The organism is Citrobacter sp. Cm046 (assembly GCF_030333065.1).
Classification (GTDB): Bacteria; Pseudomonadota; Gammaproteobacteria; order Enterobacterales; family Enterobacteriaceae; genus Citrobacter; species Citrobacter murliniae.
In genome coordinates this window covers 288,357-403,699 of record NZ_JAOWGP010000036.1, presented here as the reverse complement: position 1 = coordinate 403,699, position 115,343 = coordinate 288,357, and the positions used below count along the sequence as shown (strand labels likewise).

Annotated in this window: 99 protein-coding genes and 1 tRNA gene (2 of these 100 cut by a window edge); 54 read left to right on the top strand and 46 right to left on the bottom strand. The window is 50.8% G+C overall.

Annotation, left to right across the window (positions count from 1 at the left end):
* The 3 genes in view from entF to fes are tightly spaced (at most 30 nt apart) and all read right to left on the bottom strand, a layout consistent with a single transcriptional unit that may run on beyond the window.
* A protein-coding gene (entF, locus tag OGX98_RS08520) for an enterobactin non-ribosomal peptide synthetase EntF (RefSeq protein ID WP_286595112.1) crosses the window boundary here: on the bottom strand, nt 1-3,308 show its 5' portion. It extends 574 nt beyond the left edge of the window; 3,308 of the gene's 3,882 nt are visible here — the first part of the coding sequence; the start codon lies at nt 3,306-3,308; its stop codon lies off the left edge, out of view.
* Complete coding sequence (locus OGX98_RS08515) at nt 3,305-3,523, bottom strand: MbtH family protein (protein ID WP_045440946.1); 219 nt, start codon at nt 3,521-3,523, stop codon at nt 3,305-3,307. The genes entF and OGX98_RS08515 overlap by 4 nt, the downstream gene beginning before the upstream one ends.
* Nucleotides 3,524-3,553: 30 nt before the next feature.
* Nucleotides 3,554-4,771, bottom strand: a complete 1,218-nt coding sequence (fes, locus tag OGX98_RS08510) for an enterochelin esterase (RefSeq protein WP_225760628.1) — start codon at nt 4,769-4,771, stop codon at nt 3,554-3,556.
* A 252-nt stretch (nt 4,772-5,023) separates the two neighbouring features.
* On the opposite strand from fes, the gene OGX98_RS08505 reads away from it, so the two are divergent.
* Both OGX98_RS08505 and entD read left to right on the top strand, forming a co-directional pair.
* Nucleotides 5,024-7,297 carry a TonB-dependent siderophore receptor gene (locus OGX98_RS08505; RefSeq protein WP_045440945.1) on the top strand — a complete coding sequence of 758 codons (2,274 nt, stop codon included), beginning with the start codon at nt 5,024-5,026 and terminating at the stop codon, nt 7,295-7,297.
* A gap of 50 nt (nt 7,298-7,347) precedes the next feature.
* On the top strand, nt 7,348-7,971 hold the full coding sequence (entD, locus tag OGX98_RS08500) for an enterobactin synthase subunit EntD (RefSeq protein ID WP_200041984.1): 624 nt from the start codon (nt 7,348-7,350) through the stop codon (nt 7,969-7,971).
* A gap of 3 nt (nt 7,972-7,974) precedes the next feature.
* Here entD and OGX98_RS08495 read toward each other — a convergent pair whose 3' ends face one another.
* Nucleotides 7,975-8,910, bottom strand: coding sequence for a transketolase family protein (locus OGX98_RS08495; protein WP_045440940.1), 936 nt, complete (start codon nt 8,908-8,910; stop codon nt 7,975-7,977).
* Nucleotides 8,903-9,733: a transketolase gene (locus OGX98_RS08490; protein ID WP_045440938.1), complete on the bottom strand. Its 831-nt coding sequence runs from the start codon at nt 9,731-9,733 to the stop codon at nt 8,903-8,905. Before OGX98_RS08490 ends, OGX98_RS08495 begins: the two co-directional genes overlap by 8 nt.
* 361 nt (nt 9,734-10,094) lie before the next feature.
* Between OGX98_RS08490 and OGX98_RS08485 the strand changes: the two genes are divergently transcribed.
* The 8 genes from OGX98_RS08485 to OGX98_RS08450 all read left to right on the top strand — a co-directional run bounded on the left by OGX98_RS08485 (nt 10,095) and on the right by OGX98_RS08450 (nt 18,940).
* Nucleotides 10,095-11,045 (top strand): sugar-binding transcriptional regulator, encoded by a 951-nt coding sequence (locus tag OGX98_RS08485; protein ID WP_286595111.1) that lies wholly within the window; start codon nt 10,095-10,097, stop codon nt 11,043-11,045.
* Nucleotides 11,046-11,388: 343 nt separating this feature from the next.
* Nucleotides 11,389-12,909 (top strand): FGGY family carbohydrate kinase, encoded by a 1,521-nt coding sequence (locus tag OGX98_RS08480; protein ID WP_045440934.1) that lies wholly within the window; start codon nt 11,389-11,391, stop codon nt 12,907-12,909.
* A 128-nt stretch (nt 12,910-13,037) separates the two neighbouring features.
* Complete coding sequence (locus OGX98_RS08475) at nt 13,038-13,973, top strand: D-ribose ABC transporter substrate-binding protein (RefSeq protein WP_045440932.1); 936 nt, start codon at nt 13,038-13,040, stop codon at nt 13,971-13,973.
* 43 nt (nt 13,974-14,016) lie between these two features.
* Nucleotides 14,017-14,637, top strand: a complete 621-nt coding sequence (locus tag OGX98_RS08470; RefSeq protein ID WP_045440931.1) for a DUF2291 family protein — start codon at nt 14,017-14,019, stop codon at nt 14,635-14,637.
* Nucleotide 14,638: 1 nt separating this feature from the next.
* On the top strand, nt 14,639-16,183 hold the full coding sequence (locus OGX98_RS08465) for a sugar ABC transporter ATP-binding protein (RefSeq protein WP_286595110.1): 1,545 nt from the start codon (nt 14,639-14,641) through the stop codon (nt 16,181-16,183).
* Between the two features lie 17 nt (nt 16,184-16,200).
* Nucleotides 16,201-17,268, top strand: a complete 1,068-nt coding sequence (locus OGX98_RS08460) for an ABC transporter permease (RefSeq protein WP_045440927.1) — start codon at nt 16,201-16,203, stop codon at nt 17,266-17,268.
* 53 nt (nt 17,269-17,321) lie between these two features.
* A complete protein-coding gene (locus tag OGX98_RS08455) occupies nt 17,322-18,119 on the top strand; it encodes an SDR family oxidoreductase (RefSeq protein ID WP_200010485.1) in 798 nt (265 codons plus the stop codon).
* Nucleotides 18,120-18,154: 35 nt separating this feature from the next.
* Complete coding sequence (locus tag OGX98_RS08450; protein WP_286595109.1) at nt 18,155-18,940, top strand: SDR family oxidoreductase; 786 nt, start codon at nt 18,155-18,157, stop codon at nt 18,938-18,940.
* Nucleotides 18,941-18,982: 42 nt separating this feature from the next.
* On the opposite strand, the gene OGX98_RS08445 is transcribed toward OGX98_RS08450, so the two are convergent.
* Nucleotides 18,983-19,687 (bottom strand): GNAT family N-acetyltransferase, encoded by a 705-nt coding sequence (locus OGX98_RS08445; RefSeq protein ID WP_286595108.1) that lies wholly within the window; start codon nt 19,685-19,687, stop codon nt 18,983-18,985.
* Nucleotides 19,688-19,831: 144 nt separating this feature from the next.
* Between OGX98_RS08445 and OGX98_RS08440 the strand changes: the two genes are divergently transcribed.
* Together OGX98_RS08440 and OGX98_RS08435 are read left to right on the top strand one after the other, a co-directional pair.
* Entirely contained in the window at nt 19,832-20,950 is a 1,119-nt protein-coding gene (locus OGX98_RS08440; RefSeq protein WP_045440919.1) for a YbdK family carboxylate-amine ligase, read from the top strand.
* Between the two features lie 64 nt (nt 20,951-21,014).
* On the top strand, nt 21,015-21,263 hold the full coding sequence (locus OGX98_RS08435; protein WP_045440916.1) for a DUF1158 domain-containing protein: 249 nt from the start codon (nt 21,015-21,017) through the stop codon (nt 21,261-21,263).
* A 22-nt stretch (nt 21,264-21,285) separates the two neighbouring features.
* Here the strand turns inward: OGX98_RS08435 and OGX98_RS08430 are convergent, their stop codons facing one another.
* A complete protein-coding gene (locus OGX98_RS08430; RefSeq protein WP_045440915.1) occupies nt 21,286-21,627 on the bottom strand; it encodes a RamA family antibiotic efflux transcriptional regulator in 342 nt (113 codons plus the stop codon).
* A gap of 16 nt (nt 21,628-21,643) precedes the next feature.
* Nucleotides 21,644-22,756: an MBL fold metallo-hydrolase gene (locus OGX98_RS08425; protein WP_048221891.1), complete on the bottom strand. Its 1,113-nt coding sequence runs from the start codon at nt 22,754-22,756 to the stop codon at nt 21,644-21,646.
* Between the two features lie 190 nt (nt 22,757-22,946).
* Here OGX98_RS08425 and OGX98_RS08420 point away from each other — a divergent pair, with 190 nt between their 5' ends.
* The 3 genes from OGX98_RS08420 (at nt 22,947) to nfsB (ending at nt 24,670) form a co-directional block, all read left to right on the top strand.
* Nucleotides 22,947-23,528: a TetR/AcrR family transcriptional regulator gene (locus tag OGX98_RS08420; RefSeq protein ID WP_048221892.1), complete on the top strand. Its 582-nt coding sequence runs from the start codon at nt 22,947-22,949 to the stop codon at nt 23,526-23,528.
* Nucleotides 23,528-23,896 (top strand): MmcQ/YjbR family DNA-binding protein, encoded by a 369-nt coding sequence (locus tag OGX98_RS08415; RefSeq protein ID WP_045440911.1) that lies wholly within the window; start codon nt 23,528-23,530, stop codon nt 23,894-23,896. The genes OGX98_RS08420 and OGX98_RS08415 overlap by 1 nt, the downstream gene beginning before the upstream one ends.
* A gap of 120 nt (nt 23,897-24,016) precedes the next feature.
* Nucleotides 24,017-24,670, top strand: a complete 654-nt coding sequence (gene nfsB, locus OGX98_RS08410; RefSeq protein ID WP_045440910.1) for an oxygen-insensitive NAD(P)H nitroreductase — start codon at nt 24,017-24,019, stop codon at nt 24,668-24,670.
* Between the two features lie 40 nt (nt 24,671-24,710).
* On the opposite strand, the gene OGX98_RS08405 is transcribed toward nfsB, so the two are convergent.
* Nucleotides 24,711-25,577, bottom strand: a complete 867-nt coding sequence (locus OGX98_RS08405) for a helix-turn-helix transcriptional regulator (protein ID WP_284097093.1) — start codon at nt 25,575-25,577, stop codon at nt 24,711-24,713.
* A gap of 107 nt (nt 25,578-25,684) precedes the next feature.
* Between OGX98_RS08405 and OGX98_RS08400 the strand changes: the two genes are divergently transcribed.
* The gene (locus tag OGX98_RS08400; protein WP_286595107.1) at nt 25,685-27,121 is read left to right on the top strand and encodes an MFS transporter; all 1,437 of its coding nucleotides are present in this window, start codon (nt 25,685-25,687) and stop codon (nt 27,119-27,121) included.
* A gap of 73 nt (nt 27,122-27,194) precedes the next feature.
* Nucleotides 27,195-28,439 (top strand): mechanosensitive ion channel family protein, encoded by a 1,245-nt coding sequence (locus OGX98_RS08395; protein WP_045440904.1) that lies wholly within the window; start codon nt 27,195-27,197, stop codon nt 28,437-28,439.
* A 3-nt stretch (nt 28,440-28,442) separates the two neighbouring features.
* Here the strand turns inward: OGX98_RS08395 and OGX98_RS08390 are convergent, their stop codons facing one another.
* The 5 genes from OGX98_RS08390 to pheP all read right to left on the bottom strand — a co-directional run bounded on the left by OGX98_RS08390 (nt 28,443) and on the right by pheP (nt 34,492).
* The gene (locus OGX98_RS08390; RefSeq protein WP_045440902.1) at nt 28,443-29,423 is read right to left on the bottom strand and encodes a LacI family DNA-binding transcriptional regulator; all 981 of its coding nucleotides are present in this window, start codon (nt 29,421-29,423) and stop codon (nt 28,443-28,445) included.
* A 77-nt stretch (nt 29,424-29,500) separates the two neighbouring features.
* On the bottom strand, nt 29,501-30,652 hold the full coding sequence (locus tag OGX98_RS08385; RefSeq protein WP_136345290.1) for a Gfo/Idh/MocA family protein: 1,152 nt from the start codon (nt 30,650-30,652) through the stop codon (nt 29,501-29,503).
* Complete coding sequence (locus tag OGX98_RS08380; protein ID WP_200041957.1) at nt 30,649-31,677, bottom strand: sugar phosphate isomerase/epimerase family protein; 1,029 nt, start codon at nt 31,675-31,677, stop codon at nt 30,649-30,651. Before OGX98_RS08380 ends, OGX98_RS08385 begins: the two co-directional genes overlap by 4 nt.
* 15 nt (nt 31,678-31,692) lie before the next feature.
* The gene (locus OGX98_RS08375) at nt 31,693-32,934 is read right to left on the bottom strand and encodes an MFS transporter (protein ID WP_045440896.1); all 1,242 of its coding nucleotides are present in this window, start codon (nt 32,932-32,934) and stop codon (nt 31,693-31,695) included.
* Nucleotides 32,935-33,097: 163 nt separating this feature from the next.
* Nucleotides 33,098-34,492, bottom strand: coding sequence for a phenylalanine transporter (gene pheP / locus OGX98_RS08370; RefSeq protein WP_045440895.1), 1,395 nt, complete (start codon nt 34,490-34,492; stop codon nt 33,098-33,100).
* A gap of 385 nt (nt 34,493-34,877) precedes the next feature.
* On the opposite strand from pheP, the gene OGX98_RS08365 reads away from it, so the two are divergent.
* From OGX98_RS08365 to OGX98_RS08355, 3 genes are all read left to right on the top strand, one after another.
* The gene (locus OGX98_RS08365) at nt 34,878-36,053 is read left to right on the top strand and encodes a coiled-coil domain-containing protein (RefSeq protein ID WP_200010476.1); all 1,176 of its coding nucleotides are present in this window, start codon (nt 34,878-34,880) and stop codon (nt 36,051-36,053) included.
* A 614-nt stretch (nt 36,054-36,667) separates the two neighbouring features.
* The gene (locus OGX98_RS08360) at nt 36,668-37,246 is read left to right on the top strand and encodes a helix-turn-helix transcriptional regulator (RefSeq protein WP_048221898.1); all 579 of its coding nucleotides are present in this window, start codon (nt 36,668-36,670) and stop codon (nt 37,244-37,246) included.
* 195 nt (nt 37,247-37,441) lie between these two features.
* Nucleotides 37,442-46,780, top strand: a complete 9,339-nt coding sequence (locus tag OGX98_RS08355; protein WP_286595106.1) for an autotransporter-associated beta strand repeat-containing protein — start codon at nt 37,442-37,444, stop codon at nt 46,778-46,780.
* A 172-nt stretch (nt 46,781-46,952) separates the two neighbouring features.
* On the opposite strand, the gene OGX98_RS08350 is transcribed toward OGX98_RS08355, so the two are convergent.
* From OGX98_RS08350 to rclA, 4 genes are all read right to left on the bottom strand, one after another.
* On the bottom strand, nt 46,953-47,720 hold the full coding sequence (locus OGX98_RS08350) for a putative bifunctional diguanylate cyclase/phosphodiesterase (RefSeq protein WP_048221900.1): 768 nt from the start codon (nt 47,718-47,720) through the stop codon (nt 46,953-46,955).
* Between the two features lie 102 nt (nt 47,721-47,822).
* Nucleotides 47,823-48,404: a helix-turn-helix transcriptional regulator gene (locus tag OGX98_RS08345; protein WP_190284553.1), complete on the bottom strand. Its 582-nt coding sequence runs from the start codon at nt 48,402-48,404 to the stop codon at nt 47,823-47,825.
* A gap of 21 nt (nt 48,405-48,425) precedes the next feature.
* On the bottom strand, nt 48,426-49,121 hold the full coding sequence (locus tag OGX98_RS08340; protein WP_048221901.1) for a flagellar brake protein: 696 nt from the start codon (nt 49,119-49,121) through the stop codon (nt 48,426-48,428).
* A gap of 648 nt (nt 49,122-49,769) precedes the next feature.
* On the bottom strand, nt 49,770-51,098 hold the full coding sequence (rclA, locus tag OGX98_RS08335; RefSeq protein WP_286595105.1) for a reactive chlorine resistance oxidoreductase RclA: 1,329 nt from the start codon (nt 51,096-51,098) through the stop codon (nt 49,770-49,772).
* A gap of 233 nt (nt 51,099-51,331) precedes the next feature.
* Here rclA and rclR point away from each other — a divergent pair, with 233 nt between their 5' ends.
* Nucleotides 51,332-52,186, top strand: a complete 855-nt coding sequence (gene rclR / locus OGX98_RS08330; RefSeq protein ID WP_286595104.1) for a reactive chlorine-specific transcriptional regulator RclR — start codon at nt 51,332-51,334, stop codon at nt 52,184-52,186.
* A gap of 36 nt (nt 52,187-52,222) precedes the next feature.
* On the opposite strand, the gene OGX98_RS08325 is transcribed toward rclR, so the two are convergent.
* The 4 genes from OGX98_RS08325 to OGX98_RS08310 form a co-directional block, all read right to left on the bottom strand.
* On the bottom strand, nt 52,223-55,366 hold the full coding sequence (locus tag OGX98_RS08325) for a CusA/CzcA family heavy metal efflux RND transporter (RefSeq protein WP_286595103.1): 3,144 nt from the start codon (nt 55,364-55,366) through the stop codon (nt 52,223-52,225).
* Nucleotides 55,367-55,377: 11 nt separating this feature from the next.
* Nucleotides 55,378-56,670 (bottom strand): efflux RND transporter periplasmic adaptor subunit, encoded by a 1,293-nt coding sequence (locus OGX98_RS08320; RefSeq protein WP_048221905.1) that lies wholly within the window; start codon nt 56,668-56,670, stop codon nt 55,378-55,380.
* 77 nt (nt 56,671-56,747) lie between these two features.
* Nucleotides 56,748-57,095: a cation efflux system protein CusF gene (cusF, locus tag OGX98_RS08315; RefSeq protein WP_045440871.1), complete on the bottom strand. Its 348-nt coding sequence runs from the start codon at nt 57,093-57,095 to the stop codon at nt 56,748-56,750.
* A gap of 50 nt (nt 57,096-57,145) precedes the next feature.
* Nucleotides 57,146-58,528 (bottom strand): efflux transporter outer membrane subunit, encoded by a 1,383-nt coding sequence (locus OGX98_RS08310; RefSeq protein WP_286595102.1) that lies wholly within the window; start codon nt 58,526-58,528, stop codon nt 57,146-57,148.
* Nucleotides 58,529-58,723: 195 nt separating this feature from the next.
* Between OGX98_RS08310 and cusR the strand changes: the two genes are divergently transcribed.
* From cusR to OGX98_RS08280, 6 genes are all read left to right on the top strand, one after another.
* Nucleotides 58,724-59,407, top strand: a complete 684-nt coding sequence (gene cusR, locus OGX98_RS08305; protein ID WP_045440867.1) for a copper response regulator transcription factor CusR — start codon at nt 58,724-58,726, stop codon at nt 59,405-59,407.
* Complete coding sequence (locus OGX98_RS08300; protein WP_200010467.1) at nt 59,397-60,848, top strand: Cu(+)/Ag(+) sensor histidine kinase; 1,452 nt, start codon at nt 59,397-59,399, stop codon at nt 60,846-60,848. The genes cusR and OGX98_RS08300 overlap by 11 nt, the downstream gene beginning before the upstream one ends.
* Nucleotides 60,849-60,974: 126 nt before the next feature.
* Nucleotides 60,975-61,301, top strand: coding sequence for a PcoE/SilE family metal-binding protein (locus OGX98_RS08295; protein WP_353622276.1), 327 nt, complete (start codon nt 60,975-60,977; stop codon nt 61,299-61,301).
* A gap of 379 nt (nt 61,302-61,680) precedes the next feature.
* Nucleotides 61,681-62,172 carry a hypothetical protein gene (locus OGX98_RS08290; protein WP_045440861.1) on the top strand — a complete coding sequence of 164 codons (492 nt, stop codon included), beginning with the start codon at nt 61,681-61,683 and terminating at the stop codon, nt 62,170-62,172.
* Nucleotides 62,173-62,186: 14 nt separating this feature from the next.
* Nucleotides 62,187-62,420, top strand: a complete 234-nt coding sequence (locus OGX98_RS08285) for a membrane lipoprotein lipid attachment site-containing protein (protein ID WP_286595101.1) — start codon at nt 62,187-62,189, stop codon at nt 62,418-62,420.
* Nucleotides 62,421-62,506: 86 nt separating this feature from the next.
* Nucleotides 62,507-63,307, top strand: a complete 801-nt coding sequence (locus OGX98_RS08280; protein WP_286595100.1) for an MBL fold metallo-hydrolase — start codon at nt 62,507-62,509, stop codon at nt 63,305-63,307.
* 109 nt (nt 63,308-63,416) lie between these two features.
* Here OGX98_RS08280 and OGX98_RS08275 read toward each other — a convergent pair whose 3' ends face one another.
* Nucleotides 63,417-65,861, bottom strand: a complete 2,445-nt coding sequence (locus OGX98_RS08275; RefSeq protein WP_045440847.1) for a trimethylamine-N-oxide reductase 2 — start codon at nt 65,859-65,861, stop codon at nt 63,417-63,419.
* Nucleotides 65,862-65,882: 21 nt separating this feature from the next.
* Nucleotides 65,883-66,977, bottom strand: coding sequence for a NapC/NirT family cytochrome c (locus OGX98_RS08270; RefSeq protein ID WP_048221907.1), 1,095 nt, complete (start codon nt 66,975-66,977; stop codon nt 65,883-65,885).
* Between the two features lie 447 nt (nt 66,978-67,424).
* On the opposite strand from OGX98_RS08270, the gene uspF reads away from it, so the two are divergent.
* Entirely contained in the window at nt 67,425-67,853 is a 429-nt protein-coding gene (gene uspF, locus OGX98_RS08265; protein WP_045440843.1) for a universal stress protein UspF, read from the top strand.
* Nucleotides 67,854-68,001: 148 nt separating this feature from the next.
* Here uspF and OGX98_RS08260 read toward each other — a convergent pair.
* Together OGX98_RS08260 and OGX98_RS08255 are read right to left on the bottom strand one after the other, a co-directional pair.
* Nucleotides 68,002-68,078, bottom strand: a tRNA-Arg gene (locus OGX98_RS08260).
* Between the two features lie 39 nt (nt 68,079-68,117).
* Nucleotides 68,118-68,297, bottom strand: a complete 180-nt coding sequence (locus tag OGX98_RS08255; RefSeq protein ID WP_225760609.1) for a hypothetical protein — start codon at nt 68,295-68,297, stop codon at nt 68,118-68,120.
* Between the two features lie 37 nt (nt 68,298-68,334).
* Between OGX98_RS08255 and fimW the strand changes: the two genes are divergently transcribed.
* The 4 genes from fimW (at nt 68,335) to fimZ (ending at nt 71,776) form a co-directional block, all read left to right on the top strand.
* Nucleotides 68,335-68,928, top strand: a complete 594-nt coding sequence (fimW, locus tag OGX98_RS08250) for a fimbria biosynthesis transcriptional regulator FimW (protein WP_045440839.1) — start codon at nt 68,335-68,337, stop codon at nt 68,926-68,928.
* 166 nt (nt 68,929-69,094) lie between these two features.
* Nucleotides 69,095-69,820, top strand: coding sequence for an EAL domain-containing protein (locus OGX98_RS08245; RefSeq protein WP_286595099.1), 726 nt, complete (start codon nt 69,095-69,097; stop codon nt 69,818-69,820).
* Nucleotides 69,821-69,846: 26 nt separating this feature from the next.
* Nucleotides 69,847-70,551: a fimbria biosynthesis regulator FimY gene (fimY, locus tag OGX98_RS08240; RefSeq protein ID WP_045440837.1), complete on the top strand. Its 705-nt coding sequence runs from the start codon at nt 69,847-69,849 to the stop codon at nt 70,549-70,551.
* Between the two features lie 592 nt (nt 70,552-71,143).
* Nucleotides 71,144-71,776 (top strand): fimbria biosynthesis transcriptional regulator FimZ, encoded by a 633-nt coding sequence (gene fimZ / locus OGX98_RS08235; protein WP_286595097.1) that lies wholly within the window; start codon nt 71,144-71,146, stop codon nt 71,774-71,776.
* 93 nt (nt 71,777-71,869) lie between these two features.
* Here fimZ and sfmF read toward each other — a convergent pair whose 3' ends face one another.
* The 6 genes from sfmF to fimA all read right to left on the bottom strand — a co-directional run bounded on the left by sfmF (nt 71,870) and on the right by fimA (nt 77,939).
* Nucleotides 71,870-72,406: a fimbria assembly protein gene (gene sfmF, locus OGX98_RS08230; protein ID WP_413814477.1), complete on the bottom strand. Its 537-nt coding sequence runs from the start codon at nt 72,404-72,406 to the stop codon at nt 71,870-71,872.
* Nucleotides 72,399-73,406 carry a type 1 fimbria D-mannose specific adhesin FimH gene (fimH, locus tag OGX98_RS08225; protein ID WP_048221911.1) on the bottom strand — a complete coding sequence of 336 codons (1,008 nt, stop codon included), beginning with the start codon at nt 73,404-73,406 and terminating at the stop codon, nt 72,399-72,401. Before fimH ends, sfmF begins: the two co-directional genes overlap by 8 nt.
* A 4-nt stretch (nt 73,407-73,410) precedes the next feature.
* Complete coding sequence (locus OGX98_RS08220; RefSeq protein WP_048221912.1) at nt 73,411-76,032, bottom strand: fimbrial biogenesis usher protein; 2,622 nt, start codon at nt 76,030-76,032, stop codon at nt 73,411-73,413.
* Between the two features lie 7 nt (nt 76,033-76,039).
* The gene (gene fimC / locus OGX98_RS08215) at nt 76,040-76,732 is read right to left on the bottom strand and encodes a type 1 fimbria chaperone FimC (RefSeq protein WP_286595096.1); all 693 of its coding nucleotides are present in this window, start codon (nt 76,730-76,732) and stop codon (nt 76,040-76,042) included.
* A 41-nt stretch (nt 76,733-76,773) separates the two neighbouring features.
* A complete protein-coding gene (gene fimI / locus OGX98_RS08210) occupies nt 76,774-77,307 on the bottom strand; it encodes a type 1 fimbrial protein subunit FimI (protein WP_286595095.1) in 534 nt (177 codons plus the stop codon).
* A gap of 77 nt (nt 77,308-77,384) precedes the next feature.
* Complete coding sequence (fimA, locus tag OGX98_RS08205; protein ID WP_045440823.1) at nt 77,385-77,939, bottom strand: type 1 fimbrial major subunit FimA; 555 nt, start codon at nt 77,937-77,939, stop codon at nt 77,385-77,387.
* Between the two features lie 574 nt (nt 77,940-78,513).
* On the opposite strand from fimA, the gene folD reads away from it, so the two are divergent.
* The 3 genes from folD to OGX98_RS08190 all read left to right on the top strand — a co-directional run bounded on the left by folD (nt 78,514) and on the right by OGX98_RS08190 (nt 80,239).
* Nucleotides 78,514-79,380: a bifunctional methylenetetrahydrofolate dehydrogenase/methenyltetrahydrofolate cyclohydrolase FolD gene (gene folD, locus OGX98_RS08200; RefSeq protein ID WP_045440822.1), complete on the top strand. Its 867-nt coding sequence runs from the start codon at nt 78,514-78,516 to the stop codon at nt 79,378-79,380.
* 1 nt (nt 79,381) lies between these two features.
* Nucleotides 79,382-79,594, top strand: coding sequence for a ribosome-associated protein YbcJ (gene ybcJ / locus OGX98_RS08195; RefSeq protein ID WP_045440819.1), 213 nt, complete (start codon nt 79,382-79,384; stop codon nt 79,592-79,594).
* 123 nt (nt 79,595-79,717) lie between these two features.
* Nucleotides 79,718-80,239 (top strand): metal-dependent hydrolase, encoded by a 522-nt coding sequence (locus OGX98_RS08190; protein WP_284097048.1) that lies wholly within the window; start codon nt 79,718-79,720, stop codon nt 80,237-80,239.
* A 90-nt stretch (nt 80,240-80,329) separates the two neighbouring features.
* On the opposite strand, the gene cysS is transcribed toward OGX98_RS08190, so the two are convergent.
* Nucleotides 80,330-81,715: a cysteine--tRNA ligase gene (cysS, locus tag OGX98_RS08185; protein WP_048221915.1), complete on the bottom strand. Its 1,386-nt coding sequence runs from the start codon at nt 81,713-81,715 to the stop codon at nt 80,330-80,332.
* 172 nt (nt 81,716-81,887) lie between these two features.
* Between cysS and ppiB the strand changes: the two genes are divergently transcribed.
* Together ppiB and lpxH are read left to right on the top strand one after the other, a co-directional pair.
* A complete protein-coding gene (gene ppiB / locus OGX98_RS08180; protein WP_003021875.1) occupies nt 81,888-82,382 on the top strand; it encodes a peptidylprolyl isomerase B in 495 nt (164 codons plus the stop codon).
* Nucleotides 82,383-82,384: 2 nt separating this feature from the next.
* Nucleotides 82,385-83,107, top strand: coding sequence for a UDP-2,3-diacylglucosamine diphosphatase (gene lpxH / locus OGX98_RS08175; RefSeq protein ID WP_284097046.1), 723 nt, complete (start codon nt 82,385-82,387; stop codon nt 83,105-83,107).
* 294 nt (nt 83,108-83,401) lie between these two features.
* On the opposite strand, the gene OGX98_RS08170 is transcribed toward lpxH, so the two are convergent.
* From OGX98_RS08170 to OGX98_RS08155, 4 genes are all read right to left on the bottom strand, one after another.
* Entirely contained in the window at nt 83,402-84,751 is a 1,350-nt protein-coding gene (locus OGX98_RS08170) for a GntP family permease (RefSeq protein WP_045440810.1), read from the bottom strand.
* Between the two features lie 107 nt (nt 84,752-84,858).
* Nucleotides 84,859-86,826: a xylonate dehydratase YjhG gene (gene yjhG / locus OGX98_RS08165; protein ID WP_286595094.1), complete on the bottom strand. Its 1,968-nt coding sequence runs from the start codon at nt 86,824-86,826 to the stop codon at nt 84,859-84,861.
* A 10-nt stretch (nt 86,827-86,836) separates the two neighbouring features.
* Nucleotides 86,837-87,742, bottom strand: a complete 906-nt coding sequence (locus OGX98_RS08160; RefSeq protein WP_144243052.1) for a dihydrodipicolinate synthase family protein — start codon at nt 87,740-87,742, stop codon at nt 86,837-86,839.
* Between the two features lie 4 nt (nt 87,743-87,746).
* On the bottom strand, nt 87,747-88,535 hold the full coding sequence (locus OGX98_RS08155) for an IclR family transcriptional regulator (RefSeq protein ID WP_045440798.1): 789 nt from the start codon (nt 88,533-88,535) through the stop codon (nt 87,747-87,749).
* 660 nt (nt 88,536-89,195) lie between these two features.
* Here OGX98_RS08155 and purE point away from each other — a divergent pair.
* From purE to mnmH, 3 genes are all read left to right on the top strand, one after another.
* Nucleotides 89,196-89,705: a 5-(carboxyamino)imidazole ribonucleotide mutase gene (gene purE, locus OGX98_RS08150; protein WP_045440795.1), complete on the top strand. Its 510-nt coding sequence runs from the start codon at nt 89,196-89,198 to the stop codon at nt 89,703-89,705.
* Nucleotides 89,702-90,769, top strand: coding sequence for a 5-(carboxyamino)imidazole ribonucleotide synthase (gene purK / locus OGX98_RS08145; protein WP_045440793.1), 1,068 nt, complete (start codon nt 89,702-89,704; stop codon nt 90,767-90,769). The genes purE and purK overlap by 4 nt, the downstream gene beginning before the upstream one ends.
* 97 nt (nt 90,770-90,866) lie before the next feature.
* The gene (gene mnmH, locus OGX98_RS08140; protein ID WP_286595093.1) at nt 90,867-91,952 is read left to right on the top strand and encodes a tRNA 2-selenouridine(34) synthase MnmH; all 1,086 of its coding nucleotides are present in this window, start codon (nt 90,867-90,869) and stop codon (nt 91,950-91,952) included.
* Nucleotides 91,953-92,006: 54 nt separating this feature from the next.
* On the opposite strand, the gene OGX98_RS08135 is transcribed toward mnmH, so the two are convergent.
* The 6 genes from OGX98_RS08135 to ybbA all read right to left on the bottom strand — a co-directional run bounded on the left by OGX98_RS08135 (nt 92,007) and on the right by ybbA (nt 99,286).
* A complete protein-coding gene (locus OGX98_RS08135) occupies nt 92,007-92,666 on the bottom strand; it encodes a methionine ABC transporter permease (protein WP_045440727.1) in 660 nt (219 codons plus the stop codon).
* Entirely contained in the window at nt 92,659-93,675 is a 1,017-nt protein-coding gene (sfbB, locus tag OGX98_RS08130) for a virulence-associated ABC transporter ATP-binding protein SfbB (protein ID WP_045440724.1), read from the bottom strand. The genes OGX98_RS08135 and sfbB overlap by 8 nt, the downstream gene beginning before the upstream one ends.
* A 62-nt stretch (nt 93,676-93,737) precedes the next feature.
* Nucleotides 93,738-94,568, bottom strand: coding sequence for a MetQ/NlpA family ABC transporter substrate-binding protein (locus tag OGX98_RS08125; RefSeq protein WP_200012250.1), 831 nt, complete (start codon nt 94,566-94,568; stop codon nt 93,738-93,740).
* Nucleotides 94,569-94,869: 301 nt separating this feature from the next.
* Entirely contained in the window at nt 94,870-96,003 is a 1,134-nt protein-coding gene (locus tag OGX98_RS08120) for a porin (RefSeq protein ID WP_045449479.1), read from the bottom strand.
* 185 nt (nt 96,004-96,188) lie between these two features.
* Nucleotides 96,189-98,603 (bottom strand): putative ABC transporter permease subunit YbbP, encoded by a 2,415-nt coding sequence (gene ybbP, locus OGX98_RS08115; protein ID WP_286595092.1) that lies wholly within the window; start codon nt 98,601-98,603, stop codon nt 96,189-96,191.
* The gene (ybbA, locus tag OGX98_RS08110) at nt 98,600-99,286 is read right to left on the bottom strand and encodes a putative ABC transporter ATP-binding protein YbbA (RefSeq protein WP_045449477.1); all 687 of its coding nucleotides are present in this window, start codon (nt 99,284-99,286) and stop codon (nt 98,600-98,602) included. The genes ybbP and ybbA overlap by 4 nt, the downstream gene beginning before the upstream one ends.
* Here ybbA and tesA point away from each other — a divergent pair.
* From tesA to OGX98_RS08095, 3 genes are read left to right on the top strand one after another with little or no spacing between them, the layout of a single operon-like run.
* Entirely contained in the window at nt 99,257-99,880 is a 624-nt protein-coding gene (tesA, locus tag OGX98_RS08105) for a multifunctional acyl-CoA thioesterase I/protease I/lysophospholipase L1 (protein WP_048222765.1), read from the top strand. The two genes, ybbA and tesA, sit on opposite strands and share 30 nt — an antisense overlap.
* A 28-nt stretch (nt 99,881-99,908) precedes the next feature.
* Nucleotides 99,909-100,679, top strand: coding sequence for an SDR family oxidoreductase (locus OGX98_RS08100; RefSeq protein ID WP_045440718.1), 771 nt, complete (start codon nt 99,909-99,911; stop codon nt 100,677-100,679).
* A 59-nt stretch (nt 100,680-100,738) separates the two neighbouring features.
* A complete protein-coding gene (locus OGX98_RS08095) occupies nt 100,739-101,593 on the top strand; it encodes a co-chaperone YbbN (RefSeq protein ID WP_286595091.1) in 855 nt (284 codons plus the stop codon).
* Between the two features lie 66 nt (nt 101,594-101,659).
* On the opposite strand, the gene fetB is transcribed toward OGX98_RS08095, so the two are convergent.
* Nucleotides 101,660-102,439: an iron efflux ABC transporter permease subunit FetB gene (fetB, locus tag OGX98_RS08090; protein WP_286595090.1), complete on the bottom strand. Its 780-nt coding sequence runs from the start codon at nt 102,437-102,439 to the stop codon at nt 101,660-101,662.
* The gene (fetA, locus tag OGX98_RS08085) at nt 102,426-103,103 is read right to left on the bottom strand and encodes an iron efflux ABC transporter ATP-binding subunit FetA (RefSeq protein ID WP_286595089.1); all 678 of its coding nucleotides are present in this window, start codon (nt 103,101-103,103) and stop codon (nt 102,426-102,428) included. Before fetA ends, fetB begins: the two co-directional genes overlap by 14 nt.
* A gap of 227 nt (nt 103,104-103,330) precedes the next feature.
* Between fetA and OGX98_RS08080 the strand changes: the two genes are divergently transcribed.
* From OGX98_RS08080 to OGX98_RS08065, 4 genes are read left to right on the top strand one after another with little or no spacing between them, the layout of a single operon-like run.
* Nucleotides 103,331-104,248 carry an SPFH domain-containing protein gene (locus OGX98_RS08080; RefSeq protein WP_200012240.1) on the top strand — a complete coding sequence of 306 codons (918 nt, stop codon included), beginning with the start codon at nt 103,331-103,333 and terminating at the stop codon, nt 104,246-104,248.
* Nucleotides 104,245-104,703, top strand: a complete 459-nt coding sequence (locus OGX98_RS08075; protein ID WP_045440699.1) for an NfeD family protein — start codon at nt 104,245-104,247, stop codon at nt 104,701-104,703. The genes OGX98_RS08080 and OGX98_RS08075 overlap by 4 nt, the downstream gene beginning before the upstream one ends.
* A 20-nt stretch (nt 104,704-104,723) precedes the next feature.
* Nucleotides 104,724-106,868: a PA5441 family protein gene (locus OGX98_RS08070; RefSeq protein ID WP_286595088.1), complete on the top strand. Its 2,145-nt coding sequence runs from the start codon at nt 104,724-104,726 to the stop codon at nt 106,866-106,868.
* Nucleotides 106,838-107,554: a DUF3142 domain-containing protein gene (locus OGX98_RS08065; protein WP_284097040.1), complete on the top strand. Its 717-nt coding sequence runs from the start codon at nt 106,838-106,840 to the stop codon at nt 107,552-107,554. The genes OGX98_RS08070 and OGX98_RS08065 overlap by 31 nt, the downstream gene beginning before the upstream one ends.
* Here the strand turns inward: OGX98_RS08065 and cueR are convergent.
* The gene (cueR, locus tag OGX98_RS08060) at nt 107,551-107,961 is read right to left on the bottom strand and encodes a Cu(I)-responsive transcriptional regulator (RefSeq protein WP_045449474.1); all 411 of its coding nucleotides are present in this window, start codon (nt 107,959-107,961) and stop codon (nt 107,551-107,553) included. The two genes, OGX98_RS08065 and cueR, sit on opposite strands and share 4 nt — an antisense overlap.
* Nucleotides 107,962-108,253: 292 nt before the next feature.
* Here cueR and OGX98_RS08055 point away from each other — a divergent pair, with 292 nt between their 5' ends.
* The 7 genes in view from OGX98_RS08055 to OGX98_RS08025 are tightly spaced (at most 51 nt apart) and all read left to right on the top strand, a layout consistent with a single transcriptional unit that may run on beyond the window.
* Nucleotides 108,254-110,401, top strand: a complete 2,148-nt coding sequence (locus OGX98_RS08055) for a TonB-dependent receptor plug domain-containing protein (RefSeq protein WP_286595087.1) — start codon at nt 108,254-108,256, stop codon at nt 110,399-110,401.
* A gap of 2 nt (nt 110,402-110,403) precedes the next feature.
* Entirely contained in the window at nt 110,404-111,240 is an 837-nt protein-coding gene (locus OGX98_RS08050) for a heme/hemin ABC transporter substrate-binding protein (protein ID WP_286595086.1), read from the top strand.
* A gap of 6 nt (nt 111,241-111,246) precedes the next feature.
* Nucleotides 111,247-112,584, top strand: coding sequence for a heme anaerobic degradation radical SAM methyltransferase ChuW/HutW (gene hutW / locus OGX98_RS08045; RefSeq protein WP_045440687.1), 1,338 nt, complete (start codon nt 111,247-111,249; stop codon nt 112,582-112,584).
* A gap of 12 nt (nt 112,585-112,596) precedes the next feature.
* Complete coding sequence (gene hutX / locus OGX98_RS08040) at nt 112,597-113,091, top strand: heme utilization cystosolic carrier protein HutX (protein WP_045440686.1); 495 nt, start codon at nt 112,597-112,599, stop codon at nt 113,089-113,091.
* Entirely contained in the window at nt 113,091-113,714 is a 624-nt protein-coding gene (gene chuY / locus OGX98_RS08035) for an anaerobilin reductase (protein ID WP_225760595.1), read from the top strand. Before hutX ends, chuY begins: the two co-directional genes overlap by 1 nt.
* Before the next feature lie 51 nt (nt 113,715-113,765).
* Nucleotides 113,766-114,758 (top strand): FecCD family ABC transporter permease, encoded by a 993-nt coding sequence (locus tag OGX98_RS08030; RefSeq protein ID WP_045440681.1) that lies wholly within the window; start codon nt 113,766-113,768, stop codon nt 114,756-114,758.
* Nucleotides 114,755-115,343, top strand: partial view of a heme ABC transporter ATP-binding protein gene (locus tag OGX98_RS08025; RefSeq protein ID WP_045440679.1) — the 5' portion only. Its footprint extends 182 nt past the window's final position; only the first 589 of its 771 coding nucleotides appear in the window; it begins with the start codon at nt 114,755-114,757; its stop codon lies beyond the right edge, outside the window. Before OGX98_RS08030 ends, OGX98_RS08025 begins: the two co-directional genes overlap by 4 nt.

Genomic DNA, 115,343 nt, shown 5'->3' with positions numbered 1-115,343 from the left:
GGTCGCGGCGACTGGATACCAATAATTGACCACTGCGACGTGAGATAACGTGACAGCACGCTAAATTGCCAAGCAAAGCCCGATGCCGGATGGAAGCAGAACAGCGTCGGACCATGACTCTCGCGCAACGGTAGCAACGCTTCAAACCCCAGACGCTGCGACTGTTCGTCATCAGCGCCGTCCAGCAATGCGCTCAGTTGTCCGACTGTGGAGGCAACCATAATCTGCCCCGGCGTAACCTGACGCGCAAAGAGCTGGCTCAGCTGCGCTGCCAGCTTCATTGCCAGCAACGAATGGCCACCAAGCGCAAAGAAGTCAGCGTCAACATCATTGACCTCACAGGCCAGCAACGCTGAGAAGGCCTGGGCAATCATTGATTCCGTGCCAGGCTGCGGCGCGCGTCCTGGCGTTCGAGCCGCTAACTGCGGCATTGGCAGCGCTTTACGATCCAGCTTACCGTTAGCGCTAAGCGGCAATTCAGCCAGTTGTAACAGGACCGTCGGCACCATATGCGCAGGCAGTTTCTCGCGCAGACGCTCCTGCAAGGCAGGAATATCTAATGGTAAACCCGATTGAGACACCAGATATCCCACCAATTGTCGCGCATCGCCACCTGTCGCCGCTGCCTGGTTGAACACGCAGGCATGGGCAACAGCATGTTCAACATCGGGTAGCATCTGCATCACCCGGTCAATCTCGCCCAGCTCAATGCGCTGCCCGCGAATTTTTAGCTGGTCATCACTACGCCCAAGATACTCAACCGCTCCAGACTCAAGCCAGCGCGCCACGTCACCGGTACGATACATACGTTCACCCGGCGCAAACGGATCGGCGATAAAACGGCTCGCCGTCAGATCCGGTCGACCCAGATACCCTTGCGCCAGTTGGATCCCCGTCAGATACAGATCCCCCGCTACGCCGACAGGCACCGGGCGCATCATGGCGTCGAGGATCCGCAAGCCGGTGTTCCAGACCGGATAGCCAATCGGCACGCTGTTGCCGGTCACTGCGGCGAGTTCTTCACCCCAGGCCGGATACCAGCTCACATCGACTGCTGCTTCAGTTGGACCGTACAAATTGTGCAGCGGAGCATGCGTCAGTTGTTCCCACTCGCGGCATAACTCTGCCGGCAGGGCTTCACCGCTGCAGAATACCTGTTTCAGCGTGGCGCAGCTCTCCCGCGCCGTTTCCGGCGTCAGCGAAGCGACAAAAGCCGCCAGCATTGACGGCACAAAGTGCGTTGTCGTTATGCCATATTGCGCAAAGAAATGTTGCATCGCGATCGGGTCACGGTGAGCCTCAGGCTCAGCCATCACCAGTTTTGCACCGGCAATAAATGGCCAGAAAAACTCCCATACCGAAACATCAAAACTGCATGGCGTTTTTTGCGCCACCACATCGTCTGCCGTCAGCGGATAGTGATTTTGCATCCATAGCAGGCGGTTAACGATAGCGGTCTGCCCTACCATCACCCCCTTTGGTCTACCCGTCGATCCGGAGGTGAAAATGATATAGGCCGTATGGCCTGGTTGTGATAACGCCAATGGCGTGCAATCGCGCGCTGGCAGAGGCGCGTTGTAGCACAGGCTTTCCAGCCCAGGAATATCGCTAAAGCGCGCCAGCTGTTCATCGGTAGTGATTAACAGCGTGGGTTTAGCGTCTTCCAGCATCATCCGCAGACGATCGTCCGGGTATCCGGTATCAAGCGGTAGCCAGGCGGCTCCGGCTTCGACAATACCGTGCAGCGCCAGCGTAAGGAAAACGGAACGTGGTAAGGCCACCGCCACGCTGTCTCCCGGCCGCACGCCGTGTTCGCGCAGAAGTTTTGCCAGCGCAACCACCTGATGGCGCATTTCGCGATAGCTGAACTGATAGCGGGCATCGGCCAGCGCCGGGGCATCCGGTGTTTTATCGCTTTGTGTCGCAATCAGCGCACTTAGCGTAGTGGACGGGATCTCAACTTCAGTATCGTTAATCTTCGCCAGCTGTGCGTGTTCTGTCGGCAGCAGCATCTCTGCCTCGCCGCAGCACAGCGCCGGATTTTCAGCAAACTGGTCGATAAGACCTGCTAAACGCGAGGCATGCTGTGTCAGCGTGGCTTCATCGTAACGCTGTTTATTTGCCAGGATTTCAATGCTCAGGCCACCATTTTCATCCGGAAATAGCGCCAGTTCGAGATCGTTAACCGGCCCCGTCGCCAGCGTATGGGTTTGCGCCTGTACACCGGGAATGTCTAACTGATAGTCGAAAATTTTCACGTTCAGTACAGGACCAAACAACGGCTCCTCACCGGCGGCTCGCCCGCTGTCACGCACAATTTGCTCCGCATCGTAGCGCTGATGTCGGCGCATTTTCTTTAGCTGCCCGGCAAGGCGTTTCGCCAGTTCAGGCAGGCTTTCCGCCGCATCAAGACTGACGCCGAATGGCAGAACATTCAGTACCGGACCGGTTGCCGTTAACGCTGCTGACCCCATGCGTCGCATGAAGATAAACCCGGCGGCATAATCCATCCGGCTGCATAAACGTCCCAGCCATAATGCAACCAGAGCCAGTGCTAAATCCGCGCGCTGAACGTCGGGCATACGAGCGGCAAGCTGACGGAATGAGCCGTCAGGTGCTGACAATTTCATGCGAATAATATCCGCAGTGGTCGCCCGTCCCGGCAGCGGTTTACTGGACAGCGATGCCGGTGGCGGTAATTGCCGCCGCTGCTCGTTCCAGAAAGCGCCATCGCGTAGATACGCGTCACTGTCGCGATATTGTTGATACTCTTCCACCACTTCGACAAATGGCGTAAAAGGCGAGTCAGGCGTCTTTTCGCCACGCTGCCATGCACTGTAGATTGCGACTATATGGCGGGTAATTGCCGGGAAACTGAAGCCATCGACCAGCAAGTGATGGTAACGTTGATACCAATACCAGCGGTTATCTTCCACCTGAAAGAGCTGATGAAAGACCAGCGATTTCCCACTGTCGACGCGTAAGTCCTGCTGCAGATCGGCCTGCATTAACGCGCATGCAGCCTCATGCGGAGCGGATTTTCCGCGCAGATCGATAATCTCAGGTTCGGCAAAAGTCAGAGCAGGATCAACCCATTGCCAAACATCACCGTTATCTTCAGTAAAGCGCATGCGTAGAGTATCGGCATGCTGCTGTCCCGCAACTACGGCCTTCGCCAGCAACGACGCATTCAGTTCCCCGGTTAATTCTACGTAGTGCGCTACGCTCCATGCCGAGGGTAATGTGGAGAGTTTTTCTGCCATCCAGATACCCGGCTGAGCCGCAACTAACGGTAAACGCTGAGTCATTCTGCCTCCTGTCGATCGGCATAATTTGCAGGCGTCAGCGTGGTCCAGTGCGCCTCCAGCCATTGTTGACATACTTCCTGAGATTGCGGCTCGCATATAACCTGCCAGCCAACAGGAAGTGAGCACTGCTGCGGCCAAAGGCTAAACTGACGTTGTGGGTTTTGCAGAATGTAAAACTGCCCCTGCGGGTTATCGAAGGGATTACTGAATTCCATACTCAACTCCTGTCGTGGAACATCGTCCGGTTAAATCGTGTCGATAAGCGGTTGCCAGAGCGTCATCAGCCCCTGCATCAATCCGCCGCGCCAGCAAAGCGCATCGTGTCCACCATCAACCTGACGCCAGAAAAAAGACCGTGAATCGGGAGGGAACTGGGCGTAAAGCCTCTGATTCGCGCGAAAAATAATCGGTTCGCGAGTACCGGCTTCCAGAACAATACGCAGGCCCCGAGCGCTTAACGCTCCCGCCTTTAGTTGTTCAATAATCACCCCATCCTGATGACTATCACGATGAGGCCACCAGTAGGAGCCGGACTGGCTGAGCACGCAGCCAAAACGTTCAGGCCAGGTCAATCCAGCGTACATCGATGACAATCCGCCAAAACTTTGCCCGGCCACCACGGTGCGCTGCGGGTCATCGCTGAACGCGGTAGTCGCCTTCACCAGTGGCAGCAACTCCTGCTGTACTGCCAACCAAAAATCAGCATTACACGGCAACTCATGGCTGCGATGAGACGTGTCGATGGCATCGATCAGGAGATAAACGGCAGCTGGAAGCTGATTGCGGTGAGTAAGTGAAGTCAGTGCTGGCCAGACGGGCATACTTTGCGCCCAAAACTGGCCATCCAGCAGAATAGCGAGCGGGCGATCCTCAGGGCTGGCCTCGCCAGTGGTAAATACCCACACGCGTCGCGTATTACCCAGCCGTGCGCTACGCCATTGCAGGCATATCGCGGGTGTGTCAGGGGGTTCAGGATAATCCCAGCCTGGCTGGACGGGCGCATCAGGCATTTCCAGCGCCGAAACCGCATGACCACGCCCGCCTTGCCAGCTTTGGGGATTGAGGGGATCGGCAATCGCCTGCGGCAACAGTTGGCGCCAACCTTCCCGAAGAGTCGCTCTGTCTGGCGTATCACCAGCAGATAACGCGGCAAAAATATCGTTTCGTTCAGAGGGGATAAAGCAGTAGCTACCGCGCCAGTGAGCGCTCATAGTGGTGCTCCAGCACCAAACATTTGTACCATCAATGCGTTGCATCGACTGGGGAATGGCATTTTGATGGTGATCGGTCACACCGGTAATGTAGACCCACACATGACGAATTGCCGACGTTTTCTCCGTTCCCTGCGGATCACGCCACCAAAAGGTCACACGGTAATCACCGCTATCCTCGCGCACCCACTCAGGGCCTTGTTTTGACTGCCACCACGCTTCGCTTCCCATCATTAACGTCGTCACCGTCATAACCCCATGTTTATTGTGCAATTTTTTATTTAGGCGTGAAATATATTGATAATATTATTGATAACTATTTGCATTTGCAATAGCGTATTACCGCGCTGTGGGAAGCGCGCGCATTATTTCACCACTTATAAACCGACCTGGCGCTGCGAACTTTTTCTGGAATGGATAGTTTTCGCAGATGCGGGCGACATCAGGCCTGGTGCTTCAAAACGGCACATTGGTACTCGTGGCTAAAAGAAAGCAGGACATACAATGAACAACAAGATTCATTCACTGGCCTTATTGGTCAATTTAGGTATTTACGGGGTAGCACTGCCAGCAATGGCAGAAGATAACACCGACAGCGCCGCCGTCTCTCATGAAGACACCATCGTCGTCACTGCCGCCCAACAGAACCTGCAGGCGCCAGGCGTTTCAACCATCACTGCTGATGAAATCCGTAAGAATCCTCCCGCTCGCGATGTCTCGGAAATCATCCGTACCATGCCTGGTGTTAACCTGACCGGTAACTCAACCAGCGGTCAGCGTGGTAACAACCGTCAGATCGATATTCGCGGTATGGGACCAGAAAACACCCTGATCCTGATCGACGGTAAGCCAGTCACCAGCCGCAACTCCGTACGTCAGGGCTGGCGCGGCGAGCGCGATACCCGTGGTGATACCTCCTGGGTACCCCCGGAAATGATTGAGCGCATTGAAGTACTGCGTGGCCCTGCTGCTGCACGCTACGGCAACGGTGCGGCGGGCGGCGTGGTGAATATCATCACCAAAAAAGGCAGCAACGAATGGCACGGTTCCTGGGATACCTATTTCAACGCCCCGGAACACAAAGACGAAGGCTCGACCAAACGTACCACCTTTAGCCTTAATGGCCCGATGGGTGGGGATTTCAGCTTCCGCCTGTACGGTAATCTCGATAAAACCCAGGCCGACGCATGGGATATCAACCAGGGACATCAGTCAGAGCGTACCGGCACCTATGCCAACACGTTACCTGCCGGTCGCGAAGGTGTGATCAACAAAGACATCAACGGCGTTGTACGCTGGGATTTCGCTCCACTCCAGTCACTGGAACTTGAAGCCGGGTATAGCCGCCAGGGCAACCTGTACGCTGGCGACACCCAAAACACCAACACCAACCAACTGGTGAAAGATAACTACGGTAAAGAGACCAATCGTCTGTACCGTCAAAACTACTCCCTGACCTGGAACGGCGGCTGGGATAACGGCGTTACCACCAGCAACTGGGTGCAGTATGAACATACGCGTAACTCCCGTACGCCGGAAGGTTTAGCCGGGGGTACAGAAGGGATCTTTGACCCGAACGCATCGCAAAAATATGTTGATGCCGATCTGAACGATGTCATGCTGCACAGTGAAATCAGTATTCCGCTGGATCTGCTGGTTAACCAAAATCTGACGCTCGGTACCGAATGGAACCAACAGCGTATGAAAGACATGCTGTCCAACTCGCAAACCTTTATGGGCGGCAACATCCCTGGCTTCAACAGCACCGATCGTAGCCCGTATTCCAAAGCGGAAATTTTCTCCCTGTTTGCTGAAAACAATATGGAGCTGACCGACAGCACCATGCTGACACCGGGCCTGCGTTTCGACCATCACAGCATTGTGGGCGATAACTGGAGTCCTTCTCTGAACCTGTCACAAGGTCTGGGTGATGACTTTACCCTGAAAATGGGGATCGCTCGCGCCTACAAAGCACCAAGCCTGTACCAGCTCAACCCGAACTATATTCTGTACAGTAAAGGTCAGGGTTGCTATGCCACCGGAGCCGCCAGCGGCATTGGTTGCTATATGATGGGCAACGATGATCTAAAAGCAGAAACCAGTATCAACAAAGAGATTGGCCTGGAGTTCAAGCGCGATGGCTGGCTGGCCGGCGTAACCTGGTTCCGCAACGATTACCGTAACAAGATCGAAGCCGGTACCACGCCATTTGACAGAACGTCCATCACCAATAAAGGCAAGACAACTTACACCGATATCTATCAGTGGGAGAACGTGCCTAAAGCTGTGGTCGAAGGTCTGGAAGGGACGTTGAACGTACCAGTGAGCGAAACCGTTAACTGGACGAACAACATCACTTACATGCTGCAAAGCAAGAATAAAGAGACCGGCGAGCGCCTGTCGATTATTCCAGAATATACGCTGAACTCTACCTTAAGCTGGCAGGCTCGCGAAGATTTGTCATTGCAGTCTACCTTCACCTGGTATGGCAAACAGCAGCCGAAAAAATACGATTACCAGGGTAAACCGGTTACCGGCAGCTCCGCAAATGAGGTGAGTCCGTACAGCATTGTCGGCCTGAGCGCGACCTGGGATGTGATGAAAAATGTCAGCCTGACCGGCGGCGTGGATAACGTCTTCGACAAACGTTTGTGGCGTGCAGGTAATGCCCAAACCACTGGCAGCACGACCGACGTTTCTTATATGGCAGGCGCAGGTGCGTACACCTATAACGAACCGGGTCGTACGTGGTACATGAGCGTTAACACGCGCTTCTGATAATATTTTTCCCTCTCCTCCTGGTGAGGAGAGGGAATTTGTCAAAGACAATGCGCACAACACACACACCACTTCCCTTTGCAGACCACACGCTGCATCTTGTCGAATTTGAGCCCGACAGCTTTCACGAGCACGATTTACTCTGGCTCCCCCATCACGCACAGCTAATCTCTGCCGGACGGAAGCGAAAATCAGAACACCTGGCGGGGCGTATTGCCGCAGTCCATGCCCTGCGTGAATATGGCATCAAAAACATCCCCGGCATCGGCGACCGTCGCCAGCCCCTGTGGCCAGAAAGTTTGTTTGGCAGTATCAGTCATTGCGAACACACGGCGCTTGCCGTCGTATCTTCATATCCGGTTGGCGTGGATATGGAACGCATTTTTACGCCACAAACCGCAGCGGAGCTGGCAAGCAGCATAGTGACTGATGAAGAAAAAGCATGGATGGTAGAGAGTGGACTGCCCTTTGAACAGGCGCTCACACTGGCTTTTTCCGCCAAAGAGAGCGCCTTCAAAGCGACCCCAGCTTTACAACAGGTAAACGCCGGTTTTTTGCAATATCAAATTGTCAGCGTTCAGAAACAGCAGTTGCTCCTGCTGACACCCGCCCGGACATACCGTGTGCAGTGGCTGTTTTCAGACAGCCACGTTATCTCCCTGGCGACAGATTAGTATTCAAAGTATTTCACGTGCCAGAGTGGCAATCGCCTGCGCGTCAAATCCGTGGTACTGACGCAGCCAGCCACGATCGGCTGCTGCTGCATACTCACCATCAGGGATCCCTAACCGCCTCAGAACCGCTCCCTCCCCTGCTTCTGCCAACACTTCTGCCACCAGACTTCCCAGACCACCATTAACGTTATGCTCTTCCACGGTAATCACCGCTTTACAGCCCTGTAATGCAGATAAAAGCGCTTTCGTATCACACGGTCGAATTGAAGGTACACTGACCACCGTCGCCTGAATACCGGAATCAGCCAACAGCGCGGCAGCATCAACGATTTCATGCACTGTCGAACCTGTCGCCACCAGCGCTACATTGCCTCCTTCACGCAGCGTCACCACCGCCCCTGGAACAAAACGATAACTCTCGTCATGGAGCTCCGGAAGTGCTTTCCCGTCAAGACGGATATAAACCGGCCCCTGATAACCGATGGCGTAGTCGATAACCTGACGACATTCACGCGGCGAAGATGGGGCAAAAATCTGAATGTTGCCGAAGCCGCGCATAATGGCAATATCATCAATCGAGTGGTGAGTACTCGCCAGCGGACCATAGCTGGCACCCGCGTTAAGACCAAATAACTTCACATTAGTATTGTTGTAACAAACGTCGACCTTAATTTGCTCATTGGCACGTGAGATCAGGAATGGCGCGGCATTACAAGTGACAGCCACCTTGCCGCCGAGGGCCAAACCAGCCGCCGTTCCAACCATGCTTTGCTCGGCAATCCCCACATTCACCAAACGCCCTGGAAACTGCTTAATGAAGGGGGCGATTTTTGCGGTTGATGTAGAGTCGGCGACTACCGGCACCAGATCGACACCACGTTCTACTGCGTCAATAAATGCCTGGACCATAACGTTTGCGAGGTGCTCTGCATTACTCATCTTTCAGTTCCTCCAGTGCCAGTTCAATCTCTTCACCTTTCGGTACGCGGTGGTGCCATTCGGGACGCCCCTGAATAAAGGAGATACCTGCGCCTTTCGTGGTATTGGCAATAATGACATTAGGTTTCCCCTCCTGCTTCAGGCCATCCAGCGCAGCGACAACAGACGTCATGTCATTCCCCTGACATTCCATAACATTCATGCCAAAAGCCAACCATTTATCTGCCAGAGGATCGGTATTCATAATTTCTCGGGTCGGCCCAGCCAACTGGAGATTATTTTTGTCGTTGATAATGATTAGATTATCCAGACCATAATGAGCCGCAGCCAGTGCCGCCTCCCAGTTACTTCCCTCAGCTAGTTCACCGTCACCGGTAATTAAAAAGATACGGCGGGTGCTGTTGCTCTTCTTCGCTGCTAACGCCAATCCGACCGCAACAGGTAAACCATGGCCCAACGCGCCTGTATTCAGTTCAATGCCCGGTGTTTTCTGGCGAACGGGGTGTCCGGGGAGATGGGAATTGGCATGTTGATACGTTTCCAGCCAATCGATGGGGAAATAACCCGCCTCCGCCAGGACACAGTAGTAACACCCTACCGCATGCCCTTTAGACTGGATATAAACGTCGCGCTCTTCATCATTGATACGATCCGGGGCAACATTAAGAATTCGGAAATAGAGCGCTGTCAGCAGTTCGACCTGAGAGAGGTCTGCGCCAGTATGTCCCCCCGCAGGGCTGTTAGCATTCAGTCTAACGATGTGGCGGCGTACAGCTCGCGCTTTGCGCTCAAGTGTCTGGACATCATAGTTGTAGGGATTCATTTAATACCTCTGAATTTATTTTCAATATGGAATATTTATTCCATCAGGGACTAAAAAAACCAGAAATCCCCAGGCGTTGCATCACAAGGCTTGCGCGCTGCGTCATACTCAGGAACATTCTGCCTCCTTACCGCATGCAAACTGATGCCGGGTAATATTCAGTTGACCTGAAATCATCATGAATATATATTCACAGATGACTCTTTATTCAATTATGCGACCCATTTTCCATTTTTGTCCATAGCTGTTTTTGAGTATTGGTTAAAGTTAGAGCTTTATCACACTTAACTGTCTTCATTTTTCGCGTATGATAAAACACTCTAAGATAATGGCGGTACGTAAATGATTTTCGGGGAAATATATGGCTAAGCAGGATGAACAACGGCTATTGGTTAAAATCGCAACCCTTTACTATCTTGAGGGACGCAAACAATCCGATATTGCTCAGCTTCTCTCGCTTTCTCAGTCGTTTATATCCCGAGCCATCACTCGCTGCCAAAAAGAAGGTGTGGTAAAAATCAGCGTCGTCCAGCCCTCAAATATCTTCCTGAATCTTGAGAAAGGCATCGAAGAACGCTACGGGCTGAAGCAGGCAATTGTGGTGGATACGGAAGAGGATGCCAGTGATTACACCATCAAGCGGGCCATCGGCTCTGCCGCCGCACACTACCTGGAAACACGCTTGCGGCCCAAAGATCTGGTAGGGGTATCTTCATGGAGTTCAACAATTCGCGCCATGGTTGATGAAGTCCACACCCAAAATCTTAAAGCAGGCGGCGTTATTCAACTACTGGGTGGTGTAGGACCTAACGGTAACGTACAGGCTACCATTCTGACACAGACACTTGCTCAACATTTGAACTGTGAAGCCTGGTTACTTCCATCACAAAGCATCGAAGGCTCGGTCGAAGAGAAAAATCGCCTCATCGCCAGTAAAGACGTCGCTGACGTCATTTCTCGCTTCGATAATGTCGATATCGCTATTGTTGGTGTCGGTATTCTGGAACCTTCTCAGTTACTGAAAACCTCAGGTAACTACTATCACGAAGATATGCTGCAAGTCCTGGCCGATCGCGGTGCCGTTGGCGATATTTGTCTGCACTACTATGACAAAAATGGTCAACCGGTATTAACGGATGATGAAGATCCGGTTATCGGTATGGCCCTCGACAAAGTGAAAAAATGTCCGAATGTGGTGGCACTGGCAGGAGGAACGGATAAGGTTGCCGCGATTAAGGGTGCGCTGTATGGCGGCTATATCGACGTTCTGATCACCGACTATCCTACCGCCCGCATGTTGATAACAGGCTAATCTTAACTTCCAACCAGGCCTGTGTGTTGTGAGCACCTGACACAAAGGCCATCATAAAACTCTTTAATTTCAATAAACTGAAAGGATTCACCTTCTCATAATTTTTGCTGCGAGTGGGTATTCCCTGGTCAGGCTAAGTGTGATTACCAGCACAATTGATGATTTTTTCTGTAGCTCAACAGCCAGATTGTGGCTAAGGTATTAAATAAATAATCAATACCGAATATATATTCACAAATTAAAGATTCGATATGTCACAACTGAACCTGATGAAGTAATGACGCGACAATGAGGGAGAATTTCCCTACAACGCCGGGACGCAATGTGACTCAGGAGATAATCTATGTGTGCAGCGAAGAAAGAGTTCATTATTGCGCTGGATGAAGGCACGACCAATGCGAAAGCAATAGCGCTTGATGATCAGGGCAATGTCGTCGCAAAGTTTTCCCAACCACTGGCCATTCATACTCCGCGAGAAGGTTGGGTTGAACAATCCGGCGAAATGTTGATTGACGCTTCTATTGACGTCATTGCCAAAGCGGTGAATCACGTTGGGGCAGAAAACGTGGCAGCACTGGCGATCAGTAATCAGCGAGAAACCGCGATTGGCTGGTATCGTCATACAGGTAAACCACTGAATTCAGCCATCACCTGGCAATGTACCCGCAGTGCAGCTTACTGCGAGGCACTGCGCCAGGATAATAAAGAGCAGTTGATTAAAACAACGACAGGCCTGCCAATAGCCCCATTGTTCTCAGCATCTAAAATGCGCTGGCTGCTGGAATCGGTGACCGATGGCCCACTGCTCGCGGAACAGGGACTAATTTGTCTTGGAACAATCGATAGCTGGCTGCTGTGGAACTTAACCGGTGGTGAAGCTTTCTCCTGCGACTATTCCAATGCTGCACGCACACAGTTACTCAATCTGCACACCGGAGAGTGGGATGACACCATGCTGTCATTGTTCCATATTCCTCGCGCCGCATTGCCGGAAATCAAACCATCGAGCGGGTTATTTGGTCACACCCGTGGACTGAATGGGATCCCGGACGGGATTCCGGTGATGTCGATGGTCGGTGACTCACACGCCGCTTTGTTCGGCCATGCTCTCGGTGAGATGGGATGCGTTAAGGCCACGTACGGCACAGGTTCTTCTGTAATGGCTCCGGTGAAATCCGCGCAGAGTGATATTGGTGCGCTGGCTACCACTATCGCCTGGCACGATGGCGACAGCATCATTTACGGCCTTGAAGGAAATATTCCACACACCGGCGATGCAGTTGCGTGGATGGCGGAAAGCACCGGACTCAGCGAACTGCCTGACGCCGAACTAACTCACGAGCTGAATACCCTTCCAGAGTCTGTTGAATCAACGCTCGGCGTGTACTTTGTCCCAGCCCTCACCGGGCTAGGCGCGCCCTGGTGGAATGACAGCGCCCGCGGCGTTATCTGCGGACTCAGTCGGGGTGTAAAGCGGGCGCATTTAATTCGCGCCGCGCTCGAGTCGATTACTTACCAAATCGCCGACGTCGTGGTCACTATGCAACAGCATAATGATTTTAGCCTGTCAGCATTGATGGTTGATGGCGGACCAACCAGGAATGACTGGTTAATGCAATATCAGGCAGATCTATTGGGTTGCCCCGTGATGCGCAGCGATGTACCGGAACTTTCGGCCATTGGCGCAGCATTACTGGCGCGTAAAGCACTTCACCCTGGATCGCTCACTGATTTAAAAGCCTTTTTAACCGTACACAGCAAATTTCAGCCCGACATGGCCCGTCATCACCGTCTGCAAAAAAGGTGGCAAGAATGGCGTCATGCGGTAGACAGAACATTATGGAAACCGGCCTCGTCCGTCTGACGCCTTACCAGGGAAAATACGTGACGATTTTTTACCAACGATAAAAGGAGAACTCCGGCCCATAAAAGAATTAAGGCTTTACGTTGTTTCACCGTACCCGACAATAACAACACAGAGAGAACATTGTCATGAAATTACGTTTAACGCTGCTAACCGCTGCAACCCTGACTGCTTTGTCTTTTACTGCCCATGCTGCAGATAAAGGGACAATCATGATTATGGTTAACTCACTGGATAACCCTTATTACGCCTCTGAAGCAAAAGGTGCCAGTGAAAAAGCGCAAGAGTTAGGTTACAAAACCACGATTCTTTCGCACAGTGAAGATGTTAAAAAACAGAATGAATTAATCGATACCGCCATCGGCAAAAAAGTCCAGGGTATTGTGCTGGATAATGCAGACTCAACCGCCAGTGTTGCGGCAATTGAAAAAGCAAAAAAAGCAGGTATTCCTGTCATATTAATCAACAGGGAAATTCCGGTTGATGATGTTGCGCTTGTACAAATCACCCATAATAACTTCCAGGCTGGTTCTGAAGTGGCCAACGTATTTGTTGAGAAGATGGGCGAAAAAGGCAAATATGCCGAATTGACCTGTAACCTTGCTGATAATAACTGCGTTACTCGCTCTAAGTCCTTCCACCAGGTTATTGATCAGTTCCCGGACATGACCAGCGTCGCCAAACAGGATGCAAAAGGTACGCTTATCGACGGTAAACGTATTATGGACAGCATTCTGCAGGCACATCCGGACGTTAAAGGTGTCATCTGCGGTAACGGTCCTGTAGCGCTTGGCGCCATCGCCGCGCTCAAAGCAGCCAACCGTAGCGACGTTATTGTCGTTGGCATTGATGGCAGCAACGACGAACGCGATGCGGTAAAAGCAGGAACACTACAAGCCACGGTGATGCTTCAGGCTCAGGCGATCGCTGCACAGGGCGTCACGGACCTGGATAACTACCTGCAAAATGGCGTAAAACCAGCTAAACAACGCGTCATGTTCCGCGGCATTCTCATCACTAAAGATAACGCAGATAAAGTACAGGATTTCAATATCAAATCCTGATCTCGGGTTATTGCGCCTCTCGCGAGGCGCAAAGGAGAATATTATGACTAAAAAAGCCTGGCTGGCGCTGGCCGTATTGACCGTCGGAGGATGTCGCATCGTCTCTCAGCAAGAGCTGGCGGATCTCAAATCTCCACCAAACCCAAATATGGCGAATATAGACCAAACGTGGCAAAGCAAAATTGTCCCACAAATTGTTGGACAGGCTCGTCCGGTAGCTGAATTAATGGCCGCGTTGCAAACCGAGCCAGACATTGATAGCGCCTGTAAAAATCTTGGCTACCGTTCCCAGGAAGAAAACCCCTGTATCTTTTACGTGAAAGTAGAGGGGCCAATTAGTCATCTTGATACCACTTCCCGCAGTGGAAAAATGACTATCACGGATAAAAGCGGCAGCAATATTATCGTACAGATAGGCCCAACCCTGCGTGGTACGCAATTACGCGATGCCTATAAAGGTGCCAGCTATGGCGACTTCAACGACCAGGTATTATTTGGCGAATACGGTCGGGCCATTAACGAACAAGCGATAAAGATGATTCAAGCGTCGCAACTTAAAACTGGTGAATTAACACAAGTCTATGGTGTTTTTTCTTCATGGGATATTCCGCAAACGCTCCCGGATATTACACCGGCAAAAATAGAAAAGATGAGGGGACAGTAAAATGCAACAGCAAGATATCGTCGCTCCCCATCCAGTCGAATCAGAAGTTATTATCGAAACCCGCGATCTGTCACGCGTCTACCCTGGGGTAGTCGCATTAGATAGCGTTAATTACCGGGTATATCGTAATAAAGTAAACGTGCGGATCGGAGAAAATGGTGCCGGTAAATCCACCATGATGAAAATGCTTGCTGGTGTTGAAAGCCCATCGTCCGGTCAAATCTATCTGGACGGCAAGCCAGTTTCCCTGAACTCAACTCATCAGGCTGAAAAACAGGGTATTAGCATTATTTTCCAGGAATTGAATCTATTCCCAAATATGAACGTCATGGACAACATCTTCATGGCTAATGAGTTCTTTCAGAAAGGGAGAATTAACGAAAAGTACCAGTATGCATTGGCTAAATCTTTACTGGAAAGACTTGAGCTGGAAGTTGATCCGTATACGCCCCTGGATGAACTCGGGATTGGCCACCAGCAACTGGTTGAGATTGCCCGTGCCCTTTCAAAAGATACGCGCGTTCTCATTATGGACGAACCAACGTCAGCCCTCAGCCAGTCTGAGGTAAAGGTGTTGTTCAATGTGATTGAGCAGCTCAAGCGGCGTGGCGTTACCATCATCTATATATCTCATCGTCTTGAAGAACTGATGGAAATTGGTGACTACATCACTATCTTCCGTGATGGTCGATTTATCAGTGAAAGAACGGTCAGCGATGCCAGCATTCCATGGATCATTGAGCAAATGGTTGGCGATAAGAAAAAACATTTCGATTATCAGCCTGCACCAAAAGGTGACACGATCCTTTCTGTTCAGGGACTCACAGCGCTCCATCCCAGCGGCGGCTATAAGCTCAATGACGTAACATTTAGCTTAAGTAAAAGTGAAGTGATTGGAATCTACGGTCTGCTGGGCGCAGGACGTACAGAACTGTTCAAAGGCCTGGTTGGACTGATGCCTTGCCAGAGTGGGAATGTTCAGCTCAACGGTGAATGCATTAATAAAGCCCACTTTCAGTCCCGACTGAAAAAAGGGCTGGCGCTGGTACCAGAAGACAGACAGGGCGAAGGAGTCATTCAGATGATGTCAATTCAGTCCAACATGACGCTGTCTGACTTCAGCCTGAAAGGATTTCGCCGTGCCTGGAAATGGCTCAACCCGCATAAAGAACAGGCCAGCGTGAAGAATATGATCCAGCAGTTGGCCATCAAAGTCAGCGATCCCGAGCTGCCTATCACCTCATTGAGTGGAGGCAACCAGCAAAAGGTTGTGCTCGGCAAAGCATTAATGACGCAACCACAAGTGGTCTTCCTCGATGAACCTACTCGCGGCATCGATGTAGGCGCCAAAACTGACGTATATCACCTTATCGGCAAAATGGCTCAGCAAGGGCTGGCGGTGATGTTCTCCTCATCAGAGCTGGACGAAGTGATGGCGCTGGCGGACCGCATTCTGGTGATGGCCGATGGCCGCATTACCGCAGATGTCCCTCGCCATTCGGTCACTCGCGAGAAATTGATCGCGGCTTCTACACCTCAAGATTAATCAGGCTGGAATCCATCATGAACCAGAAATATATGATTTATATGTACCTGCTGAAGGCCAGAACGTTTATCGCTCTGCTGCTGGTGATCGCATTCTTCAGCGTGATGGTACCGAATTTCCTGACCACATCTAACCTGCTGATTATGACCCAGCATGTTGCGATCACCGGGTTACTGGCGATTGGTATGACGCTGGTGATCCTGACAGGAGGCATTGATCTGTCAGTCGGAGCCGTCGCCGGGATCTGCGGCATGGTCGCCGGAGCCTTGCTTACCAATGGACTGCCCATCTGGGGCGGTAATATCCTCTTTTTCAACGTGCCAGAAGTTATTCTCTTTGTCGCTATCTTCGGCATCATTGTTGGATTTGTTAACGGCGCGGTAATCACTCGCTTCGGAGTTGCACCCTTTATCTGTACCCTCGGCATGATGTACGTCGCCAGGGGTTCCGCCTTGCTGTTTAATGACGGTAGCACCTACCCCAACCTTAACGGTATAGAAGCACTGGGTAACACGGGCTTTGCCACGCTGGGTTCAGGCACGCTACTGGGGATTTATCTGCCCATCTGGTTGATGATTGCTTTCCTGATATTGGGCTATTGGATCACCACCAAAACCCCGCTTGGTCGCTATATCTACGCTATCGGGGGGAACGAATCTGCTGCGCGCCTGGCTGGCGTACCTATCGTAAAAGCGAAAATCTTCGTGTACGCCTTCTCCGGGTTGTGTGCCGCTTTTGTCGGTCTGATTGTGGCATCGCAACTGCAAACTGCACATCCCATGACCGGAAACATGTTTGAAATGGATGCCATTGGAGCCACCGTCCTGGGCGGAACTGCTCTTGCTGGCGGACGCGGACGGGTATCCGGCTCCATTATCGGAGCCTTTGTAATCGTCTTTCTGGCGGATGGCATGGTGATGATGGGTGTCAGCGATTTCTGGCAAATGGTGATTAAAGGCGTTGTTATCGTCACTGCTGTGGTCGTCGACCAGTTCCAGCAAAAGCTACAGAACAAGGTCATTCTGATGCGTCGCCATGAAGAAAAGCAGACGGCGGCACCCTCGGCAAACACGATATCCAGCTAATCAGCATCATTCCGCCGGGCATCTGATGCCCGGCTTATACAGGGGAAAGAAATATGCAACGTGATTTTCATGGTAAGACAATCGTCATCACAGGCGCATGCCGGGGAATTGGAGCCGGTATCGCCGAACGTTTCGCCCGAGACGGCGCAAATCTGGTGATGGTATCCAATGCCGAACGTGTCCACGAAACGGCTGAACAACTGCGTCATCGTTACCAGGCCGACATTCTGTCTTTGCAGGTTGATGTCACCAATGAGGCGCAGGTGCAATCACTGTATGAACAGGCCGCCGCGCGCTTTGGCACCATTGATGTATCCATCCAGAACGCAGGTGTTATCACTATCGATTATTTCGACCGCATGCCGAAAGCGGATTTCGAAAAGGTCCTCGCCGTAAACACTACCGGTGTGTGGCTCTGCTGCAGGGAAGCCGCAAAATATATGGTTAAACAAAACCAGGGCTGCCTGATTAACACGTCCTCCGGTCAGGGACGCCAAGGTTTTATCTACACCCCGCATTATGCCGCCAGCAAGATGGGCGTGATCGGTATTACTCAAAGTCTGGCGCATGAGCTGGCACCGTGGAATATCACCGTCAATGCTTTCTGCCCGGGAATTATCGAAAGTGAAATGTGGGATTACAACGACCGCGTATGGGGAGAGATCCTTAGTACCGATGAAAAACGCTATGGTAAAGGTGAACTGATGGCGGAATGGGTTGAAGGCATTCCCATGAAACGAGCGGGCAAACCTGAGGATGTCGCCGGACTGGTCGCTTTCCTGGCCTCTGACGATGCTCGTTATCTCACCGGACAAACCATCAATATCGATGGCGGCCTGATTATGTCGTAACGCCCGCAAGGGTATTCGCAGGGAGAGTCATCACTATGATCGCAAAAGATTTTGCTCAACAACTGTTTAACCTTGAAGGGCGCGTCGCTTTCGTGACCGGCGCAGGCAGCGGTATTGGTCAAACTATCGTGTATGCCCTCGCCAGTGCGGGTGCTCGCGTAGTTTGCTTTGACTTGCGCGAAGACGGCGGACTAAAAGAGACCGTCAATAATATCGAAGCAATTGGCGGGCAGGCTGCACTCTATTCGGGCGATGTCCGGCAGCTTAACGACCTGCGCGCCGCAGTTGCGCTGGCGAAAGAGCAATTCGGTCGTCTGGATATTGCAGTGAATGCGGCAGGTATCGCTAACGCCAATCCCGCGCTGGAAATGGAGAGCGAGCAGTGGCAACGCGTAATTGACATCAATCTCACCGGCGTATGGAACTCCTGTAAAGCCGAAGCAGAACTGATGATTGAATCCGGCGGCGGTTCGATCATCAACATCGCTTCCATGTCCGGGATTATCGTTAACCGGGGACTTGAACAGGCGCATTACAACAGTTCCAAAGCAGGCGTCATTCATCTCTCAAAAAGCCTGGCGATGGAGTGGATTGAAAAAGGTATTCGCGTGAACTCAATCAGCCCAGGCTATACCGCCACACCGATGAATACCCGTCCGGAGATGGTTCATCAGACACGGGAATTTGAAAGCCAGACGCCCATTCAGCGAATGGCTAAGGTGGAAGAAATGGCAGGCCCGGCGTTATTTCTTGCCAGCGATGCCGCCTCATTTTGCACCGGTGTAGATCTGGTGGTGGACGGCGGCTTTATCTGTTGGTAAATGCCAATTCGCCCGCAGATATCACAAACTGCGGGCGTTAACTTAAATCGCTCTACATGCCACCAGCGTTTTTCGCTGTCGCCCTTTTTCGTCAAAGTTTTCCGGGGCCAGCCAGCGCTGCAAAACGGCGTCACATTGCGGCCACTCGCCGTCAATCATCGATAGCCAGTCGCTGTCGCGATTGCGTCCCTTACGCACAATTTTCTGGCGAAAGCGTCCTTCGTGAACAAACCCTAAACGCTCCGCCGCCCGACGGGACGCGACATTCAGCGAGTCACATTTCCACTCCACGCGACGGTAGCCCATAGCAAATGCCTGGTTCAGCAACAGCCAGATGGTTTCGGTGCCCAGCACCGTATTTTTCATGCGTGGCGACCATGTCACATGACCAATTTCCACCGAGCCGTTTACAAGATCGATCGCCATAAAACACACCAGACCCACGGCACGTCCTGAGCGTAAATCAATCACCGCATAGGGAACCAGAGACGCATCTGTTGATTTCCCCATAATCCAGCGCACGGTCTCCTCAACGTTCGATGGACGTGTGCTGGCAAGCCAGGTCCAGTCACGTTCATCAGGAGCCTGCGCGTAGGCGTCAAACAGATCGGCTGCATGGCTGTCGGCATCCAAAGGCTCAAGACGGCAATAATGCCCTTCCAGCAAAATCCGAGTCAGTGCTGACACGCCATTCCAGTCTGGAAGTGCGTCTCCTACCGTCTGCCCATAAACATTTATTTCCGGCACAGTTCACCCCTGTATAAAAAGTAAAAAACAGTTATAGCATCGGCCATTTTACGGTCAAAGCGCAGGTGCGCGATTTCTGACACTGAACGAAAAACCCCCTGCCCTTCTATACTGATTAAAAATCAACGCAGAAGGGAAAGCGCTATGTCACTACCCGATTTTCACGTCTCCGAACCGTTTACGTTAGGGATTGAACTGGAAATGCAGGTGGTCAACCCTCCAGGTTTCGATCTGAGTCAGGACTCTTCTCGGCTGATCGACGATGTTAAACCACAACTCACCGCCGGAGAGGTGAAACACGATATCACCGAAAGTATGCTGGAGATGGCGACCGGCGTCTGTCGCAACATTGATCAGGCAGCGGCGGAATTTTCCACTATGCAGCAGGTCATTATGCGATCTGCCGGTAAATACCACCTCGAAATTTGCGGCGGGGGTACACATCCCTTTCAAAAGTGGCAGCGCCAGGAAGTGTGTGATGACGAGCGCTACCGGCGTAACCTGGAAAACTTTGGCTATCTCATTCAGCAGGCGACTGTGTTTGGTCAGCATGTCCACGTTGGCTGTGAAAACGGTGATGACGCGATTTACCTCCTGCACGGCCTGTCGCGGTTTGTTCCCCATTTTATTGCACTCTCAGCCGCCTCACCTTACATGCAGGAAGCCGACACACGATTTGCCTGCGCGCGCCTTAATATTTTCTCCGGATTTCCCGATAACGGCCCCATGCCATGGGTTAAAACCTGGCAGGAATTTGAAGGACTGTTTCGCCGACTGTCCTGGACCAGCATGATTGACAGCATTAAAGATCTGCACTGGGATATCCGCCCAAGCCCGCACTTTGGCACAGTAGAAGTTCGGGTGATGGACACCCCACTGACCCTTGACCATGCCGTTAATATGGCAGGATTAATTCAGGCCACCTCCCACTGGTTATTAACCGAACGTCCGTTCAAACACCAGGAGCGTGATTACCTGCTTTACAAATTTAATCGTTTTCAGGCCTGCCGTTTTGGTATGGATGGGGTATTAACCGATGTGAACACCGGGGATCATCATCGTCTGGCGGATGACACGCTACGGCTGCTGGAAAACGTTGCATCCTCGGCGAAAAAAGTGGGCGCTACCAGCGCGATTACCGCCCTACGACAGCAGGTGAAAAATGGTCATAATGAAGCGCAACAGATGCGTGATTTCGTCGCGAAAGGCGGGTCATTAAGCGGTCTGGTGAAGAAACATTGTGAGATCTGGTCTGGGCTTTAAGCAGGGTTTGCGTTAGCGGAAGATATCCCGGACAATGGGTTTTTAACTCAAGTTTAACAATGTTATGAAACACCCGCTTGAATCACTAATGACCGCCGCCGGGATCCTGCTGATGGCGTTTCTTTCCTGCCTGCTGCTACCTGCGCCCTCGCTCGGCCTGGTGCTGGCACAAAAGTTCGTCGCCGCCTTTCATTTAATGGATCTCAATCAGTTTTATACTTTGCTGTTTTGTCTGTGGTTTTTACTGCTGGGGGTGATTGAGTATTTTGTTCTGCGCTTCATCTGGCGACGCTGGTTCTCGCTGGCAGATTAATCCCGCGAGAACCCTTGCTGCGCTAGTGGGTGCGACTGTGATTTTCTTTACGATAAGCGCCGGGCGGCTGGCTAAACGTACGAGTGAAAATCCGTGTAAAAGTCTGTTGTGAATCGAAGCCATACTTCAGACAAATATCGTACACTTTCTGGTCGGTATCACGCAGGTCACGCGCCGCCAGTAATAGCTTACGTTCACGGATGTAACGCCCGAGGCTTTCACCTTTGTACTGCATAAACAGACGCTGCAAGTGCCATTTTGAATATCCCGCGTGGCGGGCAATATCATCAATGCGCAATGGTTGATTTAAATTATCATCAATCCATTCGACAATTGTTTCGATAACCTGAGCAGAAATCGTCATCGTCATCTCCCTGTGTTCATTGGGCCGTTTGCTGCCACCAGGCCGTAAACTGTTGGTCTGGTTCGGACAGTACTACCTGCTCACCCAGCATAGGCGTCAGCAAACGGTAATCTTTGAGGCGACTGGCAAGCGCCAGGCGTTTGTAGGGATCGTCCCAGGTGTGTTTTGCCAGAACGAAGCGACCGGCATGTCCCGGTAAAACGGCTTTCGCATGGAGATCCGCTGCCGCCTGCGCAGTCTCTTCCGGCATCATGTGGATAAACTTCCAGTCCTGGTCATATTGACCATTTTCCATGATGGCTAAATCGACCGTACCAAACTGCTCGCCAATCGCTTTAAAATGCGGTCCGTAGCCGGAGTCTCCGCTGTAATAAACGTTCTGTTCTGGCGTTTCAAACATGAAACTTGCCCACAGCGTTTGATTACGTTTAATGCCTCTCCCCGAAAAATGGCGCGCCGGCAGTACATGGACAATCAGTGAATCAGTCACTCTGACGGACTGATTCCAGTCACGCTCCTCTATTATCTCGCTGTTCATCCCCCAGTAACGCAGGTGTGAACCAACGCCAAGCGGGGTAATCACCCGTTTAATCTTTGGCATCAATGCCTTGATGGTTGCATGATCCAGATGGTCATAGTGGTCATGTGAGATGATCAGCAAATCGATTTCCGGCATGTTCTGCGCCGTCCACGGGTAATCCCCGACAAAGGCTTTATTCAGAAACGAAAACGGCGCTGCGTAATTGCTGAACACCGGATCAATAAGGATTCGTTGGCCAGCCAACTGTAAGTACCACGAGGAGTGGCCCAGCCAGACCAGGGTATCTTGCTCCGGTGATAAACTCGCGAGATGGGTCGCCACCAGCGGTAGCGGCTGTGCAGGCCGCGCATTTTCACGTTTAGCAACCAGAAACTCCCACCACGCCGCCAGCATACTTTTGTTGCCGGTATAGCCCGGTGTAGGCACCTGGTTATGAAACTGTCCATCACGATAGTGTGGCGACTGTTCAACCTGGCTTAGTTGTGCCCCTTGCGGCGCCTGACCAAATCCAGCATTGAGTACGAATGGTAAACTTGCAGTAGCGGCAATGAGCATAATAACAACCACACAAACTGTGAGACGCTTCATATCCTGACCTTAAACGCGCCTCCTTTCCGTTGGTTTGCGCGACTGACTCTTGATTATGAGTGAGTAAGCACTCATTATAGAAATCGAAAGTTCGCCGTCAAGATGATTTTCAATCTTTGACATTCGCCGTTGCGGTACTGCAAAGGCCGTGATTCAATCGTGTTTTTTACAGACTTAAGGGTAAAGTGTAGTGGCTCGTCCGAAGAGTGAAGACAAAAAAATGGCATTACTGGAAGCTGCAACCACAGCATTTGCACAATCTGGCATTGCGGCCTCTACCGCCGTCATTGCCCGTAATGCTGGGGTTGCGGAGGGAACGTTGTTTCGCTATTTCGCGACAAAAGATGATCTCATCAACGAGCTTTATCTCTATCTAAAGCACGATCTCTGTCAGTCGATGATGGCTAATCTGGACCGTTCGGTGACCGATGCCAAAACTATGACTCACTACATCTGGAACAGCTACATTAGCTGGGGTTTGAATCACACTACCGGGCACCGTACCATTCGCCAGCTTGCCGTCAGCGAGAAAATCTCCAAAGAAACCGAACAACAGGCTGACGATATGTTCCCGGAACTACGCGATCTTTGTCATCGCTCCGTGCGGCCCGAGTTCATGTCTGACGAGTATCGCGCCTTCGGCGACGGGCTTTTTCTGTCGCTGGCGGAAACAACAATGGAATTCGCCGCCCGCGATCCTGCCCGTGCAAATGAATACATTGCTATGGGATTTGAAGCTATGTGGCGTGCGCTCACCCGCGAGGAAAAATAATGGACGGTCAGACATTACACGCTTGTGCGAAACGTGTTGCGCTTGAACTCCCTTTTACCGAGCTCTGCTGGCCATTCGGCCCTGAGTTTGACGTCTTTAAGGTCGGCGGCAAGATTTTTATGATTGTCTCCGAGCAACGCGGACGCCCTCTGGTCAACCTGAAGTCTGAACCGCAAAAATCGCTGTTAAATCAGCAGATTTACCGCAGCATCGAGCCAGGCTATCACATGAATAAAAAGCACTGGATCTCGGTCTATCCTGGTGACGATATTAGCGAGTCATTACTAACAGAGCTGGTGAATGACTCATGGCATCGGGTTGTTGACGGTCTTCCTAAACGGGATCAAAAACGCCTGCGCCCCACCTGATTTATCGTTAGCGCCGATAAGTGTTTTTGCATTTTTCCGTCTTATCTTTTTTTCGCTAACCCTGTACCCTGCTGAAACTAAAACGCACCCGCAGGGTACGAAAAACCACCAGGAGTTTTTATGGATATTGTTTCTGTCGCCTTAAAACGTTACTCCACTAAGGCATTCGATCCGAGTAAAAAACTGACCGCTGAGCAGGCAGAAAAATTAAAAACGCTGCTGCAGTTCAGTCCGTCCAGCACCAACTCCCAGCCGTGGCATTTCATCGTTGCCAGCACTGACGAAGGGAAAGCGCGCGTAGCAAAATCCGCCGCCGGTAACTTTGTGTTCAACGAGCGTAAAATGCTTGATGCTTCTCACGTCGTGGTGTTCTGCGCCAAAACAGCTATGGACGACGCGTGGTTGGAGCGTGTCGTGGATCAAGAAGAGATCGATGGTCGTTTTGCGACCCCGGAAGCCAAGGCGGCTAACCACAAAGGGCGCACATTCTTTGCTGACATGCACCGCAAAGAGCTCAAAGATGACAACCACTGGATGGCAAAACAGGTGTACCTGAACGTAGGTAACTTCCTGTTGGGCGTTGCGGCGATGGGCCTGGATGCCGTGCCGATCGAAGGTTTTGATGCCGCAGTTCTCGACGCAGAGTTTGGCCTGAAAGAAAAAGGCTACACCAGCGTGGTTATCGTCCCGGTGGGCCACCACAGCGTAGAGGACTTCAACGCCGCACTGCCAAAATCACGCCTGCCACAGGAAACAACGCTGACGGAAGTCTGATTTCCCCATACAGCCCGGGAGGCTTACGCCATCGGGCTTTTTACTGCTTATCCAGCCACGCTAATGCTTGCTCCCCGGCTGCATCCATCGGTAAATAAACCAGCAGTCGCGAACCGTTACGAGGTGCTGAATACCAGTACATCTGCTGCAAACTAAAACGCCCCAACTGCGGATGGTGAAAGTTTTTCACCTGATTTTCCACGCCCCGAACCTCATAACGCTGATGCCACAACGCTTCGAACTCAGAAGACGCGGCAAAAAAACGCGCCAATTTATTCTCCCAGATCGGATCGCCCCGATGCTCCGCCATTGCTGCACGAAAGTACGAGACAAACGTCGGTAATACATCGCAATTTTCGATACGGCTTCGCCAGGTTTCATTGGTGAGATAGAGGTAAATACAGTTGCGGTCTTCGTCCGGAAGCGTAGCAAAATCAATCCCCATTAAGCGGCAAAAACTGTCATTCCACGCCACAATGTCAAAACTGGGTTTCTGGATGCTGGCAGGCTGCGGCATCAGACTGTCTAGCATCCGCCGGGTGCCTGGACTGATGCCTTCACACACCGTAGCCGCCGTCGATTCCGGCGGTGTCAATCCTGCCAGCACAAACAGGTGACGGGTTTCCAGAGGGCTGCATTGCAGTGCATTCGCCACGCTCAGCAGTACCGTTTGCGACGGATTCACCTCGCGCCCCTGCTCCAGCCAGGTGTACCAGGTTACACCAACATTAGCCAGCATCGCGACCTCTTCGCGGCGCAGGCCGGGTGTTCGCCGCCGCCCGATTCTCGGCAGCCCCAGTCGTTGCGGGTCAAGGCTTTCTCGTCGCGCACGCAAAAACGCACCGAGCTGTTTGCGGCTGTCATCAGGAAGGATAGCCACAGATTCAGGTTGTGCCATTACCGCCATATACACTCCAGCATGGTAGTACCAATACCCGTATAACCAGGAACTGGTACCCGTTTAATTATTCAGTGATGCTACGTCCATCTGCTGAATGACGCAATGGAGTTACCATGAATACCTCAGTTGTTTCACCCGGTCGCGTAGGGTTACTGCTGTTACTCACAGGCCAAATGCTGCCGCTTATTGATACATCAATTACCAATGTCGCGTTGGATTCCATTACGCAGTCGCTACAGGCTACCACTACCAAGCTTGAGTTGATTGTTGCCTTGTACGGTGTGACCTTCGCCGTCTGTCTGGCGTTAGGAAGCAAACTCGGCGATAACTACGGTCGCCGCCGCCTGTTTATGTGGGGCGTCGTCGTGTTTGGGTTAGCATCCCTGTTTTGCGGTTTGGCAAACTCCATAGACATGTTACTGAGTGCCCGTGTTTTACAAGGTGCGGGGGCTGCGCTAATCGTACCGCAGATTCTCGCCACCCTTCACGTCACGTTGAAAGGTACAGCACATGCGCGAGCCATCAGTTTGTACGGGGGTATTGGCGGTATCGCTTTTATCGTAGGCCAGATGGGTGGGGGATGGTTAGTTTCAGCAGATATTGCCGGACTGGGCTGGCGCAACGCGTTTTTTATTAATGTCCCGATCTGCCTGTTGGTGCTGATTTTCAGCCGCCGTTATGTCCCCGAAACTACCCGAGAAACCCGGGCCGATATTGACTGGCTGGGAACCACCGGTCTGGCAGTTATCCTCTGTTGCCTCCTTTTTCCGATGGCATTAGGCCCGGAAACCGGCTGGCCATGGCAGACACAGGTAGCACTTGTCGCGATCCTGCCGTTGGGGTGGTGGATGCGGAGCAATGCATTACGCCAGGAACAACGTCAGCAACAGCCTCTTTTGCCACCACGCCTGTTGAGGCTCAGCAGCATCCGGTTCGGTGTCCTGATTGCATTACTGTTTTTTAGCGCCTGGTCAGGTTTTATGTTCTGCATGGCTCTGACCCTGCAAGCAGGTCTTGGTATGGCACCGTGGGAATCCGGCAACAGCTTTATTGCCCTCGGCGCGGCCTATTTTATCTCAGCGTGTTATGCGCCGCGATTGATTGCCCGCTATAGCACAGGGCGTATTCTGTTAACCGGCCTGGTCATTCAAATTACAGGATTAACAGGGCTCATACTGACCTTCTGGCATTCGGGCCTGCAAACTTCAGTGTTCACGCTGATCCCGGCGACAGCGCTTATCGGTTACGGCCAGGCGCTGATTGTGAACAGTTTTTATCGTATCGGTATGCGCGATATCACCACACATGATGCAGGTGCCGGAACGACCATTTTGAGTACGCTACAGCAGGCTACACTCGGGCTCGGCCCCGCCGTGTTAGGCGCGTTGTTTTTGCATCTGCAGCAGCATAACCACGGTGATTACACGCGGTCGGTTATCGGTTTTTTGGCCGTCGAAGCCGCAATGATGATTGTTCTGCTTCTGGCAACGTTATTTTTCCGTCGCACGCTGAATGTCGTACAACCCCGTGCCTGTGTCGCCTCAAAATAGAGAGTGAGGAGTACGCATTTGCATAACCTCTGCACAGCGGTCATCATAGACCGCTGTTTATTAAGGAGACGTTATGCAGGAATTGATATCTCAGGTAGAAGAACTCGGCATTGAAATGAATCACACCACTTCGCTGGTGATGATTTTTGGCATTATTTTTATCACCGCCATTATTGTTCACGTTATTTTGCACTGGGTGGTACTACGCGCATTTGAAAAACGTGCCAACGCCAGCTCCCGTCTGTGGCTACAAATCATCACGCAGAACAAATTATTTCATCGTCTGGCGTTTACGCTGCAAGGTATCATCGTCAATATCCAGGCTGCTCTCTGGTTACAAAAAGGAAGCGAAGCCGCCGAAATATTAGTGACCTGCGCACAGCTGTGGATCATGATGTACGCTCTGCTATCCTTATTCTCCCTGCTGGACGTTATTCTCAATCTGTCGCAGAAACTCCCTGCCGCATCACAGCTACCGTTAAAAGGTATATTTCAGGGCATCAAGTTAATCGGTGCAATTATCATCGGTATTTTGATGATTTCCCTGTTGATTGGCCAGTCACCAGCAATACTCATTAGTGGCTTAGGTGCAATGGCCGCCGTCTTAATGCTGGTATTTAAAGATCCAATCCTCGGTCTGGTCGCCGGAATACAACTTTCTGCCAACGATATGCTCAAACTGGGCGACTGGCTGGAAATGCCGAAATACGGCGCAGATGGCGCGGTGATCGATATCGGTTTAACCACTGTCAAAGTACGTAACTGGGATAATACCATTACCACTATTCCAACCTGGTCGCTGGTATCGGACTCCTTTAAAAACTGGAGCGGGATGTCAGCGTCCGGCGGTCGCCGAATTAAACGCAGCATCAATATTGATGCCACCAGCATTCATTTTCTCGATGAGGATGAACGCCAGCGACTGCATAAAGCGCACTTGCTTAAACCATATTTAACGACACGCCATCAGGAAATTAATGAATGGAACCAGCAGTTAGATGCGCCTGAATCCGTACTAAATCACCGTCAGATGACCAATATCGGGACGTTTCGCGCCTATCTGAACGAATATTTACGTCACCATCCACGCATCCGCAAAGATATGACGTTGATGGTTCGCCAGTTGGCCCCGGACGATCACGGTTTACCTATTGAGATTTATGCCTTCACCAATACGGTAGTGTGGCTGGAATACGAAAGTATTCAGGCTGATATCTTCGACCATATTTTTGCCGTGGTCGAAGAGTTTGGTTTACGCATTCATCAGTCCCCTACCGGGAATGATATTCGTGCGCTGTCAGGCGCATTTCAGCGGTAGTCCTCAGGTGCTGGCGCGTGAAATATAGCGCCAGTCCATCATGACCCTTTCGGCAGGGGCATCTGGATTTTCAATTCTATTTAGCAATAACCCTACCGCCTTGCGGCCAATATCGCGCGAGGGTTGCTCAATGGTCGTAAGCTGTGGGGAGACCATTTCCGCCAGTTCCGTGCCGTCAAATCCAACCACGGCAATGTCCTGTGGGATCTGTAACCCGGCGTTGATAATCGCGCGCATGGCTCCGGCTGCCAGCGTGTCGGACACGGCAAATACCGCATCGGGTTTCACCTCTGCCGCCAGTAAGGTTTCCATCGCGGCAATACCAGCGCTGGAACTTAATTCACTGGCGTACTCCACCGCCTGATACTCAAGCGACAGCGCATGCAGCGCCGCTTTGTATCCCCGTTCACGCAAACGCGCGTATTTATAGCTCAGATCATGGTTGATCAACGCAATGCGCCGGTAGCCCTTGTCCACCAGATGCGATATCACCGACTGCGCGGCATCCACATCGTTGATACCCACACAAGAAACCGCACCTTTATCGGCATATTCCGCACACTGCACCCAGGGCGCATCGCCAATCAACGTAGTCAGTTCTGGTAATTTAGAAAACGCATCCATGGTGATGATGCCGTCAACGATTTTACCTGACAGCAGTTTCAGTGCTGATTTCGAGCGGGCCGTATCAGAGCCAGAATTACACAGCAAAATGCGATAGCCGTTCTTCTCAGCCTCCTCCTCAATGCCTTTCACCACCTCGGCACAAAAAGGGTTGGCTATGTTGGAGACCATCACCAGGATCATCGAGCTTCGTGCCGTGCGTAGTTGGCGGGCAAGCAGGTTGGGCTGATAATTGCTTTCCTTGATAGCCTGTAGCACGCGCTCGCGGTTTTTGGCTTTGACGGTATCACTGTTATTCAGCACTCGTGATACCGTCGCCACCGATACACCGGCAAGCTGGGCGATTTTTTGAATAGACATAACGACGACACATCCTGCGGTTTTCGCTTTGCGTTGAGGCTACCATAAAATCACCGCCCGGCGAACCGGGTGCGTATTTAACGCTGTACCGACACCCAACGCTGCTGCTGATGGCTTTTTATAATAGCATCAATGATATACATCACATCAGCACCATCCGTGAACGAAGCAAAACGACGGGCCTCAGGTGCAGGCATTTTCCCTGCCTGCACCGCCTGGTAAAACTGCAGCATCATATTTTTGAACGCATCTGGCCACCCCTCAATATGTCCGCCCGGAAAATGCGCACTTGCGGCTACCTCGGCATTCATCAGTCCCGGATCATCCGTCAGGATCTGATTCGCCTGCTGGCGATGTCCCACCCATAGTTGCTGCGGTGTTTCCTGGTCCCAGCTCAAAGAATGTTGGCTGCCGTTAATCTCAAAACGCAGATGGTTCTTTCGCCCGGCGCTGACCTGAGAAACACTAAAACAGCCCTTGCTACCATCCTCAAAACGCACCAGCACCGATCCACAGTCTTCGGTAGTAACCGGTTTATCTTCAAGCTGTCGGTCTGCGGTCTGCTGATTAAAGGTCGCACCACCGGTAATGCTGGCTTTGCGTGTTGGCCAGACGATAGCAAGATCGGCCATCACCTCCACAATGCGCTTGCCAGTAACGAACTGCACCGTGTCGCACCAGTGCGAGCCGATATCTGCCACTGCCCGCGAGCCACCGCCAAGTGCTGCATCGACGCGCCAGTTGTAGTCAGTTTCCAGCAGCATCCAGTCCTGCAAATAGCAGCCCTGTACGGCAAACAGACGCCCAACGCTGCCGTTGCGTACCATGCTGGCCGCCTGCTGTACCATTGCAAACTGGCGATAAACAAAGCTAACACCATGCACCACGCCCGCCTGCTCAGCCAGCTCCACCAGTTCATGAGCCTCATCAGGCGTCATACAGAGCGGCTTTTCAGAAAATACATGCAGCCCGGCACGCAAAATCTGTCGATTGATGTCAGCATGCAGATGATTCGGCGTGCAGTTATGCACCACCTGTAGCCCCGGATGCGCCAGCAACGCTTCAACGCTACCGTACGCATGGGGAACATGTAACGAACGAGCCCGTTCATCAGCAACGGCCTGTGAGCTGTCGCAAAGTGCCACCACGTTCACATTACCCAGCCGACGCAGCGCCTCAATATGCGCAGGCCCAATAAATCCGCTACCAATAATACCAACCTGTATCATTTGCGTACCTCATCGCCAGCGGCGAAATCATCAAATGCGCGAGATGAAACCGGAATAATATGGCGTTGAATAAACCCGCTACCTTCACTGGCCCCCGTTTCTGCCTCTTTCAAACAGCATTCCCACTCCAGGACTGCCCAACCAGGATAATCATATTGCGTGAGTTTGCTGAAAATCGTTTTGAAATCAACCTGTCCATCCCCCAGCGAGCGGAACCGTCCGGCGCGGTCAATCCATGGCTGATAGCCGCCGTACACGCCGCTTCGGCTATTGGCACGGTATTCAGCATCTTTAACGTGAAACGCTTTGATGCGCGAATGGTAGATATCGATAAACCCGAGATAGTCCATCTGTTGCAGTAGCAGGTGGCTGGGATCGTAAAGGATATTGCAACGCGGATGATCATCAACCAGCGCCAAAAAACGCTCGAAAGTGACACCATCATGCAGATCTTCGCCTGGATGGATCTCATAACAAACATCCACGCCGTGTTCATCAAAACAGTCAAGAATGGGCCGCCAACGACGTGCCAGTTCCTGAAATGCCTCCTCAAAACGCTGGCGATTATGCGGTGGCCACGGATAAAAATAGGGCCAGGCGAGAGAACCAGAAAACGTCGCGTGCGCCGTCAGCCCCAGCCTTTGTGAAGCGGCCGCAGCCTGTTGTAACGTCTGTGTCGCCCACGCCTGGCGGGCCTGGGGATCGGCGCGTAATGACTGTGGTGCAAATCCGGCAAAAGCATCATCGTAGGCAGGATGGACCGCAACCAGTTGACCTTCGAGATGAGTGGATAACTCGCTGATCGCCAGTCCATGTTCCGCCAGCATCCCGCGAATATCATCGCAGTAGGTCTGGCTTACCGCAGCCTGTTCGACATCAAACAGCGACTTGTGATTACACGGGATCTGTAATGCTTTATAGCCTAATCCCGCCGCCCACTCAGCCAGCCCTTTCAGGGTGTTAAACGGAGGTTGCCCACCGATAAACTGTGCCAGAAAAATCCCCGGTCCCTTAATGGTTCTCATAACCCCTCCTGAATATTACGCGCGCTCTTTCTCGTCATACTTGAAAGAGAAAAGGAAAATCACAGCAATTACTGCGGCGGCGACTGCCGGGATCCACCAGAATGTAGTCCATGCCTGAGGCACGGTCTGTCCCGCGACCAGTCGGTTATACAGCGCACCGGAAATTTGCGAACCCAGCAGCATGCCAATCCCGTAGGTAAACATGACGATCATGCTTTGCGCCTGACCTTTTACTTTTTCCCCGGCAATACGGTCGGTGTAGATAAAACCAACCACAAAGAAGAAGTCGTAACACACCCCATGTAACAAAATACCGAGATAAAGCAGGAAACGCCCCTCTTCACTGATGCCAAGCGCAAAGAAGGCATAACGCACAAACCAGGCGCACATGCCGATAAGCAGCATGTATTTCACGCCCAGTCGTCGGAACAGGAACGGGATCACCAGCATGAAGAAAATTTCAGACATCTGGCCGAATGACATGGCCGTGCTGACATCACCAACGCCCGCATCCGCCAGAAACGACGCGGTGTACGCATAGTATGTCCCCAGCGGCACTGAGATTAACGTCGCGCAGAGAGAGAAGACAAAGAAGTGGCGAGTTTTGAGTAAAGCAAAGGCATCTGCGCAAAACAGATCACGCACTTTTACCGGCAGCCCTTTCGCCGGAGCGGGTGTATTGGGCAGCGTCAGACTATAGAGCGCCAGAATCACTGAAATAACCGCAGCCAGCGTAAAGATGCCTGTCGTATCTGAAATGCCGGTTACGCCGATGAAGATCCCCGCGACAATCCAGCCAATAGTGCCAAACACCCGCACTACCGGGAAAGTTTTGTCTTTATCGGACAGGCTATGAAATGCGATATTGTTGGTCAACGCCAGCGTTGGCATGTAGCACAACGTGTAGCCAAACAGCAGACCAATCAGCAGTGCGCCGTTTTGCGCCACCAGCGCCTGCGGCACAAACCAGAGGATCGCAGCCCCAGCAAGGTGCATCACCGCCATCACCTTTTGCGAAGCAAAGAAGCGATCCACCAACATCCCCAAGACAAACGGCGACAAAATCGAGGCGATTGGTCCGGCGGAAAACGCATCACCAATCAGCAGCGACATGTTGTGCTGGCTCATCACCAACCCCAACGTGACAGACCAGCTTCCCCAAATAAAGAACTGTAAAAACATCATTAGCGAGAGCCTCGGCACCAGCAGTCTGTACCGTACGCTCTGTTTTCCACTACTTTCGGTTGTCGACACCATTTTTTGCCTCACCTTTAAAAAGTAATCGATTACAAACAGGTTCAAATAAAAAGTAATCGATTACAAAATAAAGATCCTGTGAAGCGATTCAGAACTGCGAGTTCAATCACGATAAAGATCGAGAGATGACCGATCTCATCATCAGGATGAGATCGGTTAGCGATTAGCGGGCTTTACGGCGCAGCAGTTTGAAGGCAACAAACAGGAACAGGATCCATGCCGGCAGCAGCATGGCCGACAAGCGCATATCATCCATGGTACACATCAGCACCAGGATCAAAGCAAGGAAGGCAATACACAGATAGTTTCCGACCGGATATAACAGCGCCTTGAACTGGGTATCACGCCCCTTGCGACGCATCGCCGCACGGAAACGCAGATGCGCCAGACAAATCATAATCCAGTTCAGCAACAGGGTCGCAACCACCAGCGCCATCAGCAAACTAAACGCTTTTTGCGGCAGCACGTAGTTGATCAATACCACCAGCGATGTGATAGCGCCGGAAAGAATCAATGAGTTAACTGGCACGCCGCGACGGCTGACACGGGTTAAGAACTTCGGTGCATTCCCCTGTACCGAAAGGCCAAACAGCATACGGCTATTGGAATACACGCCACTGTTATAGACCGACAGCGAAGCTACCAGGATAACGAAGTTGAGCGCTGAAGCCACCACGTTGCTGTCAAGATTATGGAAAATCATGACAAACGGGCTGCTGTTTGATTTCACTTCCACCCAAGGATACAGCGCCAGCAATACCACCAGTGAGCCGATGTAAAACAGCAAAATACGATACACCACCTGGTTTACTGCTTTCGGGATACTTTTTTGAGGATCCTGTGCTTCAGCCGCTGTAATGCCGATCAGCTCCAGTCCACCAAAAGAAAACATAATCACTGCCAGCGACAGGATCAAACCATTCCAGCCGGTAGCAAAGAAACCGTTGTAGCGCCAGAGATTATCGATGCTCGCATGTTCACCGCCGTTGCCGGAAAACAGCATCCATATACCAAAACCAATCATGCCGATAATCGCCAGCACTTTAATTAGCGCGAACCAGAATTCCGTTTCACCATACAGACGAACGTTGACCAGATTGACGGCATTGATAATAACAAAGAAAGCGGCGGCCCAAATCCAGGTCGGGACATCGGGCAGCCAGTACTGCATGTAGATCCCGGCTGCGGTAAGCTCCGCCATGCCGACCAGTACAAACATTACCCAGTAGTTCCAGCCAGACAGAAAGCCGGCAAAGGGTCCCCAGTATTTATAGGCAAAGTGGGCAAACGATCCGGAAACGGGTTCTTCAACCACCATTTCGCCCAACTGACGCATAATCAGAAACGCGATTATTCCGGCGACACCGTAGCCCAGCAGGACCGCAGGTCCCGCCATCTGAATTGCCGGGCCAATCCCCAGAAACAGGCCCGTGCCAATTGCGCCACCCAGCGCAATTAATTGAATATGGCGGTTTTGCAACCCCCGCTGAAGCGTCGGTTCATTAGTCGACGCGGCATCGGACACACTAGTGTCAGATGCAGTTGACGCGTTTTTCACGCCCTACCCCTGTGTGGTTTTTATTGAAGGGGCTTCTTTTAACATTTCAACCTGGTTGTCGCAAGGCGCAATCGTTTGGATACGCCGGGCTGCCTTAACTCAACGCGCCGGGACTCAGGATAAAAAATCAGAAGTCATCGCTCACGAAAATCTTCAATACCAGAGTTCGCGCAGCTTGCGGACGATATAAAAGATGAAACGAGGCTTTGAACACCCGAACAAATGCGCGTTACTGCCGCTTTTTTATAATTACCGTGAATTATTCTGGACGAAAAGGCATCGCAGGCCACAGAATGCGCTTTACTGTTTTTCCAACATTTTCAAACGGGTGAACCCACTCTGGTATCGGTCACTCGTTTTTGAGCCACGCCAGGCAACGACTGTCATGAATAAGATCATTAAACGACTCGAAATCGTCAAAAGCGCCATCGAACTGGAAGATGAGGAGATTATTTTCCAGCAGCTGGCACATCTGAAAAATGAACCATTGGCAGTCATTCCTGGTGCGATAGTACAGGCTATCGAAGAGCGACGTTTCAACGATGCCCTACACGAAATTTCCGGCTGGTTACAATCTCAGCGAGCGGTATCAACGTGGCAAGACCCTGGCATCGCAGCCAGTAAACTCGAACTAAAAGCGCTCGAGTCACAACTGCGAGACCTTATTGATAAGCGCAACACACACATTCAAATCCTGGATGAATTTAACGACCTGTACCATCTTCGCCTCGGCCCGTTAATGAGCCGGATTCTGGAACTGCGCAAACAACTGGCCGCCAGCGCACTGCGCAAACAGGAAGCGGAGAGAAAACGACGGGAAAAAGATTATCAGTCCTGCCAGCACTATATTTCACAGGCCGTTGATCAACTGGCAAAACTCAAGCAACACTGGGTGAACCTGAGTTCTGACTCCCGAGAGTCCGTGGAAACCCGTCAGCGTATTCAGCAACAAACTGAGCTTATCACCGCCCTGCTGGCAGAAATCCGTGAACTGGAAAACGATTTTTCTCGTCAGGACGACCGCGCTACCCGGCAGGCTCAGGAAGAGGCCAGCCATGAATATGATGAATACCAGGAACAACAGCAGGATGCTCAGCATCGCTTTACCCGCGATCAGCGGCTATCTCCGAATGAACGTAATGAGTTAAAACGCCTGTGGCGTCAGGCCAGCCGCCTTTGCCACCCGGACGTCGTGGCAGATGATTTAAAAGAAAAGGCACATCAGATGATGGTGCAGCTTAATCAGGCGCGACAAAATGCCGATCTGGCAGCCGTTCGGGCATTGCTTACCCAACTGCAAAGCGGCCTTGAACCAATGATGGCAAGTGACCGACTGAACGATCTGGAGCATTTACGCAGCAAAATACAGCAGCTCAGAGAGCAAATTAGTGCTCTGCTCAAAGAGATTACCGAACTGGAAGCTGAAAACGCCTGGCGCCTGGCCACTTCAGTGACGGATAAAGAGGCTTATTTTTCAGATCAACAACGGGCATTAACGGAGATCCGTAACACGCTGGAAGTACAGGTACAACAAGTGGAACAAGAGCTGTTGGCCAGTTGAGGATTCTCGGATTGCGTGATGAACACAGTGGTGATGGCATGAGTGATTTGCGCATTAAGCACGAATAGCTCATTTTGACATTAAATTTTAAGATTTGCATAAAACTAAGGATAAAATCATAAAATATAAATAATTAAAGACATTTAATTCAAATATGACAATATTTTCATCTACCAACAACCCTCATACTTTACTGCCCTGTCGCTGGTTAAGAATTCTCTCACCCCCTTCCCTATCTGTTAAGAACACTACATATCTTATTGTATTAAAAAGATTTTTATAAAATAGCCATCTATAACCCTAAGAATCCCCTGTCTTTGTCACACTGGCTGACAGGAAACCCCGACGATTCATAAGCGAAATCTATCAATCATCTGCTCAGAGGTGAAATAAACGATTTATCTTAAATTTTCACAAAGAGTAATATCTACTTTAAGAATAGTTAATTATTTAAATCAATACAGAGAATATCTGTTAAATCCGAATAAATAAGGATGCGTTCAAACCGAAGAACGGAATACGAAATTTAATTAACACTTCACGCGTCGTAAAAAAACTCTTTTTTAGCATAAAAAAGAGGCGATTGCTTGCACCAAAATTTCAAGGAGATCGTTATGTCTAAGGCTGTTTTTTTGGGTGATTCAATTTACCCCTGGCTAGGCATGCGAGAAATCCTACGTGGCTCATCATTATTAATTGATATCGCGTACTTTTCCTCACAGACGCTTTCTGCCGTCAACAAGCTATCTCATGAAACAGATTGCATCATTATTAACCCCGGCAATTCAGATTTATTAAAATATGCCCGGATTATCCGCAATATGGCTTTACATCCCTCCACGAAAATTATCGTTCTGGCAGATGAAGTCACCTTCTCTATATTTCAAACTGTTTGCGGGATGAACATGCAGTTTCTGGATCAAGACGCCAGCCTTGATCAGCTACTGCATACAATAACTCGTATCACACAAAACAAAAAATCACGCAATATCAAAGAACTGAACAATAAAATTACAGCTAACGAATTCAACGTAATGATGATGCTTGCCCGAGGCTGGTCGCTGACACAAATCGCCGGAGCATCACAAAAAAGCGAAAAAACTATTGGAGCGTACAAAAGCAACATCGCCAGAAAACTCGGTAAACATAATACCCGGCTAAAGTACACCATCTCCCACTATAGCCAGTCGTAACTTACTTATTTAAGGATACTGATAACGGTTATTTTTTAAGAGGCTTACTTTCGGCTCTTTTTTTATTCCGCATAGCCCGGAAGGTGTCTCTATTTCCGAAAATTAATTTACCCGGTAGCACACCCGCGTGCCAACCATAGCCAACAACTCAACGTAATAACACATGCAATACAGAAATGCAGACGAGGGTTATATATGAACAAGGTTTACAGCATTATTTGGAACGCGGCGCTCGGTATCTGGGTTGTCGTTTCCGAATTAACCAAAGGTAAGAAAAAAAGCAGTTCGCGTAAAACTGTCGCGGTACTCGCGGCTACAGCCTTAATTAGCACCTCGCCACTCGTAGCGGCGGATGACATCGGCAACCATGATATTTCTGTCGATTATAATAATATTGTCATTCAACCTGGTACAAATGACGACGTTCACAATGATGGCTTCCTCTACCAGAACACCACTAACGGTGCGGTGTTAAACGTCACTGGCGCATTGCCGAAGATTGAGCAAGGCCAAACCGGCCTTGTCGAATCGGCGACTATTGAGCAGTTGCTAGAGCAAAAGAAAATCACCCTCACGGCGACCATTGGGGGCGTTACCACTCCGATTACAACCGTTGAAGAACTGGAAAAGTATTACTACAACCAGCCGACGACGACGCCTGCTCAGGATGACAAAATCACCGTCATTGACCCTGCATTACAAACCCCGGCAGATATGCAGGTCTACAACACCGATGAACTGGTTCACTATCTGACCGAAACCCCGTTAGAAGGCATTACGTTAAACACCTACGACGCAGCCCTTTCAAAAATCTATAACAACTTTGGCATTGCGCAGGCCAGCAACGGTTCGACGGCCAATCTGAACATTGGTAACGATCAGAAAAATGCCCGTGATGATGAAAACACCATCAAACTCCTGGCTAAAAACAGCTCGTTACTCGAAGCCAGCGGCGCAGATAGCAAGGTTAACTGGATATCCGACAACTACATCTCATTTGGCGCCGCCCCCGTTGTCCCGAATAAAAGCTTTAACGGTTCTCAGACAATGGACCAGTTCGGCAAAGTGTTGACGATCGATACCTACGGATACGACAGCGAAGGGAATGCGGTGAAAACCGGTACCCAGGAGTTCGATATCACCAATACCGAAGAGCTTGGCGACCTTAATGACTGGCTGCTGGGCGAAAGTGATACAACGGTCTTAAATGCACAAGGGAACAAGGTAAGCCAGCTGCAACTGATGCTGGACGCCAATCGCGCCACCATGTCGCTCAAAGATGTTGAAGACTGGTATGCGAAGTTGATTACCAGCGTTTTACAGTCCGATACGGTAACCGGCTCGGTTGACTGGGACTATAAAGTCTGGACTGATGGCGAGGGTCATACTAATAACGCCACGATCGGTAATACCGAGCTGCACGCTGTCTACGCACATGGCGCGGGCGCAACAGGCACAGTGACACAAGATTCTGTACTGGCGGTAGACGGCAGCATTAATGGCGTGATGAAAGGCACGGAAGGTGCCGTTATAACGAACCAGGGCTCCCTCAACGTACTACGTACTTCCACAGGCCACAGTCTGGCGATTGGTATGCTGGCGGAAAACGCTACGGCAACCAACACCGGTACCATCAACTCCGGCTTGTTCATCGATAAAGATGGGCGACAGGCTCTGAATAGCTACGGCGCTATCGGTATGCAGGGCAAAGGGGCCAGTACCGTTACCAACGATGGCATCATTAACCAGGCCATCACGACGAATAACTATGGCACCGCCTCAGCTGCCAACCCATGGGATACCAACACCACGGTAACAACGCCAATTACGCTGGCCATCGGTATGCAATTATCGGGGAACTCTACCGGGGTTAACAACAAAACCATCAATATTGTGGACGGTAACGCCAACGGTGCCTCTTTCGGGAAAGGCACAGCCTACGGCGTTGAAGTAACTGATGGCGCAACCTTCACTAACAGCGCTGGTGCATCTATTTATCTGGGCCGTGATGGTTCCAATACCTCTCAGGATGTTGCGATGGCTGGCGGGTCAAACCTTAGCGCCGGCATCCACGCGCGAGGGACTGGTACCGTGACTAACGCGGGAGATATTACCCTCGGTACAGGCGTACGTAATGCTGCAGGTATTCTGGTTGCTGGTGCGGCCGGGAATGTCATCAACTCCGGCAAAATTTCGGTTAATGGTAAGACATCCGGGCTACCAAACTACGGGATGTCGGTACATAACAGCGGCGCCAATGCGGGTCAAACTATCCGTAATGATGGCGAGATTAATGTTAACGGCAAGAATAATATCGGCATTCATGTCCGCGCAGACAGCACGGATGCCAAAGTGACCACCAGCCAGGCCGGTCAAATTACGGTGAACGGTGAAGGAGGAACCAATGAGCGAAACTACGCCATTTGGGTTGAAGGCTCCTCCAGCAAGCAGGCAGTTGCTGATATCTCTTCCGGCATTACGCTGAATGGTACCGGGGACATCGGCGTTCACGTTCGCGGTAGCGCAACGGCGAATATTAATAACGACAGTAGCCCTGTGTTTAACAGCACCGATCAGATAGGCTATTATTTGTACGGCGCCAATGCGGTCGCTAACATTGGCAAGACGGAGATGAATGATAATGGCCAGACCAATACCACTATCTTCCGTATTGCTGAGGGCGCTAAATTTGCCGGTAACAGCAATGATCCGGTAACCGGCACGGCTTCCGATCTTAAACTGACACTCAGCGGTAAGAATTCTGTTGGTGTACTGGGTACCGGGAATAATACCCTCGTTCAAACAGGTGAAGCGACGTTCAACGTCGGTGGTCAAGGCGCATCGGCCATTGTGATTGAAGGCGGTGCAAGCGGTAATATCAGCGATAAAACCACCATTAATTTGACCGGTGTCGAAACCACTGCCGGCATCGTCGACGGCCAGGCGCATAATTTAAACGGCTCCAACCAGGGCAATCCTGTCGAAACCACCCTCATCTCTGACGCCAGCATCACCTCCGAAGCCAGCGGGAACAAGGTTATCGCGTATGTAGCGAAAAATCTGGGGAATATTATTCTCAACGCGAAAGCACTGGTGGATCTCGACAGTATCGACAGCATCGGTGTCGATGTGCAACAGGGCGGACGTTTAACAAATAACTCGTCCAACGCTTTACATGTCAGTAACGGTATTGGCGTACGCGCCTCCGGCTCTGATGCGCAGATCAAAAGGCTCGGACAGATCAAGGTCGACGATGGTACCGCTGGCGTTCTGCTGACAAACGGTGCCGTACTGGACATTACCGCCGCGGCCGGTGACTCCATCATCACGAATGGCACCGCCGACGGTATTCGCCTGGATGCCGGTGCAGGCTCTCTGACAGCCAAAGGGGTTTCCATCAGTGCCTTGGGCACTGGCGCGGGGATCCAGAACGATGCCAACAGTAGCGACATTACGCTCAATGATGTCACCATTAATGCCAACGACGGCTCAGGTATCCGTACCAGCGTTGCGCTGAATGTAAAAGACGGTGCGGGCAATAAGCTGAATGTCACCGGCAGCGGTACCGGTTTTGCTTTTGAAGAACGCGACGGTAGCGCTGTGAAGGGCGATCTGAATATTGGTACGGGTTACACCGTGCTCGTCCATAACGCAGCAGGTAATGCCACAGGGAGCGGGATCCGCGCCAATACCAGTGGTAATGTCACCACCAGCGCCGACATTACCGTTCAGGACAGCACGGGTGATTCAGCCGTTATCGCGAAAAATGTTAACTCTCTGACCAACAACGGGAAAATCATCTCTAATAGCGTCAATGGTCCGGTGATTGATGCCAGCGGTGCTAACGGTAAAACCATTACCAATACGGGAACTATCCGCGCCGCCAGCGACACAGCCGTGGCAATTCAGTCCGGTAACGGCAATGACACCATCAATATCAACGGCGTTGAAACGGTAGGTGTCATCAATACCGGAGCTGGCACGGATACCGTTAATTGGTCGAAAGGCACCTTTGCAGGTGAAATGAATTTCGCTGGAACCAGTGGAAACAATAAAGCCAATATCGGTAACGTCGAGCTGGGCAATACGCGCCATATCATCACCGCAGCAGGTGCAGGTAACGCCCTCACCTTTACAGATACGCATGGCACGGGTGCCAAAATTGGCAGCCTGGGCAGCGATAATCTGGGCACAGGCACGAATATCGGTACCGGTTGGGACTCACTCACGCTTACCGGCTCTCAGGCCGATATGCGCATCGTGGATCGTCTGACACTGGCGAGCGAAACGATCGCCGTTAATAACGGGGCAACGCTGCGCACTGGCGACCACGGTGAGTCCAGCAGTAATGCCGCCACCATTGGCGATTACAACATCACTACTAACAACGCTGCCAGCAAAGTCATCTTTGATACAACGGGCGACAATAACCAGGCTCAAATCTATAACGGCATCATCAGCGGCAGCGGGAATTTTGAACGTGCGGCGGGCGGCACTACGATCTTCACCGCCAACAACACCTATACCGGATCCACCACCATTGATCAGAGTGGCACGCTGCAGTTAGGTTCAGGCGGGAATACCGGGGAAGTCAGCGCAGTGTCGAATATTCTCGACAACGGCATACTCACCATTAATCGTGCCAATAACGTGCTGCTTAACGGCATCATTTCCGGTATTGGCGCGCTGCAGCAAATCGGTGGCGGGACTACGCGTCTGGGCGGGAACAATGCCTATAAAGGTGATACTACCGTCACGAGCGGGGCTCTGTTGGTTAATGGTAACCAGAGTGCTGCTACTGGCATAACCACTGTCAGCAACGCTGCCACACTGGGTGGTAACGGTGTGATCGGCGGTCACGTTGTGATGAACGATGCCTCGACAATCAGCGCCGGTGATGGTGGCGCAGGCACGTTATCCATTAACGGCAGTTTGCAACTCGGCAACAAAACAACCTCCGCCTTCGAGCTGGGTCAGGCCTACACGCCTGGCGGCAAACTGAACGACCTGATTAACGTCACGGGCGATCTGCAACTTGACGGTACGCTGGATGTCACCACTTCACAGGGCGGTAATTTCGGGCCGGGTGTATACCGTATTTATAATTACGGCGGCACGCTAGATAACCAGGGGCTGGATCTGGGCGCGATCCCGGACAGTCAGGATAAGAGCAACGTTTTTGTCCAGACCTCTATCGATAAACAGGTAAACCTGGTTAACGCCAATGGCGTCACCCTGCAATTCTGGGACGGTGCGACCGTCAGCCAAAGCCACGGCGCAACGGGTATCGAAGGCGACAGCAAAATTGATGGTGGCGATGGTAAATGGATGGCGATCGGCAACCAGGGTGATAACAACTGGACGACGGCAACCGGCGAAGGCAACGCACCATGGGCACAAAAATCTTTCGCCGTGTTCACGGGCAATGCCGGTACGGTAACCGTTGATAAAGCTGCGGGTGAAGTCAACTTCTCCGGGGCGCAGTTTGACGCTGATGGCTATGTCGTCAAAGGCGATGCGCTCAACGCCTATGCCACCACAGAAAATGCGACGCATGCGGGTCAAACGCCCGGGACTGGTGAACTGCTGCTGCGCGTAGGGGCCGGCGGAGCGGGGCAAAATTACACCGCCACCATAGAATCCATCATCCGTGAAGCCAGCACGAGCGATAAGCTAACACTGGTGAAAACGGACCTCGGTCGTCTGATCCTGAGCGGTGACAACGAGTATCGTGGCGGTACACGAATTGATGGCGGTACGCTGCAAATTTCTTCTGACAATAACCTCGGACAAAGCGGCACAGGTCTGGAGATCAACAACGCTTCGACATTGCAATTAGGCGCGGATCTAAGCACCGATCGTACCATCACGCTGGGTGCGAATACCGATGCAGAAGTGTTTGACCTGAACTCACATCACTTCACCCCAACCGGAGATATCACCGGTGATGGCAAACTGAAAATCACCAGCAGTACAAGCGATGCGGGCAGTACCCTGACGCTCGACAGAGCAAACAGCTACAAAGGGGAAACCGAGGTCGCAGGTACGGGCAATGCTAACAATGTTACCGTCAACGTAAGCAAAACCGGCGCATTTGGTAGCAATGACAGCAGCACAGTTACCGTTAATAAAGGCGCGACAGTTAACGTTAGCGGGACGGATACCAGTCTGCAATCGCTCACCATGAACATTGCCGACAGCCTGCTAACCCTGGCTGACAATGTGACAGCCGCGAGCGCGAAGCTGAATCTGACCGGCAAAGCGAAAGCAGTATTAACTCAGGATTCCACTGCAGGTGACGCAACGGTTAACGTCGGGAAAGACAGTACGCTGGCGCTGGAAGACAACGCCAGCGGCGGCAGTGCCGATGTGACCAACAGCGGATTGATGACCTTTGCTGACCTGGCGATGGCAGAAAACGCTGTCGTCAAAAACCAGGCTGGCGGTATGGTCGACATCAGCGCGGTAAACAGCGCAACGTCTATCGGTTCGCTGTCTGGCGCAGGTAACGTTGAGCTGGGTAATAAATCCCTGTCTCTGGGCAATCTGAACTTTGATGACACTATCAGCGGTGTCATCAGCGGGAATGATGGCAACCTGGTGAAAATCGGTACCGGCACGTTAACGCTGGAAGGCGACAACACCTATACCGGCACCACGGATGTCAATCAGGGCGTGCTGCTGGTGAACGGTAATCAGTCCGCCGCAACAGGTCAGGTCACCGTGAAATCCGGGGCTACGCTCGGTGGTAACGGTATTATCGGCGGTGCAGTCGATGTGCTGGATAACGCCCATATTACCGCCGGTGCAGCGATCAACAGCGTGGGTAAACTAACGACTGGCTCTCTGACGCTCAGTGATAACGCCCAACTGGATTATCAGTTTGGTCAGGCTTATACCCCAGGCGGGGCCTTCAACGACCTGATTGATGTGAACGGTGATCTGACGCTTGACGGTAAACTCAACATTGAGACATCGCCAGGCGGAAGTTTCGACGTTGGTGTCTATCGCGTCATTAACTACACCGGTACGTTAACCAACAACGTGATGGACATTGCTAACGCGCCGGAAGCTGCAGACAGCCTGTATGTACAAACCTCGGTGAAAAATCAAGTCAACCTGGTCAACCATGCAGGACTGACACTGCGCTTCTGGGACGGCACCGGCGGTGAGAATGGCGAACTGAAAAACAACGGCGTCATCAACGGTGGTGACGGTATCTGGCAATCCAGCCAGGGCAACGACAACTGGACAACCGATGAGTCCACACCAGAAGGCGCATTAAACGCACCGTTTACCGATGCCGCATTTGCTGTCTTCCAGGGGGAAGCAGGCAACGTTACCGTTGATAACAGCAAAGGCGACGTGATCATCAGCGGTGCGCAATTCGCTACCGATGGCTATCGCGTAGGTGGTGAAGCCATCACTACCGATACGGCCGATACGTTGATTCGCGTCGGCGATGGTACTGTAGACGGTATCAACTACACCGCGACCATCGACAGTGTGATTCGCGGAACCGGTGGTTTGAACAAAGGTGACCTCGGAACGCTGATCCTCACCGGTGACAATACCTACAGCGGTGGAACCACCATTACGTCTGGTACGTTACAAGTGGCTGGTGATACCAACCTCGGGGCGGCAGATACCGGGATCACCTTCAATGGCGGTACGCTGAAATATGGCGACGCATTTGATACCGCGCGTCAGGTCACTCTGGAATCCGGCGGCGGGACATTCGACACAAATGGGTATGATGTTTCTCTGCTGACGGAAGTCGAAGGTTCCGGTCAATTGACCAAAACCGGTAAAGGCATACTGACACTGACGCTGGACAATACCTACACCGGCGGTACGACTATCGAGCAGGGCGTGTTGCAACTGGGTAACGGCGGTAATATCGGCAGCGTACAGGGGGATATCGTTGATAACGGCATTCTCAATATCGATCGTGCCGATACGCTGGCATTAACCAGTAATATCAGCGGCGAAGGCCAGTTGTATCAGACAGGCAGCGGCACCACTGTTCTGCAAGGTTCCAATACCTACAGCGGAGCGACCCTGATTGCCAACGGCGTACTCGAGGCAGGTAATACCGATACCCTGAGCGCATCATCACACCACTATGTTGCTACAGATACCGCGCTGAATACGCAGGGTTACAACCAGACGGTGGCAGGACTGGATAACGGTGGTGATGTATCGCTCCGTGGTCAACAGGTCGGTTCAACCATAACCGTCAAAGGGGATTACCGTGGTGAAAATGGTACGTTGCAAATTGCTGCAGCGCAGAACACCAGCGGAACAGGCATTGCGGATCGCTTGATTATCGATGGCGGTCAGGCCAGCGGCAGTACCCTGCTGGATGTTGACGGTTCCGGTCTGGGCGCTCCGACAGTTGGTGATGGTATCGAAGTGGTTACCGCGATCAATGGTGCAACTACCACGGCGCAAACCTCACAGGATGCATTCCATCTGGCCAGCGCGCACATGGCTGCGGGCGCCTTTGAGTACCAGTTGCATGCCGGGAACACACAAGGCCAGGGAGAAAACTGGTATCTGAGAAGCGAATACCGTCCGGAAACAATGCTGTACTCCGGCCTCGCCAGCGTCGTTCGTCAGGGAGACATCAGCCTGTTGGGTAACATGCACCAGCGAATGGGGGATGATGTTAAACCGGGTATTGATGAAGACAACCGCGCCTGGGCCAGAATGATCGGTTACTCCGGTAAAACCAAACTGGATGATGCGGCAGGTACGCAAACCAGTTCACATACCACGGGTATCCAGGTCGGCGTCGATATGTATGCTACTGAAAGCTGGAAAGCCGGTATGTATGCCAGCGTTCTCGACATTGACAGTAACGTTCAAGGGACGAAAACGGGGAGCAATGGTAAAGGCGGCAATATCGACGACAACGCATTTTACGTCGGCGGTTATGCTACCTGGTTCTCTGACGATGGTATGTACGTCGATAACGTCCTGCAGTACGGTAACCATAAATCCCGTCTGTCCGCATCAGGTAATAATGGTTCATACAGCGTGAGAGGCAATACCCTGACGGCTTCGACGGAAGTGGGTAAATCATTCCGTTTAGGCGCCAGTGCCTGGAGTCTTGAACCGCAGGCGCAGTTGATCTACCAATACAGCGACTTCGACAACAGTACGCTGGATGGCGAAACCAAAACGAAGGTTAATCTGGATACCGCAGATTCATTTACCGCTCGTCTGGGTGTGCGCCTGGTCGCCGACTACGATACCAACCATGGCAAATTCCAGCCTTATGGCCGGGTAAACGTCTGGCAGGGTCTGGGTTCAAAAGACAAAACGCACTTTAGCAACGCGGTCGCAACCACTACGCTGGAATCATCACAGCAGTACTCCAGTACTGAAGTTGCAGCCGGCCTGAGCTGGTCTATCGACAGGAATTTGCAGGTCTACGGTGAACTGGGAACCCAATTCAGCAATGGCAGCAATAAGTCGCAGGTTGAAGCCCCGGTGAATGCATCGATTGGCTTTAAGAAATCGTTCTAACCCAGCATAAACTTAACCAGCCTCCTGTTTTCACAGGAGGCTTTTTTATGCCCGCTGACTATCAGTTCTACAGGCATGGAGCGGGAAGTTAAAACGAATGTTGCGAGCAGGCCGGATAAAGCGTCAGCGCCGCCATCCGGTGAAAATCAGGGGGTAATGAGACATTGACAGGTTAACGGTTATTTTGCGTTAACAGTGCGGGGATCTCTTCGGCCATTACCGGAGGAGAAATAAGAAAACCTTGAATTTTATCACAGCCAATATGCTTCAAACGTTCTAACTGCGAGGGAGTTTCCACCCCTTCCGCCAGCACCTCAATACCAAAATTGTGTGCTAATGAAATAATACCTTCGACGATCTTTGTTGATCGGGTGTCCGGTTCAATTCCTGCGACAAATTCTTTATCAATTTTTAAGGTATCAAAAGGATATTTCAACAGGTAATTAAGATTAGCATGCCCGGTGCCAAAATCATCCAGAGCTAACTTCACCCCTATCGATTTCAACTCTGTCATATTTTTAGCTGCTATATGGCAGTCACGCAAAGGTGAGGTTTCCGTGACCTCTATTTGGCATCGGCGGGCCGGGAGTCCGCAAGCAGCAAGGTTTTGCCTGATACGTTGGGGTAAAAGGGGATCGCAGAACTCAAGTGCGGAAATATTTACTGATAACGAAAGGGGATCGGGCCAGGCTGCTGCAACGTCCCACGGAGGATTGGTAACCATATCTTCAATTGAAAATATATTGCCGCGGTCTTCCAGTAGCGTAATAAAAACATCGGGAGAAATCATGCCCATTTGCGGACTATTCCAACGCATAAGTGCTTCAAACCCGCTAATTTTCTGGGTGGGCAAGTCAAATATAGGCTGATAAACCATATAAAGCTGAGTGGTATTCGCCGCCTTTTCAAGCGCATTTAGCAGCTCACTGGAATTTAACATCCCCCCTTCCCCCTTTGTAACCATATAAATTAAAAACCAGTTAAAGTCACTCCCAGGTTGTATCTACTTTTATGCGTGTGATATCAGAAAAGAACGGATAGGTTAGGGTAAAAAAGACAAACTATGTGTAAACCTGACAATCAACTTGTTCAAATCAGATGTATTGCTCAGCCCCAGTTTGGTGACGGCCTTCATCTTGTGAGCCTGAATAGTTTTATAATTCAGGCTAACTAACTCCGAAATTTCTCTGGCTGTATAACCATTTACCAGCAGATTCAGAATCTGCTGCTCTCTTTCGGTTAATCTTTTTTGCGAACGATACAGTCGGGGATTCCATTTCCCTACTGCTAACGTGGCTAATTGAGAAAAATCACGCAATGAAGACTTTTCAGTCAAGACAATGACTTTCTCAATATATAATAACTCAACACATAATTTCGCCACCAAACTATCGGCAACAATCACGATAACGTTATTATAAAATTTAAATCTGTTTTTATTCAAATACTGCACAATTGCGGAACATGGCTGTTCATTGTTAATGATATTAAAAACCATGGTTTGATGCTGGCCCAATGATGATTGATGCAACATGTCCTCAAACTGGTAGGTTTTGATCGGTACATGTTTGCTTGTCAGATAGGCGAACATACCGTTGCCTACAAAATTATCACTGCCACACATCAACATCCTGTTCACCATTCCTTATAAACTTCTGATCTTGTTACTCATTAAAAATTTGATGATTATTTTCTCAACTTCTGCCTCTTCACGACGGTTCCTGAAATCAAACCCGCATGAAATCTGATAGCAGGAATACAATTGATTATCCTCATCAAATTCGTTGATCATGACGACATCAATAACTTTTAAATCAAGCTGCAAATTTCCAAACGTATCAAAATCCAGAGAGGCACCTTTAATCACTGCATCTTTATAAAGAAAACGTGCATTCACATCTTTAACAATTAATGCGCAACCGCCCTGTGAGATGTTTTTTATCTTAAATGAGTAGTTTTCTCCGTTTTTGTAACGACCAAAACAGAAAAAATCATAGCCCTTCAAAAAAGAGAACCGCTGATTCTGTCGCTGCTGGGCAAAGAAAATCATATCCGGGATGGCATAAGATAATCCTGCCTCCGCACCTGCTGTCGGACTCTTTTCGAGTCTGGCGCTGAATTTGATAATCCCGCTATCGCTGTGCAGGATAAAGTATTGGACCTTTTCAGGGATGATGTCTTCGTGCCAGGAAATCATAAAGTGTTCAAAATCAATCTTTTCTAACTGCGTGATAACACTGCTGTTTTCACATAAGACTTCCAGCTTCGTCTTTTTGTGCAACTCCTCACGAAGGATGGCGATGATTTCAAACTTGTTTTCCTTGGCTAATCCAAAACTCATACAAAAACCCTTATTTCCATATTTAAGATATGTCTCGGTCTCAGTCTCGATTACCGACAAAACACGAGATCAGCATCCACCCCTGGTGCTTAATAACCTTAGTGGATTCCATGTCAAACTGTTGATGCGAACTTAAGTTTTTAACTATCTTTAATCTTACATTGATATGTAAAAACGTTTGATGAGAATTAATTCTAGCTGAAGCCAGGCCTAAAACCATGTGAAGTTGCGCATCAACAATAACAAAAAGGAATAAGAAACAATTCTATAATTCCATTTAGGGATAAAAATAACGTAAATTTAGCCGGGTATAATAGATAACAATGGGTGGGCAAGGCGGAACGACTAAGCTGAGCGCCAACTATGGTTTAATCGCTGACAGGAAAATGGATGCTTACGGCGTAATATCATTAGCAAATGATATAATCATGATGATTATTTTAATAAAGCGAATAATTAATATTGTAGGTGTGTAGGTAAATTTAACTTAAGTTAAAAAAGGCCAGCATTAAGCTGACCCCGGTAATTACCGTATTAAACGATAATGGCATACTATCTTACAGAGGGTATAACGTTAGAAAATAAGTACTACTGATTAATTTCTGTCCGAGCTGAATGCAAAATCACCCTTAAGGCAGATCCCTGGATTTATGACTTTATGAGAGAAAAAAGATCGTTGAGTGATTCACTCATCGTCGGGTGCGTAAATATTTGATCACGCAATACGGTATAAGGTAACCCTGCATCCATAACGGTTTTGACGATATTAATCATCTCATGAGAGTCCGCACACAATAGTGATACTCCCAATATACGTTGAGTGTTTACATCAATCACGGCTTTGAGGACGCCGCGTGTATCATCCATCACCCGCGCTCGTGGGATTGCCGCGACAGGTAACGTTACCACCTGGACCATTGCCCCGCTGGCACGAGCCTGTTCTTCACTCATCCCTACACGAGAGAGCGGCGGCGTCATAAAAACGGAATACGGCACATTCTGGCGATCGCCTGAATTGCGTAAACCTTCGCCAAATAAGCTGTCGCGGACAATGCGGAAATCATCCAGTGAAACATAGGTAAATTGCAAACCACCGGTTACATCACCCATCGCCCAGATGTTATCTGCAGAAGTCCGCAGATATTTGTTCACAATAATCCCACCGCGCTCGTTCACATCCACCCCGGCGTTCTTTAGCTGCAGATGCTCAGTCGCGGGTTTTCGCCCTGAGGCAACCAGCAGCGCATCCACAGTTCGAAGACCTTCCGGCGTCTGTAGCTGCACCATGCCGTCATGGGACGATACCGACTGTACATTGGCGTTGAGAATTAATTCTACGCCCTGGTCACGCAAAATTTGGGCGATGGCCTCGGCGATATCCCGATCTTCACGCGGTAAAAACAGCGGTGCCGCTTCAAAGATTGTTACCTGGCTGCCAAAGTTGGCGAACATGGACGCGAACTCGAGGCCAATATATCCCCCGCCCAAAATACCAAGACGCTGTGGGCGCTGCGTCAGATTCAACAGCCCGGTACTGTCAAAGACTCCAGGAGTACCGGACAGGCCTGCAATATCAGGAATAATTGACTGCGCGCCAGTATTGATAAAGATCTTCTCGCCGCGAACTTCAAGTGTTCCGGTCGGCTGAATCACCCGCACGGTATGGTTGTCGATAAACTCAGCGCGCCCTTCAATCACATCCACATTGTCCAGATCAGCTAGATTATGGAAGTTTTTATCACGCAAGAAGCTCACAACAGAGGCTTTACGCTGCATCGCTGCGGCAAAGTCATGCTGCAATTCAGCATCATGCACCAGGGTTTTGGTTGGAATGCAGCCGATATTGATACATGTTCCACAGTACATAGTATTGGACTGCTCGATGATAGCCACCTGCCAGCCCTTTTGTGCCAGGGCCGCCGCCAGCGTCTTACCCGCTTTACCAAAACCAATAATGATTGCCTGGTATTGATTCATGCTGTCTCTCCGCAAAGTCACTGTTCATTTGTTAATCCAAAGTATACGGAGCGATATGCCAGAAAAGCCTATCCATAACGCGATTGTTTTTGTCCAATCGTCTAAACAGCAATAAATAACTTACTCAGTCGATATATTGAAAATACACTAACTATTTGACATTAATAATTTAATATAAAAGTATGTTATTAGTGCTGCCATCCCCCAACAATAAAAATTGTTCAGGAGTCTTTATGGATACCCTTAGCCGATTACTGATGCTTAACGACCCGCAGGGATCTATTGATAAAAATTGCCTGCTCAGCAGAGACTGGCAATTGCCACACGCTGCGGGCGAATTGTCAGTTATCCGCTGGCACACCGTGACCCAGGGGGCTGCCCAACTGGACATGCCTGATGGAACCTCGTTTACGCTTCGTGCTGGTTCGATTGTGATCCTTGCGCAAAACTCAGCGCATCGGCTTTGCCAGTCTGGTGAGGAACAAACGCATATCGTCTGCGGCAGTTTACGGCTACCGCCCTCCTCTCGTTATTTTTTAACCACGCTGCCGGAAGCACTAATACTGGCACCGGATGAAAATAGCCACGTCGGCCACTGGCTCAGGGCGATGATTGCGCTACTTCAGGAGGAATCCTCAACCGACCTGCCGGGATCGGATGTGGTATGCAGTCAGCAGTGCGCAACGCTGTTCACACTCGCCGTTCGGCAATGGCTGACACAGGCTACGCCCGCAAAGAACGTACTAAGTTTGTTGTTGCACCCCAGACTGGGGGGCGTGGTTTTCCTGATGCTGGAATCGCCCGCGCATCCCTGGATTGTGGAAGAACTGGCACAACGCGCGCATATGTCGCGGGCCAGTTTCGCGCAGTTATTCCGCGAGGTCTCAAACTCTACTCCACTCGCGGTATTAACCACATTACGTCTGCAATTCGCCGCTCAGATGTTGTCACGTGGATCTCAGCCACTGATTGTCATTGCCGAATCGGTAGGCTATGCCAGCGAGTCATCGTTTCACAAAGTCTTTCTCCGACAATTCGGCTGCACGCCGGGAGAATACCGAAAACGGGTAAAAGCGCTGGAGTCATAGCGCGCGCCCCGGTCAGAAGCACGCGCTTTCAGGACGCTATTTCTGAGAGCGATGTCGATGTAGCCACATCAGTTTATACGCCGCAGGAATGATAAACAGCGACAATAGCGGCGCGGTTATCATGCCGCCAATCATCGGCGCAGCAATACGACTCATTACTTCCGACCCGGCCCCTGTTCCCCACAATATTGGCAACAAACCGGCGATAATCACCGCCACGGTCATCGCCTTGGGACGAACACGAAGTACTGCCCCGTGGTAGAGCGCTTCATCCAGCTTATCCGCTGTAAAAGTTTGTGGATTTTCCAGAGCCGGTTCGGCTTCTATGGCGTGACGCAGGTACATCAACATCACTACGCCAAACTCAGCGGCTACTCCTGCCAGCGCGATGAATCCGGTTCCGGTCGCTACCGACAGATGGAACCCCATCCAGTAGAGGAACCAGATCCCCCCCACCAGCGCAAATGGCACGCTGGTAATAATCAGCAGCGCCTCTCCAACGCGACGGAATGCCAGATAAAGCAGCACGAAAATAATCATTAGCGTCATCGGTACCATCAGTTTTAGCTTATGGCTGGCTCGCTCTAAAAGCTCAAACTGACCGGAGAACGCCACGCTGGTCCCCGGCTTTAACTGTACATTTTCGGCGATCGCTTTTTTTAGATCGTTAACCACCGAGACCATGTCGCGATCGCGTGCATCGATATAGATCCAACTGGTAGGCCGTGCATTCTCGGTTTTCAGCATCGACGGTCCGGAAACGACCTTCACATCCGCCACATTAGCCAACGTGATCTGCTGTTTCATTGGAGTCAAAATCGGCAGTTGACGCAACGTTTCAGGGCTATCGCGGAAGCTTTGCGGATAGCGCAGATTGATCGGATAGCGTGCAATCCCTTCAACCGTTTCCCCCACCATGGCGCCCCCCACTGCCGAGGTAATAAACAGCTGCACATCACCTACGGTCATGCCATAGCGCGCGGCCTTCTCGCGGTGAATATCCACACTGAGATAGCGACCACCTTCCAGTCGCTCCGCCAGTGCCGAAGCCACACCTGGTACGGTTCTGGCCACTTCTTCGATTTGCTCAGCCGTGGCGTCAATATCTGACAACACGGTCCCCGACACCTTAATACCGATTGGGCTTTTGATCCCTGTGGAAAGCATATCGATACGGTTACGAATCGGCGGCACCCACAGATTTGCCAACCCAGGCAAGCGTACGGTTTTGTCCAGCTCCTCGATGATTTTGTCCATCGTCATCCCCGGACGCCACTGATCCTGTGGCTTCAGTTGGATCGTAGTTTCGACCATCTCCAGCGGCGCGGAGTCAGTTGCCGTTTCAGCCTTGCCGGTCTTACCAAACACGCGCGCCACTTCCGGAACTGTCATGATCAGCTTGTCGGTTTTTTGCAACATGTCCGCCGCTTGCGCCGCCGAAATCCCCGGCAGTGTTGATGGCATATACAGCAGGTCACCTTCATTAATCTGCGGTAGGAACTCGCCACCGACTTTATTAATCGGCCAGATAACCGTAAGAATCGACAGCACCGCCACCAGCAGGGTGGTCTTCGGCCAGTGCAGTACTTTCAGCAGTAGCGGATGGTAAATACGAATCAAGAAACGGTTGAGCGGATTACTACTTTCCGCCGGAATTTTGCCGCGGATCCAGAACCCCATCAGGATCGGGATCACCACGATTGCCAGAAACGCCGCCCCCGCCATGGCATAGGTTTTGGTAAACGCCAGCGGCCCAAAGAGCCGTCCCTCCTGCCCCTCAAGGGTGAAAATGGGAATAAACGACAGAGTAATAATCAGTAAGCTAATAAACAGCGCCGGACCAACTTCTACCGAGGCGTTAGTGATCACCTGCCAGCGTGTTGCGTTATCCAGCTTTTCACCCGGATGCTGATGTTCCCACTCTTCCAACCGCTTATGCGCGTTCTCAATCATCACGATCGCGGCATCAACCATCGCGCCAACCGCGATGGCAATCCCACCAAGCGACATAATATTGGCGTTCAGTCCCTGAAAATGCATCACGATAAATGCAATACACAGGCCCAGCGGGAGAGAAATAATCGCGACCAGTGCCGAGCGGATATGCCACAAGAACAGAGCACAAACCAGCGCCACGACGATAAACTCTTCCAGAAGCTTGTAGCTCAGGTTATCAATCGCACGATCAATTAGCTGACTGCGATCGTATGTTGTAACTACCTCAACGCCTTCCGGCAGGCTGCTTTTTAGCGTTTCAAGTTTGGTTTTAACGGCAGAGATCACCTCACGCGCATTTTTACCTGAACGCAGAATGACGACTCCGCCAGCCACTTCGCCTTCACCGTTCAGCTCAGCGATCCCACGGCGCATTTCCGGTCCGATTTGTACGCGCGCAACATCACGCAGGTAAACCGGCACGCCGTCTGCCCCTGACTTCAGTACAATGTTATTGAAATCATCGAGTGTTTGCAGATACCCGCTGGCCCGAACCATGTATTCCGCTTCCGCCATCTCCAGGGAAGAACCGCCCGCTTCCTGGTTAGACGCATCCAGCGCAGACTTCACTTCAGACAAGCTGATGCCATATTGCGTCAGCTTCATTGGGTCAATAACGACCTGATACTCTTTGACCACTCCCCCAACCGAGGCGACTTCCGCCACGTTAGGGATGGTTTTCAGTTCATACTTTAAAAACCAGTCCTGAAGAGAACGTAATTCGGCCAGATCGTGTTTTCCGCTGCGATCCACCAATGCATATTCAAATATCCAGCCAACACCCGTGGCATCCGGTCCCATTTCCGCACTGACTCCCGCTGGCAATTTCCCCTGCACCTGGTTGAGATATTCCAGGACGCGGGAGCGCGCCCAGTAAGGATCAGTGCCATCTTCAAAAATGACATATACGTAGGAGTCGCCAAACTGCGAAAAGCCACGGACTGTTTTAGCCCCCGGCACTGACAGCATGGTGGTGGTCAGTGGGTATGTAACCTGGTTTTCAACAATTTGCGGGGCCTGGCCGGGGTAGCTGGTTTTGATGATCACCTGAACATCAGAGAGATCCGGCAAAGCATCCACGGGCGTGTTGATGATGGTCCACGTTCCCCAGATGCTGAGAAATAACGCCCCCATCATCACCAGAAAACGATTAGCTACCGAGCGACGGATAATCCATTCAATCATTTGTCATATCCTCAGTGTGCATGGGTCGCCGGAGCGGGCATTGCTGCGGCATCTGGCGCATCACTTTGCCGGGCCCGCATACGATCCAGCGCACCGGAGATATTCGCCTCGGAGTCAATCAGGAACAGACCGCTGGAAACGACTTTTTCACCTTCAGCCAGACCAGAGCGAATAGCCGTTAGCCCCTGAGATTCATGGAATACCGCAACCTGCTTCGGTACAAACCGTCCTTCGTTATCAACGGTGATCACCCGCTGCTCCGTGCCGGTATCAATCAGCGCTTTAGATGGGATAAGCAACATCGGTTCACTTTGCGTTTTCAACTTCAGATAAGCATTCATCCCCGGTTTAAGCGCCTCGTCAGGGTTATCAACCTGCAAACGTAGCTGGAGAGTTCGTGTGGTAGCATCGACGCTCGGCAGAATACTCCACTTGCTGATGGTAAAGGGTTTATCAGGCCAGGCTGGCACGGTGATAGAAAACTGCGAGGCATCTTTAAGCAGCCAGGCGATAGACTCCGGGACCGACGCGCTGACCCACACCGGATCCATACCCTGAATTTTCGCCACAACATTGTCTTTTGAAATGTTCATGCCGGTACGCAAATCAAATGCGGTAATCACCCCATCAATAGGTGCTCTCAGGGTGAAGCGTGTCTGAATTCTGCGGGTAGATGTTAAACGCTGAATGTCCGCCTCTGGCATACCGGCCAGACGTAACCTTTCCAGAATACCTTCAACCTGTGTGGCAGTACCGCCGGTCTCACGTAACAGCAGGTATTCACTCTGCGCCTCAACCCAATCCGGGATTGTCAGGTCGATTAGCGGCGCGCCTTTTTTAATTTTGTCACCCACGGTGAGCGGATAGACCTTTTCGATAAAACCAGCGGAACGCGCCTGCACAATGACAAACTGATATTCGTTATAACTGACGTTTGCTGGAAATGTTTGCGCATACAGTAATGGCCCACGGCGCACAGGTTCCGTTTTTAATCCCAGATTCTGAGTCTGAGTCGGATCGATACGCACTCCCGGCGCAGAAGCGCTCGCAGTCTCTTCATCGGCATACTTCGGGATCAGATCCATATCCATGAACGGCGATTTACCTGGCTTGTCAAAGCGTGTATTCGGATACATTGGGTCATACCAGAACAGAACTTTACGGGCTTCTTTTGGCGAAGGTGACGCTGTATCGGCCGAAACGTTTGCTGATGAAAAATAGGTATAAACACCGACAGAAATAATCCCACCGGCAATCATGCCTGCGAGTATAAGCGCGGTATTTTTAATTTTTAAAGACGCCATAGTGATTTCCATTGCGCGAGTGTCTTACCCGTGTGCAAAACAACCCGGGTAAGAACAGAAGAGACCTGCGGACTTCGTTATTTACTGATGTGAATATCTCGTAAGACAGAGAGATTTCCCTGCTGCACAAAAGTAAACGCCACTTTATCGCCTGGCTTAATATCATCAGCACGTGTATCGGAGACTTGCGTAAAACGCATCGTCATTGCGGGCCAGTTTACCGCCGGAATAGGCTCGTGTTTAATGGTGATTTTTTTGTTTTCTGTATCAATAGATTCAATCACACCGGTTGCGCTAATTGTTTGTTCCTGTTGAGCCGTTGGCTCCATATTCATCATGGAACCATGCTGATGCTCATTTGCCTGAGCATTAAACATAACCACAGATAAAAAACTAAACAGAGCGGCTTTGGCGGTAATATTCATAAATCATTCTCCTGACAGTTTAATGCAACTTAAATATGACGAATATAGGGTTATTCCGCCCAACCGCCGCCTAAGGCAGCAAACAGTTTAATTTCATTAACCTGTTGGGCGTAATTAAGATCGAGCAGCGATTGCTGCGTTGCGAATAAAGAACGTTCCGCATCCAGCACCTCGATATAGCTCACTGCACCATTCTGATAAAGTGCTCTGGCGCGTTGCAAAGTGATCTGCAGGGACTCCAGATAGCGTTGCTGGGCGGTAATCTGATCGGCGAGGCTTTGACGTAACGCCAGCGCATCAGCCACCTCTTTAAACGCGTTCTGAATTTTTTGCTCGTAATTTACTACCGACTGTTGCTGGCGAATTTCTGCCAGATCGAGATTTGACTGATTACGTCCGGCGTTAAAAATCGGAATATCGATTTTCGGGACAAAGTTCCACATGCCGCTGGCGGCATTAAATAAGCTGGAGAGGTCGCTGCTGCTGGCGGATACTGAACTGGTTAGCGTAATTGACGGGAAAAATGCCGCTCGCGCAGCGCCAATATTGGCATTTGCCGCCATTAAAGCATGCTCAGCTTCCATAATATCTGGCCGCTGGAGCAGTATTTGCGAAGGGAGCGCTGGCGGCAACGTCACTGCTTTAATATCGCCATGGCTGCGCGACCGATCGTCTGGTAATTTTCCGTAGGTTCCGAGCAACAGCTGCAATGCATTATTCGCCTGCGCCAGTTCACCTTTACGTTTTGCGATATCGCTGCGCGTACTTTCAATCACGCCCCGAGCCTGTTCCAACGCCAGAACATTGGTGCTTCCGGTTAATAACTGTTTCTCGACAAAGGCGTAAGAACGTTGATAATTTTGCAGCGTTTCTTCCGCAATTTTCAGCTGCGCATAAGCCAGACGCTGATTGAAATAACTTTGCGATACATTGGAGATTAACAGGATATGCACCGCCCGATGTGCTTCTTCACTGGCAAAGAAGTTCTGCCGGTCGGCTTCACTCATATTTTTTAGCCGACCGAAAAAGTCCAAATCGAAACTGAGATTCAGCCCGGCCTCAAATTCCCGGTTAGTGCTGGTATCGCCTTTTAATTTTCCGCTATACGTGCCGCTGGAGCCTGCATTAATCTGCGGATAACGGTCAGCATCCGTCACGCCATATTGTGCCCTCGCTTCCTGAACCTTGAGGGTTGCCATGCGTAAATCACGGTTATTGAGCAGCGCCTCACCTATCAACGCCTTTACCTGCTCGTCCACAAAGAAGGTGCGCCACCCCGTATCTTGATACCCCGCTGGTGCAGAAACCAGCGTGTTCTGGCTTAAAGAGAATTGCTGCGGCACCGGCAAGGCCGGGCGCTGATAGTCCGGAGCCAGAGAACAACCGGCGAGAACAAAAATAGCGCTGAGGGTAAGAAGTTTAAATTTGCACATAGCTCTTCTCGTCCGGACCGGACTGATAACCGTAAAATGAGTGTGAATTTATCGACTTGTACCTTACCTAATTGACTCTGTTTAACCGGTGACAGGTAAATGACAAAACTGTCATTTTCCCAATAACTCATTGCTATCCGATCCGGCTCCTCTAGAATTGAAAACCCGCACAGCCAGTGCGTGAAGGAGAATGTGATGAAGATTTTGATAGTCGAAGATGAGAAAAAAACTGGCGAATACCTGACCAAGGGCCTGACAGAATCAGGTTTTGTTGTGGATTTAGCAGATAACGGTCTGAACGGATATCACCTGGCTATGACCGGCGATTACGACTTGCTCATTCTTGACATCATGCTGCCTGACGTAAACGGCTGGGATATTGTACGTATGCTGCGCACCGCCAACAAAGGTATGCCAATCCTTCTTCTCACTGCGCTGGGTACGATTGAACACCGGGTCAAAGGCCTGGAATTGGGTGCCGATGACTATCTGGTTAAACCGTTCGCCTTTGCCGAGCTTCTGGCGCGGGTCAGAACGCTGTTGCGACGAGGGGCTGCGGTGATTGTTGAAAGTCAGTTTCAGGTCGCGGACTTAATGGTTGATCTGGTCAGCAGAAAAGTGACCCGCAGCGGGACGCGCATTACCCTCACCAGCAAAGAGTTTACGCTGCTCGAATTTTTCCTTCGCCATCAGGGTGAAGTCTTGCCCCGGTCACTTATCGCTTCTCAGGTCTGGGATATGAATTTTGACAGCGACACCAATGCGATTGATGTCGCCGTTAAACGGCTGCGCGCCAAAATTGATAATGATTTTGAACCGAAGCTGATTCAGACCGTGCGCGGCGTGGGGTATATGCTTGAGGTACCGGATGGTCATTAAACGATTGCAACGCCCTTTTTCGCTGGCAACGCGTCTGACCTTTTTTATTAGTCTGGCCACTATCGCCTCGTTTTTCGCCTTTGCCTGGATAATGATCCACTCAGTGAAAGTTCATTTCGCCGAGCAGGATATCAATGACTTAAAAGAAATAAGCACCACGCTGGAACGCATTCTTAATCATCCCGACGAGCCGGAATTTCGACGACTGGAAACATTAAAAAACGTGGTCGCTGGATATTCAAACGTCATTATTTCACTTGAAGATGCCAATCAAAAAGCGATTTTCCATTCGCCAGGTGCGCCGGATCTCCGCCAGTTTATCGCCAGCGCTAAGCCGGATAAAAATGCCCATAGTAATAACGTCTTTTTATTATCCGGCCCAATGCTGCATTCACAGGAACATGCCCACGGGCAAAAAATGTCCTCCAACTGGCGAATGATTCGTTTGCCAATTGGCCAACTACCTGACGGAAAAGCAGCCTATACGCTGTATATGGCATTATCGATAGATTTTCATCTGCACTACATTAATGACTTGAAAAACAAACTGATTATGACGGCATCGTTGATCAGCATGATGATTATTTTTATCGTGCTGTTCGCTGTTTATAAAGGCCACGCACCAATCCGTAACGTCAGCCGCCGAATCCAGAATATTACCTCTAAGGATCTCGACGTCCGCCTGGATCCACAGGCTGTACCTATTGAACTGGAACAACTGGTAGCTTCGTTTAACCATATGATTGAACGAATCGAGGATGTGTTTAAACGTCAGTCCAATTTCTCAGCAGATATTGCCCATGAGATCCGCACCCCAATAACCAATCTGGTCACGCAGACGGAAATTGCGCTCAGCCAGCCCCGCAGCCAAAAAGAGCTGGAAGATGTGCTCTATTCGAACCTTGAAGAATTTGGTCGAATGTCGAAGATGGTGAGCGACATGCTGTTCCTGGCGCAAGCGGACAATAATCAATTGATCCCGGAAAAGACTGCACTAAATCTGGCGGATGAAGTCAGCAAAGTATTCGACTTTTTTGAAGCGTGGGCGGAAGAGCGTGAAGTCAGTTTGCGTTTTGAAGGCCGCGCGTGTTGGGTATCCGGCGATCCTTTAATGTTACGCCGGGCCATGAGTAACCTTATTTCTAACGCCATACGTTACACCCCAAAAGGCGAGTCTGTGACTGTGCGGGTGAAAGAGGCTGATGGGCAGGTACAGATTATCGTCGAGAATCCCGGCCCCCCCATTGCCGCAGAACACCTCCCCCGGCTCTTCGACCGCTTCTATCGGGTGGACCCATCGCGACAGCGTAAGGGCGAAGGTAGCGGTATTGGACTGGCTATTGTGAAATCAATCGTCACTGCTCATCAGGGCAAGGTCTCTGTGACATCTGACCCACGCGCCACCCGCTTTATTTTGACGCTACCAAAACATGCGATTTAATCATCTGCAATGGCGCTGAGGCACCATTGCAGATTTATTCTCTGACACAACCGTCATAATCCTGTCACGTCGTTGAGCGTACCTGTTTATTATAATTCCCTCCGTCAAACCAAACCGGAGAATATGATGAATAAAATATCGTCTTTTTTAGCTATTGCATTTTTTATCTCAGCTGGCGTTAATGCGGCAGAATCTTCAGGAACCCATCAGCAAGCGGCGACGGCTCATCAAATGATGAATAACAGCGATGCTCCAGCCCATCAAAAAATGGCTCAGGCACATGAGATGCAGGCGTATAACAGCAAATCCAGGCAGACTATTGCTCCATCCTTCTCACAAATGAATGAACATGAACAAGCGATGGTCGTTCACCAGTCGATGAATAACAGCCATTCATATTCACATGAACTGCAGGCAGAAAAACACCGTGAACGTATCCCGACACAGGGATAATTGATACCAGTCTTTTGAAAAAAACCATAATAACAATAGGTTACAATCAAAAAACCGCCCCTTCACAGGCTTGTCTATCAACAGGCCTGTATTTTCGTTTATCCTCACCGAATTATTAATGTCAATATTAATATTCTATTAAACTCCTCATTAAAAAGTAAAATAACACCTGAGACATAAACAACTTGTATAAAATACGTAAACATCCAGCTCATGATGTTGCTTTTATCAATAACAACAACCTTTCGATGAATATAAATTAGGAATCCCCCTGGTATGTTTTATTAATATTTAGTGGGAGACTGCTTCCGTCATAAACATGACGTAAAGAAAGTTAGTATTCCTATAAATAAATTCAATGATGATAGTGAGTAACAGAATGAAAAAACGTCTGCTGGCCGTCTTTGTCCTGGGTCTGACAACCGCCACCACTGCATGCGCAATTACTCCTGCAATGCAGAAAAAATATGAACGCTCGGGCTGTACGCAGATGAGCGAACTCAACGGCTGCGATGTTAATAAATCCTATGAGTGGAATCGTGATCATGGATTTATCGACAACACAGAAAACCATCAGAATCGACATCACCGACATGGCGAAGATCAGCCGCGCAATCATGATCAGGCCGGAATTTATGGCAAGTTCTCCGGGAATTACGTTGCAAATTTTGAGAATGGTCAGCGCAGTGTAGATATTCACATCGAAGACTCCACCGTCTACGTAAATGGTAACGAAGTGCGTGATATCAATACTTATAAAGATACGATGACCTTCCGCGTTGGGTATTCAACATACACCATTAAAGCGAATGGTCGTGGTAGCTGGATTGATCCTGATGCCGGTAACGCTGGCAAAATTGTGCGTGAATAACGGATTACACCATAATGAAAAAGCTGATATCCGCAATGGTCATCATGGCCAGCCTGTCAGGCTGTGCTGAACATCCGTACCTTTCTGCTGCCGCCGCTGGAGTCGGTGCTGCAGCTGTTGCTACGGCGATAGCTAACCACAAAAATCACGAAAAAGAGCATGACCGCCAGGAGCGTGAGCAGAGAGAAAACCAACATGCATGGCGGCATAATCACCATCATAACAATGATGACAACCGCTACTATTAACGCTGATTAACAGCAAAGAGCGCTGAGATCACAGCGCTCTTAAATTCCGCGCGTTACAGTATGGCGCTTTAACGCTGGAGTCAGCTATGGCTTTAACCATCACAGTGTTGCTGGAAAACAGGCGCGCTGCCGGTGCAGAAACATCATTGCAGGCAAAACCAGGGCTCAGTCTGTTAGTCCAGGATGAAACGACCACAATTCTGTTTGATACCGGGCCGGACGATAGCTTTAAGCTTAATGCCGCGCTGATGGGCGTAGACCTGTCTCAATTAACGGCTACGGTACTCTCACACGGTCATTATGATCACTGCGGCGGTGTGTCCTGGCTGGCGGACAACACTCGCGTCATCTGCCATCCCCAAATAGCCTGTGAGCGTTATTCTGCAATATCCCTTTTTGGATATACCTCAAAAATCAAGAAATTATCACGCGATAATGATTACTCTCGCCTCAGTATGGAGTACACCCAGGAACCGCTATCCATCAGCGAACGTTTTCTGTGGTCTGGAGAGATAAGCGTTCCCACACCGCGAGCCTATGGTGTTATTCGTGAGCGCACCATGCGACAGGACTACATCACCGACGAAGGTGTATTGATTTATAAATCTGATCGCGGCTTAGTTATTATTACCGGCTGTGGGCATCGTGGGATAGAGAACATCGTACGCCATTGCCAAAATATAACCGGAATCACGAAGATCCACGCCCTGATTGGCGGCTTTCATCTACGTTGTGCTTCGCCGTATAAACTATGGCAAGTCCGGCAATTTCTGAATAAACAGAAACCAGAAAGACTCCTTGGCTGTCATTGTACCGGATCGTGGGGGCGCTTGTGGCTACCTGAAATAAGCGCACCTGCAACTGGGGATGTGATTGTTCTGGAGTAGATATTCATGACTGCAGGTACAGATGCAGCAGCAAGAATGCGGCCTGAAAGATTAGGGCTTTAAAACGGGAACCTTGCGGTTCCCGTTTGACTTAGCAGCACAGGCGAACCTAGATGGTTACGATTTCAGGTTCATCAAATACGGTCAGTTTTGGTGCTTCGCCAGTATATTTTTCCGCGTATACCAGGCTTGTGTTCCCCGCACAGCCATTCGCCAGTCTTGAGGTTGGAATGTCCGCAGTCAGTACGTTAGCACCGCCATTTTTACAAATACCATTCTCAATATCAGGCCAGGCACCTTCGTGGATACAGATGATCCCTGGTTTGATCCCGTCACTGACGTGCGCCCCAACCAGCACCTGTCCGCGATCATTCCAGACACGCACCAGGTCTCCCTCGGCGATACCTCTCGCTTTTGCATCATCCGGATGAATAGTCACCGGCTCACGATTTGCAATAGCGTATTCTTTACGCAGCGAAGCGTAGTTCAGCTGGCTGTGCAGGCGATGTGCCGGATGCGCCGTTAGCAGCTGTAGCTGATCCTTATCCGCAGACCCTTTCCACTCATCCGGTTCAATCCACGAAGCATGTGGCGGACAGTCTTTATATTTGTAGCCTTCAATCGTTTTCGAGTAGATTTCAATCTTACCGCTTGGCGTTCCGAGTGGATTCATAACCGGATCATTGCGGAAATCAGCATAACGCACGTATTTGTTGTTCTTTTCGTTCTCACGCATTTCGATCAATTTATTCTGCTGCCAGAACGCATTGAACTGAGGCATGGCAACGCGCTGGGCACGGGCGGCTTTTTGCGCAACATCATAGAATTGCTTCAACCACGCCATTTCATCTTTGCCTTCGGTATAGACCGCTTTTCCGCCAGGCTTAAGCATTTCAGCGAGATCGGCAAACACATCAAAGTCATTACGCGCTTCAAACTGCGGTTCAATAACCTGCTTCATCGGCACCAGATGCTGGTTACTGTAATCGCCGGTCATGGTCAGGTCGTTGCGCTCAAACGATGTAGTGATGGGCAGAACAATATCGGCATGTTTAGCCGCAGCAGTCCAGTAACACTCGGAGATAACAACCAGTTCTGGCTTCTGCCAGGCTTTAATTAAACGATTTGTATCCTGGTGATGGGTAAAGTTAGCGCCACCAGCCCACCAGATCATTTTGATCTCCGGGAAGGTCTGCTCTTTACCATTGTGCTGATATTTTCCACCCGGATTCTCCAGCGCTTCGACAATTCGCGCCACGGGAAGATTTGTCACGGCATCGGAAACCGCCCAGTCATTTCCAGCTGACGAACCGCCTTCCACTTTGGCCGAGATAGCCGGTAATACCCCACCAGTACGTGTCGGGTTCCCGCCATTGGAGTAATGATAGGAGAAGCCGAAGCCACCGCCTTCTGTACCAATTTGCCCCAGCATCGCCGCCAGTGTCACCAGCATCCAGTGTTTTTGCTCACCATATTGCTGACGCTGAATCCCCCAGCCTGCCATAAGCATGGTTTTGTTACTGGAGAAAATTTCCGCCAGCTTCTCCAGTTGTTCTGCAGGTACACCACAGACGCCTGATGCCCACTCAGCAGTTTTCTCAATATTGTCGCTCTTGCCGAGCAGGTATTCCTCAAATTGCGGATATCCGGTGGTGTATTTTTCCAGGAACGCTTTGTCATGGAGATTTTTCTTCACCAACGTATGTGCAATACCCAACATCATGGCGACGTCTGTCCCCATATGCGGTGCAATCCAGGTGGCATTATCACCAAAGAATTCAATTGTTTCTGAACGCATTGGATCGATAGCGATAACGCTTTTTCCTGATTTTTTCAGCAGATTGAAATACTCGAGTCCTTGTTCATCCGTACTGCTCCAGGCAATTTTTAACGTATTGAGCGGGTTCATTCCCCACAACACCACGACCTGGCTGTGCTCGAGTACCATTGGCCAGGTAGTCTGTTGTTCATATACCTCAACTGAGCCTACAACGTAAGGCATGATGACCTGGGCCGCTCCGGTTGAATAATCCCCGGTATGTCCGGCGTATCCCCCAGCCATACTCATGTAACGTTGCAGTAAAGTTTGCGCTTTGTGCAGCACACCACTGGAGCGCCAGCCATAAGAACCAGCAAACACTGAAGCCGGGCCATAGCTGCTACGGATCCGGCTATGTTGTTCATGAATGAGTTTCAGCGCCTGCTCCCAACTGACACGCACGAAAGGATCGCTCCCTCGTTTGCCATCCGCTTTACCTGGGTTTTCCAGATAGCTTTTGCGCACCATCGGATATTTCACGCGGATATTGGTATGTACCTGGTCGGGCGCGGTTTGCTGCAATGAGTTAGGCACCGTTTTAGGCAATGCGCCTTTTGAAGAAACGACTTTGCCGTCTTTAACTTCCACATACACCGCTCCCCAACGTGCAGCTGTCAGGATTGCCCCACCATTTTGGCCTTCAGCCCAGGCTGGCATCGGGATCACCGAAGAAATCGCCATAGTCCCGGTTGCCGCGCCAGCCGTCTTGATAAAGTCACGTCTTGTGAGTTTCATGATTTCTCCTGGTGTTATCGCTTATTTATTTATGTCTTTTGCGTTGTACTGGAAGTAACGGCTCAGGATATCCAGTTCGTTTTCACTGATGTTGGTACGAGCGCCCATCCCTTTTGCCACTGAAGGCCAGGCATTGAGCGTAAAATGGTTCGCAGGAATAGGCGCATGGCAACCTGCGCAGTACACATTGTCGAGTTTGCGAGCGTAGTCCCACATTGGCTCACGACTGGCGAGAGCAGAACCGCTCCACTCTCCCTGTAACGCCACGTCCCGCCATGTATTACCGTAATCATCGGTTTTCCATTCGGAGAGAATGTTGAGTGACTGCTGTCCCTTTTCACTTAGGCTGGCCAGAATTAAACGCTGACCTGCTGCGTAGTAAATCACCTGTTCAGTTCCCTGCATCTGGCTTCCACGGATCTCAACCAGCCGCGAGTTTTCTGTCGATTTCAACACCTGCATTTTTGTAGCGGGATAGACAGTTCCCAAATCACCGAGTGCGGTATTAGTTACGACATAAAGCTCTTTTGCCGTAGCAGGAGTGGAGGCCGACTGTGCTTCAAGTCCTTTGAGAGCGCTGTCATCCATTTTGATTTCAGGTGGGAAGTGGGCAACGCCCTTGTGGCAATCAATACAGGTTTGCTTTTCCTGAATGCCCATTTTATGCATTTTTTGGGCATCAGCGCTTTGCGCTTCAAGATCCATCGCGTCCATACTGTGACAGCTACGGCAGGTAGCAGAATCATTGGCTTTCAGCTGTGCCCAGACGGTTTGTGCCATCTCCAGTCGATGTTCTTCGAATTTTTCCGGAGTATCGATTTTTTTGGTAACAAACTGATGATAAACATCTTTTGTTGCTCGCAGCTTAGCGACGAGGAAATCCAGTCCACCTTCCGGAATATGACAATCCGCACATTCTGCCCGAATTCCTCTTTTGTTCTGAAAATGAACCGATCCTGTATATTCCTCATATGGTGCCTGCATCGTATGGCAAGACAGGCAAAATTCAGTGCTCGAAGTTTTATGCAATGTCCATTGCCCAGCTAAAACAATAACCGCACCAAGAACAATGCACAGCAGCATCGTCCAGAGGATGGTTTTATTTATTTTTCTCATTTTAAATTCCCACAAGACACCTACTCTTTAATGGGTAGACAATAATTATACTAAGTCTATTACTTATTGATATTTATCAAGCGCAGAAGGAAATGAGAATCAGCATTCAGGCAAATTTGAAGACCGTCGCATATTTGATAAGAACAAAATAAAAATATATGGTTTAGTTAAAAATCAATGACTTAACAAGGATTATAAGTTTAATAATCTATTATTTAATAAAATGTCAGAGTAAAAGACGGGAAAAGCAGCACTGAGATGAATATAAGCTCTGGGCGTCATTCGTTATATAAAAAAATATACAATGAAATGATGTAAAAAAGAAAGAAGTTCGTCGCATTATTTTTCATAGAGATTTATTCACAAAACCTTGATCTGGTCACTTCTTATACAGAACATAAATTCGCTACACTCAATACAGAGGTAAACAAACAGGAGGTGGTGAATATGTATCGCTCAATTCTGGTGCCGATTGATATCTCTGAAGCCGATTTAACTCGCCATGTTATTCCTCAGGTAAAGGCGCATGCCAAGACCGCCAAAGTCCATTTCTTAGCTGTTATACCTACCGTACCGTTCTACGCATCGCTGGGGCTGGCCTACTCCAACGAATTTCCAGACAGAAGCGGCCTCCAGGCCAAGGCGACCGAAAAGCTGGAAGAAATAATTAAACAATTCAATATCCCCACCGGCAGGACTCAGTCCCATGTGGTTTATGGTCCGCCAAAAGATCAGATTCTCAAACTGGCGGAAGCAGTGGATGCCGAACTCATCGTCATCGCTTCACATAAGCCAGGTTTTAGTACCTATCTGCTGGGCTCAACGGCGTCAGCCGTGGTTCGCCATGCGAAATGTCCCGTACTTGTTGTGCGGTAATTCTGGCGGAGTAGTAATCAAAAACGGGAGCCAGCAAGCTCCCGTTTTACATTCTTAATACATCCAAATATTTCCAGAAAAAGTAAATCGCAATCCGGCTGGTTTAATGCTGTGGATGCAACAGGAGTAAGGAGTGATTTTGTCGAAATGGTACGCCCTGTAGGATTCGAACCTACGACCTACGGCTTAGAAGGCCGTTGCTCTATCCAACTGAGCTAAGGGCGCATTGTGAAGTGATGACTTCATGCGGATGAAACGCGTGAATTATACGGTCAGTGCCTGCTGAGTCAATGCCTTTTGTTCTGGTTGCTGACGAAGTGTACGAATGTTGATTTTTTCCGGACATACACAGGTATCCAGGAAATCACCTGGTAAGAACTCAGGCACCGTAAAGCCTGGTTTAAGGTTAAATGTATTTAGAAAATTAATGATTTTGCTTAACATTCTCCTATCCCCTCCCCTGCGGTTTAGGACCTCTTTAATGTTAAGTATCGCCATCAAAGAAGAAAATAGTCACTTCGAACATGGACTGAAAATCATTATTACCCGCCTGGCAGCTCAGTGGCATCAGGAGATTTGCTTTTTACCAGTCGAAGATATCGATCGTGCGGATATCGCATTTATATCGCTGGACGAAGATTGGGCAAGCGCAGGATGTTACCAGGTTCCTGTCCACACCCGACGCCAGCATCGTGTCGTCATTTGTAATGAACACGATAAAGATAAACTGATGTTTAGGCCCTGCCTGTACATGCTGCCACTGATTTACCGGGAAGATGATGTCGAAGAGATAACCAGAAAAATGGTGCTCATTTTACAAAAACGCGCGCTCCGACACAGCGTACCAGCCACTGTCTGTCACTACTGTACCACCCGCAATTTTTCCATTGCAGAACGCCAGTTCTTAATGTTCCTGGCCAGCGGTTACACACTGGCTGAAACAGCGCACCTGCTCTCAATCAGCGACGTCCAGGCCAAAGCGACTCGTCGAAGTATTATGAAAAAGCTACATGTCAAAAACGATCAGCAATTCTTGAGATACATCAGGGCTAATCTGAGTTTTCTGCAAAACTAGAGAGTTTCTCATTGATTGTTTTTTTATTGCGAAATGTCTCATCAGTAATTAAGTATCGGCGCCTACTGTACCGATTTCTATGCTGCCACAATGCCCTATGTATATTATTTCCGGGGAAACAAAAGGACACACTCGGTAATATTTACTCAGCTCCCGGGGGGATATCGTGACACCGAGCCTGTTATTATGGAATGATAAATCTGAGCGTATTGTAGTTTCCTCAAAAAACAGCGATGCAACCCCTCTGCAATTCGCGCTCAAATGTGAGCCAATTGTAGATTTGTCTACCGCATGCCGCTACGGTTTTGAAGTTCTCACGCATCTTCCCGCCCACATAAACAGCGAAGAATATTTCACTCAGCTGTCCTTGCAGCGCAGACAGAACCTGTTCTTCCAACAAGTTACCAATGTCCGACACTTTCGACAGGATCAACATTACTCGTTGAATTTACCCATGAAGGCCTTGGCGGATTGGCCATTTTTTCATGCCCAAATTACGTCTTATCCTCCAGGACTCATCATTGAAATACAGGATCCGGAAACTTTTCTCTCTCTCAGCGCATGCCAACGCACAACTGTGTTAGACGCAATTCAACGCGTTGAGACCTGCGGTATCCCCATCTGGTTGGATGACGTTAATGAAGACCTGATGGCAGCATTCATCGCAGCTAAATGGCACCTGTCAGGTATTAAACTGGATAAAAATACCTTTTGGGCAATGAGTAAAATTCCTGGCAAACTCCATCAACTCATTCAGATGGGGAAAAAAATTGCGGATCTGGTGATCATTGAAGGTATTGAAACCGAGAAGCATAAGAAAATTGCCCTTCAAGCTGGCGCAAATCTGGGTCAGGGATATTTATGGCCAGCAATCTATCCAGACAAAGCATAATAAAAACGGAAAGGAAACAGGAAAGGATGCGCAGGGAACGACATCGCCGTTTACGAAAGACTGACTGTACCCATCAATATCATCACTGTACGCCACAGGTTTTTGACAGGATTGAATATCTTGCACAAAAACTCAATTACACATTACCGGGCGATACTATATCTCAGGCGATTATCACAGCCGATTACTATCTCGCCTATACGCTGAATCGTTATTTATTTTCTGGTACACGCACAGCTGTCTTTCAGACTATTGACTCAGCCCAAAACTGCCTGCTGGACCCAGGCTTTCGTCAGTTGGTCGTTGATATGGACGGCATTGTAAGTTCTTATTTCGATACCCTCGAATGCCTACGCCAACTCGCCAGACAGCGAAATGACATACAAATTTTTTTATTACTTGCCAGTGAAAACCAGAGCTTGAGGAATTTTATTGCAATGGCTGGGCCGTTTTATATCCTGTCACGTCGCCAGCATCTCCCAGACCTGCGTCACGCTTTATTATCTCCAACTTTTATTCGAGCAGAACGCATAAGTCAGGCTGACTGGGAGATGGTTTCATTACTATTACAAGGTACCTCCTTAAAGGAAATTGCTCATTTGCAGAAGCAACCGTATCACCGCATTATCTATCGACTGAATCAACTGATTACGCATCTGGGATTGCCTCATCGCCAACGTTTTTTGCATCTGATACATCGGTTGGATGTTACCTCCCCTCATTTTATTTAACATCTTAACTTGCTGTGATATAAGATTTTTTAAGAAATTACTTATTACAAACTAAGAAACAATGCGTTAATTTCACAATTTCTTAATATTTACAACTATTCCTGGTATTATGTTTACCGTGCATAATCAGCTAAGCCTTACGGATTCTGTGCTTAACTCGTCATAAATGAGCTTCATATTCTTCTTAACAAACCCTAAACAATTAGTGGGTTGTGTTGTTTTTAGTATTTAAAAAAATTTTTCAATCTGCCATAATTCAAATAGCAGGAAAATAATACCAATAGCCATTAACATACCCGAATCTTTCAGAATATCCTAACAGGCATTAATAAGTTATGTGTCGTAAGTCTTTTCCGAAAGAGCAGAGCAGGTATAATCACTACTGTCTTCTGATTATTTGCAAATTTTTCCTGGTGTGAAATGGATATTCCACAAACTCATTGTTCTGATAAAGAGCAACCGAATAAACAAGGATGAAACAATATTTATTCGGTTCTCCTCCAAGAACAATTGATGGCTATTTGACAATACTAATAACGCCTGATGTTTTATCAAAATCGCAAGATACACGAACAGTTTGAGGCATACTAAAATGAAACCAGCATCCGTTATAATTATGGACGAACACCCTATTGTCAGAATGTCTATAGAAGTACTGCTCGAAAAAAATAGTAATATCGAGGTTGTCTTGAAAACAGATGACAGCCGCGTGGCAATAGACCACTTGCGTACGTATCCTGTTGATCTGGTAATTCTGGATATTGAACTACCAGGTTCTGATGGGTTCACGTTACTCAAAAGAATAAAATCTCTGCAGGAGCAAACCCGGGTCCTTTTTCTGTCCTCAAAGTCCGAATCTTTTTATGCAGGACGCGCTATCCGCGCCGGAGCAAATGGTTTTGTCAGTAAAAGAAAGGATCTGAATGATATCTATAATGCGGTAAAAATGATTTTATCAGGATATTCATTTTTCCCCTCTGACACCCTTAACTTTATTAATAACATTAATATACGAAAAGGAGTTCTGAATGACATGCCACTTTCCAATCGTGAGGTGACGGTTTTGCGGTACCTCGCAAACGGCTTATCCAATAAAGAGATTGCTGAACAACTTTTACTCAGCAATAAAACCATTAGTGCTCACAAAGCCAATATCTACTCCAAGCTTAGCTTGCATACCATTGTTGAGCTTATCGATTATGCGAAAATGCACGAACTAATGTAATAACACTCCCGGCGAGATGTCGTTCGGGAGTGTATTATCAGTATGTGCCGTAAATAATTCGAGTTGCAGGCAGGCGGAAGGTAACAGGTTAATTTAATTATAGTTAATCATAAACGTAGCATCTGCCCTGGCGAGCCCTGGCTGTACCCCTTCCGCTAAAGCAATATAGTTTGCGAAAAAGGTCAACGTGGCATTGCCATTTTCGTCAATGCTCACAGCCTGACTGGCCTGTTCCAGAGGCAATCGCGTGCGGTCGCTGTCGCGCAGCTCGATCGCTACCTTTTGCCCCATTACCGCATCATCCAGCGCCAGCAAGCTTGTGCCCGACGCAGGGGTACCAGAAAAGGTTATTGACGCAGACCCAGGCGGACAACCTTCAAGTTTTAGCGTGAAAGAGACCGGTTGAGTGGTATCACCAGTGGTTTTCAACTGTTTTGTTGGCCATTTGCCCAATTCAACGGTTTTGTTACTGTCACTGGCAATCGCAACGCAGGTAAAATCCACCACATTGCCACGCAGCTCAATATTGATCTCACCCAATGAAGTGTCCGCCCAACACTGGGAGCTAAATGACAGAACAGACACCATCACGATAAGTGTACGAATCACTCTTTCTCGCGTCTTAGTCATAGTCCACTCGCAGATATCCACGGGCAGTGAATGGCCCTTCTGTCGGTTTATTGCCCGTCACGCTGACCGGCCACGCCCGAATCCCAACGCTCGCAGCGGCGTTATCATCAAGACGAAACGGAATAGTACTGGACAGATTATTGGGCGTCAGTGGTACGCCACTGCTGTCAGCAACGATGAAGCCTAAATCCGGGTTATCCGATACCATCATCTGGCCGGAGGCTTTCTCAGCTTCTACGCGCATGGACAAATAGGCTTGTGCTGCCACGTTGGTGCATTTAATAGCAACCGTTTTAGTCTGCGGATTTATACCTTCCGGTCGATTACCCACCCCTGCCTTGCTAAATAGCGAGGCGCCAATATCGCCAAAGTCAAACTCTACAACCTGCCCGGCATTCACTTCGCAGTTTTGCGGTACTTCTACCTTCCCGCTATAGCTGATGGTGTAAACCGGCATACTCAGGGCGTCACCGGTACTGGTCGTGACATAGACGCTGAACATAGTTTGCCGCGGGATCGGCACCATGTTAATGAATGAACGAATCACTTTTAATTTGAATACCAGTTTTGAATCCATCACACCAAACGGCTTCTGATTTGGCACGTTAGGGTGAGTCCCCATACGGATGTAATTACGCGGCGGATAAAATAATCCTGCGTAGCTGTCGGTAATACTCATTGCCCCCAGCAGGTAATCATTGAGTTTCAGATACTGGAAGCCACCTTCCGTGCTTTGGACAGGAAGTTCAGTCACATAGCTTCGATAGGTATAATCAACATGCGTTCCTGCCGGACAGGTTGCATTGACGCCAACCCAGCCGGATTTTTCCGGTAACGTCACCACCTGTCCTGGTCGATTATTACTGCTATTGAAGACATTCGACAGATCGTAAAAAACATCCGTTGGCGTGCCAGTAGAATTCTGGCAAACCGTTGCCGATGCCGAATTAGCCAATAGCAGTAAAGCGCCCCCCAGTAACAAACCCGTTTGTCGTCTCATTGTTTTAATCCTGTCGTCCCGACGCGCGTTCGCATGTCACATTAGTGAGCGTTACCGCCTGTTTCAGACTCTCTTCAGGCAAGGTATATCGCGCTGTGCAACGCGCATTTGCTCCTTCCCCCCATTGGATCAACAATTCCCCTTTCAGCGGCAGCCCGCTCAGGTAGATTTGCCCATCTTCGCCCACCATGCTGGTAACACCGCTTATGGTTTCACGTACCACCGAGCCGAATGGCACAGGTTTTCCGGCAAGCTTCGCCGTCATAAGTGCCCGCACGCCGATACGTGTATCAAACGCCGCACGAACCAGCGCCCCCTGCGTCGGCACCACGCTGCTAACGTTATTTTCTACATCGGTATTGTTGTTCATTGAATTGGTATCGAGCGCAACACGGTTGTAGCGGTAGACGGTGGCATACGGCATAACCGCATAGCCGCGCCAGTCGGTTTGAACACCTGTCTGGTTCTCTATCCGTACGCCCTGAGCGCCCGGTGCTTTAATCAGGACATTGGTATCACCCAGCGGCTGGCTAAGGGTAATGCCGTCCGCATGTCCTACAACGCCGCCGGAAAGTTGCCAGTTATAGTCATGCTGATCGCGATCGTAGTTATATCCCACGCCCAAGGTGCCATAAGCCGCCTGCCAGTTCGCGCTGGCGCTTCCGCTATAACCATTGGTGCTGCTGTGTCCCTGATTCACGCTATAGCTCAGATTACGCCCATCCAGCAACGTACCGCCGATACCGCTCTGCCAGCTATTTTGTCCGTTGCTGTTGCGGTTCGCATTAAAGGTGGCGTAGGTACGATCGAGCGCGTTATCACGCGAGTAGCGTCGTCCGGTCAGCAAGCTGAACGGCACCGACATATTGAACGCCAGAATGCGATCAGTATCGGAGATCCCTACCGATTCGTTCCACGACCAGGAGAGCGAATAGCTAATTCCCTGCCAACCGCTGGCATATCCCAGTTGATACCAGGTGTTGGTATCTGAGGTATTCCAGTATGTTTGCTGGCTACCCGAAACATACAGCGACCCGTAATCCCCCAGATTCTGCGAGATATTGATCTGGAACCGGCCCTTTTTGCTGTAGCTCAAATTGTGATAGCTCTTCACTTCCGGAACTTCGTGGCGATTACCCTCGCTGTCGTATTCGTACTCATAGCCTTCCATACTGCGATAAGCCACATCGTCGAGGGTATAGAACCCACGCGTCGAATAGCGATATCCCAGCAACTGGAAGTTGGTACCAAAATTGTTCAATGACTTCGCGTACAGAAAACGCAGAGATTGTCCCTGATGCGTGCTGTCATCCGCCAGTTGGCTACGCGCATGGGTTAAATCGACGGAGACCGCGCCCCAGTCTCCCAGATTTCTCCCCGTTCCCAACACTACCGAACTGTAGCGTGACGCCAGTTGCGTACCACCATAGGCGGTATAGCCTTCAGGCAGCCCGGCGATTAACGTCCCCTGGAAGAAGAACGGTGAATCCTGCTGGCTATTTCCACTCCGAAAATCCCCGGCGACCAGATCATACTTAATGCGCCCTTCACGCTGTAACAGCGGAACCGTGGAGTACGGCACCGTATAGCGTTGCTGACTACCATCTCTTTCATCCACCGTCACCTCAAGGTCACCGCTGGAGGACGTTGGGTTCAGATCGGTAATAGAGAAAGCTCCGGGTGACACATAACTTTGATAAATAACGTAGCCATTCTGACGAATGGTTAGCTTCGCTGCGGTACGCGCAATCCCGCGCACGGTTGGAGCATATCCCTGCAAACTGTCAGGATACATACTGTCTGACGAGTAAAGGCGCGCACCACGGAACCCGACGCTGTCAAAAACGTCATTGCCGGTGTTGCTGTCGCCCATCACCAGTTCGCCCTTTAGCGGAATAATGGAGCGCTGAAGCCATGTGCCTATATTTTTCCAGCTTTGCGAGTGGTATCCGTCGCCTTTGGAATAGCTCCACGCACCATTGTTTCTAAGCCGCCAGGGACCATAATTCAGGCCACTCAACATACTTAAAAAATAGCTGTCAGAGTCACTCCCGCGGCTACCGGTGAAACTGTAGTTAACAAGCGCGGCGGGGATCCCCTCATCCCACTCATCTGGTGGAATGTAACCGCGTGCACTGTTCAACATCGAGGCCTGCGGCAGACTGACATTTAAGCGCAGAGTAGAAAAATCAAAGGTGATTTCGCTGCCAGGGATCGCCGCAGGCAAATTAATGCATGTGTTGTTTGGGTCCTGATTGAGTTCTGGAAACGCGGCAATATTGACGCCCAGCCGCTTAATCCAGTCGAGACCAAAGCACGGCATCAGCCCCCCGGATTTATCACCCGTCTTTTCCGTACTCGGTGCAAAATGAATATCCTGAGTGGCGATAAATTCATCATTGCGCCAGATATCAACGCGATAGACGCCTTCTGGCTGATGATTGCCTTTTTCAAAACGTGACAAATCCGCTACGGATGCCGTATCTGCAGATAAAAATGCAGGATTAAAATAGCTTTCTCCGTAGCTCAACATCGGAAAGAGCGCTGCCAGCGTGGACAACGCCACACCCGCCAGCGGTGGCGTAAACCCCGGTAACAGGCCAGGTAAATACGTTGTCTTGTTCATCGCTTTCTCAACGCACGCTAACCGTTTTGGCAGTGGTCACTGCGCCGTAATCATTGACCGTCTGGAACGTCACATTTCCCTGAGCGCCAGCGGGAAAAAGGATCTGCGTATCGTTCTTAGGTGCCACCATGACGTTATCAACCTTCGTTTTTCCTACGTTAAGGTTGACCAGCGTGACGTAATACGCCGACGAATTCGTGATTTTCAGGTGGTTGCCGGAACGAGAAAACTGCAGCATGCCGGGTGCATCTTCCGATATATGCGGAAGATTATTCGGTCGGACAAAGAGTTTGATACGCGACAGGATCGCCAGTTGCAGAACGTTTTTACCCTCAAGGCTGTTTTTATTTACCGACGGAATCGCCTTCACATTCATCCAGAACAGCGACTCGCGATCTTTAGGCAGCGGTTGACCGACATAGATGATACGCAGCGTATTTTCACTTTTAGGTTCGCTGACAAACAACGGTGGCGTGACAACAAATGATTTGTCTTTAACGCCAGCGCTGTTCTCAATCCATGAATTAACCAGGTAACGCTCTTTTGTATCGCTATTACTAATAGCCAGAGAAGTTTGTTTGGCTTCGGCAGGATAAATAACACGAGTTGCGCCTAATGCAATTCCCCCGGCAGCTTGTGCACCGGCAACTGAAAATAAGGCCAGTAAAATGATAACGCCTGATTTTAGATAATTAAACATAGCTACAAATACCTTTAGTGCGATTATCGTTGGGAGTTAAATCAGGGATACACCAACGTAAACCACACATCTGAACGAAGCGTTCCCGGCGTAATATGTTCCGAGACAGCCCGATAGCGAGCGGTGAAATGAAAAGTCATCTCTTGCGTTAAAATCGGAGCGTAATGAAGCGGCAGCGCATTCGGGATAATTTGCCTTTGCCCTTCATCAAATAATGCCAGACCGATCCCCGAAGCCGCAGAAGCATCGCCACTGGCCAGGAAAACCTGCGGATCTTCTGCAGGAGTCACTCCGGCAAAGGCAATCCCAACATGGTCATAAACATCGGAACTGCACGACGTTAACCGCAGCGAAAATGGTACGCTGGTAGAGGCAAAGCTTCCCGGTTCGGCAAATGCATTCGTGCGATATTGCCCCATCTGCACCCGCAAACTCTGGCTGTCGGTGGCGACCGTACAAGCCCCGTTGACAAGCTGCCCACGCAGGTGAAGGCTACCGCTTTCCAGTATTACCGTCTGTGCAAACGCAGGCAGTACGCAGAGCCATCCAGCCAGCGCCATGCCTTTCCTTATCATCTGCCACATCCCTCTTCATCCCCGGATATTGCCTCATCCAGTGAGGCGATCATCTTCCTTGTGCAAATCAGAACGGCTTATTCGTACTTCATGATGAAGGTGGCATCAGCATTTGCCTGACCTGGCGTTGTGCTTGCTACAGTCGCTTTATAACGCGCAGAGAAACGCAGGGTGTTAGTACCTTCAACCAACGCCTGGGCAGTAGAGAAGGTCGCACCATCAGGCTTCAGTGCAGTGGACTTACTGTCAAGAATTTCGATACCTACGCCAGTCGCCGTGGTGCTGTTATCCGAGGAAGACACAGCCAACAGACTGTTGTTGGTGAGGTCCGACTGACCAGAGAATGCAACGGCAGCAGTAGCTGCAACTGTTGGGTCGCAGTCGTTCAGCACGATGGAGAACGGAATTTGTGCTGTGGTATCACCAACAGCAGCAAAGCTGGCGGTACGATACTGTCCTAAAGTAACAATCTGATCGGCTGACTGAGTACTTACCGCACAGGCTGCATTGACCAGTTCACCTTCAAAGTGAACGGTACCACCGCTAACACTTACCGGATCTGCCGCTACCGCTGACCCGGCAACTAACATCAGGCTGGCAATAACAGAAGAGGTTATTAATTTACGTTTCATGGAGTTCCCTTGAATTACACACATCCGGCTCCAGCATCCTGCGGGATCCGTTTGAATCATTATCGACATTAAATGTCAGGCAAATTATCTCTGCATCCTGTAAAGATATATATCGTAAAAGAATTAGCTAACCTTTTACTCCCACTATCCCGAGCCGTAAGTTCACTAATTTATCTTCACGAATATGACAATTCGTCACAGGGATAAATTAAACATTTCAATTAATGAAAAATACCTGCAAATCCTTTAAATGCACCTGGCTAATTCTTAATGGGATCCAGGAAAAATCTGTGTAAAAATACGTTGAATATACTCATAATGGGACGTAACAGTCTGGTTTCTTAAGCATTAACCATGAAAACATCAGGGTGATGAATTGTTTAATTAACGTTAATTTTAATTAGCACGCGCACTATTTATTTCGCTGGATCCTGTGTCTTGCGCCACCCTGCTCTCTGACAGTACTCCCGCAATCGCACGTAAAATCGCAAACGAAAACTGACAGCACGCCCCGCTTCTGACAAAATAGTCACATCCCCTTCGGTTTAACGTAACAGACGGAATCCTCTCTCTGATGGCAGCAAAGATTATTGACGGTAAAACGATTGCGCAGCAGGTGCGCTCTGAGGTTGCTCAAAAAGTTCAGGCACGCTTAGCGGCTGGATTACGCGCCCCAGGATTAGCTGTTGTGCTGGTAGGTAGCAACCCGGCTTCGCAAATTTATGTAGCAAGTAAACGCAAAGCCTGCGACGAAGTGGGGTTTGTCTCCCGCTCCTATGACCTACCTGAAACCACCAGCGAGGCGGAGCTTCTTGAGCTGATCGATACGCTCAATGCGGATACCACCATCGATGGTATCCTGGTACAGCTGCCGTTACCGGCGGGTATCGACAACGTTAAAGTGCTGGAACGCATTGCGCCGGATAAAGACGTCGACGGGTTCCACCCGTATAACGTCGGACGCCTGTGCCAGCGCGCGCCGCGCCTGCGCCCGTGTACCCCGCGCGGAATAGTGACCTTGCTTGAGCGTTACAACATCGACACCTATGGCCTGAATGCCGTGGTTATTGGGGCATCGAATATTGTTGGTCGCCCGATGAGCATGGAACTGCTGCTGGCGGGTTGTACTACCACGGTCACCCATCGGTTCACCAAAGATCTGCGTCGTCACGTTGAACATGCTGACCTGCTGATTGTAGCCGTCGGCAAACCTGGCTTTATTCCCGGTGAGTGGATCAAAGAAGGTGCAATTGTGATTGATGTCGGCATCAACCGTCTGGAGAATGGCAAGGTTGTTGGCGATGTGGTGTTCGACGATGCGGCTGCGCGGGCATCGTACATCACACCAGTACCCGGCGGCGTAGGCCCAATGACTGTCGCAACACTTATCGAAAACACGCTGCAAGCGTGCGTTGAATATCACGATGTAAAGGAAGTTTAAGATGGCCACATTTTCACTGGGTAAGCACCCACACGTTGAACTCTGCGATTTGCTGAAGCTGGAAGGCTGGAGCGAAAGCGGTGCCCAGGCAAAAATTGCCATTAGCGAAGGGTTAGTGAAGGTCGATGGTGCAGTGGAAACGCGTAAACGCTGCAAAATCGTTGCCGGACAGACCGTCAGTTTTGAAGGTCACAGCATTAACGTCGTCGCGTGATCCCGAGTGCCGGATGCGGTTTACACCTTATCCGGCCAGTTTACTCCATTGTCAGGTAACTGACTTCATCATCTCTTCACAGTAAACTTCTAACATGTTGTTTTCTCATTCGAAGTGAACCTCATGCCAACCATTATTACCCACGCTGCCGTTCCGATTTGTTTAGGTTTAGGCCTGGGACTCAACGTTATTCCACCACGTTTACTGTTCACCGGGATCGTACTGGCGATGCTACCGGATGCGGACGTCCTGTCATTTAAGTTCGGCGTCGCCTATGGAAACGTGTTTGGCCATCGCGGATTTACCCACTCGTTGTTGTTTGCCTTTGTCGTACCGCTGCTCTGCGTGATGATTGGCCGACGATGGTTTAAAACCGGCTTGATTCGCTGCTGGCTATTCCTGACAGTTTCACTGCTGTCGCATAGCCTGCTGGATTCAGTCACTACCGGTGGCAAAGGTGTAGGCTGGCTTTGGCCATGGTCAGATGAACGCTTCTTTGCGCCGTGGCAGGTGATTAAGGTCGCGCCGTTTGCGTTGTCACGCTATGCCACACCGTACGGACATCAGGTCATTATCTCGGAACTAATATGGGTATGGCTGCCGGGATTGATCGTGATGAGTTTATTGTGGTGGCGCAGACGTTAAAAAGCCGGGTGGTGACTAACACCTTACCCGGCCTGAGAGCGGCTCATATTTTCCAGGCCGGATAAGCGTCATCGCCATCCGGCAATACGATTATTTACGACGCCAGGTGGTTCCCTGCGGACCATCTTCCAGCACAATACCCATCTCGTTCAGACGGTCACGCGCAGCATCAGCTGCCGCCCAGTCCTTCGCTTTACGGGCATCTAAACGCTGTTGGATCAACGCTTCGATTTCAGCAACTTCACCGTCATCCGCCTGTGCGCCACTTTGCAGGAACACTTCCGGCTCCTGCTCCAGCAGTCCCAGAACACCGGACAGTTTACGCAGATGCGAAGCCATCGCGTTAGCTGCAGCCATATCTTCGCCTTTCAGACGGTTAACCTCACGCGCCATATCAAACAGCACAGAGTAGGCTTCCGGAGTATTGAAGTCATCGTTCATGGCTTCAATGAAACGCGCTTCAAAGGCTTCACCACCGGCTGGCGCAACGGATTTATCAGTACCACGCAGCGCAGTATACAGACGCTCCAGCGCTGAGCGAGCCTGTTTCAGGTTCTCTTCGCTGTAGTTCAACTGGCTACGATAGTGACCGGACATCAGGAAGTAGCGAATGGTTTCGGCATCGTAGTATTTCAGAACATCACGTACGGTAAAGAAGTTGCCCAGCGATTTGGACATTTTCTCGCGGTCAACCATCACCATGCCAGAGTGCATCCAGTAGTTGACGTATTCACCGTCATGCGCGCAGGTGGACTGAGCGATTTCATTTTCATGGTGTGGGAACATCAGATCTGAACCACCGCCGTGAATATCGAAATGGTTACCCAGCTGTTTGCAGTTCATTGCCGAGCACTCAATGTGCCAGCCAGGGCGGCCCGCGCCCCACGGCGACGGCCAGCTCGGCTCACCCTCTTTGGACATCTTCCACAGAACGAAGTCCATTGGGTTACGCTTCACATCGACCACATCAACGCGAGCACCCGCCTGCAGTTGATCCAGATCCTGGCGCGACAACTGGCCGTAATGCGGATCGGTGGGTACGTCGAACATCACGTCACCATTATCCGCCACGTAGGCGTGACCTTTAGCAATCAGTTGCTCGGTGATTTCAATAATTTCAGCGATATGATGTGTCGCTCGCGGTTCGAGATCCGGACGCAGAATATTCAGCGCGTCGAAATCCTTATGCATTTCCGCGATCATTCTATCGACCAGCGCCACAAAGCTTTCGCCATTTTCATTAGCGCGCTTAATGATTTTATCATCGATATCAGTAATGTTACGCACGTACTTCAGCTTGTAGCCGAGAAAGCGCAGATAGCGCGCCACGACGTCGAAAGAAACAAAGGTACGCCCGTGACCAATATGACAGAGATCGTAAACGGTAATACCACACACGTACATGCCGACTTCCCCGGCATGAATAGGTTTGAATTCCTCTTTTTGGCGCGTCAGTGTATTAAAGATTTTTAACATCGAAGATTCCGTGTAGACGTGTGTGGATAACAAAGCCCTATAATACCTATAAATTGGCCTCGAAGCAGCACACTTTGCAAGGTGATCGAACCTTGCGGTTATGCTATAACAAGCCCCTATATGTGACCCTGACCAGGGTCGAAGCACTACTCTATCGGAACAGGATGCAAAAATGGTTACTTTCCACACTAATCACGGCGATATCGTAATCAAAACTTTTGATGATAAAGCGCCTGAAACAGTTAAAAACTTCCTGGACTACTGCCGCGAAGGTTTCTACAACAACACCATTTTCCACCGTGTGATTAACGGTTTCATGATCCAGGGTGGCGGATTTGAGCCAGGCATGAAACAAAAAGCCACTAAAGAAGCGATCAAAAACGAAGCCAACAACGGTCTGAAAAACACTCGTGGTACGCTGGCAATGGCCCGTACTCAGGCTCCGCACTCCGCGACTGCCCAGTTCTTCATCAACGTTGCAGACAACGACTTCCTGAACTTCTCCGGTGAAAGCATGCAGGGTTGGGGTTACTGTGTGTTTGCTGAAGTTGTCGAAGGTATGGACGTGGTTGATAAAATCAAAGGCGTTTCCACTGGTCGCAGCGGTATGCACCAGGACGTACCAAAAGAAGACGTTATCATCGAAAACGTGACCGTCAGCGAGTAATCGTGGCGACACTGTTTATTGCAGATCTTCACCTCTGCACGGAAGAACCGGCGATCACCGCCGGTTTTCTGCGTTTTTTATCCGGTGAAGCACGCCAGGCTGATGCGCTGTACATTCTTGGCGATCTCTTCGAAGCCTGGATAGGCGACGACGACCCCAATCCCCTGCATCAGCAAATCGCCGCCGCGATAAAAGCGCTGGCTGATTCAGGCATCCCCTGCTTTTTTATTCACGGCAACCGAGATTTTCTGCTCGGCAAACGTTTTGCCCGTGAAAGCGGCATGACCCTATTGCCGCAGGAAAAAGTGCTCGATCTGTATGGCCGAAAAGTATTAATCATGCACGGAGACACCCTGTGCACCGATGATACGGGCTATCAGGCTTTTCGCGCCAAAGTTCACCAACCCTGGTTACAAACTCTGTTTCTTGCCATGCCTTTATTTATTCGCCAGCGTATTGCCGCGAAAATGCGCGCCAACAGCAAAGCCGCTAACAGCAGCAAATCACTGGAGATCATGGATGTGAATCCACAGGCCGTCGTTGCCGAGATGGAAAAACATCAGGTTCAGTGGCTAATTCATGGTCATACTCATCGCCCGGCAGTTCATAAACTGACCGCCAATAAACAACCCGCTTTCCGCGTGGTTCTCGGGGCATGGCACACTGAAGGCTCGATGGTCAAAGTCACCCGAGACAATGTCGAACTGATCGCTTTCCCGTTTTAAATTATCGCGACCATTTGCTGTAACGTTTACTACACAACGTGATAATGCAAAGCAGAAGCGTCCTTCCACAATAATAAAAATGCCCTGTCGTGTTTAAGATAGTGCGTATGGCTGCTTCAGCATCAATATCCAGGCCCCCTCTTTTCCCAACGAAACGACAAAGACACCGACCGTTAAATCTGTGAGTTGGCATATAAGATAAGGCGACAACCAGAAGGTCTGAGTTTTGTCTTGTTGTTGTGAGATACAGGGGAGCCAGTAAACCGGCAAAGCGGTTCACTGGCGAACACACTATTATAAAATAATGCTGGCAACCAGAATAAACAGCAACCCGCATATGGATAATAGGGTTGACATCAGCGTCCATGACAACAGCGTCTCTTTGGTGGTCAGACCGAAGAAGTCTTTGATCATCCAGAAGCTGGCGTCGTTTACGTGGGAGCAAATACAGGATCCCGCACCGGTAGCCAGTGTAATCAAGGCCAGGTTGGTATTAGGATGTACCGCCAGCAGCGGAATGACCAGCCCGGCGGTAGAGATCGCCGCGACGGTGGCAGAACCCAGACAAATACGTAAGAATGCGGCTACGCCCCATGCCATCAGGATCGGGTTGATATCCATGCCCGACACCAGGGTGGAAATATACTGACCGACGCCAGAGTCGATGAGAACCTGCTTGAATGCACCACCACCACCGATAATCAGCAGCAGACCAGCAATACCCGCAATCGCTTTCCCGCAGGAATCCATCAGGTCAGGGATTGTTTTCCCACGGCCCAGTCCCATGGTATAGATCGCAAACAGCAGTGAAATCAGCATGGCGATCGTCGAGTTACCTAAGAACAGCATCACGTTGTAGAACAAGCCTGAGTCCGCGGCGCTTTTGGCATGGGCCATCTGGATGATAGTGACTACCGCCATCAGGATCACTGGCAGCATTGCCGTGAGAAAACTGATCCCAAAGCCAGGCATTTCGCTTTCGCTGAATCGGCGGGTTGCACCCAGGGAGGCAATATTACCCTCTTTTTTAAAGGCGTCCGGAATAATGCGCTGGCAGAATTTATTCAGCACCGGGCCGCAAAGAATAAAGGTTGGAATGCCGACAATAATACCGTATATCAATACCAATCCTACATCCGCACCATATTCACGGGCGATCACCGTCGGGCCGGGGTGAGGTGGTAAAAAACCGTGCGCGACCAGCAAACCGGAGAGCATCGGCACACACATAAACATCGGCGATATTTTGGCTTCACGGGCAATAGCGAATAAAATAGGTACCAGAAGGATTAAACCGACTTCAAAAAAAAGTGCAATACCGACAATAAATGCTGAACAGACTACCGCCCAGTCAAGTTTATTTTTCCCGAAATAATTCAGCATGGTCAGAGCTATTCGCTGCGCACCACCCGCGTCAGCCAGTAATCGACCGAGCATAACGCCGAATCCGAATATCAAGCCAATATGTCCCAGCGTACCGCCAAGACCAGACTCAACCGAGGTTACGACTTTATTCAGTTCCATTCCACTGGCGATGGCGACAGCAATCGAGACAATAATTAAAGATACAAACGTATTAAGCTTAATTTTTATAGTCAAAAGCAGGAGTAAGGCAATCCCTGCCACAACGATAATTAGCGGCATAATGTCCTCTCATTGTAGGGTAACGACCCCTAATAATCTGGCTACGCAAATGATTTATAACGCGTAGTCAAATTATTAGGGTGTCTGGATTTTTTTATTTTTTACTATCAGTTCTTATTAATATAATCTCGCAGCGCAGCACCGATTTTATTCACATCATAAATACAACCCATCCATGTGCCGCCGCTAACTGCCTGGAGCATTGCCCAAAGCCGAGTATCATCGGGCAGTTCAGGATCAGGAAGTAAATCCTGATGACTGAGTCTGGCGTTTAATATTGCTGTTGCCTCCTCCCTTGAGGGTAATTTTTCATCGTTACGGGTTCCGAGGAAATTGACTTCGCCCTGAAGCTCGCGGCAATCAATTTTAATTTCGATAATATCTCCAGTGCGTAATTTACCGACTGGTCCTCCGGCCAGCGCTTCTGGCCCCACATGACCTATACACGCGCCAGTGGAAACGCCCGAGAAACGCGCATCGGTAATCAGTGAAACATGCTTACCGTATGACAGGTGTTTCAGCGCGCTGGTAACCTGGTAGGTTTCCTCCATCCCGGTACCGGAAGGACCAACACCGATAATGACCAGAATATCGCCCGCTTTAATTTTGTCGTGCTTGATATCGTAAATTGCACTTTTCTCGGACAGATAGACCTTCGCCACACCTTTATGGTAATAGACTCCCTGATCATCAATCACCGATGGATCGATGGCTGTGGATTTGATCACTGACCCTTCCGGAGCAATATTACCCACTGGGAAGGTAATTGTTGAGGTTAAGCCACGTGCCTTCGCTTGCTGCGGCGACATGATCACCTCGTCAGCGTCGATCTGTTCTTGTTCGCACAGTAGTTGTTTGAATCGCTGTCGGCGTTCTGAGTGCTCCCACCAGTCCAGGTTCTCCTTCAGTGTACTGCCGGTTACAGTCATAACGTCTTCATGTAGCAATCCAAGATTGCGCAAATGCAGCATCACTTCCGGCACACCGCCCGCCATGAAAGCATTAACAGTTGGGTGGTAAATAGGGCCATTGGGCAGCACACTCACCAGTCGGGGCACCCGCTTATTGATGCGGATCCAGTCGTCAACGGTTGGGATATGGCAGCCTGCCTGATGGGCAATCGCCGGGATGTGGAGCAGCAGGTTTGTCGAGCCGCCAAACGCCGCATGGACAGTCATCGCATTCTCAATCGCTTTATCGGTGAGTATCTCCCGGGTGGTAATGCCTTGCTGGCACAGGTTCAACGCCGCCCTTGCGGAAGCTCTGGCGATCTCCTGCCACACCGGCTCACCAGAAGGGGCCAATGCTGAGTGCGGAATCGCCAGCCCCAATCCTTCGGCCACAACCTGCGATGTCCCGGCAGTACCCAGAAATTGACAGCCACCTCCGGATGAGGCACAGGCCTTGCAGCCGGCACGGCGTGCGTCCTGTAGTGATAACTCACCATTAGCAAAGCGTGCGCCTATGGTCTGCACCTTACCGTTATCTTCCCCATCTCTTGCAGGTAGCGTCGCACCACCAGGCACCAATACCGTCGCTTTATCATGCTGCGCGGCGAGTGCCATCATGGTAGCCGGAAGCCCCTTGTCACAGCTAGCCACGCCAATGACTGCTTTCACATCGGGCAGAGAGCGGATAAGACGGCGCATCACCATTGAGGCATCGTTACGGTACGGTAGCGAATCAAACATCCCGGTCGTGCCCTGCGTGCGTCCATCACAAGGATCGGAGACATACACAGCATAGGGCAAGGCACTGTTCGCTTTAATAACCTCAGCCGCCGCTTTCATCTGGATATCCAGCTCGTAGTGCCCCTGGTGCAGCGCCAGTGCAACAGGCTTACCGTCTGCGCCGCGTAAGCCACCGAGCGTACTGAGCAGTAAAATACCATCCCGATCCAGCTCATCCGGAGACCAGCCCATTCCGGCATTCATGGTCATACCAAACAGATCCCCACTCGGGCGGTTGATTAACATCTCCGCCGTCAGCGGCAGTTCACCATCAGGGCCATTGGCGTGCGTTCTGACGGTGTAGATATCGTGACTCTCGTCAGCAAAAATATTGCGTACAGACATGAGATTCTCCTCAGACCGGTAAAATACCCTGCGCAACCAACAGTGCATGGACTTTTTCTTTGGCTTCTTCTGACACCTCAAGAATTGGCGGCAAGCAATAAGTCTCTACTGGTAACCCTACGCATTGCATACCGTATTTGATTAGCGAGACAAACGGCGTTTCCAGAGCGTAAATAGATGGCAGTTGCAGTAGCTTTTTGTTCAGGTTGGCGGCGGTTGCCAGATCACCTTCGCGCCAGGCACGGTAGATACCAACGGAGAGTTCCGGTGCAAAGTTAGCACTGGCTGAAATCGCGCCGTCCCCCCCTAACAGCAAGGTGTTCAGTAAATGGTCGTCATAGCCGCAAAATACAGAAAACGACGGGCGCACTGACTTAACTGCGTTAATCATCGTGCGCAAGTGACCGACACTGTCGATGGTGTCTTTGATGCCAACGATATTCTCATTTTGCAAGGCCAAACGTTTCACTGTCTCCGGGGTTAAGTCCTGGCCCGTCAAATCCGGAAAGTTGTACAGGATTACCGGCAAAGTGACGCTACGAGCGATCTGCTGGTAATAGTCGTCAAGATTTCGTGACGCGACCTTCCAGTAGTAAGGGTTGATGGCGACGACACCGTCAGCACCGCAGGATTCGGCATGCCGCGCCAATTTGACCGCTTCATCAGTGGAAGGCGAACCGACGCCAATCAATACAGGAACCCTCCCACCAACAACGGATATGGCTTCTTCGGTGAGCGCCATGCGCTGGGCGGTATTCATCTGGCTAAATTCACCACCGGTGCCAAGGTAAAACAGCCCGTCGACTCCTTTATTAATCAGGAAGTCGGCAACCTGGCGCATTGCCGTTTTATCAATGGTTCCGTCACGATGAAACGTACTGGATACCGGTGGAATAATGCCGCTGAATTTTTTCATTACTTCAATTTCCTTTTCGTAAATATTCATTTTCGCTTATGTATCCCAGTCCATATGATATTTGCCCGGCACACTTTCGGAGCAGTTCCAGATAACCGTCGATCTTATTTCCTGAGTAAACCACCGGATCGCCTGATAGCGAGATCGCATAATTAACCCGGTTATACATATTGAATACAGGCATACTTAAACATACTGCACCATAGGTCGATTCTTCGTTATCTATGGCCCATCCCCGAAGCCGCGTTTTTTGCAGTTCTTCCAGAAATAATTTTTTATCAGTAAATGTATTGCGCGTATGTGGAGTCAACGTAAGAGCATCTAAAAAATAATCCAACTCTTCTCTCGTTTTCCAGGCCAATAACGCCTTACCCAGTGCGGTAATATGTAATTCAAGTTTTTTGCCAATCCAGCTTTTGCTGGTCGGCACCGAATCCGGGCTTTCAATCTTGTCAAGATAGATAGCAGAATAGCTCTCCATCGCGCCCAGATGACAAACCAGGCCGCTTTTCAACGACAGCTCCTGCATTGGCCGCTTCGTCACTTCAAAAATATTCTGGCGGTGCAGTGCCTGACATCCCAGTTCGTAGTTTTTTATCCCCAGTGAATAATGGCCATTTTTATTTTTAATTAAGAAACCACATTCCACCATCACATTCAGTAAATTAAGCAGGCTACTTTTGGGATACTGAAATTTTTTTAATAATTCCATATAACTCGCCACACCTACCCACGCAATATGGGTTAATATTTTTTCAGCACGGACTAATGAATTACACCCTTTGCGAACCATAATGGCTCCCTCTTGCTATTGGAATAAATGATATCGGCATTGTGTAGTGGAAAATATACCTTGTTCAACATGCTGAACCGTAATAAGGCGATTAAATGTGATCCTGTGCTCAATTTGAATAGCAGAATTATCGTACCGACATTCGGTGAATGCGAATGGATGCCAAATACGAAATTGTGTTATCAAGGCATGGTGGCGTGTGAGCGACTGAAAGAACGATCCGCAGGTTGCACTATTCATAAAAAATTGTTTTTACAGGGTCGGTATCTTTAGCACTGCTACTTTTGTCAGCGATACCGCTGGAGAATGTCCGCTTCGCGCCCCACGATGACACCTTTATCTACGCGCTTCTCAAAAAAGAGTGGAAAGAAGTAACTAAGCCACCGATATATGAACGCTCCTCGCCGACATAACGAAGAAACGCACTTTGACCGGCGGCTAATAACAAAACCCAATGCTTCAATAATCGAAAATCTGCCACTTCCCTACAGCCCAGCGTAACGGTCTGTTTGACCATGAAAAATCTCCCAGTAAACCCTCCAGGGGATTACATCCAGGCGTTAACATTTCGCTGCGCAACCGTTTTCCTTGCTTGTATATCATGCTATTCTCTCTCGCCTCGAAAGCAGTGTGTTTCGCACCACAGGAGTTTTAAGACGCATGTCTTCCCGCAATAATCCGGCGCGTGTCGCCATCGTGATGGGGTCCAAAAGCGACTGGACTACCATGCAGTTCGCCGCCGAAATCTTCGAAATCCTGGATGTCCCGCACCACGTTGAAGTTGTCTCTGCTCACCGCACCCCCGATAAACTGTTCAGCTTCGCCGAGAGCGCAGAAGAGAACGGCTATCAGGTGATTATTGCCGGTGCAGGTGGTGCAGCACATCTGCCTGGCATGATTGCGGCGAAAACGCTGGTACCTGTTTTAGGTGTTCCGGTACAAAGTGCTGCCCTGAGCGGCGTAGACAGCCTCTATTCCATCGTGCAGATGCCGCGCGGCATTCCGGTTGGCACGCTGGCGATTGGCAAAGCGGGCGCAGCAAATGCGGCACTGCTGGCGGCGCAAATTCTGGCAACCCACGATAAAACGCTACACCAGCGTCTGATCGACTGGCGTAAAGCGCAAACCGATGAGGTGCTGGAGAACCCGGACCCGCGAGGTGCGGCATGAAGCAGGTTTGCATACTTGGTAACGGTCAGCTAGGACGCATGTTGCGTCAGGCAGGCGAGCCGTTGGGCATTGCAGTCTGGCCCGTTGGCCTGGATGCCGAACCTGCGGCCGTCCCCTTTCAGCAAAGCGTGATTACCGCTGAAATTGAGCGCTGGCCGGAAACCGCACTCACTCGCGAGCTGGCCCGCCATCCGGCGTTTGTTAACCGCGATGTGTTCCCGATTATTGCCGACCGTCTGACGCAAAAGCAGCTTTTTGACAAGCTCGGTTTGGCGACCGCGCCGTGGCAACTGCTGGCGGATAATAGCGAGTGGTCTGCAATATTCGACAAACTGGGTGAACTGGCAATCGTGAAGCGTCGTGTCGGCGGCTACGACGGTCGTGGTCAGTGGCGTTTACGCGTCAATGAAACTGAACAACTTCCAGACGACTGCTACGGCGAATGCATTGTCGAACGAGGCATAAACTTCTCAGGTGAAGTGTCGCTGGTGGGCGCTCGCGCTCATGACGGCAGCACAGTCTTCTATCCGCTGACCCATAACCTGCATCAGGACGGCATTCTGCGTACCAGCGTGGTATTTCCGCAAGCCAATGCGAAACAGCAGGAACAGGCTGAAGCGATGTTGTCCGCCATTATGCAGGAGTTGGGCTATGTCGGCGTAATGGCGATGGAGTGTTTCATCACCCCGGAAGGCTTGCTGATTAACGAACTGGCCCCGCGCGTACACAACAGTGGGCACTGGACGCAAAACGGCGCCAGCATCAGCCAGTTTGAACTGCACCTGCGCGCCATTACCGACCTGCCATTACCCACGCCGGTAGTGAACAATCCTTCGGTCATGGTGAATCTTATCGGTACTGACCTGAACTACGACTGGCTGAAGTTGCCACTGGTGCACCTGCACTGGTATGACAAAGAGGTGCGCGAAGGCCGTAAGGTCGGTCACTTGAACCTGACGGACAGCGATACCGCTCGCCTGAGCGCAACGCTGGAAGCACTCATTCCCCTTCTGCCGCCGGAATACGCCAGTGGGATTATCTGGGCGCAAAGTAAGCTGAAGTAACACATAAAATGTCGGGGAAAGGATCTTATCCTTCCCCACTCCCTCTATCAGCGCGTAAAATCCCCTCCATTGCTGTTTTGTATTTTCAGGATTCAACATGAACGATGGAACGGACTATCGTGCGATTCTGCTCGCCGGTACGCCTTTAATCGATGTACGCGCGCCCGTCGAATTTCAACAAGGTGCCATGCCTGGCGCAATTAACCTGCCTTTAATGGATAACGAGGAGCGTACCGCGGTCGGCATCTGTTACAAGCGTCAGGGACCGGAAGCGGCACTCGCGCTTGGGCATCAACTTGTCAGTGGTGACATCCGTCAACAGCGGATGAAAGCCTGGCAAGATGCCTGTCGTCTACATCCTGAGGGATATTTATGCTGTGCGCGCGGCGGTCAGCGCTCGCATATTGTGCAGCAATGGCTGCGCGAATCCGGCATCAATTACCCATTGATAGCAGGCGGGTATAAAGCGCTTCGGCAGGCGGCGATGCAAGTGACCGAAGAACTGGTACAAAAACCCATCATCTTAATTGGCGGCTGTACCGGGAGCGGTAAAACGCAGTTGGTGCAACTGCAGCCGAACGGCGTGGACCTCGAAGGTCTGGCGCACCATCGCGGCTCTTCTTTTGGTCGCACGGTAGAACCCCAACTGAGCCAGGCCAGTTTTGAAAATCTGCTGGCAGTCGAGATGCTGAAAACCGATAGCCGTCAGGACCTGCATCGCTGGGTGCTGGAAGATGAAGGCCGCATGATTGGTGCCAATCATTTGCCCGAATGCTTGCGTGAACGCATGAGCCAGGCGTCTATTGCGGTAGTGGAAGATCCCTTTGAGCTACGTCTCGAGCGGCTTCGTGAAGAGTATTTTGTGCGCATGCACCACGATTTTACGCAAGCTTATGGGGAAACCCAGGGCTGGCAAGAGTACAGCGAATATCTGCACCACGGTCTGTTCGCTATTCGCCGTCGTATTGGGTTACAACGCTTCGCAGAGCTCACCGCATTGCTCGATGTTGCTCTGACGGAACAGCAGACTAATGGCGGTACCGATGGTCACATGGGCTGGCTGGTGCCATTACTCAACGAATATTACGATCCGATGTATCGCTATCAGCTGGAAAAGAAAGCCGCAAAAATTATTTTTCGCGGCACATGGCAGGAGGTTGCCGACTGGGTTCAGACGCAGTAATAGAATTCGCATGCCGGGCTTAGCTACGCTTGCCCGGCCTGTTATTAGCGCGTATTAATGCCTGTCACGCTTGTCGGCACGTTTCGCCAGCCAGTCGCCAAATACCTGTACGACCTGCACCAGAATAATCAGTGCCACCACGGTGACAATCATCACCTGGGTTTCGTAACGGTAATAACCGAAGCGAATAGCCAGGTCGCCAACGCCACCGCCGCCAACAATTCCGGCCATTGCGGAGTATCCAATCAAACTCACCAGCGTTATCGTCAGTCCACGCAGCAGGCCCGCGCTGGCCTCCGGTAACAGAACCGTACAGATAATACGCATCGGGCTGGCGCCAAAGGCTTCTGCCGCTTCAATGATTCCTTTATCAACCTCACGCAGCGCGCTGTCCACCAGCCGGGCATAGAACGCAATTGCCGCAACAGAAAGCGGTACCGAAGCCGCAATCGGTCCGATGGTATTACCGAGCAGAAACTGCGTTAGCGGCAGCAACAGCACCAACAGGATCACAAACGGCACCGATCGGATGATATTCACCAGCACGGAGCTGAGCAGATAGACAAAACGGTTCTGCCAGAATAAATGCCTGTCAGTAACGAAAATGAGAAAGCCCAGCGGCAGACCGCCAATAATCGCCAGCACCGTCGAGATGCTAAGCATCTGGAAAGTTTCATTGAACGCCAGTGTCAAATCCGGCAATAAATCATCCACGAATCACCTCCACCTGTGCAGTACGTTGACGAATATGTTCCACGGCGGCATCCACCGCGCCAGGATTATGCGGTGCAGTCAGTTGCACCACTAAGATCCCCAGCGCACGCTCACCGATATACTCAATTTTGCCGTGCAGGATATTCACCGCTACACCAAACTTTACCGCCACTTCAGACAACACCGGCTGTTCTGCCGAGTCGCCGATAAACAAGATTTTCAGCAATTGACCGGGCAGATGTTCCCGCAGCCGTTCCGGGAGCGTCAGATTGAGCGTATGCGATACCAGTTGCTGCGTGAAAGCATGCTGCGGGTGGGCAAAGACATCAAACACTTCGCCTGTTTCCACCACTTTCCCGCCTGACATAACTGCCACACGATCGCAGATAGATTTGATCACGTTCATTTCATGAGTGATCAGCACGATCGTGATCCCCAACTGTTGGTTGATCTGTTTGAGCAGAGCCAGAATAGTGGCTGAGGTTTCCAGATCCAAAGCAGAGGTGGGTTCATCGCACAGCAGCACATCCGGGTGGTTGGCAATAGCGCGGGCAATGCCAACACGCTGCTTTTGCCCACCACTAAGCTGTACGGGATAACGGTTAGCCTTATCGGACAGCCCAACCAGTGACAGAATTTCCGTCACGCGCGGTCCGATTTTACTGCGCTCCCACCCGGCTGCTTTCAGGCTGAAGGCGACGTTTTGCGCAACGGTTCGGGTATGCATCAGATTAAAGTGTTGGAAAATCATTCCAATACGCTGGCGGGCCTTACGTAAATGCCCCCCTTCGAGCGCAGAGATTTCTACTCCGTTAACCTTTACGCTTCCCTGACTTGGGCGTGTTAAGGCGTTCAGGGTGCGCAAAAGCGTACTCTTTCCCGCACCACTGGTACCGACAATGCCAAATATCTCACCCGCGCCGATACGCAGGCTGACGTCATCAACCGCCCTTGTTGACGGCCCACGGCCTGCGGTGAAATCCACGCAAACCTTATCTATCTCAATCATAGCCACCTCAGAAATGCGAAAAGGGCAGTCATCGCTGCCCTGTTAAACCTTTTGCGCAGCGATTATTTGGCTGCCGACATCCATTCCGGTTTCTGGAAGGCACTGTAGATATTTTTCGGATCGTCAATCACCGCACGATAGGCCGGAGATTTCACCGCCTCAACGATATCTTTAGCGAACGGTTTATCCGCATCTTCAGTGCGTACCGCGATGATATTTTTCAGGTTCTCATCCAGATGTTCCTGCTTAATGGCACTGGAGAGATCCAGTTTTGCCGCGACAGCAAAGTTGCCGTTGACCAGCGCCCCGGTTACGCCATCCAGCGTACGCGGCAGTTGCGCGGCTTCCAGCGGCTTAAAGATCAACCCCTTCGGGTTGCTGGCAATATCGCGCTCGGAGGCTTTGGTCGGATCGATATTGTCTTTAATGGTGATCAGATCGATTGATTGCAGGAAGCGCAGACCACGAGCCAGGTTGGTCGGATCGTTTGACAGGGTGATGACATCCCCTTTCTTCAGCTCATCCAGGCTTTTGATTTTATGCGAGTAAAAACCCATTCCGGCCGTAGGGACCACAATGAGCTTGCTCAGTTTCAACTCTTTATCAGCGGTGAATTTGTCAAAATAGAGCGAGTGCTGGAACAAGTTAGCGTCAATGCTACCGTTGGAGAGTGCCATATTCGGCTGGACATAGTCACTGAATTCGCGCACCACTACCTTGTAGCCTTTCTCTTTCAGCGTCGGGGCAATGGCCTGTTTCACCATATCACCATATGGACCCGGCGCAACACCGAACACGATGGTGTGCGGATCGCTATTCGCATGAGCAAACTGTAATCCACAGGCCAACAACAGTACCCCGCTCGCGACGCGTAAACTCTGACGCAATCCCATAACTTCTCCATTTTAACGTTGTGATGTAATGTCCCACGCCGTTCATGCGGCGTTGTTTTTTTTGGCCTGCTTAACAGGCTGATTCTTAACATGACACAGATCACAGCCTGCTGTCCTTGAAATTATTTCATGATGTTGCGAAGTATGTCGTTGAATGAGTAAGGAAGGCGCTTATGCAAGTTTCAGGAATGAATAGTTGAAAAACGAAAAAGCCGGATAGCATCATCCGGCTTATAGGCGGCGCCTGGTCAAATACCCGATTAGCATCGCACCATCGGGCATCTGTTTTAGCAGGGCGTTCTTAGAAATCGTAGCGCAGACGCACCAGGTTCATGTCGCCCAGGTTGTCGGTGCTGGAGGTAAAGACGTGTTCGTAATCCACACGGAAACCATAATCCAGCTGGAAGCTGATACCCAACCCATTGTCGGTACGCAGATAGTTACGACCATTCACGTATTCGATACGGTCGCCCATGAAGTAAGGCTGGATGGATTTAACCGCATACTGACCAACCGGGAATGTGTAACCAGCAAAGTATTCCAGACCCCATGCGTCACCAGCAAAGTAGTCGTTAACCGATACTTTTTTGGTGGTCATGAAGTTTTGGTACCAGCCGCCACCCAGCGAGAAGGTCCAGTTGTCCGGTTTCCAGCTCAGTGCGGTACCAACGATGTTCTGATCGTAAGTTTTGCTACTGTTGCCGCGCATTTCCGCACGGGTATAGTTCCACGCGGTACCCCAGGTTAAGTCATCAGTGATGTGGTAATCCACGCCCAGAGAGCCACCACCTTTACGCTTGTAGCGCAGGCCGTTATTCGGGTTGTAATCATCGCTGAACAGATAAGAAGCGTAGAGATCAACATCCCCAACAGCTTTCTTATACTTCAGAGACTTACGCGTGCGATATGAGCCATCGTAGTCGCCATTAATACCGTTACCTGGCGCCTGACCGATCATGTCGTAGTCCCAGATATCCGTTTTCGCACCGACCACATCATAGTAAATGCTGTTCTGTTGACCGAAGGTCAGTGTACCCCAGGTCGCGCTTTTCAGACCGGTGTACAGCATACGACGCGTGGTATCGTTGGCGCCGTCAGCGTAGTGATTATCCCAGTTGAACATGGCCGGGAAGTTAACGCCCAGCTCGTAGTAGCTCACCCAACTGATGTCATCAAACAGATAGTAGTCAGCAGCAAAGCGGAAACGCGTGCCACCGTCAAAACCATTACGTTTGTATCCATTCTTACCATCATCGCCAGCCATATTCTGGAACTGTGGACGAATACTCCCGCCGACGGTGAAGTTAAGACGGCTCAGCGGATTGCCCGCCTGCGGATCTTGTTTCAGGACCGTGATTTCCGCCTGAGAAGCGAAAGTCGTTAATGCCACTGCTGCGCCGATCGATACCGCCAGCGCTGTTTTTTTTATAGTCATGGTTTTACCTTGATAGATAGCCTGCCAATTATTCAGCATGCAAATATTAACTTTTATTAACCCTGTCGTGTTGGCGGTTTTTTATTGATTTGTGCTGTTAAATATCAAGGAGTTATCAATTTGTGCCCTATAGAAAAAAATACGCACCGATATAAAAACCGGTGCGTAATCATCACTGAAATGAATTAATTACTGAATTGTCGGAAGAGTGCTTTACCTTTTAACAGGCGTGCGCCGAGCCATCCGCCACATAATGAGAGCAGCAGCGCCCCGCAAAAAGGCAATACTACCCACAGTCGCCAGTCAGGTTCCCATGGGAAGTCAAAGACTTTGGTTTGCAGAACCGCCAGCGCCGTTTCAGCACCAATGGCCGCCACCAGCCCGGAGACCATCCCCAGCATGGCGAACTCGCACCACAGCGTGGTACGCAAAAGTTTCTTACCCGCCCCGAGCGTACGCCAGACCACCAGTTCCTGATGACGCTGGCGCATCCCGACCTGAACCTGGGCCAGGAGCAACAACATGCCGCAGGCAGTTACCAGCACGACCATCACCTCCAGCGCCCGACTGACCTGCTGCAGAACCTGACCAACCTGCTTGAGGATTGCGCCGATATCCAGCAGGCTGACGGTCGGAAACTCGCGATTAAGCTGTGTCAGCATGCCGTTACCGTTCTCCCAGCGAAAACTGGTCAGCCAGCTTTGCGGCTGTCCGTCCAGTGCGCCGGAAGGAAAGATAAAGAAGAAGTTAGGCCGCAGACTTTCCCAGTCCACTTTGCGCAGGCTGCTGACCGTGGCACTGAAATCCTGGGTATCCCCCATAAAGGTCACACGATCGCCGAGCTTCACGTTCAGCCGTTTTGCCAGCCCCTCCTCCATCGATACCTCACCAGCTTTTGGCGGCCAGGTTCCGGCGGTAATCGGGTTATGATCCGGTCGGGTATCCTGCCAGGTCAGGTTCAATTCACGGTTGAGCGCTTCATCCTGATTGCCCTCGGTCGCCTTATCATTAATTGCCGTCAGACGCGCCCGCACAATCGGGTAGAACGACTCAGGAATTATCTGATGCTCAGACAGGAAACCCTTCAGCGGTACAACCTGTTCAGTCGCGATATTGATAAGGAAGTAGTTCGGGCTTTCCGGCGGCATTTGCTGCTGCCAGCGATCGAGCAGATCGCCACGCAGTACCAGCAACAACGCCAGCAGCATAAAGGAGAGTGAAAAGGCTGAGAGCTGGCTCAACGTTGACCATGGCTGACGCAACAGTCGGCTGACCGCTAAACGCAGCGGCAGCGAGGTTAACGTCATGCCACGCAGCACATTGAGCAGCATCCAGCCCAGCACGCCGCACAGTAGCGCCAGTACGACCGCACCAGCCAGCACCGCCCACAGCAGCATACTGCCACCCATCAACCCCGCGAGGAGCGCAACAACAACAACCGAAACCAACGGGAGATAAAATTTCAGCGGCCAGACATTTGCCACCACGTCACGGCGCAGCACCCGCAGCGGCTGCGTGGCCAGTAACAGACGATAAGGACGTAGCCCCACCAGCAGAGAGATAACAGTCATGGTGCCTAATGCCCACAGCCATGGCCACAGACTGGCTGGCGGCAATTCGCCGGGTAATACGGGCCTGAGCAACACCACCAGAACACGCTCAAACAGTAGCCCACATGCTCCGCCGGTTATGCCAGACAGCGCCAGTACCATCAGCCACTGTCCGACAATCAATTTACGCAACTGCGCCCTGCCCGCACCGAGCGTTTTCAAAATCGCCACCAAATCGTACCGACTGCGGCAATAATGACTCATCGCCACCGCAACGGCGGCAACCGCCAGCAGCAACGTTAGCAACGCCGACAACAGGAGGAACTGCTGCGAGCGTTCGAGCGATTTCCCTAACGCCCCTTCATCCTGCTCCAGCCCGTACCAGCGTTGTTCCGGCTTTAGCTGCGGCAACAGCCATTGCTCATACCCTTCCAGTTGCTGCGGCGTACCGCCAAATTTATAACGCCATGTCACGCGGCTTCCCGGCTGGACCGCGCCAGTTTTTGCAACATCCACCATATTCATCATCAGGCGCGGCGCTATCTGGAACGGGTTAAAGCCGGAATCTGGCTCCTGTACCACTTCTCCGGCAATATGCAGGGTGAAGTCACCAACATCGATGGAATCACCGATTTTTAAATTGAGCAGCGCCATCAGGCGCGGAGCCAGCAGTACAGATCCTGGCTGTGGTTTGAGTCCCGGAGGGTTGGTTTGCAAATTACCATACATCGGGTAAACGTCATCCACCGCTTTGACGTTCGCCAGTTGCGGAGTATCGGCCGCAAAGGTCATAGTAGCGAAGGTCAGCTGTTCGCCCACCTTCAGGCCACGTTGACGCGCCTCATCAATCCATGATGTTGGCACTTCCCGCGAGCTTTGCAGCGCCCGGTCACCCGCCATAAACTCGCGACTTTGCTGACTCAGCCCTTTTTCCATACGGTCGCTGATGTTGCCCAGCGCCAGCACGCAGGCCACCGCCAGACTCAGCGCCAGCCAGACGATTAATAATGAAGGTGAGCGCCATTCGCGCCAGAACCAGCGTGCGATCATGCCTCCTCCTGCAACTGCCCGTTCACCAGACGTAAACGCCTGTCACAGCGTGCCGCCAGTTGCGGATCGTGAGTCACCAGAATCAGAGTCGTGCCGTGTTCACGGTTGAGGGAAAACAGCAGATCGGCAATTTTGTCTCCGGTTTGTCGGTCCAGGTTGCCTGTTGGCTCATCGGCAAACAGTACGTCAGGGCGCCCGTTAAACGCCCGCGCCAACGCCACGCGCTGCTGCTCACCGCCTGAGAGTTGAGCAGGAAGGTGGTCGAGACGTTTCCCCAACCCCAGTTGCTCAAGCAATGCTTTCGCACCGTCGCGGCTTTTCCCGCTATTTTCCCCCCGCAATAACGCGGGCAACTCAACGTTCTCCAACGCATTCAGGGTTGGAATTAACATGAAGGACTGGAAAACAAAACCGACATGCTTCGCCCGCAGTTGTGCCCTGGCCTCTTCATCCATAGTATGCAACGGCTGTCCCACCAGGCAGACTTCTCCGCCAGAGCCATCGTCCAGACCAGCGAGGATTGCCAGCAGTGTCGATTTTCCCGAGCCCGACTCGCCAATCAACGCAATGGTCTCGGCGCGTTTGACAACCAGTTCAACTCCGGTAAGGATGGATAGCTCGTGATCACCCTGACCGACGGATTTCTTAAGATGATGAACTTCAACAATGTTTTCCGCTGGCATTTGCCCTTCCTGTTCCTGGTCCTGTTAACGTTCCGCGCCGCCGCAGCGGACACGTTATTAATTCTGGGTGACAGCCTGAGTGCCGGATACCGTATGTCAGCCAGCGCGGCGTGGCCAGCGCTACTCCATGATAAATGGCAAACCAAAACATCTGTGGTGAATGCCAGCATTAGCGGCGACACCTCACAACAGGGTCTGTCCCGTCTGCCCGCATTACTGCAACAGCATCAGCCTCGCTGGGTGCTGGTAGAACTTGGCGGCAACGACGGACTACGCGGGTTTCAACCTCAGCAAACCGAACAGACTCTGCGCAAAATATTGCAGGACGTGAAGGCCGCGAATGCCGAACCGTTATTGATGCAAATTCGTCTGCCGGCAAACTACGGTCGCCGTTATAATGAAACCTTTAGCGCTATTTATCCAAAGCTTGCCAAAGAGTTTGATATTCCTCTGTTGCCCTTTTTTATGGAAGAGGTCTATCTGAAACCCCAGTGGATGCAGGATGATGGTATTCATCCAAATCGTGACGCCCAGCCGTTTATTGCCGACTGGATGGCGAAACAACTCACTCCTTTAGTTAACCACGACTCGTAAATCAACGGAGATCCTGACAGGTAAAGTTATGCAAAAATCGGTCTTAATAACAGGATGTTCCAGCGGTATCGGCCTGGAAAGCGCGCTTGAGCTAAAGCGCCAGGGTTTTCAAATTCTGGCAGCCTGCCGTAAGCCTGACGATGTCGCACGTATGAATGGCATGGGATTCACCGGCATATTGCTGGATCTGGATTCGCCAGAAAGTGTGGATCGTGCTGCCGATGAGGTGATCGCCCTGACCGATAATCGTTTGTATGGGATCTTTAACAACGCAGGATACGGCGTGTATGGTCCGCTGACCACTATCAGCCGTGAACAGATGGAACAACAGTTTTCCGCCAACTTCTTTGGCGCGCATCAGCTCACTATGCGCCTGCTGCCTGCCATGTTACCGCATGGCGAAGGGCGGATTGTGATGACCTCTTCAGTAATGGGATTAATCTCCACGCCTGGACGTGGGGCGTACGCCGCCAGTAAATACGCACTGGAAGCGTGGTCCGATGCACTGCGCATGGAACTACGCCACAGTGGAATCAAGGTCAGCCTGATTGAACCCGGCCCCATACGTACCCGTTTTACCGAAAACGTTAACCAGACCCAAAGCGATTCTCCTGTCGAAAACCCCGGCATTGCCGCGCGTTTTACGCTGGGCCCAGAGGCTGTTGTCGCCAAAGTGCGCCATGCTTTTGAAAGTGATAAACCGAAACTGCGCTACCCCGTCACCCTGGTGACCTGGGCAGTTATGCTGCTGAAACGCCTGTTGCCAGGTCGCGTAATGGACAAAATTTTACAGGGCTGAGTTGAAGCCAGCACGTCTGCCCCCATGTAAAAACAAATAGACGAATAGAGAGTGACTCCATGTCCGTACAAAATATTGTCAATATTAACGAATCTAACCTGCAGCAGACCCTTGAGCTGTCGATGACCACACCGGTCCTGTTCTATTTCTGGTCTGAACGTAGCCAGCATTGTCTGCAACTAACGCCGGTACTGGAAAGTCTTGCCGCGCAGTACAACGGTCAGTTTATTCTCGCCAAACTGGACTGCGACGCTGAACAGATGATCGCCTCCCAGTTTGGCCTGCGCGCTATCCCAACGGTATATCTGTTCCAGAACGGTCAGCCGGTAGACGGATTCCAGGGGCCGCAGCCGGAAGAAGTCATTCGCGCACTGCTCGATAAAGTGCTCCCAAGTGAAGAGGAGCTGAAAGCGCGCCAGGCCATTGAGTTTATTGAAGCCGGCAATCACGCCGAAGCGCTGCCGTTGCTGAAAGAAGCCTGGCAGTTATCTAACCAAAGCAGCGAAATCGGCCTGCTGCTGGCAGAAACACAAATCGCGCTTAACCGTTCGGAGGATGCCGAAGCGGTACTGAAAACCATTCCGTTACAGGATCAGGACACCCGTTATCAGGGGCTGGTCGCGCAGATTGAACTACTGAAACAAGCGGCAGATACGCCGGAAATCCAGCAGTTACAGCAGCGAGTAGCGAGCAACCCTCAGGATGCGGCACTGGCAGCACAGTTGGCGTTACAACTGCACCAGGTCGGACGTAACGAAGAGGCGCTGGAACTGCTGTTCAGCCACCTGAGAAAAGATCTTGCGGCCGCAGACGGTCAGGCACGTAAGACCTTCCAGGAAATTCTCGCTGCGCTGGGAACCGGTGATGCGCTGGCATCGAAATATCGTCGCCAGCTGTACGCGTTGTTGTACTAATCTGCGTGATTTTGCCCGATGACGCTTACGCTCATCGGGCCTAGAAAAAACGCATCCGGCATCACATCACGGCTTTTTCAAATGCGTCACCACCAGTTGGTGGCGCGAATTGTAGAATTTCCGGTAAGTGAGATAACAGGCAATAATGGTCGACAGGCTGGCGGTAGAAAGCAGCATAAAGGTCACCATTATCTGATACTTAATTGCTTTTACCGGATCGATACCAGCAAAGATCAAGCCCGACATCATCCCTGGTAAGCTCACCAGTCCCACAGTTTTCGCTGAATCGATCGTCGGGATCAATGACGCACGAATGCTGTCGCGAATAAGCGGCGCAGACGCCACTTTCGGCGTGGCACCGAGGCTCAATTTCTCCTGGATTTGCTGCTGCTCGCTGTTAAACCGCTGCCCCAGGTTGTTGTAACATAACCCGACCGCCACCATCGCATTACCTGCGATCATGCCGGAAATTGGGATCACCTGCATTGGCGCGAATTCGATGGAACCGGACAGAACCAGAACTGCCAGCGTCACTCCCGCTCCCGACGTAATGGCGATAAACGACGAGATAAAGGCTTTATCAATATATTTACTGCGTTTTTGCGCGTTATACGCAGCGTTAACGCAGATAAACAGCACCATCACTAGAGTCAGAATGCTGTGGTTAACGCCAAAGATATATTTCAGCACATAGCCGACGATAATAAGCTGGATCACCGCCCGGCAAACGCTCCAGAGAATATCTTTTTCCAGCGCCAGTTTTTCTTTGTGACTAATCAGTATCGCCACTACCACCAGCATCATCGCTAACGCCAGTGATTCATTGGTAATATTATGCTCGTTCATTGCTTGCTTCCTGCATCTCTCCGGCATGCGGCTGAAGGGTAATGATATTATCCGCATGATTAATTTCATCTTTGTCGTGCGTAACCCACAGCACTGCGATATTTTTCTCGCGAACGTAACGGTGAATTAATTCATTCACGTTGCGTTTATTGGCCTCATCCAGTGCGCTGGTTATTTCATCCAGCAACAGGATTTTGGGCAGAAACTGCAAATTGCGAATTAATGAGATACGCTGTTTTTCGCCTCCGGAGAGTTCATTAATATTTTTTTTGAGGATCTCCTCAGGCAGTTCAAAGCGGGCCAAGTCGGCCAGAAACGTATCAGATTCAGGGCGTTTATTGCGGATTTGCCACGGGAAAATAAGGTTATCGTAGACAGTATCGCCAAACAAAGCGGGGGTTTGCGCGCAATAAGAAACCTGCTGACGATAAGCTTCGGGTTTGAGGGTAGTTATCTCCTTTCCCTCAAAAATAATCTCACCGGCACTCGGGCTAATTAACGACGCCACAATCTTCAGTAACGTACTTTTACCGCAGCCGGACTGACCGGTAATCAGCTTAAATTCCCCGGCGTTGAGATTAAAACTGATGTTATTGAGAATTTTCGTCGTTCCCGCCTGCCAGGCGACATTTTTTAACTGAAGCAACATTCTGCTTTCTTCCATTACAGATCCCTTTTTTACATCTTTCGTGCAGACAGTCTATACCCAAAATAATTCGAGTTGCATGAAGGCGGCAAGTGACTGGGGTGAACGAACGTAGCTAACGCACAAGCAACTTGAAGTATGACGGATATATCCCTGTAATTTATTATAGGGGAGCCCACCCTGATTAATCGGGTATAATTTGATTAATCAGGTAGTAAAGGACAGCACAACAGGAGGTTTCATCAATGCTCATTTTTATCCCCATTCTCATTTTTGTCGCGCTGGTAATCGTCGGCGCAGGCGTCAAAATCGTCCCGCAGGGATACCAGTGGACAGTGGAGCGTTTTGGCCGTTACACCAAAACCCTGCAGCCAGGCTTAAGTCTCGTGGTGCCCTTCATGGATAGAATTGGTCGTAAGATCAATATGATGGAGCAGGTTCTCGATATCCCGTCGCAGGAAGTTATCTCCAAAGACAACGCCAATGTTGCCATTGATGCCGTCTGCTTTATTCAGGTAATCGACGCGCCGAAAGCAGCATATGAAGTCAGTAATCTTGAACTGGCGATCATCAACCTGACCATGACCAACATTCGTACCGTTCTCGGCTCCATGGAGCTGGATGAAATGCTCTCCCAGCGCGATAACATCAACACACGTCTGCTGCATATCGTTGATGAAGCCACCAATCCCTGGGGCATCAAAATCACCCGTATTGAGATCCGCGATGTACGCCCACCGGCTGAACTTATCGACGCGATGAACGCCCAGATGAAAGCGGAACGTACCAAACGCGCCTACATTCTTGAAGCCGAAGGGATCCGCCAGGCGGAGATCGTCAAAGCGGAAGGTGAGAAGCAGTCGAAAATACTGAAAGCGGAAGGTGAACGCCAGTCCGCGTTTTTACAGGCAGAAGCGCGCGAACGTTCCGCCGAAGCCGAAGCTCGCGCAACTCAGATGGTTTCGGAGGCGATTGCCGCCGGGGATATTCAGGCGGTGAACTACTTCGTGGCTCAGAAATACACCGAAGCGCTGCAACAAATCGGTTCGTCAAATAACAGTAAAGTGGTGATGATGCCACTGGACGCCAGCAGCCTGATGGGCTCGATTGCCGGCATCAGCGAATTAATTAAGGACAGCGCCAGCGAACGGAAAAAATCATGATAGCGATGATTCTGGTTCACCCACATATCTTCTGGCTTAGCCTCGGTGGTCTGTTACTGGCCGCCGAGATGCTGGGCGGTAACGGTTATCTGCTGTGGAGCGGCGTAGCAGCGGTGATCACCGGTCTGGTGGTCTGGCTACTTCCGCTCGACTGGGCGTGGCAGGGTGCGATGTTCGCCTTGTTAACGTTGCTGGCAGCCTGGCTGTGGTGGAAGTGGTTGGCAAAGCGCGTACAGGAGCAGAAACCAGCTGACAGCCACCTCAATCAGCGCGGGCAGCAGCTGGTCGGTCGCCGGTTTATTCTGGAGACCACGCTGGTGAATGGTCGCGGGCACATGCGCGTTGGCGACAGCTCCTGGCCGGTCAGTGCAAACGATAATTTGACTGCCGGTACGCAGGTCGAAGTGGTTGCCATTGAGGGTATCACCCTGGTTATCAAAGCCGTATCACAATAAATCATACAGGAAATAAGATTATGGTCAGGAAGACATCCCTCGCTCTAGCCCTTTGTTCATTGTTGGCAGGAGCCCCTCAGGCATTTGCTTCTTTTGATATGGAAGATTGCAAATGGAGTGATGACCACTGTCTGCTAAAAGGTATCCCGGTATTCAGCCCGCAAAACGACAGCCGGGATAACCTGCTGCGATTGTTAAGCCAGGAAAAATCATTCGCCCTGCCCGTTCAGTCGATGCCTGAAGATATCACCCGCTCCCGCGATTTCTATTTTGCGTATCACCCGCAGTGGGATGAAATCACGTCACCAGCCGCCGCTACGCCGGAGCAACGTGCAGATGACACGCTTGCTCGCCAGATGGACAAGCTGCAGATCGCCGCCGAAGAGATAAATGCCGACGGCACTGAGAATGAAAACCGCCATGTTTCAAATAACAGGGACAGCGTCAGTCAGTTTTTTGCCGCGCTACTGGCCGATACCTCGTTAACGGTTGAACAACGCCAGGCGTTAGCCCGGGCGCGGCTGGGGTTATTGTCCGGCGCGACCGGCGAGCAGATTACGTCCTCCCTCACCTCAATCCCAGCCGATTCATCCGCCCAACAGTATAAAACCTATCTGATCGCCGCCGCGCGTTTCTATGAAGGCGACTACGTCAATGCGGAACAGAATTTCACGCAGCTTGCCACCAGCGATCGTCCGTGGCTGGCAGAAACCGCGCAATACATGTTGATGCGCACGGCGCTGAATAAAAGTAGTCAGAACAGCGTCGGTGAATACGGTGATTTTGATATCGCCAGAATCAACCGCCAGGATGCCGCTCAGGCACAGACTCTGGCACAAACTTATCTGCAACACTTCCCGCAGGGACTTTACGCCGATTCTGCGCGCGGTATGCTGCGCCGTATTAACTGGTATTTGCAAGCGTGGGCGCCGCTGGCAACACTGTATGAGCAAGGCTTCCAGCAGGCAGCCGACGCACCGCAACTGCGTAGCGCGGTCATCGAATACGATAATGTTTTTGGCATGCAGTTCCTGGAGCAATCTGCAGTTGAGACCTTCCCTGACGCCCCATGGGTCAGCTATATCGAACTGCTGCGCGCCCTGCGACTAAACAACGACGACAAACCGACACTGACTCAGGCGCAGCTCGACGCCAGCAAGCCCGTTTTCGAGAAGAGCGGAAAACTGCCGCTGTGGCACAACCTGCAACTAAATCTGTGGATGGCGACTGGCAACTACACAGCCATTGTTCAGGCAGTAACCCCGGCGCAGAAACTCCCCGCAAACGACACTCTCGCCTTCAGCGAACAAGTGCTTTATGGCGAAGCACTGATGGGGCAAAAGCAGTGGTCTGCGGCGCGTGAGTTCTGGCAGCAACTATTGAAACATAGCCAGAATAACGAACAGCAACAATATGTGCAGGCTAAACTGGCGGCAACGCTGGTCTACAGCGGCGATGTGGCGGCAGTTTTCGCCCCGAACAGCATGGTTACAAACCTGCGTTTTCGTTCACAGGTGCTGAAAACACAAGCCTCTCCTGAACTACTGCGCCAGCAGGCAACCCACGGACCAAATAACGAAGAGCGTACCATCGCGCTGCATACGCTACTGGTGCGGGATTTAACCGAGAATCGCTTTGGCGACTGGCTGAATGACAGAAAACTTGCCAGCGCAATTACGCAACCGGTATCCGCAGATGCGTTTGCTGATGTCAATCTGAACACCTTTGACTGGAACGGCGATGCCGCTCAGGCCGGTTACGCATGCCGTAGCCTGACTGAAACAGTCACAGTGCTAAGCAAAAAAGCGGATGATGCCCACGCTCTGAACTGTCTGGGTGAGTTTTTCCGTACCACGCAAACCCGTGTTGATCTGTGGGCAAACAGTACAGGCAATGATGTGCTGGAAGTGGCAATTTCACGTAAAGAACCGTTCGGTCAGTACGACAGACAGCGCTACTATCAGCAGGTTATTGCTGCACCAAAAGCGGAACTCGAGGATAAAAGCTTTGCGTTGTATCGCGCCATCATGTGCTATGCACCATCAGGTTCGAACGAATGCGGTGGCGCAGAGGTGGATAAATCACAGCGTAAAGAGTGGTTCACGCAACTGAAGACACAGTATCCAGGAAGCCCGTGGGCGCAAAAACTCAAATATTACTGGTAGCTGCGCTGCTGGCCGGACAGGTACAGGCTACGGAAATTGTCACCGCCCGCGACCATCCGGCCTTCTGGTTGTGGTCAGGAGTGAAAGCCAGCAACGAACTCCAGAACGCGCAAACGGTCTATTTGCATCAGGGTGAAGTAGTCGCTCAGTCAGGGGAAGTAATCTTTCAGCGGCTCGGCTTGCCGGTCAGTCGTCTGACATTTCCAACAATCTGGCTGACCGTACGCTTCACCACCCTCGACGTGCCGGAAGAGATTCCGGCGCGTATCATACGGCTGTTGCAACGCTGGCAGTCTGCAGGGAATCACGTCGTCGGTTTGCAGGTTGATTTTGACGCCGCAACTCATCAGCTCACGGATTACGCTCACTTTCTGCGTCAGCTTCGCCAACAGTTACCGCCAGAGTTCGCCCTTGGCGTTACCGGGCTGCTGGACTGGGCGAAAACCGGCGATATCGCCACGCTGAACGCATTGCCGGTCGATGAACTGGTAGTTCAGAGCTATCAGGGACGTCACACTGTGGCAAATTATCAGGCGTATTTGCCCGCGCTCATCCGGTTACGCATACCATTTAAGCTTGGGCTGGTGCAAAACGGTAGCCGGGATCCGCAGGCTGAAGCTCAGCTTGAAAAATCCCCGTGGTATCGCGGTACGGTAGTATTTATGCTCAATCCCTCTCGCCGCTAAACCTTTGCTTTGTGATGACAACAGCCGGAGAGATTATCAATAATTGGACATTCGGCGCTGTCATCGCCAGGGCAACTGTTTGCCAGCGCCAGCAAATGTCCCCGCATCGCCTGTAATTCGCTGATATGCCGTTCGATTTCAGCCACCTTCTCGAGAGTACGTTTTTTTACATCTGCGCTGTGACGTGCCGGATCGTTAAACAGGTTCACCAGCTCACCGCACTCTTCGAGATTAAACCCAACCTGCCGCGCTTGTCGCAACAACGTCAGTTCATTCAGATGTTGCTGGGTATAAGTGCGGTATCCGTTCTCGCTACGCAGCGGCGGAGTCACCAGCCCTTTCTCTTCATAAAAGCGAATAGCTTTACTGGTTAATCCGGTTTTTTTCGCCACATCACTAATATTCACATCATCCCCCACAGCTCTCTCAATGCAGAGCCACATTATAGCCCAGATTGCAGTAATCCCTTATCCGGCGAAACGCCCCAACAGGTACATCAACGATTAATTTAAAAAGCCAGCCTATTCACAAGGTTATGCGCCATCCCGATCACAATTCCACCCGCATCAACGATACAAAATTGATTCAAATCAAAAGATGCATTGGTTTTACACCTTTGATATTGAACATCTGGATACAATTTTATATACAAACGCGAATGATAATGATGATCATTAACATTCAATAAAAGGTTCTCTTATGTTGCCACGGATTAGCCAAAGGCCGTTTATTCTTTCAGCTCTGACATTATGTGTTTCAGGGGCTGTTTCAGCATCGACAACTACGACCACACACACATCAGCATCAGCCGACGACACGGTGATCGTCACGGCAAACCGTTCGGAAAGCAGTCTCTGGGAAAGCCCGGCGACGATTCAGGTTATTGACCGCCAGACGTTGCAAAACTCCACCAACGTTTCTATTGCCGACGATTTAAAGGATATACCCGGCGTTGAAGTCACTGATAACGCCCTTGCGGGACGAAAACAAATCCGCATCCGCGGTGAAGCCTCTTCACGCGTACTGATACTCATAGACGGTCAGGTCGTCAGTTACCAGCGCGCCGGTCAAAACTACGGCGCTGGCCTGCTTATTGACGAATCAGCCCTGGAACGTATTGAGGTTGTCAAAGGCCCCTACTCCGTACTCTATGGTTCGCAGGCTATTGGCGGGGTGGTGAACTTTATTACGAAAAAAGGCGGCGATAAGCCCCTTGCCGGGAGCATTAAAGCAGTCTACAACTCCGCGACGGCAGGATGGGAAGAATCGGCAGCCGCCTGGGGTAGCATTGAAAATTTTGATTACCGTATCAATGGTAGCTATTCCGATCAGGGCGATCGCGATACGCCTGACGGAAGGTTATCGAATACCAACTTCCGCAATAACGGCCAGGGCGTCTGGCTTGGCTATAACCTCGATCGCCATAAAATCGGTCTGTCACTCGACCGTTACAAACTGTCCACACAAACCTGGTTTAACGATCCGGAAGGTCAGTTCGACGACTTCAGCGTCAAAATACCTAAACTGGAACGCGAAAAAGTAGGTCTGTTCTATGACTATGCGGCAGACGGGGATTACCTGAAGAAAATCCATATTGACGCATACAATCAGACGATAGAGCGTAAGTTTGAGAACCGGGTCAAAACCACTCAGGTTATTCCCAGCCCATCGATCAAAGCGCTGACGGTGAATAATCAGACCAATACCAACGATAAACAATACACCCAGGGTGTCACGCTTCAGGGTAATTTCTCCCTTCCGGCGAACAATGAACTGGTCATTGGTACTCAGTATCAACACGACAAAGTGAAACAAGACACAGACGGCAATACGCGTCAGACGGCGGCGACCGGCTACTTTGATATACAAACCCGGACGCTATCTCATATTGAAGCCGAACAAAGCAACACCTCTCTGTTTGCACAAAACGACTGGCGTTTTGCCGATAACTGGACGTGGACCGTTGGTGCTCGCCAATACTGGCTCTCTTCAAAACTCAATCGTAACGATACGCAAACGACGCAAAGCAGCGGGACCACATGGCAATCAGCAGGAGGAAACTCAGTACATGACGATGAACTGGTCACCTCTACCAGCCTGCGTTATTCCGGCTTTAAAGATCTCGAGCTACGTGCAGCCTATGCGCAGGGTTATGTCTTCCCGACGCTCACTCAGCTGTTTATGCAGACATCTGCGGGTGGCAGCGTCACCTACGGTAATCCAGACCTGAAAGCGGAACACTCCAATAACTATGAGCTGGGAGCCCGTTATAAAGGGGGGATGTGGCTGATTGACGGCGCGATTTACTATTCAGAAGCCAAAGACTATATCGCCAGCCTGGCTTGTGCCGGCAACCCCGTGTGCAACGGCAATAGCAACTCTTCACGAGGAGGCTATTTCTACTACGACAACATCGATCGCGCCAAAACCTGGGGCATGGAGTTAAGCGCAGAGTACAACGGATGGGCAGTTTCCCCCTATCTGAGCGGCAACATTATTCGCCGCCAGTGTGAAGGCGACACCATGAAAACCTGGGATACCGGCGAATCAACACTGACTGGACGCGTGGGTCTGAAACATACCTTGCTGCTGAATGCCGCTAACGTGACCTCAGATGTGTTTATCCGCGCGGCCTCCAGCGCCAAAGATAACACCGGAAGTACGGAAATAAATTATCCGGGCTGGGCAACGCTTAATCTCGCCTTCAATACCGAATTCGGTCCGCAGGATCAGTATCAGGTCAATCTGGCACTCAATAACCTGACCGATAAACGTTACAGAACCGCACATGAATCTATTCCGGAAGCGGGTTTCAATGCGGCGGTTGGCTTTGCGTGGAATTTCTGACAATGAAGAAACTCATTATTGGTTTACTGAGCCTCGCCTGCATCTTCAACGCGCAGTCCGCCGAACGTCTGGTGGCGGCGGGCGGATCGCTGACCGAACTGATCTACGCCATAGGTGCCGGGAGCAACGTGGTTGGCGTCGATGAAACCACCTCTTATCCGCCAGAAACTGCAGCGCTTCCACATATCGGTTACTGGAAGCAACTGAGCAGCGAAGGCATTTTATCGCTGCATCCGGACAGCTTTATCACCTGGCAGGACGCTGGCCCACAGATCGTACTGGATCAACTGCGGGCACAAAAAGTGAATGTTGTCACCTTGCCGCGTGTACCGGCCACGGTTGAACAGATGTACGCCAATATCCATGAGCTGGCAAAAACACTGCAAATGCCTGAACAAGGCGATGCGTTGGTCAAGCGTATTCATCAGCGTCTGGATCGTGTTCAGCAGAGTGTGGCGGCAAAAAAAGCGCCGGTTAAAGCCATGTTTATCCTCTCCGCCGGTGGCAGCGCGCCACAGGTCGCCGGGAAAGGCAGCGTTGCCGATGCCATTTTGACGCTTGCCGGGGCACAGAATGTCGCCTCACATGCCCAGTATAAAAGCTACAGCGCAGAGTCGTTGATTGCCGCAAATCCGCAGGTCATCGTCGTGACGTCACAAATGGTGGATGGCGATCTTAATCGTCTCAGCGCTATTGCCGGTATTACCCGCACCGCCGCCTGGAAAAATCAGCGCATTGTGACGATAGACCAGGCGCTGATCCTGGGCATGGGTCCTCGCGTCGCTGACGCGGTTGAAGCGCTACACCAGCAATTCTGGCCACACGAAAGGGATTTATAAAGAAGTATGAAAACTCAAGACACGCTGGATCTCACCCCACATTTTGCTCTGGAGGGAAATCAACCATTTAAGGATCGCCGCGCCACGATGCCGTGGCGCGGGGCTATCCCTGTTGCAAAAGAGTTGTTGTCACAAACCTGGCAGAATGTCATCAGCCAGACCGTCCCTCCACGTAAACGACTGGTGTACCTGCATATCCCTTTTTGTGCAACACACTGTACTTTCTGCGGTTTTTATCAAAACCGGTTTGAAGAAGATCACTGCACTCGCTATACCAACGCACTATTGCGTGAAATAGAGATGGAGGCCGACAGCCCATTACACCAGTCAGCCCCGATTCACGCCGTCTATTTTGGCGGCGGTACACCATCGGCGCTGTCGGCACGGGATCTGGCCAGAATCATCACTGCGCTGCGTGAAAAGCTACCTCTGGCTCCGGATTGTGAAATAACGATTGAAGGTCGGGTACTCAACTTTGACGATGCCCGAATCGATGCCTGCCTGGATGCCGGGGCTAACCGGTTTTCGATCGGTATTCAGTCTTTTAATAGTCGGATCCGCAAAAAAATGGCCCGAACCTCAGATGGCCCAACCGCCATTGCATTTATGCAAGGGCTGGTTCAGCGGGATCGTGCTGCCGTGGTATGCGATCTGCTGTTTGGTCTGCCGGGACAGGACGCAAAACTGTGGGGCGAAGATCTGGCAATCGCACGTGATATCGGTCTCGACGGTGTTGACCTCTATGCACTAAACCTCATTCCTAATACCCCTCTTGGCAAAGCGGTTGACACCGGACGTACGACCGTGCCCTCCCCAGCCGAGCGCCGCGATCTCTATCTACAGGGCTGTGAATTTATGGATAACGCGGGCTGGCGCTGCATCAGCAACAGCCACTGGGCGCGTACAACGCGCGAGCGCAACCTGTACAACCTGCTGATTAAACAGGGGGCCGACTGCCTGGCGTTTGGCTCTGGCGCGGGAGGATCGGTTAATGGCTACTCCTGGATGGTCGAACGCAATCTGACCACCTGGCATGAATCCATTGCCGCCGGGAAAAAGCCGCTAATGATGATGATGCGTACCGCCGAGCGCGGTTTCCAGTGGCGACATACGCTACAGGCAGGCATTGAAACAGCCCGCGTCCCGCTGGATGAACTCACGCCTCATGCTCAGAAACTACTCCCCTTACTGAGCCAATGGCACCAGGCTGGCCTGACGCGCGATGCCAGCACCTGTCTGCGCCTGACCAATGAAGGACGCTTTTGGGCAAGCAATATTTTACAGTCCCTTGATGAGCTTATTCAGGAACTTAACGCACCGCGTATTGCGGTAGAGCAACCATAACAGGAGTGATTTATGAGCCATGTCTCTTTACAGGATTTTTTAAAAACTGAGCCGGACGGTACGCTGGAAGCCATCGCCGCCCAGTACAACACCACGCTGCTGGAAGTAGTGAAAAACCTCCCTTCCCTGACGCTGGTTTCCGGCGATAAGTTTGATACCGTCTGGGAAACGGTCAGCGAGTGGGGAAAAGTCACAACCCTGGTCCATACTGCTGATGTCATTCTGGAATTCACTGGCGAACTGCCATCCGGATTTCACCGTCACGGCTACTTCAACCTGCGCGGGAAAAAAGGAATGACCGGTCATATCAAGGCAGAAAACTGCACGCATATTGCCCTGATTGAACGCAAATTTATGGGTATGGACACCGCGTCCATCCTCTTCTTTAACCAGGCGGGTAGCGCAATGTTCAAGATATTCCTCGGCAGGGATGAGCATCGCCAGCTACTGGCCGAACAGGTCAGCGCCTTTCACGCGCTGGCTTCAACGCTAAAGGAACTTGCCTGATGTCTCCATGGCTTATTTTCGGCGCGGGTGGTAACGGTGTCGGAGCAAAAACACTTGAACTGGCGCTGGCAGAACAACGCCCGGTGATTGCTGTTATTCGCAACGCACAGGTTGCTGCCGGATTACAGGAAAGAGGTGTGCAGGTTTTTATTGGCGATGCCTGCGATAGCCAGGTAGTCGCCTGCGCCTGCCGTGCTGCAGGTCCACATGCCACGCTGATCTCCTCAATGGGCGGCGCTCAGGATTATCTGGCGCACAGAACCGTGATTGATGAAGCCGAGAAAGCGGGCATCAAACGGATGATCCTCGTGACATCGCTGGGCTGCGGTGACAGTTGGCCTTTTTTATCCGCCCGGGCAAAGGCCGCCTTTGGTCAGGCCGTACGGGAAAAATCGCTGGCTGAAAGCTGGTTGCAAACCAGTCAACTGGACTACGCCATTCTCCGCCCTGGCGGACTGCTTAATGGTGAAGCAACAGGCAAGGCGCAGCGAATACAAGGCCAGGAGTGCCACGGGTTTGTAATGCGTGCGGATGTTGCCGCACATATTCGCGAACTGGCCAATGCGCCTGCACTTAACAATCAGATCTACAGTCTGGTTGAACCTGAATTGAAACCTGCGTAATCCCCTCGCGGCGCGGGAGCTCCGCGCCGCAAAGACGTTATGGAGTTTTGCGTGCTCAAGGACTCACTTTCGTCCGTCAGCATATTGACGGGCCTGTCACTATTATTGCTCGCGCTGATGCTTTTCGGTGCCAGCCAGGGAGCGCTGAACATTAGCTTCAGCGCTCTGTTCGATGAAGAATATCGTGATATCTGGTTAAATATTCGCCTGCCGCGCGTCTTACTGGCCGTCCTCGTTGGTGGTGCGCTGGCAACAGCAGGTGTCATCATGCAGGGACTTTTTCGCAATCCGATGGCCGACCCTGGTCTGCTGGGCGTCAGCAGTGGCTCTGCGCTGATGGTTGGCATCGCGATTGTGATTCCGTTTTCGTTCCCTGTTGTGCTGGTGCTGTATGAGCAGATGATTTTTGCCGTTGCAGGCAGCATGGTGGTTTGCACGATAATTTTCCTGATAAGCCAGCGCCACCACCACGGCGGTATGATGCAACTGCTGTTAGCCGGGATCGCCATCAATGCCCTGTGCGGCGCGGCAATCGGCGTGCTGAGTTACATTGGCGATGAACAGCAGTTACGCCAGCTGACACTGTGGATGATGGGTAATCTCGGGCAGGCGCAGTGGCCAACGCTGCTGGTAGCCAGCTCCTTTGTGCTTCCTGCCGTTGCGGTAACCGCCTGTCTCGCCGGAACGCTAAATTTGCTGCAGTTAGGTGATGAAGAGGCACACTACCTGGGAGTGAACGTAAAACGTAAACGGCAACAACTGCTGTTGCTAAGCTCACTGCTGGTGGGCGCAGCCGTTTCGGTAAGCGGAGTGATCGGCTTTATTGGTCTGGTGATTCCACATCTGATCAGAATGACCACTGGTGCCGATCATCGCTGGCTTATTCCCTGCTCCACACTGGCAGGCGCATGTTTATTACTGGTTGCCGACACCCTGGCCCGTACACTGGTGCAGCCAGCAGAAATGCCCGTCGGTTTGTTGACCAGCCTGATTGGCGGGCCATATTTTCTGTGGCTGATACTGCGCAGCCGGAGGGTGTCATGATTATCGCCGAGAATCTGGTTTACAGCATTCATGGGCGTCGACTCACTGATAACGTCTCTCTGACGCTACCAGGCGGCGAAATCATCGCCATACTTGGTCCCAATGGAGCAGGGAAATCAACGTTGTTGCGTCAGCTCACGGGTTATCTGAAGCCACAAAGTGGACGCTGCTCGCTGCTCGGCAAACCGCTGAATGAATGGTCAATAACCGAGCTGGCAAAAACTCGCGCGGTGATGCGCCAGAACAGCCATATGGCGTTCCCGTTTAGCGTTCAGGAAGTCATTCGTATGGGCAGGCATCCGTATCGCACGCGCAACACGGGTGATGAAACTGACCATATCATGAACTTATGTGATTGCCAGAACCTGGCTACCCGCGACTATCGACACTTGTCGGGAGGAGAGCAGCAGCGAGTACAGTTAGCGCGTCTGCTGGTACAGCTTTGGGAGCCGGAACCTGCACCAAAGTGGCTGTTTCTGGATGAACCTACTTCAGCACTGGATATTCACCACCAGCAGCACCTTTTTCGTTTACTGCGGCATCTGGTACGTGAACGGCAGTTTAATGTCTGCTGCGTACTGCATG

Bases quoted from the DNA above. Each gene is read 5' to 3' on its own strand.
- OGX98_RS08170 (WP_045440810.1), bottom strand. From the start codon at position 84,751: ATGCCGCTAATTATCGTTGTGGCAGGGATTGCCTTACTCCTGCTTTTG.
- OGX98_RS08450 (WP_286595109.1), top strand. From the start codon at position 18,155: ATGATCGCAAAAGATTTTGCTCAACAACTGTTTAACCTTGAAGGGCGC.
- fimH (WP_048221911.1), bottom strand. From the start codon at position 73,406: ATGAGACGACAAACGGGTTTGTTACTGGGGGGCGCTTTACTGCTATTG.
- OGX98_RS08515 (WP_045440946.1), bottom strand. From the start codon at position 3,523: ATGGAATTCAGTAATCCCTTCGATAACCCGCAGGGGCAGTTTTACATT.
- uspF (WP_045440843.1), top strand. From the start codon at position 67,425: ATGTATCGCTCAATTCTGGTGCCGATTGATATCTCTGAAGCCGATTTA.
- OGX98_RS08095 (WP_286595091.1), top strand. From the start codon at position 100,739: ATGTCCGTACAAAATATTGTCAATATTAACGAATCTAACCTGCAGCAG.
- OGX98_RS08380 (WP_200041957.1), bottom strand. From the start codon at position 31,677: ATGAGAACCATTAAGGGACCGGGGATTTTTCTGGCACAGTTTATCGGT.
- OGX98_RS08270 (WP_048221907.1), bottom strand. From the start codon at position 66,977: ATGAGAAAAATAAATAAAACCATCCTCTGGACGATGCTGCTGTGCATT.
- cusF (WP_045440871.1), bottom strand. From the start codon at position 57,095: ATGAATATTACCGCCAAAGCCGCTCTGTTTAGTTTTTTATCTGTGGTT.
- fimW (WP_045440839.1), top strand. From the start codon at position 68,335: ATGTTAAGTATCGCCATCAAAGAAGAAAATAGTCACTTCGAACATGGA.
- OGX98_RS08365 (WP_200010476.1), top strand. From the start codon at position 34,878: ATGAATAAGATCATTAAACGACTCGAAATCGTCAAAAGCGCCATCGAA.
- OGX98_RS08070 (WP_286595088.1), top strand. From the start codon at position 104,724: ATGGTCAGGAAGACATCCCTCGCTCTAGCCCTTTGTTCATTGTTGGCA.
- cysS (WP_048221915.1), bottom strand. From the start codon at position 81,715: ATGTTAAAAATCTTTAATACACTGACGCGCCAAAAAGAGGAATTCAAA.
- OGX98_RS08100 (WP_045440718.1), top strand. From the start codon at position 99,909: ATGCAAAAATCGGTCTTAATAACAGGATGTTCCAGCGGTATCGGCCTG.
- yjhG (WP_286595094.1), bottom strand. From the start codon at position 86,826: ATGTCTGTACGCAATATTTTTGCTGACGAGAGTCACGATATCTACACC.
- chuY (WP_225760595.1), top strand. From the start codon at position 113,091: ATGTCTCCATGGCTTATTTTCGGCGCGGGTGGTAACGGTGTCGGAGCA.
- OGX98_RS08055 (WP_286595087.1), top strand. From the start codon at position 108,254: ATGTTGCCACGGATTAGCCAAAGGCCGTTTATTCTTTCAGCTCTGACA.
- OGX98_RS08490 (WP_045440938.1), bottom strand. From the start codon at position 9,733: ATGAATCCCTACAACTATGATGTCCAGACACTTGAGCGCAAAGCGCGA.
- cusR (WP_045440867.1), top strand. From the start codon at position 58,724: ATGAAGATTTTGATAGTCGAAGATGAGAAAAAAACTGGCGAATACCTG.
- OGX98_RS08390 (WP_045440902.1), bottom strand. From the start codon at position 29,423: ATGTCTATTCAAAAAATCGCCCAGCTTGCCGGTGTATCGGTGGCGACG.
- OGX98_RS08350 (WP_048221900.1), bottom strand. From the start codon at position 47,720: ATGTTAAATTCCAGTGAGCTGCTAAATGCGCTTGAAAAGGCGGCGAAT.
- hutW (WP_045440687.1), top strand. From the start codon at position 111,247: ATGAAAACTCAAGACACGCTGGATCTCACCCCACATTTTGCTCTGGAG.
- OGX98_RS08280 (WP_286595100.1), top strand. From the start codon at position 62,507: ATGGCTTTAACCATCACAGTGTTGCTGGAAAACAGGCGCGCTGCCGGT.
- entD (WP_200041984.1), top strand. From the start codon at position 7,348: ATGCGCACAACACACACACCACTTCCCTTTGCAGACCACACGCTGCAT.
- sfbB (WP_045440724.1), bottom strand. From the start codon at position 93,675: ATGATTGAGATAGATAAGGTTTGCGTGGATTTCACCGCAGGCCGTGGG.
- OGX98_RS08295 (WP_353622276.1), top strand. From the start codon at position 60,975: ATGAATAAAATATCGTCTTTTTTAGCTATTGCATTTTTTATCTCAGCT.
- fetB (WP_286595090.1), bottom strand. From the start codon at position 102,439: ATGAACGAGCATAATATTACCAATGAATCACTGGCGTTAGCGATGATG.
- OGX98_RS08190 (WP_284097048.1), top strand. From the start codon at position 79,718: ATGCCAACCATTATTACCCACGCTGCCGTTCCGATTTGTTTAGGTTTA.
- OGX98_RS08080 (WP_200012240.1), top strand. From the start codon at position 103,331: ATGCTCATTTTTATCCCCATTCTCATTTTTGTCGCGCTGGTAATCGTC.
- OGX98_RS08345 (WP_190284553.1), bottom strand. From the start codon at position 48,404: ATGTGTGGCAGTGATAATTTTGTAGGCAACGGTATGTTCGCCTATCTG.
- fimZ (WP_286595097.1), top strand. From the start codon at position 71,144: ATGAAACCAGCATCCGTTATAATTATGGACGAACACCCTATTGTCAGA.
- OGX98_RS08425 (WP_048221891.1), bottom strand. From the start codon at position 22,756: ATGAAGCGTCTCACAGTTTGTGTGGTTGTTATTATGCTCATTGCCGCT.
- fimI (WP_286595095.1), bottom strand. From the start codon at position 77,307: ATGATAAGGAAAGGCATGGCGCTGGCTGGATGGCTCTGCGTACTGCCT.
- OGX98_RS08255 (WP_225760609.1), bottom strand. From the start codon at position 68,297: ATGTTAAGCAAAATCATTAATTTTCTAAATACATTTAACCTTAAACCA.
- ybbA (WP_045449477.1), bottom strand. From the start codon at position 99,286: ATGCCAGCGGAAAACATTGTTGAAGTTCATCATCTTAAGAAATCCGTC.
- OGX98_RS08470 (WP_045440931.1), top strand. From the start codon at position 14,017: ATGACTAAAAAAGCCTGGCTGGCGCTGGCCGTATTGACCGTCGGAGGA.
- OGX98_RS08340 (WP_048221901.1), bottom strand. From the start codon at position 49,121: ATGAGTTTTGGATTAGCCAAGGAAAACAAGTTTGAAATCATCGCCATC.
- OGX98_RS08310 (WP_286595102.1), bottom strand. From the start codon at position 58,528: ATGTGCAAATTTAAACTTCTTACCCTCAGCGCTATTTTTGTTCTCGCC.
- rclR (WP_286595104.1), top strand. From the start codon at position 51,332: ATGGATACCCTTAGCCGATTACTGATGCTTAACGACCCGCAGGGATCT.
- fetA (WP_286595089.1), bottom strand. From the start codon at position 103,103: ATGGAAGAAAGCAGAATGTTGCTTCAGTTAAAAAATGTCGCCTGGCAG.
- OGX98_RS08360 (WP_048221898.1), top strand. From the start codon at position 36,668: ATGTCTAAGGCTGTTTTTTTGGGTGATTCAATTTACCCCTGGCTAGGC.
- OGX98_RS08465 (WP_286595110.1), top strand. From the start codon at position 14,639: ATGCAACAGCAAGATATCGTCGCTCCCCATCCAGTCGAATCAGAAGTT.
- OGX98_RS08355 (WP_286595106.1), top strand. From the start codon at position 37,442: ATGAACAAGGTTTACAGCATTATTTGGAACGCGGCGCTCGGTATCTGG.
- ybcJ (WP_045440819.1), top strand. From the start codon at position 79,382: ATGGCCACATTTTCACTGGGTAAGCACCCACACGTTGAACTCTGCGAT.
- fimC (WP_286595096.1), bottom strand. From the start codon at position 76,732: ATGTTTAATTATCTAAAATCAGGCGTTATCATTTTACTGGCCTTATTT.
- sfmF (WP_413814477.1), bottom strand. From the start codon at position 72,406: ATGACTAAGACGCGAGAAAGAGTGATTCGTACACTTATCGTGATGGTG.
- OGX98_RS08485 (WP_286595111.1), top strand. From the start codon at position 10,095: ATGGCTAAGCAGGATGAACAACGGCTATTGGTTAAAATCGCAACCCTT.
- OGX98_RS08475 (WP_045440932.1), top strand. From the start codon at position 13,038: ATGAAATTACGTTTAACGCTGCTAACCGCTGCAACCCTGACTGCTTTG.
- OGX98_RS08495 (WP_045440940.1), bottom strand. From the start codon at position 8,910: ATGAGTAATGCAGAGCACCTCGCAAACGTTATGGTCCAGGCATTTATT.
- OGX98_RS08155 (WP_045440798.1), bottom strand. From the start codon at position 88,535: ATGGTTCGCAAAGGGTGTAATTCATTAGTCCGTGCTGAAAAAATATTA.
- folD (WP_045440822.1), top strand. From the start codon at position 78,514: ATGGCAGCAAAGATTATTGACGGTAAAACGATTGCGCAGCAGGTGCGC.
- OGX98_RS08285 (WP_286595101.1), top strand. From the start codon at position 62,187: ATGAAAAAGCTGATATCCGCAATGGTCATCATGGCCAGCCTGTCAGGC.
- OGX98_RS08430 (WP_045440915.1), bottom strand. From the start codon at position 21,627: ATGACGATTTCTGCTCAGGTTATCGAAACAATTGTCGAATGGATTGAT.
- OGX98_RS08160 (WP_144243052.1), bottom strand. From the start codon at position 87,742: ATGAAAAAATTCAGCGGCATTATTCCACCGGTATCCAGTACGTTTCAT.
- OGX98_RS08290 (WP_045440861.1), top strand. From the start codon at position 61,681: ATGAAAAAACGTCTGCTGGCCGTCTTTGTCCTGGGTCTGACAACCGCC.
- fimA (WP_045440823.1), bottom strand. From the start codon at position 77,939: ATGAAACGTAAATTAATAACCTCTTCTGTTATTGCCAGCCTGATGTTA.
- OGX98_RS08050 (WP_286595086.1), top strand. From the start codon at position 110,404: ATGAAGAAACTCATTATTGGTTTACTGAGCCTCGCCTGCATCTTCAAC.
- fes (WP_225760628.1), bottom strand. From the start codon at position 4,771: ATGACGGTGACGACGTTAATGATGGGAAGCGAAGCGTGGTGGCAGTCA.
- OGX98_RS08275 (WP_045440847.1), bottom strand. From the start codon at position 65,861: ATGAAACTCACAAGACGTGACTTTATCAAGACGGCTGGCGCGGCAACC.
- OGX98_RS08385 (WP_136345290.1), bottom strand. From the start codon at position 30,652: ATGATACAGGTTGGTATTATTGGTAGCGGATTTATTGGGCCTGCGCAT.
- OGX98_RS08075 (WP_045440699.1), top strand. From the start codon at position 104,245: ATGATAGCGATGATTCTGGTTCACCCACATATCTTCTGGCTTAGCCTC.
- OGX98_RS08300 (WP_200010467.1), top strand. From the start codon at position 59,397: ATGGTCATTAAACGATTGCAACGCCCTTTTTCGCTGGCAACGCGTCTG.
- OGX98_RS08455 (WP_200010485.1), top strand. From the start codon at position 17,322: ATGCAACGTGATTTTCATGGTAAGACAATCGTCATCACAGGCGCATGC.
- OGX98_RS08435 (WP_045440916.1), top strand. From the start codon at position 21,015: ATGAAACACCCGCTTGAATCACTAATGACCGCCGCCGGGATCCTGCTG.
- ppiB (WP_003021875.1), top strand. From the start codon at position 81,888: ATGGTTACTTTCCACACTAATCACGGCGATATCGTAATCAAAACTTTT.
- OGX98_RS08395 (WP_045440904.1), top strand. From the start codon at position 27,195: ATGCAGGAATTGATATCTCAGGTAGAAGAACTCGGCATTGAAATGAAT.
- OGX98_RS08400 (WP_286595107.1), top strand. From the start codon at position 25,685: ATGAATACCTCAGTTGTTTCACCCGGTCGCGTAGGGTTACTGCTGTTA.
- OGX98_RS08320 (WP_048221905.1), bottom strand. From the start codon at position 56,670: ATGGCGTCTTTAAAAATTAAAAATACCGCGCTTATACTCGCAGGCATG.
- OGX98_RS08405 (WP_284097093.1), bottom strand. From the start codon at position 25,577: ATGGCGGTAATGGCACAACCTGAATCTGTGGCTATCCTTCCTGATGAC.
- ybbP (WP_286595092.1), bottom strand. From the start codon at position 98,603: ATGATCGCACGCTGGTTCTGGCGCGAATGGCGCTCACCTTCATTATTA.
- nfsB (WP_045440910.1), top strand. From the start codon at position 24,017: ATGGATATTGTTTCTGTCGCCTTAAAACGTTACTCCACTAAGGCATTC.
- OGX98_RS08440 (WP_045440919.1), top strand. From the start codon at position 19,832: ATGTCACTACCCGATTTTCACGTCTCCGAACCGTTTACGTTAGGGATT.
- OGX98_RS08220 (WP_048221912.1), bottom strand. From the start codon at position 76,032: ATGAACAAGACAACGTATTTACCTGGCCTGTTACCGGGGTTTACGCCA.
- OGX98_RS08125 (WP_200012250.1), bottom strand. From the start codon at position 94,568: ATGGGATTGCGTCAGAGTTTACGCGTCGCGAGCGGGGTACTGTTGTTG.
- OGX98_RS08375 (WP_045440896.1), bottom strand. From the start codon at position 32,934: ATGGTGTCGACAACCGAAAGTAGTGGAAAACAGAGCGTACGGTACAGA.
- purK (WP_045440793.1), top strand. From the start codon at position 89,702: ATGAAGCAGGTTTGCATACTTGGTAACGGTCAGCTAGGACGCATGTTG.
- tesA (WP_048222765.1), top strand. From the start codon at position 99,257: ATGAACTTCAACAATGTTTTCCGCTGGCATTTGCCCTTCCTGTTCCTG.
- hutX (WP_045440686.1), top strand. From the start codon at position 112,597: ATGAGCCATGTCTCTTTACAGGATTTTTTAAAAACTGAGCCGGACGGT.
- rclA (WP_286595105.1), bottom strand. From the start codon at position 51,098: ATGAATCAATACCAGGCAATCATTATTGGTTTTGGTAAAGCGGGTAAG.
- OGX98_RS08325 (WP_286595103.1), bottom strand. From the start codon at position 55,366: ATGATTGAATGGATTATCCGTCGCTCGGTAGCTAATCGTTTTCTGGTG.
- OGX98_RS08480 (WP_045440934.1), top strand. From the start codon at position 11,389: ATGTGTGCAGCGAAGAAAGAGTTCATTATTGCGCTGGATGAAGGCACG.
- OGX98_RS08415 (WP_045440911.1), top strand. From the start codon at position 23,528: ATGGACGGTCAGACATTACACGCTTGTGCGAAACGTGTTGCGCTTGAA.
- mnmH (WP_286595093.1), top strand. From the start codon at position 90,867: ATGAACGATGGAACGGACTATCGTGCGATTCTGCTCGCCGGTACGCCT.
- fimY (WP_045440837.1), top strand. From the start codon at position 69,847: ATGCGCAGGGAACGACATCGCCGTTTACGAAAGACTGACTGTACCCAT.
- OGX98_RS08505 (WP_045440945.1), top strand. From the start codon at position 5,024: ATGAACAACAAGATTCATTCACTGGCCTTATTGGTCAATTTAGGTATT.
- OGX98_RS08460 (WP_045440927.1), top strand. From the start codon at position 16,201: ATGAACCAGAAATATATGATTTATATGTACCTGCTGAAGGCCAGAACG.
- OGX98_RS08120 (WP_045449479.1), bottom strand. From the start codon at position 96,003: ATGACTATAAAAAAAACAGCGCTGGCGGTATCGATCGGCGCAGCAGTG.
- purE (WP_045440795.1), top strand. From the start codon at position 89,196: ATGTCTTCCCGCAATAATCCGGCGCGTGTCGCCATCGTGATGGGGTCC.